This window comes from Streptomyces sp. NPDC001068, assembly GCF_042897315.1.
In the GTDB taxonomy this organism is placed as follows: domain Bacteria; phylum Actinomycetota; class Actinomycetes; order Streptomycetales; family Streptomycetaceae; genus Streptomyces.
The window spans coordinates 383,901-481,925 of the sequence record NZ_JBIAYD010000008.1 but is presented as its reverse complement, the minus strand read 5'-3'; the positions used below and the strand labels follow the sequence as shown (position 1 = coordinate 481,925).

At 71.6% G+C, this 98,025-nt stretch carries 78 protein-coding genes, 10 tRNA genes, 1 other RNA gene, 1 pseudogene and 1 riboswitch (1 of these 91 cut by a window edge); of the genes and pseudogenes, 44 read left to right on the top strand and 46 right to left on the bottom strand.

What is annotated here, in order from left to right; all coding sequences use genetic code 11:
* Positions 1 to 486: 486 nt before the first annotated feature.
* The gene (locus ACFY3I_RS24730; protein ID WP_390862705.1) at positions 487 to 1,035 is read right to left on the bottom strand and encodes a MarR family winged helix-turn-helix transcriptional regulator; all 549 of its coding nucleotides are present in this window, start codon (positions 1,033 to 1,035) and stop codon (positions 487 to 489) included.
* 152 nt (positions 1,036 to 1,187) lie between these two features.
* Between ACFY3I_RS24730 and ACFY3I_RS24725 the strand changes: the two genes are divergently transcribed.
* The gene (locus ACFY3I_RS24725) at positions 1,188 to 2,447 is read left to right on the top strand and encodes an MFS transporter (RefSeq protein ID WP_390862724.1); all 1,260 of its coding nucleotides are present in this window, start codon (positions 1,188 to 1,190) and stop codon (positions 2,445 to 2,447) included.
* Between the two features lie 45 nt (positions 2,448 to 2,492).
* Here ACFY3I_RS24725 and ACFY3I_RS24720 read toward each other — a convergent pair.
* Positions 2,493 to 4,140: pseudogene (locus tag ACFY3I_RS24720) on the bottom strand (SpoIIE family protein phosphatase).
* 181 nt (positions 4,141 to 4,321) lie between these two features.
* Entirely contained in the window at positions 4,322 to 5,698 is a 1,377-nt protein-coding gene (locus ACFY3I_RS24715; protein ID WP_390862703.1) for an NAD(P)/FAD-dependent oxidoreductase, read from the bottom strand.
* Positions 5,699 to 6,095: 397 nt separating this feature from the next.
* Here ACFY3I_RS24715 and ACFY3I_RS24710 point away from each other — a divergent pair, with 397 nt between their 5' ends.
* Both ACFY3I_RS24710 and ACFY3I_RS24705 read left to right on the top strand, forming a co-directional pair.
* Positions 6,096 to 6,863 carry a TetR/AcrR family transcriptional regulator gene (locus ACFY3I_RS24710; protein WP_390862701.1) on the top strand — a complete coding sequence of 256 codons (768 nt, stop codon included), beginning with the start codon at positions 6,096 to 6,098 and terminating at the stop codon, positions 6,861 to 6,863.
* Positions 6,864 to 7,130: 267 nt separating this feature from the next.
* Positions 7,131 to 9,008, top strand: coding sequence for a sigma-70 family RNA polymerase sigma factor (locus ACFY3I_RS24705; RefSeq protein WP_390862699.1), 1,878 nt, complete (start codon positions 7,131 to 7,133; stop codon positions 9,006 to 9,008).
* Here the strand turns inward: ACFY3I_RS24705 and ACFY3I_RS24700 are convergent.
* A complete protein-coding gene (locus ACFY3I_RS24700) occupies positions 8,995 to 12,270 on the bottom strand; it encodes a BTAD domain-containing putative transcriptional regulator (RefSeq protein WP_390862697.1) in 3,276 nt (1,091 codons plus the stop codon). The genes ACFY3I_RS24705 and ACFY3I_RS24700 overlap by 14 nt on opposite strands.
* Positions 12,271 to 12,325: 55 nt before the next feature.
* Positions 12,326 to 14,404 (bottom strand): asparagine synthase-related protein, encoded by a 2,079-nt coding sequence (locus ACFY3I_RS24695; protein ID WP_365285474.1) that lies wholly within the window; start codon positions 14,402 to 14,404, stop codon positions 12,326 to 12,328.
* 738 nt (positions 14,405 to 15,142) lie between these two features.
* On the opposite strand from ACFY3I_RS24695, the gene ACFY3I_RS24690 reads away from it, so the two are divergent.
* The 4 genes from ACFY3I_RS24690 to ACFY3I_RS24675 all read left to right on the top strand — a co-directional run bounded on the left by ACFY3I_RS24690 (position 15,143) and on the right by ACFY3I_RS24675 (position 20,266).
* Positions 15,143 to 16,567, top strand: a complete 1,425-nt coding sequence (locus ACFY3I_RS24690) for an MFS transporter (RefSeq protein WP_365285476.1) — start codon at positions 15,143 to 15,145, stop codon at positions 16,565 to 16,567.
* A 189-nt stretch (positions 16,568 to 16,756) separates the two neighbouring features.
* Complete coding sequence (gene lhgO / locus ACFY3I_RS24685) at positions 16,757 to 17,968, top strand: L-2-hydroxyglutarate oxidase (RefSeq protein WP_390862694.1); 1,212 nt, start codon at positions 16,757 to 16,759, stop codon at positions 17,966 to 17,968.
* A gap of 77 nt (positions 17,969 to 18,045) precedes the next feature.
* On the top strand, positions 18,046 to 18,927 hold the full coding sequence (trmB, locus tag ACFY3I_RS24680; RefSeq protein WP_365285480.1) for a tRNA (guanosine(46)-N7)-methyltransferase TrmB: 882 nt from the start codon (positions 18,046 to 18,048) through the stop codon (positions 18,925 to 18,927).
* 10 nt (positions 18,928 to 18,937) lie between these two features.
* Entirely contained in the window at positions 18,938 to 20,266 is a 1,329-nt protein-coding gene (locus ACFY3I_RS24675; protein ID WP_390862692.1) for a PrsW family intramembrane metalloprotease, read from the top strand.
* Between the two features lie 85 nt (positions 20,267 to 20,351).
* Here ACFY3I_RS24675 and ACFY3I_RS24670 read toward each other — a convergent pair whose 3' ends face one another.
* From ACFY3I_RS24670 to ACFY3I_RS24650, 5 genes are all read right to left on the bottom strand, one after another.
* Positions 20,352 to 21,335 (bottom strand): aldo/keto reductase, encoded by a 984-nt coding sequence (locus tag ACFY3I_RS24670; protein WP_390862690.1) that lies wholly within the window; start codon positions 21,333 to 21,335, stop codon positions 20,352 to 20,354.
* 241 nt (positions 21,336 to 21,576) lie between these two features.
* The gene (locus ACFY3I_RS24665) at positions 21,577 to 22,611 is read right to left on the bottom strand and encodes a M23 family metallopeptidase (protein WP_390862688.1); all 1,035 of its coding nucleotides are present in this window, start codon (positions 22,609 to 22,611) and stop codon (positions 21,577 to 21,579) included.
* A 7-nt stretch (positions 22,612 to 22,618) separates the two neighbouring features.
* Positions 22,619 to 22,779: riboswitch (cyclic di-AMP (ydaO/yuaA leader) on the bottom strand.
* 268 nt (positions 22,780 to 23,047) lie between these two features.
* Positions 23,048 to 24,142, bottom strand: a complete 1,095-nt coding sequence (locus ACFY3I_RS24660; protein ID WP_390862686.1) for a PP2C family protein-serine/threonine phosphatase — start codon at positions 24,140 to 24,142, stop codon at positions 23,048 to 23,050.
* Between the two features lie 194 nt (positions 24,143 to 24,336).
* Positions 24,337 to 24,410 (bottom strand) — tRNA-Met (locus ACFY3I_RS24655).
* Between the two features lie 57 nt (positions 24,411 to 24,467).
* On the bottom strand, positions 24,468 to 25,598 hold the full coding sequence (locus ACFY3I_RS24650; RefSeq protein ID WP_390862684.1) for a dihydrofolate reductase family protein: 1,131 nt from the start codon (positions 25,596 to 25,598) through the stop codon (positions 24,468 to 24,470).
* A gap of 69 nt (positions 25,599 to 25,667) precedes the next feature.
* On the opposite strand from ACFY3I_RS24650, the gene ACFY3I_RS24645 reads away from it, so the two are divergent.
* Together ACFY3I_RS24645 and ribA are read left to right on the top strand one after the other, a co-directional pair.
* Positions 25,668 to 26,195 (top strand): MarR family transcriptional regulator, encoded by a 528-nt coding sequence (locus ACFY3I_RS24645; RefSeq protein WP_365285492.1) that lies wholly within the window; start codon positions 25,668 to 25,670, stop codon positions 26,193 to 26,195.
* Positions 26,196 to 26,323: 128 nt separating this feature from the next.
* The gene (ribA, locus tag ACFY3I_RS24640; RefSeq protein WP_390862682.1) at positions 26,324 to 26,965 is read left to right on the top strand and encodes a GTP cyclohydrolase II; all 642 of its coding nucleotides are present in this window, start codon (positions 26,324 to 26,326) and stop codon (positions 26,963 to 26,965) included.
* 60 nt (positions 26,966 to 27,025) lie between these two features.
* On the opposite strand, the gene ACFY3I_RS24635 is transcribed toward ribA, so the two are convergent.
* From ACFY3I_RS24635 to ACFY3I_RS24625, 3 genes are all read right to left on the bottom strand, one after another.
* Positions 27,026 to 27,580: a DoxX family protein gene (locus ACFY3I_RS24635; RefSeq protein ID WP_390862680.1), complete on the bottom strand. Its 555-nt coding sequence runs from the start codon at positions 27,578 to 27,580 to the stop codon at positions 27,026 to 27,028.
* A gap of 177 nt (positions 27,581 to 27,757) precedes the next feature.
* The gene (locus tag ACFY3I_RS24630) at positions 27,758 to 28,486 is read right to left on the bottom strand and encodes an SDR family oxidoreductase (RefSeq protein WP_390862678.1); all 729 of its coding nucleotides are present in this window, start codon (positions 28,484 to 28,486) and stop codon (positions 27,758 to 27,760) included.
* Between the two features lie 68 nt (positions 28,487 to 28,554).
* Positions 28,555 to 29,223, bottom strand: coding sequence for a nitroreductase (locus ACFY3I_RS24625; RefSeq protein ID WP_390862676.1), 669 nt, complete (start codon positions 29,221 to 29,223; stop codon positions 28,555 to 28,557).
* 141 nt (positions 29,224 to 29,364) lie between these two features.
* Between ACFY3I_RS24625 and ACFY3I_RS24620 the strand changes: the two genes are divergently transcribed.
* Positions 29,365 to 30,015, top strand: a complete 651-nt coding sequence (locus ACFY3I_RS24620) for an FMN-dependent NADH-azoreductase (protein WP_390862674.1) — start codon at positions 29,365 to 29,367, stop codon at positions 30,013 to 30,015.
* Between the two features lie 27 nt (positions 30,016 to 30,042).
* Here ACFY3I_RS24620 and ACFY3I_RS24615 read toward each other — a convergent pair whose 3' ends face one another.
* Positions 30,043 to 30,528: a MarR family winged helix-turn-helix transcriptional regulator gene (locus tag ACFY3I_RS24615; RefSeq protein ID WP_390862672.1), complete on the bottom strand. Its 486-nt coding sequence runs from the start codon at positions 30,526 to 30,528 to the stop codon at positions 30,043 to 30,045.
* Positions 30,529 to 30,936: 408 nt separating this feature from the next.
* Complete coding sequence (locus ACFY3I_RS24610; protein ID WP_390862670.1) at positions 30,937 to 31,476, bottom strand: SMI1/KNR4 family protein; 540 nt, start codon at positions 31,474 to 31,476, stop codon at positions 30,937 to 30,939.
* 441 nt (positions 31,477 to 31,917) lie between these two features.
* Between ACFY3I_RS24610 and ACFY3I_RS24605 the strand changes: the two genes are divergently transcribed.
* Positions 31,918 to 32,163 carry a hypothetical protein gene (locus ACFY3I_RS24605; protein WP_390862668.1) on the top strand — a complete coding sequence of 82 codons (246 nt, stop codon included), beginning with the start codon at positions 31,918 to 31,920 and terminating at the stop codon, positions 32,161 to 32,163.
* Positions 32,164 to 32,856: 693 nt separating this feature from the next.
* On the opposite strand, the gene ACFY3I_RS24600 is transcribed toward ACFY3I_RS24605, so the two are convergent.
* The 6 genes from ACFY3I_RS24600 to ACFY3I_RS24575 all read right to left on the bottom strand — a co-directional run bounded on the left by ACFY3I_RS24600 (position 32,857) and on the right by ACFY3I_RS24575 (position 41,368).
* Positions 32,857 to 32,929, bottom strand: a tRNA-Lys gene (locus tag ACFY3I_RS24600).
* 98 nt (positions 32,930 to 33,027) lie between these two features.
* The gene (locus ACFY3I_RS24595) at positions 33,028 to 34,542 is read right to left on the bottom strand and encodes an amino acid permease (protein WP_390862666.1); all 1,515 of its coding nucleotides are present in this window, start codon (positions 34,540 to 34,542) and stop codon (positions 33,028 to 33,030) included.
* Positions 34,543 to 34,623: 81 nt separating this feature from the next.
* On the bottom strand, positions 34,624 to 37,686 hold the full coding sequence (locus tag ACFY3I_RS24590; protein WP_390862665.1) for an FG-GAP repeat domain-containing protein: 3,063 nt from the start codon (positions 37,684 to 37,686) through the stop codon (positions 34,624 to 34,626).
* Positions 37,687 to 37,907: 221 nt separating this feature from the next.
* Complete coding sequence (locus ACFY3I_RS24585; RefSeq protein WP_390862663.1) at positions 37,908 to 40,097, bottom strand: DEAD/DEAH box helicase; 2,190 nt, start codon at positions 40,095 to 40,097, stop codon at positions 37,908 to 37,910.
* 313 nt (positions 40,098 to 40,410) lie between these two features.
* Complete coding sequence (locus ACFY3I_RS24580; RefSeq protein WP_390862662.1) at positions 40,411 to 40,935, bottom strand: hypothetical protein; 525 nt, start codon at positions 40,933 to 40,935, stop codon at positions 40,411 to 40,413.
* Between the two features lie 79 nt (positions 40,936 to 41,014).
* The gene (locus ACFY3I_RS24575; protein WP_365285514.1) at positions 41,015 to 41,368 is read right to left on the bottom strand and encodes a metallopeptidase family protein; all 354 of its coding nucleotides are present in this window, start codon (positions 41,366 to 41,368) and stop codon (positions 41,015 to 41,017) included.
* Between the two features lie 303 nt (positions 41,369 to 41,671).
* On the opposite strand from ACFY3I_RS24575, the gene ACFY3I_RS24570 reads away from it, so the two are divergent.
* The 4 genes from ACFY3I_RS24570 to ACFY3I_RS24555 all read left to right on the top strand — a co-directional run bounded on the left by ACFY3I_RS24570 (position 41,672) and on the right by ACFY3I_RS24555 (position 43,603).
* Positions 41,672 to 43,240 carry a metallophosphoesterase gene (locus tag ACFY3I_RS24570; RefSeq protein ID WP_390862660.1) on the top strand — a complete coding sequence of 523 codons (1,569 nt, stop codon included), beginning with the start codon at positions 41,672 to 41,674 and terminating at the stop codon, positions 43,238 to 43,240.
* An 80-nt stretch (positions 43,241 to 43,320) separates the two neighbouring features.
* Positions 43,321 to 43,393 (top strand) — tRNA-Glu (locus ACFY3I_RS24565).
* Between the two features lie 37 nt (positions 43,394 to 43,430).
* Positions 43,431 to 43,505 (top strand) — tRNA-Asp (locus ACFY3I_RS24560).
* A 24-nt stretch (positions 43,506 to 43,529) separates the two neighbouring features.
* Positions 43,530 to 43,603, top strand: a tRNA-Phe gene (locus tag ACFY3I_RS24555).
* A 52-nt stretch (positions 43,604 to 43,655) separates the two neighbouring features.
* Here ACFY3I_RS24555 and ACFY3I_RS24550 read toward each other — a convergent pair.
* Positions 43,656 to 44,138 carry a PH domain-containing protein gene (locus ACFY3I_RS24550; RefSeq protein WP_390862658.1) on the bottom strand — a complete coding sequence of 161 codons (483 nt, stop codon included), beginning with the start codon at positions 44,136 to 44,138 and terminating at the stop codon, positions 43,656 to 43,658.
* A 233-nt stretch (positions 44,139 to 44,371) separates the two neighbouring features.
* Between ACFY3I_RS24550 and ACFY3I_RS24545 the strand changes: the two genes are divergently transcribed.
* From ACFY3I_RS24545 to ACFY3I_RS24525, 5 genes are all read left to right on the top strand, one after another.
* The gene (locus ACFY3I_RS24545) at positions 44,372 to 47,254 is read left to right on the top strand and encodes a PKD domain-containing protein (RefSeq protein ID WP_390862656.1); all 2,883 of its coding nucleotides are present in this window, start codon (positions 44,372 to 44,374) and stop codon (positions 47,252 to 47,254) included.
* Between the two features lie 73 nt (positions 47,255 to 47,327).
* Entirely contained in the window at positions 47,328 to 47,738 is a 411-nt protein-coding gene (locus tag ACFY3I_RS24540) for a hypothetical protein (RefSeq protein WP_390862654.1), read from the top strand.
* Between the two features lie 287 nt (positions 47,739 to 48,025).
* Positions 48,026 to 51,970: an ATP-dependent RNA helicase HrpA gene (gene hrpA, locus ACFY3I_RS24535; RefSeq protein WP_390862652.1), complete on the top strand. Its 3,945-nt coding sequence runs from the start codon at positions 48,026 to 48,028 to the stop codon at positions 51,968 to 51,970.
* Positions 51,971 to 52,063: 93 nt separating this feature from the next.
* Positions 52,064 to 52,138, top strand: a tRNA-Asp gene (locus ACFY3I_RS24530).
* A gap of 155 nt (positions 52,139 to 52,293) precedes the next feature.
* Positions 52,294 to 52,485, top strand: coding sequence for a DUF6274 family protein (locus tag ACFY3I_RS24525; RefSeq protein WP_390862650.1), 192 nt, complete (start codon positions 52,294 to 52,296; stop codon positions 52,483 to 52,485).
* A gap of 512 nt (positions 52,486 to 52,997) precedes the next feature.
* On the opposite strand, the gene bldC is transcribed toward ACFY3I_RS24525, so the two are convergent.
* Entirely contained in the window at positions 52,998 to 53,204 is a 207-nt protein-coding gene (bldC, locus tag ACFY3I_RS24520) for a developmental transcriptional regulator BldC (protein WP_003949541.1), read from the bottom strand.
* A gap of 607 nt (positions 53,205 to 53,811) precedes the next feature.
* On the bottom strand, positions 53,812 to 54,654 hold the full coding sequence (locus ACFY3I_RS24515) for a hypothetical protein (protein ID WP_365285526.1): 843 nt from the start codon (positions 54,652 to 54,654) through the stop codon (positions 53,812 to 53,814).
* Between the two features lie 235 nt (positions 54,655 to 54,889).
* Here ACFY3I_RS24515 and ACFY3I_RS24510 point away from each other — a divergent pair, with 235 nt between their 5' ends.
* Both ACFY3I_RS24510 and ACFY3I_RS24505 read left to right on the top strand, forming a co-directional pair.
* Positions 54,890 to 55,981: a Leu/Phe/Val dehydrogenase gene (locus ACFY3I_RS24510; protein ID WP_390862648.1), complete on the top strand. Its 1,092-nt coding sequence runs from the start codon at positions 54,890 to 54,892 to the stop codon at positions 55,979 to 55,981.
* Positions 55,982 to 56,281: 300 nt separating this feature from the next.
* The gene (locus tag ACFY3I_RS24505) at positions 56,282 to 56,542 is read left to right on the top strand and encodes a DUF3073 domain-containing protein (protein ID WP_365285530.1); all 261 of its coding nucleotides are present in this window, start codon (positions 56,282 to 56,284) and stop codon (positions 56,540 to 56,542) included.
* 107 nt (positions 56,543 to 56,649) lie between these two features.
* Here ACFY3I_RS24505 and purM read toward each other — a convergent pair whose 3' ends face one another.
* From purM to ACFY3I_RS24480, 5 genes are all read right to left on the bottom strand, one after another.
* A complete protein-coding gene (gene purM / locus ACFY3I_RS24500; RefSeq protein WP_390862646.1) occupies positions 56,650 to 57,720 on the bottom strand; it encodes a phosphoribosylformylglycinamidine cyclo-ligase in 1,071 nt (356 codons plus the stop codon).
* Between the two features lie 32 nt (positions 57,721 to 57,752).
* Positions 57,753 to 59,282, bottom strand: coding sequence for an amidophosphoribosyltransferase (gene purF / locus ACFY3I_RS24495; RefSeq protein WP_365285534.1), 1,530 nt, complete (start codon positions 59,280 to 59,282; stop codon positions 57,753 to 57,755).
* A 221-nt stretch (positions 59,283 to 59,503) separates the two neighbouring features.
* A complete protein-coding gene (locus tag ACFY3I_RS24490) occupies positions 59,504 to 59,926 on the bottom strand; it encodes an META domain-containing protein (protein WP_390862644.1) in 423 nt (140 codons plus the stop codon).
* 57 nt (positions 59,927 to 59,983) lie between these two features.
* Complete coding sequence (locus tag ACFY3I_RS24485; protein WP_390862642.1) at positions 59,984 to 60,781, bottom strand: sterol carrier family protein; 798 nt, start codon at positions 60,779 to 60,781, stop codon at positions 59,984 to 59,986.
* Between the two features lie 40 nt (positions 60,782 to 60,821).
* A complete protein-coding gene (locus tag ACFY3I_RS24480; protein ID WP_390862641.1) occupies positions 60,822 to 61,334 on the bottom strand; it encodes a GNAT family N-acetyltransferase in 513 nt (170 codons plus the stop codon).
* A gap of 158 nt (positions 61,335 to 61,492) precedes the next feature.
* Here ACFY3I_RS24480 and ACFY3I_RS24475 point away from each other — a divergent pair, with 158 nt between their 5' ends.
* On the top strand, positions 61,493 to 62,077 hold the full coding sequence (locus ACFY3I_RS24475) for a Uma2 family endonuclease (protein ID WP_390862639.1): 585 nt from the start codon (positions 61,493 to 61,495) through the stop codon (positions 62,075 to 62,077).
* A 62-nt stretch (positions 62,078 to 62,139) separates the two neighbouring features.
* Here ACFY3I_RS24475 and purL read toward each other — a convergent pair whose 3' ends face one another.
* Genes purL through purS form a run of 3 tightly spaced genes read right to left on the bottom strand, consistent with a single transcriptional unit; the run spans position 62,140 to position 65,335 of the window.
* Positions 62,140 to 64,398: a phosphoribosylformylglycinamidine synthase subunit PurL gene (gene purL / locus ACFY3I_RS24470; protein WP_390862637.1), complete on the bottom strand. Its 2,259-nt coding sequence runs from the start codon at positions 64,396 to 64,398 to the stop codon at positions 62,140 to 62,142.
* Entirely contained in the window at positions 64,395 to 65,075 is a 681-nt protein-coding gene (gene purQ, locus ACFY3I_RS24465; protein ID WP_365285544.1) for a phosphoribosylformylglycinamidine synthase subunit PurQ, read from the bottom strand. Before purQ ends, purL begins: the two co-directional genes overlap by 4 nt.
* Entirely contained in the window at positions 65,072 to 65,335 is a 264-nt protein-coding gene (purS, locus tag ACFY3I_RS24460; RefSeq protein ID WP_093501106.1) for a phosphoribosylformylglycinamidine synthase subunit PurS, read from the bottom strand. The genes purQ and purS overlap by 4 nt, the downstream gene beginning before the upstream one ends.
* A gap of 359 nt (positions 65,336 to 65,694) precedes the next feature.
* On the opposite strand from purS, the gene ACFY3I_RS24455 reads away from it, so the two are divergent.
* From ACFY3I_RS24455 to ACFY3I_RS24420, 8 genes are all read left to right on the top strand, one after another.
* Positions 65,695 to 66,012 (top strand): Lsr2 family protein, encoded by a 318-nt coding sequence (locus ACFY3I_RS24455; RefSeq protein ID WP_365285546.1) that lies wholly within the window; start codon positions 65,695 to 65,697, stop codon positions 66,010 to 66,012.
* A gap of 137 nt (positions 66,013 to 66,149) precedes the next feature.
* Positions 66,150 to 66,221: transfer RNA gene (locus tag ACFY3I_RS24450), tRNA-Gly, on the top strand.
* An 81-nt stretch (positions 66,222 to 66,302) separates the two neighbouring features.
* A tRNA-Gly gene (locus tag ACFY3I_RS24445) sits at positions 66,303 to 66,378 on the top strand.
* Between the two features lie 140 nt (positions 66,379 to 66,518).
* Complete coding sequence (locus ACFY3I_RS24440; RefSeq protein WP_390862635.1) at positions 66,519 to 67,469, top strand: ABC transporter ATP-binding protein; 951 nt, start codon at positions 66,519 to 66,521, stop codon at positions 67,467 to 67,469.
* A complete protein-coding gene (locus tag ACFY3I_RS24435; RefSeq protein WP_390862633.1) occupies positions 67,466 to 68,284 on the top strand; it encodes an ABC transporter permease in 819 nt (272 codons plus the stop codon). The genes ACFY3I_RS24440 and ACFY3I_RS24435 overlap by 4 nt, the downstream gene beginning before the upstream one ends.
* A gap of 26 nt (positions 68,285 to 68,310) precedes the next feature.
* On the top strand, positions 68,311 to 69,564 hold the full coding sequence (locus ACFY3I_RS24430) for a sensor histidine kinase (protein ID WP_390862631.1): 1,254 nt from the start codon (positions 68,311 to 68,313) through the stop codon (positions 69,562 to 69,564).
* Entirely contained in the window at positions 69,561 to 70,175 is a 615-nt protein-coding gene (locus tag ACFY3I_RS24425) for a response regulator transcription factor (RefSeq protein ID WP_365285554.1), read from the top strand. The genes ACFY3I_RS24430 and ACFY3I_RS24425 overlap by 4 nt, the downstream gene beginning before the upstream one ends.
* Before the next feature lie 22 nt (positions 70,176 to 70,197).
* Positions 70,198 to 70,273, top strand: a tRNA-Gly gene (locus tag ACFY3I_RS24420).
* Positions 70,274 to 70,342: 69 nt separating this feature from the next.
* On the opposite strand, the gene ACFY3I_RS24415 is transcribed toward ACFY3I_RS24420, so the two are convergent.
* The 6 genes from ACFY3I_RS24415 to ffs all read right to left on the bottom strand — a co-directional run bounded on the left by ACFY3I_RS24415 (position 70,343) and on the right by ffs (position 79,144).
* On the bottom strand, positions 70,343 to 71,242 hold the full coding sequence (locus ACFY3I_RS24415) for a phosphoribosylaminoimidazolesuccinocarboxamide synthase (protein WP_390862629.1): 900 nt from the start codon (positions 71,240 to 71,242) through the stop codon (positions 70,343 to 70,345).
* Positions 71,243 to 71,312: 70 nt separating this feature from the next.
* Positions 71,313 to 72,806 carry a N,N-dimethylformamidase beta subunit family domain-containing protein gene (locus ACFY3I_RS24410; RefSeq protein WP_390862627.1) on the bottom strand — a complete coding sequence of 498 codons (1,494 nt, stop codon included), beginning with the start codon at positions 72,804 to 72,806 and terminating at the stop codon, positions 71,313 to 71,315.
* 406 nt (positions 72,807 to 73,212) lie between these two features.
* The gene (locus ACFY3I_RS24405) at positions 73,213 to 75,054 is read right to left on the bottom strand and encodes a hypothetical protein (protein WP_390862625.1); all 1,842 of its coding nucleotides are present in this window, start codon (positions 75,052 to 75,054) and stop codon (positions 73,213 to 73,215) included.
* Positions 75,055 to 75,328: 274 nt separating this feature from the next.
* A complete protein-coding gene (purD, locus tag ACFY3I_RS24400; protein WP_390862623.1) occupies positions 75,329 to 76,582 on the bottom strand; it encodes a phosphoribosylamine--glycine ligase in 1,254 nt (417 codons plus the stop codon).
* A 141-nt stretch (positions 76,583 to 76,723) separates the two neighbouring features.
* Complete coding sequence (locus ACFY3I_RS24395) at positions 76,724 to 79,000, bottom strand: DNA polymerase III subunit gamma and tau (protein ID WP_390862621.1); 2,277 nt, start codon at positions 78,998 to 79,000, stop codon at positions 76,724 to 76,726.
* Between the two features lie 45 nt (positions 79,001 to 79,045).
* Positions 79,046 to 79,144, bottom strand: an RNA gene (ffs, locus tag ACFY3I_RS24390) — signal recognition particle sRNA small type.
* Positions 79,145 to 79,216: 72 nt separating this feature from the next.
* Between ffs and ACFY3I_RS24385 the strand changes: the two genes are divergently transcribed.
* Positions 79,217 to 79,301, top strand: a tRNA-Ser gene (locus ACFY3I_RS24385).
* Between the two features lie 648 nt (positions 79,302 to 79,949).
* Here ACFY3I_RS24385 and ACFY3I_RS24380 read toward each other — a convergent pair.
* Positions 79,950 to 80,669, bottom strand: coding sequence for a hypothetical protein (locus tag ACFY3I_RS24380; RefSeq protein ID WP_390862619.1), 720 nt, complete (start codon positions 80,667 to 80,669; stop codon positions 79,950 to 79,952).
* A 235-nt stretch (positions 80,670 to 80,904) separates the two neighbouring features.
* Between ACFY3I_RS24380 and ACFY3I_RS24375 the strand changes: the two genes are divergently transcribed.
* From ACFY3I_RS24375 to ACFY3I_RS24355, 5 genes are all read left to right on the top strand, one after another.
* Positions 80,905 to 81,183 carry a CopG family transcriptional regulator gene (locus ACFY3I_RS24375; RefSeq protein ID WP_039634366.1) on the top strand — a complete coding sequence of 93 codons (279 nt, stop codon included), beginning with the start codon at positions 80,905 to 80,907 and terminating at the stop codon, positions 81,181 to 81,183.
* Positions 81,180 to 81,605 (top strand): PIN domain-containing protein, encoded by a 426-nt coding sequence (locus tag ACFY3I_RS24370; RefSeq protein ID WP_390862617.1) that lies wholly within the window; start codon positions 81,180 to 81,182, stop codon positions 81,603 to 81,605. The genes ACFY3I_RS24375 and ACFY3I_RS24370 overlap by 4 nt, the downstream gene beginning before the upstream one ends.
* 437 nt (positions 81,606 to 82,042) lie before the next feature.
* Positions 82,043 to 84,472 carry a helicase-associated domain-containing protein gene (locus ACFY3I_RS24365; protein WP_390862615.1) on the top strand — a complete coding sequence of 810 codons (2,430 nt, stop codon included), beginning with the start codon at positions 82,043 to 82,045 and terminating at the stop codon, positions 84,470 to 84,472.
* Between the two features lie 93 nt (positions 84,473 to 84,565).
* Positions 84,566 to 84,781 (top strand): type II toxin-antitoxin system VapB family antitoxin, encoded by a 216-nt coding sequence (locus tag ACFY3I_RS24360; protein WP_314416256.1) that lies wholly within the window; start codon positions 84,566 to 84,568, stop codon positions 84,779 to 84,781.
* Positions 84,778 to 85,200 carry a PIN domain nuclease gene (locus ACFY3I_RS24355; protein ID WP_053752750.1) on the top strand — a complete coding sequence of 141 codons (423 nt, stop codon included), beginning with the start codon at positions 84,778 to 84,780 and terminating at the stop codon, positions 85,198 to 85,200. Before ACFY3I_RS24360 ends, ACFY3I_RS24355 begins: the two co-directional genes overlap by 4 nt.
* Before the next feature lie 477 nt (positions 85,201 to 85,677).
* Here the strand turns inward: ACFY3I_RS24355 and ACFY3I_RS24350 are convergent, their stop codons facing one another.
* On the bottom strand, positions 85,678 to 86,061 hold the full coding sequence (locus ACFY3I_RS24350) for a hypothetical protein (protein ID WP_390862614.1): 384 nt from the start codon (positions 86,059 to 86,061) through the stop codon (positions 85,678 to 85,680).
* Between ACFY3I_RS24350 and ACFY3I_RS24345 the strand changes: the two genes are divergently transcribed.
* Positions 86,054 to 86,446: a hypothetical protein gene (locus tag ACFY3I_RS24345; RefSeq protein WP_390862613.1), complete on the top strand. Its 393-nt coding sequence runs from the start codon at positions 86,054 to 86,056 to the stop codon at positions 86,444 to 86,446. The two genes, ACFY3I_RS24350 and ACFY3I_RS24345, sit on opposite strands and share 8 nt — an antisense overlap.
* Before the next feature lie 63 nt (positions 86,447 to 86,509).
* The gene (locus ACFY3I_RS24340; RefSeq protein WP_390862611.1) at positions 86,510 to 87,931 is read left to right on the top strand and encodes an ATP-binding protein; all 1,422 of its coding nucleotides are present in this window, start codon (positions 86,510 to 86,512) and stop codon (positions 87,929 to 87,931) included.
* Positions 87,932 to 88,004: 73 nt separating this feature from the next.
* Here the strand turns inward: ACFY3I_RS24340 and ACFY3I_RS24335 are convergent, their stop codons facing one another.
* Complete coding sequence (locus ACFY3I_RS24335) at positions 88,005 to 88,316, bottom strand: hypothetical protein (RefSeq protein ID WP_390862610.1); 312 nt, start codon at positions 88,314 to 88,316, stop codon at positions 88,005 to 88,007.
* Positions 88,317 to 88,379: 63 nt separating this feature from the next.
* Between ACFY3I_RS24335 and ACFY3I_RS24330 the strand changes: the two genes are divergently transcribed.
* The 5 genes from ACFY3I_RS24330 (at position 88,380) to ACFY3I_RS24310 (ending at position 93,160) form a co-directional block, all read left to right on the top strand.
* Complete coding sequence (locus ACFY3I_RS24330) at positions 88,380 to 89,183, top strand: hypothetical protein (RefSeq protein WP_390862608.1); 804 nt, start codon at positions 88,380 to 88,382, stop codon at positions 89,181 to 89,183.
* Between the two features lie 730 nt (positions 89,184 to 89,913).
* On the top strand, positions 89,914 to 90,300 hold the full coding sequence (locus tag ACFY3I_RS24325) for a hypothetical protein (RefSeq protein WP_390862606.1): 387 nt from the start codon (positions 89,914 to 89,916) through the stop codon (positions 90,298 to 90,300).
* 58 nt (positions 90,301 to 90,358) lie between these two features.
* The gene (locus ACFY3I_RS24320) at positions 90,359 to 90,754 is read left to right on the top strand and encodes a hypothetical protein (protein ID WP_390862605.1); all 396 of its coding nucleotides are present in this window, start codon (positions 90,359 to 90,361) and stop codon (positions 90,752 to 90,754) included.
* Positions 90,755 to 91,139: 385 nt separating this feature from the next.
* Complete coding sequence (locus tag ACFY3I_RS24315) at positions 91,140 to 92,297, top strand: cell wall-binding repeat-containing protein (RefSeq protein WP_390862603.1); 1,158 nt, start codon at positions 91,140 to 91,142, stop codon at positions 92,295 to 92,297.
* 65 nt (positions 92,298 to 92,362) lie between these two features.
* Positions 92,363 to 93,160 (top strand): cell wall-binding repeat-containing protein, encoded by a 798-nt coding sequence (locus ACFY3I_RS24310; RefSeq protein ID WP_390862601.1) that lies wholly within the window; start codon positions 92,363 to 92,365, stop codon positions 93,158 to 93,160.
* Here the strand turns inward: ACFY3I_RS24310 and ACFY3I_RS24305 are convergent.
* From ACFY3I_RS24305 to ACFY3I_RS24285, 5 genes are all read right to left on the bottom strand, one after another.
* Entirely contained in the window at positions 93,138 to 93,560 is a 423-nt protein-coding gene (locus ACFY3I_RS24305; RefSeq protein WP_390862599.1) for a hypothetical protein, read from the bottom strand. The two genes, ACFY3I_RS24310 and ACFY3I_RS24305, sit on opposite strands and share 23 nt — an antisense overlap.
* Before the next feature lie 23 nt (positions 93,561 to 93,583).
* Entirely contained in the window at positions 93,584 to 93,859 is a 276-nt protein-coding gene (locus ACFY3I_RS24300; RefSeq protein ID WP_365285576.1) for a hypothetical protein, read from the bottom strand.
* Entirely contained in the window at positions 93,856 to 94,089 is a 234-nt protein-coding gene (locus tag ACFY3I_RS24295; protein ID WP_390862597.1) for a hypothetical protein, read from the bottom strand. The genes ACFY3I_RS24300 and ACFY3I_RS24295 overlap by 4 nt, the downstream gene beginning before the upstream one ends.
* A 73-nt stretch (positions 94,090 to 94,162) precedes the next feature.
* Positions 94,163 to 96,973, bottom strand: coding sequence for an ATP-binding protein (locus ACFY3I_RS24290; protein WP_390862595.1), 2,811 nt, complete (start codon positions 96,971 to 96,973; stop codon positions 94,163 to 94,165).
* A 131-nt stretch (positions 96,974 to 97,104) separates the two neighbouring features.
* On the bottom strand, positions 97,105 to 98,025 hold the final stretch of the coding sequence (locus tag ACFY3I_RS24285; RefSeq protein WP_390862593.1) for an ATP-binding protein. Its footprint extends 1,809 nt past the window's final position; 921 of the gene's 2,730 nt are visible here — the last part of the coding sequence; its start codon lies off the right edge, out of view; its stop codon occupies positions 97,105 to 97,107.

Here is a 98,025-nt window from a genome sequence, read left to right as displayed (position 1 = left end):
CTTCCTTTGTACTCACCCTCTCGGGCTTTCCTCCGGGCTTCCCTTCGTTCTTGCGTTTCCGACTCTATCAGATCTTTCCGATCCGATTTCCTCGGTGCTTTCCAGGTTTCCGCTCTCGCGTTTCCCTTTCCGGCGGTTCCGACTCTATCAGATCCTTTCGGCGTCTGATTCCCAGTCAGCGGGTGTTGTCTTCCCGGCTGTTGGGCCGTTCCGACGTCTCAAACCTTAGCGGATCCGCCTCCCGTTGCCCAATCGGGCCTTAGTGGCTCGACCGGACAGCACGGAGACCCGAAATCGAATTGAATTCGGGCGCGCCGAAATCAACCCGGTCGGGAGATCGTACTGATGGTTTGTGTGCCGCTCATGCGGCGGAGGTGCTGCCGGAGAACCGTTACGGCTCCGTGGCAACCCGAAGAACTTTACGGATCAGCCAGGGGGGTGTCAAGTACCCCCTGTCAAGATTTTTTCCCGGCCTCGTGACCTGCGTCAGTCCAGGTCGGTGAGGCGGCCGCCGGCGTCGGGCTGGGCGTGCTCCACGCGACGCAGCAGCCTGGTGAGGACCTCGCCGAGCACGCCACGCTCCGCCGACGTGAGGTCCTGGAGGAGCTCCTCCTCGAAGACCGAGGCGAGGCGCATCGCCTCCAGCCACTTCTCGCGGCCCTCGGTGGTCAGCTCGACGATGACCCGGACGCGGTTGGACTCGTCCCGCTCCCGGGTGACCAGCCCCTCGGCGACCATCCGGTCGATCCGGTGCGTCATCGCGGCCGGGGTGAGGCCGAGCCGCTTGGCCAGTTCGCTCGGGCCCAGGCGGTAGGGGGCGCCGGACAGGACGAGGGCCTTGAGGACCTCCCATTCGGCGTTGCTGATGCCCAGGCCCGCGGTCTGGCGGCCGTAGGCGACGTTCATCCGGCGGTTGAGCCGGGACAGCGCCGAGACGACCTTCTCGACCTGGGGGTCCAGGTCCTGGAACTCGCGCTGATAGGCGGCGATCTGTTCGTCGAGAGTCGGCTCGCCGGCGCCGGTGGTGTCGGCCATGCCCGCAGTATCGCACGAACGACCTTGGCGTTGAAGTCCTTCGTCATGTAGTCTTTAGCTTCGAACTTTAGCTTCTAAGTCTTCAGACTTCAGTAGTCCGCTGACTTGACGACCTGAGAGAGGTGAACGTGACCAGGGCGATGGGCGCAGCGATGCGCCGGATCCACGTGGGCAACGCACTCAGCGCGTTCGGGCTCGGCTTCACCGTCCCCTACCTGTACGTCTATGTGGCGCAGGTGCGGGGACTGGGGGCCATGACGGCGGGTTTCGTGCTCGCCGTCTTCGCCGTGGCCGCGCTGATCGTGCTGCCGTTCGCCGGCCGGGCGATCGTGCGGCGCGGCCCCCTGCCGGTCCTGCTCACCGCTCTGGTCACGGCCGCGATAGGTGCGCTGAGCCTTGGGCTGGCCGGCCACGCGGGGACCGTGCTGGCCGCGGCCGCACTGCTCGGGGCCGGGCAGGCCGTCATGCAGCCGGCACTGGCGACGATGATCGTGGACTGCTCGACGTCGGAGACCCGGTCGCGGGCGTTCGCGATGCAGTTCTTCCTGCAGAACCTGGGGCTGGGCGTCGGTGGTCTCATCGGCGGCCATCTGGTCGACACCACCCGGGTCTCCTCGTTCACGCTCCTGTTCGCGATCGAGGCGGCGATGTTCCTGCTGCTGGCCGCGGTGATGTCGACGGTGCGGATTCCGCACGCGCCGCGGATCGCGGGTGCTCCGGCGCCGTCGGCGCGGGGCGCCTGGAAGCAGCTGCTCGGGAACCGGGCGATGGTGCAGCTGAGTGTGCTGGGCTTCGTGCTGTTCTTCGCCTGCTACGGACAGTTCGAGTCCGGGCTGAGCGCGTACGGCGTCGAGGCGGCCGGGATATCGACGTCCGCGCTGGGGACGGCGCTGGCCGCCAACACTCTGATGATCGTCGTCGCCCAGTTCGCCGTGCTCAGGTTCGTGGAGCGTCGACGGCGGTCCCGGGTGATCGCGGTGGTCGGTCTGATCTGGGCGGTCGCCTGGGTCACGGCGGGGTACGCGGGACTCGGACACGGCAGCCGGGAGATGGCGACGGCCGCGTTCGTGTCGACCTACGCGCTGTTCGGGCTGGGCGAGGCGATGCTGTCACCCACGGTCGCCCCGCTGGTGGCCGACCTGGCACCGACGGGCCTGGCCGGTCAGTACAACTCGGCGTTCGCCCTGGTGAAGCAGCTCGCGCTGGCGGTCGGCCCGGCGGTGGGCGGCCCGCTGGCGGCTTCGCTGCCCGCGCCGTACATCGTGACGTTCCTGCTGTTCTCGCTGGGGATCAGCGTGCTGGCGGTACGGCTCGGGCGGCGGCTGACCCCCGCGCAGGACCGGCCGTGGCTCGCCTCGAAGAGCGTGGTCGTGGCGAGGGGCGGCACCGCCGCGGAGTCCGTCTCCGCGTAGGGGCGCGACCGGCTCCCGCTCGTCCGCGGCCGGAGCCCGGCCCTCTCACCCCTTCGGCAGCAGGAACTCGCACCAGACGGCCTTCCCGCCCCCGGGCGTTCTCCTCGACCCCCATCCCGAGGCGATCGTCGCCACGATCGCGATGCCGCGCCCCGACTCGTCCCCCGGTTCCGCGCGGCGCCGGCGCGGCAGGTGGTCGTCGCCGTCCGTCACCTCGATGATCAGGCGGCGGTCGGTGCGACGGAGTCGCAGCCGCATGGGCGGGGTGCCGTGCTGGAGCGAGTTGGCGACCAGCTCGCTCGTGGCGAGGACGCCCAGGTCGTGGAGTTCGACCGGGAAACGCCAGCTGGTCAGGACGCCGGAGGCGAACGCCCGCGCGCGCGGCGCCGCCTCGACACCGCCGAGGAGTTCCAGCGCCGCGTTTCGGAACAGCTCGCCGTCGTGGCCGGTGCGCGCCGGATGCTGGAGGACCAGGACGGCGACGTCGTCGTCGTGGTCGGCCGTGACTCCGGCGGAGCGGACCAGGCGGTCGCAGACGACCTGCGGGGTGCCGGTCGCTCCGGCCAGCGCGCGTTCGAGTGCCGCGATGCCCTCGTCCAGGTCCTCGTTCCGGCGTTCCACCAGGCCGTCCGTGTAGAGGACGGCCGTGGAGCCGGGGCCGAGCGGCACCGAGCCCGAGGAGTGGATCCAGCCGCCGGTGCCGAGCGGCGGGCCGGTCGGCTCGTCGGTGCGCAGCACGTTGCCGGTCTCGTCGCGGACCAGGATCGGCAGGTGGCCGGCCGAGGCGTAGACCAGTCGCCCCTCGTTCGGGTCGTGGACGGCGTAGACGCAGGTGGCGATCTGGTTGGGGTCGATCTCGGTGGCGAGTCCGTCGAGGAGCTGGAGTACCTCGTGCGGTGGCAGGTCCAGGCGGGCGTAGGCGCGGACCGCGGTACGGAGCTGGCCCATGACGGCCGCCGCCCGCACGCCCCGGCCCATCACGTCGCCGATGACGAGGGCGGTACGGCCGCCGCCGAGGGTGATGACGTCGTACCAGTCGCCGCCGACCGCGGCCTCGGTGCCGCCGGGCTGGTAGGTCGCGGCGATGCGGAGGTCGTCCGGCTGTTCGAGTTCCTGCGGGAGCAGGCTGCGCTGGAGGGTCACGGCCGTCTCGCGCTGGCGTCGCTCGCTGGCGCGCAGCCGCTCGGCCGCCTCCGCGTGGTCGGTGACGTCGGTGGCGAAGAGGAGGACGCCGCCGTCGTGGTCGGCGTTCTCGGCGACGGGTGTGCAGGTGAACGTGTAGGTGCGGCCGTCGAGTGCCTTGCGCGACTTCAGGGTGCGGGGTCTGCCGCTGCGCAGGACCTGGTCGAGGAGGGGGAGGAGGCCGAGTTCGGCGAGCTCGGGCAGGGCGTCGCGGGCGGGGGCGCCGGGGGGGGCGTACGCCGAAGGCCGTCGTGTAGGCGTCGTTGACGTACGCGATGTGGTGGTCGGGGCCGTGCACCAGGGCGACCAGGGCCGGGACGCGGTCCAGGACGTCGCGGGCGGGCAGTTCGTCGACGGCGGGCACACAGGGCGGGTCGTCGGCCAGTTGTTCGACGCGGGCGGCGGGCACGGAGCCGTCCCCTCGTCGGTCCGGGGAGACCGTGTGTTCGGTCCGCGCTGCGGCGCGGCGCTGCGTTCCGGGGAGCCGGGCGCTCCAGCGCGTGAAGTTCACGAATCCTTGCCTCGTGTCGTCGTCTCCGGCCTGCTACGGGAGCGGCCGGGGGCCGGGGGATGTCCCCCGGTGCAGTTCTGGGAAAGAGCCTTGTGCTCGGTCGGGGGGCAGTCTGGCAGGGTGGCCGTCGGCGGCGACATCCGTCAGACGCCGGGGCGGGCCGTGGAGTTCCTGAGTTCCGTCAGGACGACCCGTTCGAGTCGTCGGAGGGACTGTGAGGAGGCTTTCCACCGGCCGCGAGTTCGAACTCCGCTCGGGGATGTTCGAGTGAGCCGAGCGAGACGATCTCCCGTTTGAAGAGTCCGGCGAGGATCCATTCGGCGAGCACCCGGGCCTTGCGGTTGAAGGTGGGCACCCTGCTCAGGTGGTAGACACGGTGCATGAACCAGGCAGGGTAGCCCTTCAGCTTGCGCCCGTAGACCTGGGCGACTCCTTTGTGCAGCCCCAGAGAGGCGACGGAGCCCACGTAGGCGTGGGCGTAGGTGTCCAGGGGTTCGCCGCGCAACGCGTGGACGACGTTGTCACCGAGGATCTTGGCCTGGCGCACCGCGTGCTGGGCGTTGGGGGCGGTCTCGGTACCCGGTTCGGCGGCGGTGACGTCGGGGACGGCGGCGGCGTCGCCGGCGGCCCACGCGTGGTCGACGCCGTCGATCGTCAGCTCGGCGGTGCATTTCAGCCGCCCGCGCGGGGTGAGCGGCAGGTCGGTGGCGGCGAGCACGGGGTGCGGTTTGACACCGGCCGTCCAGACGAGCGTGCGGGTCGGGAAGCGCTGGCCGTCGCTGAGGACGGCGACGCGGTCGGCGACGGATTCCAGGCGGGTCTCCAGCAGCACCTGGATGTTGCGGCGGCGCAGTTCGGTGACGGTGTAGCGGCCCAGTTCGTGGCCGACCTCGGGGAGGATCCGGTCGGTGGCCTCGACGAGGATCCACTTCATGTCCTCGGGCTGGACGTTGTGGTAGTACCGCGTGGCGTAGCGGGCCATGTCCTCCAGTTCGCCGAGAGCCTCCACGCCCGCGTAGCCGCCGCCGACGAAGACGAAGGTGAGGGCCGCGTCGCGGATCGCGGGGTCGCGGGTGGAGGAGGCGATGTCCATCTGCTCGATGACGTGGTTGCGCAGCCCGATGGCCTCCTCGACGGTCTTGAAGCCGATGCCGTGTTCGGCGAGACCGGGGACGGGCAGCGTGCGCGCGATCGAGCCGGGCGCGAGGACCAGTTCGTCGTACTCGAGGAAAGTGGCGCCTTTTCGCTCCTCGGCGGTGGCGAGGGTGGTGACCTCGGCGGTGCGCGCGGCGTGGTCGACGGACGTCACCTCGCCGATGACGACATGGCACCGGTCCAGAACGCGTCGCAGGGGTACGACGACATGACGAGGGGAAATCGAACCCGCGGCCGCCTCGGGCAGGAACGGCTGGTACGTCATGTAGGGATCGGGGGTGACGACGGTGATGTCGACCTCGTCCCGCCTGAGCTCCGCCTTCAGCCTCCGCTGGAGCCGCAGGGCCGTGTACATCCCGACGTAGCCGCCGCCGACAACGAGAATGCGCGCACGTTCCTTCACCGTCCCATGACGCACCCGTGACTCTTGTTTGTCCACAGCCCCGGCAACTTGTGTGACCGGCGGGCCGCCGCGGGGCGCATCCGGCGCACGGTCAGGAGCGGACGAAAGGGGCCAGGTCAGTGGGGGCGGGCGAGGGGGCGCGAAGCCAGCGAATCGGGATCTATGCGACCCGTACTCCGATCGGGGGGCGCTCCGTGCGGAACGTCCCCCTTCTGAATTGACAGCCTCTCAACTATGTTCGTGTGTCGACGGGGTGTAGGGGATGTGGCCGAACGGTCCGCGACAGGCGGGTCCGCCCGGCCGACGGCCGGTGGACCGGCGACAGTTCCACTCGCTCCGGCTTTCACAGTGCGGGGAGCGTCTCCGGGGGGAGACGTCATTAACCGGGGGAACACAGATGCATATTCAGGACACTCATTGGGCATCGGCTTCCGCGCTCGCGACGGGCGGCGGAACGGTGAGCGCGGCGGCGGGCAGCGGACGCGGCGACGGGCCGCGCACGACGCCGCTGCGGGTGGACGCACAGCGCAATCTGGAGCACGTGCTGCGTGCGGCACGCGAGGTCTTCGGCGAACTGGGTTACGGCGCGCCGATGGAGGACGTGGCGCGGCGGGCCCGGGTGGGGGTCGGCACCGTGTACCGGCGCTTCCCCAGCAAGGACGTGCTGGTCCGGCGGATAGCCGAGGAGGAGACCTCCCGGCTGACCGATCAGGCGCGGGCCGCGCTCGGCCAGGAGGACGAACCGTGGTCGGCGCTGTCCCGCTTCCTGCGCACGTCGGTGGCGTCGGGGGCGGGGCGGCTGCTGCCGCCGCAGGTGCTGCGTGTCGGGGTGCCGGAGGAGGTCGGCGGCTCCGTGGCCGGCGTCGAGGAGGCCCGGGTGCCGCACCAGCGGACCCAGTCCGGCGCGGGCGAGCTGCGGCTGGTGTCCGAGGAGCCGGAGCTGCCGGCCGACGACGACGCGGGCGCGGGCGCGCTGCTCGAGGTCGTCGGACGACTGGTGGAACGGGCGCGTGCGGCAGGCGAGTTGAGGCCGGACGTGTCGGTGTCCGACGTGCTGCTGGTGATCGCCACGGCGGCTCCCTCGCTGCCCGACCCGGCACAGCAGGCGGCTGCCTCGTCACGGCTGCTGGACATCCTGCTGGAGGGACTGCGGTCCCGGCCCTGACGCTGCTGGTGCCGGTGCCTGTACCGGTGCCGGTGCCGGTGCCGGTGCCGGTCGACGGCCGGTCGGCGCGGAGCCCGCACCCCCTCGCGGGGGGACGGGCTCCTGTCCCTCGCGCTTCCCCTCACGGGTGAAGATCGGTGCACCGAGCTGACCCGTGCGCTCGGACGAGTGGTAGGTCCGTCACTCCGGGGGCTGGACAAAAGCCGATGTGGCACTCTGACCCGGTGATTCGGTCGGGTTGGGCTGGGGCGTCGGGGGCGTGCCGCGATGAGCGTTGACGGGTGGGACGAGTCCGCCGGTGAGGAACTGACCTCGCAGCAGGTGCCCAGCCAGGGCGGGCGGGCCGGTGTACCGCCCGCCGAGGAACCGCCGGAGGGGAACGTTCCGGCACAGCGGAGCGGCAGCCTCCTCCCGCCGCCGCGTGAACGGCCCCCAGCCGACAGCCAGTTGATCGAGCGGATGCGGGGCGGCGACGACTCCGCGTACGAGGAGCTGTACCGGCGGCACGCGGACGCGGTACGGCGCTATGCGCGCACCTGCTGCCGGGACGGACACACCGCGGACGACCTCACCGCCGAGGTGTTCGCGCGGATGCTGCAGGCGGTGCGCGGCGGGTCCGGTCCCGAGTACGCCGTGCGCGCCTATCTGCTCACCTCCGTCCGGCGGGTCGCCGCGCAGTGGACCAAGTCGGCCCGGCGCGAGCAACTGGTCGACGACTTCGCCCTGTTCGCCGCGCAGTCCGCGCGGAACCCGGAGGCCGCCGGCGACGACACCCTCGACCTCGGCGCCGACGTGCGCGCGATGCACGAGGCCGAGCAGTCGATGGCGATGCAGGCCTTCCGTTCGCTGCCCGAGCGCTGGCAGGCCGTGCTGTGGCACACCGAGGTCGAGGACGAGTCGCCGAGCGAGGTGGCCCCGCTCTTCGGGCTGGACGCCAACGGCACCCGCGTCCTGGCCAGCCGCGCCCGCGAGGGACTCAGGCAGGCCTACCTCCAGGCCCATGTGAGCGCCTCCCTCGTCGACGACGAGGAGTGCGCCCGCTACGCCGACCAGCTCGGCGGCTACGCCCGCCGCAAGCTGCGCATCCGCGCGGAACGGGGGCTGCGCAAGCACCTGGAGGAATGCGCCAGGTGCCGGCTGGCAGCCGCGCAGATCGAGGAGGTCGCCGCCGGGATCCCGGCCGTCGTGCCGGTCGCGGTCATCGGCTGGTTCGGTGCCGCCGGATACGCCAAGGCGCTCGGGATCATCGCCGGCGGCGCCGGAGCGGGGGCCGCGGGCGCGGCCGCCGCGGCGGGCGGTTCGTCCGGCGGTGCGGGCGGTGGCGGGGGTGCCGCGGCCTCGGAGGGGCTGGGGGCGTCGGTGAAGGCCGGTATCGCGGCAGGGGTGGTCGCCGTGGCCGCCGCCGCGCTGGCCCTCGCCCTGGTGAACGACGGCCATCCGGCCAAGGAGGCCGCCCGTCCGGCCCCGTCCGCGCCGGCGGTGGAGCCGGGGGCACCGACCCCCGCCCCCACCCCGCCGAAGCGGCCGCCGCACCCCGAGCCGGTCGTCCTCGCCCCCGAGCCGACCCCGCGGCCCACCCCGAGCCCGACCCCGAGCCCGAAGCCGTCCCCCACACCGAGCCCCGCGCCGAAGCCGACCCCCGCTCCCGTGCCCAGGCCCGCCCCCACCCCGACGCCGACACCCACCCCGGTGCCCGTTCCGCCGCCCGCCCCGGTCGTCTACCGGTGGAGCGAGCTGCGCTTCGACGTCACCGGCGACGGCACCCGGCCCGAGATGCGGCTCGGCGAGAGCAGCTGGGTGTGGCAGCGGTACGGGGAATCGGTGGCCGGCGAACGGTACGCGAACGGCGTCACCGTGCACGGCTGGTCCTCCGTCACCATCGACCTCAACCGCGAGTGCACCGCCTACGACGCGATGGCCGGCGTCGACGACATGACGCTCGGCCTCGGCAAGGTCGTCTTCTCCGTCTACGCCGACGGGCAGCGGCTGTGGCGGTCCGGGACGGTCGAGGGCGGCCAGGCGGCCGTACCCGTGCACGTGGACCTCACCGGACAACGGACCGTGCGTCTGGTCGTCGAACCGGGGACCGGTCTGGACTCGGTGGCACTCGCCGACTGGGCCGATTCGAGGTTCAGCTGCAACTAGCGGGGCCCGTGGGCGTCCCGCCCAGTTCGCGCAGCACGTCCTCCTCGGTGAGTGACGCGCCCCGGGTGCGCTCGGCGGCGTAGCGCTCGGCGGTCAGCGCCGCCCGGGCCGCGGCGTCGATCCGCTCGGCGCGGCCGCGCTCCGGCTCGGCACGGGCGCCGCCGGCCCGCCAGTGGTCGGTTGCGGCGAACAGCCGTACCGCGCCGGCCAGATCGCCGAGCCGGGCCAGCAGGTCGGCGCCGACGTCCGCCAGCGCCGCCGTGATCACCTCGGCGCACCGGGCCGCCATCGCCTCGCGCAGCCCGTCGGCCACGATCGGCAGTCCCCGTCGCGGGCCCTGCTCCTGGGCCACGATCAGGGCCTCGACGGCCCGGAACCCCGCCATGAACTGGGGCGGCGGGGTACCGCCCAGCGTCGCCGCGCGGGCGGCCTCCCAGAACTCCCGCGCCCCGGCGACGTCCCCCTCGTCCTGGGCCATGTGCGCCCGCAGCAGTGCCACGAACGCCTGCGACTCCGCCACCGCGTACCGTTCGGAGGCCTCGCTCGCCCGGTCCAGGGTGGCCCGTGCGGTCTCCCGGTCGCCGGACCGGTAGGCGATCTCGGCGAGCCGGGCGATCAGGAACGGCGTCTCGGCGTGCGCGCCGACCTCGCCGGCCAGCCGCAGCGCCTCCTCGTACTCGCCCTCCGCCTCCCGGTACAGGCCGCGCGCCATGGCCGCCTCGCCGGCCGCGCTGCACACCTGCGCCCACATCCAGCGGTCCCCGACCCGCCTGCTGAGGATGCGCAGCTCCGCCAGGTCCTCGTCGACGCCCCGTAGATTGCCGGGCGAGTCGACCAGGACGTGGGCGCGGTACATCAGGGTGACGCCGACCTCCCAGTCGCCGCCGTACACACGGCAGTTGGCGACGACCGCGGCCATGTCGGGGCCGACGTCAGCCGAGTTGCCGAGGAACCAGGCGGTGAGCGGCCAGATGAGGCCCGGCAGCCGGGCGGACCGGGGACCGCCCTTCTCGAAGGCGGCCCGGACCAGCGCGATGTACTTCGGGGCCCGCTCGTCCGCCACCAGGCCGCCGGCCGAGGGGGACTCCGACGCGAGCAGCAGGTCGAACAGCCGCAGGTCCATGCGCAGTTCGTACAGCGGGTGCCCGGCCTCGGCGTCCGGAGCGGCCAGCAGGACGCCCACCGGGTCCGCCGCGTCGGCCGCCGCGCCCAGTTCCTCCGGGCCCGCGCCGTCCGGCAGGGCGTCCCTGGCGATGCCCAGACGCAGCACCGCGCCCATCCAGGCGACGGCCTCCAGGCGGTAGTTCCGCAGCCACCAGAACCAGCTGACGGCGAGGACGATCCGGCCCGCGAGTTCCTCCTCGCCCGTGCGTACCGCGCGGGTGAGCGCGGCACGGATGTTGTCGAGGTCGGTCTCCAGGCGGCCGATCCACGGGATCTGGTCCGCGGACCGCAGCTTCGGCGCCGCCTCCTCCACCAGCGTCCGCACCCACGTGCCGTGCCGGCGTTCGGCCGCCGCGCGCAGCCCCGGGACCTCGGCGGCCCGCTCGACGGCGTACTCGTGGATGGTCTCCAGCATGCGGTAGCGCATACCGCCGGCGCCGTCCGGTGCGGCGACGACCAGGGACTTGTCGACGAGGGCACCGACGAGGTCGGCGACGGGACCGCTGCACACGGACTCCGCGGCCGCCAGGTCCCAGCCGCCGGCGAAGACGGACACCTCGCGCAGGACCGTCCGCTCCCGCTCGTCCAGCAGGTCCCAGGACCAGTCGACGACCGCGCGCAGGGTCTGCTGGCGGGGCAGGACCGTGCGGCTGCCGGAGGTGAGCAGGCGGAATCGGTCGTCCAGCCGGTCCGCGATCTGCCGGGGCGTGAGCAGCCGCAGCCGGGCCGCCGCGAGTTCGATGGCCAGCGGCAGGCCGTCCAGACGGCGGCAGATCTCGTCGACGGCGGTCCGGTCGTCCGGCGCGCCGCCCGGGTCGGGGCGGACGGTGGCGGCGCGTTCCTCGAAGAGCCGGTGCGCCTGCTCGGGGGCGAGGGGCTCGACCGGGCGCACCGACTCGCCGGGGACGCCGAGGGGTTCACGGCTGGTGGCGAGGATGGTGAGCCCCGGGCAGTGGGTGAGCAGGGTCTCCGCGAGGGTGGCCGCCGCCTCGACGACGTGTTCGCAGTTGTCGAGGATCAGGAGTTGGCTGCGTCGCGCGCAGTACTCGACGAGCAGGGCCGTGGGGTCGGCCTGCGGGGCCGCCAGTTCGTTGGTCAGGAGCACGGTCTCGCGCAGGCCGAGCGCGCTGACCACCGCGCCGGGCACCGCCTGCGGCCGGTCGAGCGGGGCGAGCTCGACGAGCCATGCCTGCGGGAGCCCGGCGGCGGCCTCCTCGGCGAGACGGGTCTTCCCGGAGCCGCCCGGTCCGGTGAGGGTGACGAGGCGGGCCCTGCGCAATTCGGAACGAACCGCGTCGAGTTCGGGTTCCCGGCCCACGAAGGAGGTCAGCCGTGGACGCAGGTTGCCGGTGCGGGGCCCCGGTGCGGCCGGCGGGGCCGGGTCCCGGCTCAGCAACGACGCGTGCAGGGCCCGGAGTTCCGGACCGGGGTCGGTACCGAGGCCTTCGGCGAGGGCGCGGCGGGCGGCCTCGTACCCGGCGAGCGCGTCCGCCGGGCGGCCGGTGTCCCGCAGGGCGCGGATGAGCAGGGCGTGCAGCGTCTCGTCGTACGGGTGCGCCGCGGTCAGCGCGGTGAGTTCCGGTACGACGTCGGAGGCGCGGCCGAGGCGGAGGGCGGCGGCGGCGCGGCCGCGGATGGCCTCCAGCCGGAGCGCCTCGGGGCGGGCGGCGGCCGTCGCCCGGTCGGGGAGGTCGGCGAGGGCGGGGCCGCGCCACAGCGCGAGCGCCTCGGTGAGCAGGCGGTGCGCGGCGGCCGGTTCGGGGGCGGCGGTGCCTTCGCGTACCAGGCGTTCGAAGACGTGCAGGTCGACGTCGTCCTCGGCGGCGTCCAGCCGGTAGCCGCCGGGCGTGGAGGCGATGCTGCCCCGGCCGAGGACGCGGCGGACCCTGCCGACCAGGGCCTGGAGGGCGGCCGGGGCGTCCAGCGGCGGGTCGTCGTCGGCCGCCCAGATCTCGTGGATGAGGGTCTCGGGGGTGAGGGTGCGGCCGGGGCGGAGGGCGAGGACGGTGAGCAGCGCGCGCAGGCGTGGGCCGCCGACGGGTATGGGCGCGCCCTGGTCGTCGACTGCCTGGGTCACACCGAGGATTCGGTACCGCACCGGGTCATTGTCGCCGGGCCGGCCGGATCGGGCACGGGGGTTTCGCCCCGGCGGGTCACGCTCCCGACGCCAGCGCGCCCCGCATCGGCCGGATCCCCGCGGGGACGGCACGCGCGCGTGCCGGTGTTCCCGTCCAGCACGTGCCCCGGCGGGACAGCAGGCGGCGGAGCCACAGCTCCAGGGAGACCAGGTCGGCCAGCCCGTCCAGCGGGAGGGGTTCGCCCGCCGCCGCCCCGCGGAGCGCCTTGCGGACCACCCGGGCCTCCACCAGGCCGGCCTGCGCCAGCAGCGGTGTGGCGAAGAGGTCGATCAGGTCGTCGGCCGCCACCCGCAGGCCGGTGCGGGTGGCGGCCGCGGAGGAGGCGTGGGAGGTGGCGCCCCAGCCCGGCGGGAGGTCGGCGACGCCGGCGCCCGCCAGGACCGTACGGAGGATGCTGGCGCGGGCGCCGGGCTGCACGCGCAGCGCCTCGGGGAGTTCCCGGCAGGCGCGGACCACCTGGTTGTCCAGGAAGGGTGCGTGCAGGCGCTGGGAGCGGATCTCCGCGGCCTGTTCCAGGACGCGGATGTCGGCCGCGTGCCGGGCCAGCACCGCACGCGCGCGGTAGTCGCCGGGGCGCTGTCCGGGTCCGACGCCGGAGCGGTTCGCCGCCCCCTGGAGCAGAACCGATACTTCAGCCAGTGCCTCACCCGTCAGCCAGCGCGCCGCCGGCCCGGGTCTCGCCCAGCTGAGCGCCGCGAGGGACGCGCCCACCGCACCCGCGGGCTCGTCGAAGCGGCGCCGCAGCAGGCGCTCGGCGAGGGACTCGACGCCCGCGCGGTAGGGGGTCCGGGCCAGCCGCCGCGCCGCGCTGTACACGCGCGCGGAGACCATCACCGAACCGTCCGCCTTGGCGAGCGCGGCGACCGGGCGCACCAGGTGCCGTCGCTTGCGGTCCATGAGCAGGTCGGCGAGGCGGGCGGGGTGCGCGTCCAGCACCTGACGGGCGCCGTAGCCGGTGAAGTGGTCGGCGCTGCCGGCGGCGAGCCGGGCGCGGTGCCGGGCGGCGTGGACGAGGGAGGGGCCCGGTTCGTCGGTCAGCGGGCCCTCCAGGTCGGCGTACGGGAGCATGTCCTCACCGCCGGTCACCACCACGTGGTGCAGGCGCGGGTTGGCCGCCAGGGTTCCCGCGCGTTCCAGTTCCGCCTCCCGGCCGCCGACGGCGAGGTCGTTGAAGGTGACCGCCAGGAGTCGCTCGCCGGCGCCCGTGCCGTGGCCGAGGACCGTGCCGGGCATGCCGGGCAGCCCGGCGGCCAGCAGGGCCAGGGTGCCGGAGGCGGGGCCGCCGGACAGGTCGGCGCCGATGCCCGGCACCGGCATCCCGCGCGCCGCGCGCCGTTCGGCGGGGCCCATGCCGGGCACCGGGCCCGGGTCGATGTCCGGGACGTGCCGTGGGGCCGACAGCCGCGCGCGTACCGCTTCTACGAGCGCGTCCCGTACGGCGTCCACCGCACGGTCGGGGTCGGCGGCGGGGGCGGCGACCGCCAGCGAGGCGACCTGCTCGTACCCGGCCACCTCGCGCGCCCCGGTGCGCAGGATCAGCGCATGCCCGGGCGGGATGCGCCGGACGCCCTCGTACGGGGTGGAGTCGTGCACCGCCGCCGGGACGTCCGGGGCGGCCAGGAGCGCGGCGAGGTGACCGTAGTCGAGGTTGGCCTCGATCAGGTCGGCGAGCGGCAGCGCGGCCGTGGCGTAGGCCGTTCCGCCTGCCCAGGGGGTGTGGAAGACCGGGCGGGCGCCCGCGAGGTCGCCGCAGACGGTGATCCGGCGGCCGACCTGGACGACGGCGGTGTAACTGCCGGACCAGGCGGTCAGATGCCGGAGTGCGCCCCCGCGCGCCGTGAAGAGGCCGAGGCGCAGTTCCTCGTCGGTGGCGCCGCAGGTGCCGAGGACGGCGATGCGGTTCTGGGCGTCGGCCCTGATGACGCGCACCTCGTCGGGGCGCCAGTCGCCGACCGCCCAGAGCGGGTCGGGGTCGCCCCACAGCAGCTGGGAGCCGACGGGGTGGACGGTCTCGCCGTCGTAGCCCGTGGCGCCGGCGGAGCCGGGCGTGGCGGCACCGGAGGCGGTGCTGCTCCATCCCACCAACCACCGCATCGACGCCTCCACAGGCTGTGGACAACCATGCACGGTACGAACCGGATCCCCATGCTGCCATGAAGGACGCGCTCCGGAGTGGCGGTGGGGCCGCCTTTGATCCTCGGAAGATTTCCCGGAGTTGTCGCAGGACCGGCCTGAGCCCGTGTGAGGGGGAAGACTGCCGGAAGAGGCGAACCACCGCACGGGGCAAGGCGACCACGACGCGAATGCGCCCCCTGTACGCTCCCCCAGAACGCCCTTCGCGCCCTCAATTGCCGTGGTGGGAGCGTTGATCGCCCGCAAGAGGAGGGGGCGACTTTCGGCCAATTCGGCGAGGTTCGCGCGGCGGTGCGCACGCTCCGTACATGCTTTGCGCACCGCACGCGCGCGTGCACCGACACGCACAGTCCGGGAGGCGGGCATCGCCTCCCGGACCGGTCCGCCACCCGCGGGGATTGAGGTGGCGGTGTCCCCCAGCCCACTGGATCCAGTACAGCGGGCCGACCCACGCACCAACCATGGAACCGCTCCCCCCGTGGCCGGAGAAGAGCGCACGTACGGGCGCACGGCCACACGGCGGGGGCACGACGCGACACGGCGTGCACGGTGCGTAAATGGGCCGCACTCGCGTACGGACCACAATCCCGCCATCCGGAAGAATGCCCCTTAACGCTTGGGATGCGGCGAACTACGCTGGGTTTACGAATGCCGCGTGGTTATGCCAGCGCGGCAGCCGTCTGTGTCGAGGGGTGGCGCATGTCCAGGGAGCAACGCGGGCCGAACGAAAAACTCGGCACCGTTCTCGCCCTCGCGGGAATCAGCAACGCAGGACTCGCGCGACGCGTCAACGATCTTGGCGCCCAACGCGGGTTGACTCTTCGCTACGACAAGACGTCGGTGGCGCGCTGGGTGTCGAAGGGCATGGTGCCGCAGGGCGCCGCGCCGCATCTCATCGCGGCCGCGATCGGCCAGAAGCTCGGCCGCCCGGTGCCGCTCCACGAGATCGGCCTGGCGGACGCGGATCCCGCGCCCGAGGTGGGCCTCGCCTTCCCCAGGGACGTGGGCCAGGCGGTGCGTTCGGCCACCGAGCTGTACCGGCTCGACCTCGCCGGCCGCCGGGCCGGCTCCGGGGGCATCTGGCAGTCGCTGGCGGGTTCGTTCGCCGTGAGCGCCTACGCGACCCCCGCGTCCCGCTGGCTGATAACCCCCGCCGACAGTTCGGTCGCGCGCGAGGCGAACGCCGCCGAGGCCTCCGGCGCACCGCTCAAAGTCGGCCACAGCGACGTGCAGAAGCTGCGGGAGGCCGCCGAGGACGCCCGGCGCTGGGACTCCAAGTACGGCGGTGGCGACTGGCGTTCGTCGATGGTGCCGGAGTGCCTGCGAGTGGAGGCGGCACCGCTGCTGCTCGGCGCGTACTCCGACGACGTAGGACGGGCGCTGTTCGGGGCGAGCGCCGAACTGACCCGGCTCGCCGGGTGGATGGCCTTCGACACGGGACAGCAGGAGGCCGCGCAGCGGTACTACATCCAGGCCCTGCGGCTCGCCCGCGCGGCGGCCGACGTACCGCTCGGCGGGTATGTCCTGGCATCGATGTCCTTGCAGGCGACCTACCGCGGGTTCGGCGACGAGGGCGTCGACCTCGCGCAGGCGGCCGTCGAACGCAACCGCGGCCTGGCCACCGCCCGGACCATGAGCTTCTTCCGGCTGGTCGAGGCACGGGCACACGCGCGTGCCGGTGACGCACAGGCTGCGGGGGCCGCGCTGAAGGCCGCCGAAGGGTGGCTGGAGCGGGCCCGGGAGGGGGACAACGACCCCACCTGGCTCGGCTTCTACGGGTACGACCGGTTCGCCGCCGACGCCGCCGAGTGCTACCGGGACCTGAAGGCGCCGCGGCAGGTGCGGCGGTTCACGGAACAGGCGTTGTCCAAGCCGACCGAGGAGTTCGTGCGGTCGCACGGGCTGCGGCTGGTCGTCTCGGCCGTGGCCGAACTGGAGTCCGGAAACCTCGACGCGGCGTGCGAGCAGGGGGTGCGGGCGGTGGAGGTGGCCGGGCGGATCTCGTCGGCCCGGACGACCGAGTACGTGAAGGACCTGCTGCACAGGCTGGAGCCGTACGGGGACGAGCCGAGGGTGGTGGAGCTGCGCGAGCGGGCCAGGCCGCTGCTCATGGCACCGGCGTGAGGGGCGCCTGGCCGTCCGCCGGGTTCCGCCCGGCCGGCGGGCGCGGGGGGACCGTGGTCGCTCGTGCGGTTCCTCCCCCGGCCTCCGGCCGGGGGTACCTCCGGCGCGGCTTTCGGGGCGCTCTCCTCGGGCACGTTTCAAAGTGATGTCAGTGGCGCAGTGCACTATCGAGCGTGGGAGGTGGTGCGGATGTCCGCCGGGGTTGCCTATGACTGTGACGTGCTCGTCGTCGGGGGTGGGATCGTCGGGCTGTCCACGGCGTACGCGATCAGCCGGGCCGCGCCCGGCACCCGGGTCACCGTGCTGGAGAAGGAGGCCGGGGCGGCACGCCATCAGACCGGCCGCAACAGCGGGGTCATCCACAGCGGGATCTACTACCGGCCCGGTTCGCTGAAGGCGCGGTACGCCGTCAAGGGCGCCGCCGAGATGGTCAAGTTCTGCGCGGAGTACGGCATCGCGCACGCCGTCACCGGCAAGCTGATCGTCGCCACCGACCGGGCCGAGCTGCCCCGGCTGCACGCGCTCGTGCAGCGCGGCCGGGAGAACGGCATACCGGTACGGGAGCTGGGGACCTCGCAGATCGCGGAGTACGAGCCCGAGGTCCGGGGGCTGGCGGCCATACACGTCGGGACGACCGGGGTGTGCGACTTCGTGGGGGTCGCCCGGCAGTTCGGCGAGGCCTCCGGGGCGGAGATCCGGTACGGGGCCCGCGTCGAGCGCATCGACCGGCGGCCGGATCGGGGTGTGGCCGTGCTCACCGCGCGCGGAGACGTCGTGCGAGGGCGCGTGCTGGTGAACTGCGCCGGGCTCTACTGCGACGAGATCGCCCGGCTGGCCGGGGACGACCCGGAGATGCGGATCGTGCCGTTCCGCGGGGAGTACTACGAGCTGGCCCGGCGGGAGCTGGTGCGCGGGCTGGTCTACCCGGTGCCGGATCCGGCGTTCCCGTTCCTCGGGGTGCATCTGACCCGTGGCTTCGACGGAGGCGTGCACATCGGACCCAACGCGGTGCCGGCGCTCGCCCGGGAGGGGTACGGCTGGGGCGTCGTACGGCCCCGGGAGGTCGCCGGGACGCTGGCCTGGCCGGGGTCGTGGGTGCTGGCCCGGCGGCACTGGCGGTACGGGGGCGGGGAACTGCTGCGGTCGGTCTCGAAGCGGGCGTTCACGGCGGCCGTACGGCGGCTGCTGCCGGCCGTGACGGAGGCGGACCTGGTACCGACGGCGGCCGGCGTGCGGGCGCAGGCGGTGCTGCGGGACGGCTCACTGGTGGACGACTTCCTGATCAAGGAGGGCGCGCGGACGGTCCACGTGCTGAACGCGCCCTCGCCCGCGGCGACGGCCTCGCTGCCGATCGGGCGGGAGGTGGCACGCCGGGCCCTGGACATGCTGGGCGCGGTGTGACACCGGGCGGGACGTCCGGGGTGACCGGGCGGTACCCGGCCGGCCCGTCCCGCACTGGCCGTAAAATCGGCTGCACTGTGTCTGACTCGCTCAATGCCCCAGAGACCCCCAGTCCCGCCGGGACCGTCCCCGGCGCGGACTCCCCGCACGTCACCGGTGTGTCCGTCCGGCACGACCGGGCCAAGGGGGAGCCGCGGTTCCCGGACGGGCCCAGCGCCGATCCGGCCGGGTCCCACTTCGAGCGCCGGATCCGCAGTTTCCAGCCACGGCGCAGCCGCGTCACCGCCGGACAGGCCGACGCCCTCCAGCGGCTGTGGCCCGTCTGGGGGCTGGACATCGACGGGCAGCGCGTCCTCGATCTCGGCGAGCTGTTCGGCAACGGCCGTCCCGTCGTCCTGGAGATCGGGTTCGGGATGGGGGAGGCGACCGCGCAGATGGCCGCCGACGACCCGGACACCAACATCCTCGCCGTCGACGTGCACACGCCGGGGCAGGGCAACCTGCTCAACCTCGCCCACCAGAACGGCCTCTCCCACATCCGGGTCGGCAACGGCGACGCGATCATCCTGCTGCGGGAGATGCTCACCCCCGACTCGCTGGACGGGCTGCGGGTGTACTTCCCGGACCCGTGGCCCAAGAAGCGGCACCACAAGCGGCGGCTGATCCAGCCCGAGTTCCTCGACCTCGCCGCGACCCGGCTCAGGCCGGGGGCGATCGTGCACTGTGCGACGGACTGGGTGCCGTACGCCGAACAGATGCTCGACGTGCTCGACGCGCACCCGGCGTTCGAGAACACCCAGGCCGGGGGCGGTTTCGCGGCGCGTCCCGGCTACCGGCCGCTGACCCGGTTCGAGGGGCAGGGGCTGGACAAGGGCCATGTCGTGAACGATCTGCTCTTCCGCCGCGTACAGCATCCGGTGCAGCAGGGCGATCAGCACCGACCGGAGTCATCTCGTTAGGGTCGATGCCGTGGCCACCTCCCCGCCGCCGTACCCGCCGTATCCGTCGTACCCCCCGGACCCCGCCGGCCGCGGTCTGCGGCATCCCCGCTGTTGGCAGAGGCGCTGGGTGCGGTACTGGGCGCTCGGCACCCTGCTCGCCCTCTCCGGCCTCATCATCCTCGCGCTGGTGCGGGAGCAGACCGGCACGGAGGGCTTCCTGGTCGGGCTCGGGCTCGCGGTGCTGCCCGTGCCGCTGCTGATAGGCGCGTTCCGCTGGCTCGACCGGGTCCAGCCCGGGCCCTGGCGGAACCTGCTGTTCGCGTTCGCCTGGGGGGCGTGCGCGGCCGCGCTGATAGCGATCGTCGCCAACAGCTTCGCGACGCGCTGGATAGCGACGGCGGATCCGAGCAGTGCGGACACGCTCGGGGCGACGGTGATAGCGCCGATCGTCGAGGAGTCCGCCAAGGGTGCGGCGGTGCTGCTGGTCTTCCTGTTCCGCAGACGCGACTTCACCGGGATCGTGGACGGGGTGGTGATAGCGGGCGTCACCGCCACCGGGTTCGCGTTCACCGAGAACATCCTCTACCTCGGTACGGCGTTCGGGGCCGACCGGCTGAGCGGCGGCACCGGCATCGCCTCCGTCACCGCCGCGACGTTCTTCGTCCGCATCGTCATGTCCCCCTTCGCGCACCCCCTGTTCACCGTCCTCACCGGGATCGGCTTCGGCATCGCGGCGTTCTCCGGGGAGCGGGGGCGGGTGTGGCGGGTGGTGGTGCCGGTCGCCGGGCTGCTGCTCGCGATGGGCATGCACGCGTTCTGGAACGGCTCGTCGACGTTCGGGCAGTACGGGTTCTTCGCCGTGTACGGCATGTTCATGGTGCCGGCGTTCGGGCTGCTGACCTGGCTGGCGGTCTGGACGCGGCAGCGGGAGCTGCGGGCCGTGCGCGAGGAGCTGCCCGCCTACGTGTTCGCGGGGTGGCTGGGGACGGTGGAGCCCTTCGTCCTGGGGTCGATGCGGGCCCGGCAGATCGCCCGGGAGTACGCCGCCTACCACTTCGGCAAGCCGGCGGGGCGGGCGGTCGCCGAGTACGAGGGGTACGCGACGACGCTCGCCCTGCTGCGGCGCGCGGGCCGCCGGGGCCGGGCGGGCGCCGGCTTCGTGGGGCGGGAGCGGGAGCTGCTGACGGAGCTGTGGAACCGGCGCGAGCTGGTCCGCCCCGCCCTGGACTACGCGGCCCGCACGGCCGCCCCGCGCGGCCGCCGGGGACCCGCCGGCTTCGCCCCGCCTCTCTACGGCCCGCCCGGCTGGTACGAGGCACCGATGCCGTATCCGGCCTACAACCCGTACCGGAGCTAGTGCTGCGACCGGAAAGGTTCACCGGCTCGCGACGCCCATCACGGCACCAGCCACCGCCACCCTGCCCGGTGCCGGCCACGGCGGGTCAGGCGGAAGCCGCCGTGAGGCGGGTCAGTTCCTGGTCGGTCAGTTCCAGCTCCGCCACCCCCAGCAGGGCCGGGAGCTGTTCCACCGTGCGGGCCGAGGCGATCGGGGCCGTGACCGTGGGCTGGGCCGCGAGCCAGGCCAGGGCGACCGTGGCGATCGGGGCGGAGTGGGCGTCGGCGATCTCGTCCAGGGCGGCCAGGACCTGCCGGCCCCGCTCGCTCTCCAGGTACTGGGCGGCACGGCCCGAGCGGGCGCTGTCGACGGTCGCGCCGGGCCGGTACTTGCCGGTGAGGAAGCCCGCGGCCAGCGCGAAGTAGGGGACCGCCGCGAGACCGGTGCGGGAGGCCAGCTCCTGGAGGGGACCCTCGTAGGTGTCGCGGGAGACGAGGTTGTAGTGGGGCTGGAGGGCGACGTACCGGGCGAGGCCCTCGCGGTCGGAGAGGTCCAGCGACTCCTGGAGCCGCTCGGCGGTGATGTTGGAGGCGGCGATGTGCCGGACCTTGCCCGCGCGCACCAGTTCGTCCAGGGCACCGACGATCTCCTCGACCGGGATCTCGGGCTTGTCGAAGTGGGTGTAGTAGAGGTCGATGTAGTCGGTCCCCAGGCGCCGCAGTGAGGCGTCCGCGGCGGCCTTGATGTTGGCGCCCGACAGACCCGGGTAGTCGGGGTGCTGGCTGACCTTCGTCGCGATGACGACGTCCGAGCGGTTGCCGCGCGCCTTGACCCACTTGCCGATGACGGTCTCGGACTCGCCGCCCTGGTGGCCCTCGATCCAGGCCGAGTAAGAGTCGGCGGTGTCCACGAAGTTGCCGCCCGCTGCCGTGTACGCGTCGAGGACGGCGAAGGACGTGGCCTCGTCGGCGGTCCAGCCGAAGACGTTGCCGCCCAGGCAGAGCGGGAATACCTCCAGGTCGGAGGCACCGAGCTTGCGCAGAGGGCGGGAAGCGGAGGGGGAGGCGGAGGAGTCCGGAGTAGAGGTCATGCCTCAGTTCAACATCGTCGGCCGGGGGTCCGATGCCGCCACAACGCGAAGTTCTCGTAAAAGCGGAAGGCGTCGCTGCGGAAGGCGTTCTCGTAAAAGCGGAAGGCGTCGCGACGGAAGGCGTTCTCGCAAATGCGGAAGGCGTCGCCCGGTCCCGGACACCGTCCCCCGGACGCACCGGACCGGCAGCCCTGACGTCGGGGGGTCGTCGTCAGGGCCGCCGGGGATCAGTGGGGGTCCGTCAGGGGTTCAGGCCCTTGCCGCGCAGCCAGGTCATCGGGTCGATGCCGGTGGCCTGGCCGCCGGGGTGGACCTCCAGGTGGAGGTGCGGGCCGGTGACGTTGCCGGTGGCGCCGACCCGCCCGATGACGTCACCGGTGGCGACCTTCTGGCCGACCTTGACGCCGATCGAGGACTGGTGGCAGAACCACAGCTCGGTGCCGTCGTCGAGGGTGAGGATCGTGCGGTAGCCGTACGAGCCGGCCCAGCCGGCCTCCGTGACGGTGCCGCTGTGCACGGCCTTGATCAGGGTCCCGGTGGGGGCGGCGAAGTCGAGGCCGGTGTGGTAGCCGGAGGCCCACATGGAGCCGGCCTGGCCGAAGGTGCCGGTGATCGTGTAGGAGACGACCGGCAGCGTGTACTGCTTGGCCAGCGCGGCGAGCCGCTTCTGCTCGGCCTGCGCCTTCTCGGCGGCCTGCGCCTTCTCCTTGGCGTCGGCGGCCTGGGTCGCCGCGGCCTTCTCCGCCTTCGCCTCCGCGTCGGAGACCGCCTTGTCGGCGGCGGCGACGGCCTTGGCGGTGGCCTTCACGTCGATCTGGGTCTGCTGCTGCTCGGCCTGGGCGATGATCCGGCTGCGCAGCGCCTCACCGGCGTCGGAGGAGGAGTCGGCGTCGGTGGCGGTCGCCGTGGTGACGCTGCTGAGCGCGGTGGGGGCCGCCTGGTGGCCGCCGTCGTCGCCGAGCAGGGAGTCGACGGAGGACGGCAGGTCGGGCAGCGAGATGGAGACCGGCGGCTTGCCGGTGTTGGCGCTGGCCATGCCGCCCGCGCCGACGGCGGCGATGACGCCGACGCCGAGAACCGTGGAGCTCCGCGCGAGGCCTCCGCCGCGCTGCTTGGCGACGCGGTGCCGGCCGCGTACCGGGGCGAGGGACTCCTCGGTGGGGTTCCACTCCTCCCAGGGGCCCTCGTCGGTGCGCTGTCCACCGAGGCCGTAGGCCTCGGGCTGACGCTGGCTGGGCACGAACGGGGCTGTCGGAGCAGGCCGGTTGGACGCCACGCGGGCGCACTCCTTTCCTTCCGCTGCCTACCGGGTTAGCTGACGGGTTCGGAGCAGGAAGGTCTCCTACGCGCGTATACCGACCGATTTCTACCCGGTGGTATTAGTGCGATTCACCCCAAGGTGGTGGTTCCCCGGTTCCCTTGCGGGATTCGGCGCGTGCGCGCGGAGCCGTCGCGGGTGACGGCTGTGACGACCGCGCTGCGTTATCGAACGTTAATAGACCCGGCTATCAGATTCCAAGCCGTTCTCCTTGATCATTACGCTTTCAAGGCGTGGACTTACCTGCTACGAACGGTCAAAAACGGTCGAGTTGACCATGTGTTCTGTACAGCTCAGGAGTCACAGCAGTTTTGATGGTGACTCAGACGTTATGCGGACGGCTTCCGTCCGCGCACCGTGGGTGACCATCCGCAGTACGGCCCCGTGATCGCGTTCAGGGCCGCCGCACCGCGAGCAGCGCCATGTCGTCCGTCATGCCGCCCCCGGTGTGCCGGCGCACCTCGGCGGCGATCCGGGCCAGCAGCGGACCGGGGGCGGTGAGGGCCCGCCCGGTCAGCCGTCGCTCGGGGTCGTAGAACACGCCGCGCGCGTCCCGCGCCTCGGAGAGGCCGTCGGTGTGCAGCAGCAGCGTGGCCCCGCTCGGGAACGGGTGCTCGGCGGCCCGGTCCGGCCCGTCCCCCAACTCGCCCATCCCCAGCGGCAGCGCGGCCTCCGGCACTCGCACCGGGAAGACCACGCCGTCACCGTGCAGCAGCAGGGGCGGCGGATGTCCCCGGTTGACGATCCGGACCGTGCCGTCCCCGTGCGGGAGTTCGGCGAGCACGGCGGTGGTGAACCCCTCGTACGCGTCGACTCCGCCACGCCGGACGCACTCGCGGGTCATCGCCCGCTCCAGCCGCCCCGCCACCCCCTCCAGGGTGACCTCCTGCTCGGCGGCCTCCCGGAACGCGCCGATGACCACCGCCACCGCGGCGACCGCGCCCATGCCCTTGCCGCGCACGTCGCCGACGACCAGCCGCACGCCGAAGGGGGTGTCCTGGACCGCGTACAGGTCGCCGCCGATGAAGGTGCCCTCCTGGGCCGCCTCGTAGCGCGCGGCGATCTCGAAGCCGCCGATCCGCTCGGCGGGCTCGGGCAGCACCGCCCGCTGCGCCGCCTCGGCGACCTCGCGGGCGGAGGCGAGCCGCCGGTCGCCGAGGCGGACGATCCGGTTGATGCCGGCCGCGAGGGCTGCGACCGTGGCCACGGTCACCATCTCGGTGACGGCGTCCGCGTCCGGCCCGAACCCGAACCGGGCGTGCACGGCGTAGGTGGCGAGGAAGGACGCGATTCCGGTCAGGACGGTGGTGCGCAGGGACGCGAGGGGCGCGGCGATCAGCGGAGCCGCCGTGAAGAAGGGGACGGCCGTGTACCCGACCGGGGTGAGCCTGTCGTAGCAGACGCCGGAGACGATCAGCAGGGCGGGCAGGAACCGGGCCAGGGTGCGAGCGGTCGCGGACCTGCCCTCCTGCGCCTGTCCATGGTCCACCGAACGACTCCCCACATGTCCCGGGTGTCCGAAGCGTGTCCGTCCAGATTTGCGGCTGCGAGCGGGCGGGGGCGAATGCTGTGGGCCGGGCGGATGAGCACGGACGGGTGTGATGACGGACACGTACCGGGCACGCGCCGCCGTACGACTCAGGGCCGGAATCCTGATTCTCGGATTCCGGCCCTGGTCTTCAGTAGCGGGGACAGGATTTGAACCTGCGACCTCTGGGTTATGAGCCCAGCGAGCTACCGAGCTGCTCCACCCCGCGTCGGTGAAACCAGCATACGCCATCGCAAGCACCGAAGTCACACGGGTTGGGCCGGGGTCAGCCCAGCAGGTGATCGTTCGGGGCCTTCGCCAGCTCCTCGTACGCGTCCAGCACCAGCACCGCCACCCCGGCCTCGCGCAGCGCCCCCGTCCCGTCGGCCGCCTCGACGAAGGTGTCCGGCTCGCGCCACGCCGTCACCACCCGCCGCACCCCGGACCGCAGGATCAGCTCGGCGCAGGGGTGCGGCCGGGAGGCGCGGCGGGTGCAGGGTTCGAGGCTGGTGTAGACGGTGGCCGTGGCCAGCCGGGGGTCGTCCGGAGAGATCTTGGCCAGGGCCGCCTCCTCGGCGTGCGCGACGGGGTCGCCGGCCTCCCTGGAGTGGCCGCGGGCCAGTTCCGTGCCGTCGGCCGCGACCACCACCGCGCCGACGCTGAACGCGGTCCTGGAGGGCGGGCAGTCGGCCGCCAGCTCGCAGGCGAGCCGCAGCCAGTGCCGGTCCGCGGCGGACACCGACCCGCCCGCGCCGGGGGCGGTGGGCTCGTACCGCATCAGGACGACGTCCTCGATACGGCGGCTCTCCACGAGCCGCAGCCGCCCCTCCTGGTACCCGCCGGGGCCGAACAGGCGCGGCGCCTTCGGGTCGCCGACGAAGAGGGGGGCCAGGACCAGCTGGAGCTCGTCGGCCAGACCCTGCTGCAGGAGCTGGGTGTGGACGGTGCCGCCGCCCTCGACCATCAGGCGGCCGACCGACCGCGCCTCGTGCAGGTCCCGCAGCAGCGCGGGCCAGTCGAGCTCCGCGCCGAGGGGGACGACGTCGGCGGCGACACCGAGACCGCTGATCCGTGCCGCACCCTCGTCCGTGGTGTACACGACCTTCTCGCCGCCCGTGTGCCAGAACCGCGCGTCCGGGTCGAGGTCGCCGGTCGCGGTGACCGTGACCTTGAGGGGGTACTCGGGCCTGCCGGCGGCGGTCCGGGCCGCGCGCCGCCCGGGGTCGTTGACCAGCAGCCGCGGATTGTCCGCGCGGATGGTGCCGGCGCCGATCAGGATCGCGTCGACCGAGGCCCGCACCTCGTCGACCCGGTCGAAGTCGGCCGGGGACGACAGCAGCAGGCGGTCGGGGCCGGTGTCGTCGAGGTAGCCGTCCAGGGAGACGGCGGCGGACAGCAGGACGTAGGGGTACGGCATCGGACGTACTCACTCCCGGGGGCGGCGGGCATGCTTGGTTAAACTTTGAAACAAACCTACACTGGCGGCATGACGACTCGCTGGCTGACGCCGAAGGAGCAGAGCGCCTGGCGCGCCTACATCTCGGCGACGAACCTCCTGGACGACGCGCTCGACCGGCAGCTCCAGCAGGACGCCGGCATGCCGCATCTCTACTACGGCATCCTCGTCAGTCTCTCCGAGGCACCGGAGCGCAGGCTGCGCATGACCGACCTCGCCGAGAAGTCGAAGATCACCCGGAGCCGGCTGACGTACGCGGTGACCCGCCTGGAGAAGGACGGGCTGATCCGGCGTGAGGACTGCCAGTGGGACAGGCGGAGCAGCTTCGCCGCCCTGACCGACGAGGGCATGGCGGTGCTGGAGCGCGCCGCGCCGGGACACGTGGAGACGGTACGGGCGGCGGTGTTCGACCACCTCTCCCCGGAGCAGGTGGACCAGCTGGCGGAGATCAGCTCGGTGATCGCGCGGGCGCTGGAGGGCAACGCCTCGACTCCGCGGCCGACCTCCGACGAGGTTCCCTGGCGGCGGCGGTCGTCGCCCTGTTCGGGTCCCTCGTAGGGCTCACGGTTATTCCCACGGAACCCTGTTGATTCAAATTTAAAACATGGATAGGGTTCCGATCGTGGATCTGCTTCAAATCTGAAACAGAGGCCGCCGCCGTCCTGCACCCGGACACAGGAGACCCGATGCCCGACTTCCCCGCCGCCACCCAGCGCGCCCGCGTCCGGGTACCGCTGCGCTTCACCGACGGCTACACCGTCGACGCCGAACTCGTCACCTTCCACGGCCTCACCGACGGCCAGGAACACGTCGCCGTCGTGCTCGGCGACCCCGCCCCCGGCACGCCCCCGCTGGTCCGGCTGCACTCCGAGTGCCTGACCGGCGACGTCTTCGGCTCCGCCCGCTGCGACTGCGGCCCCCAGCTGCGCGAGGCGGTCGAGCGCATCGCGCAGCGCGGCGGCGTCCTGCTCTACCTGCGCCAGGAAGGACGGGGCATCGGCCTGTACAACAAGCTCGACGCCTATGCCCTCCAGGACCAGGGCCTCGACACGTACGAGGCGAACGCCGCGCTCGGCCTGCCCGAGGACGGCCGCGACTACACCGCCGCCGCCCAGATGCTGGCCGCGCTCGGCGTCACCGAGCTCGACCTGCTCTCCAACAACCCGGACAAGGCGGAGCAGTTGCGCGGCCTCGGGGTCACGGTCCGCGACCGCGTGCCGACCGGTGTCTTCCGTACCGCGCACAACGTCCGCTACCTGCGCGCGAAGGTCCTGCACACCCAGCACACGCTCCCGCTCGGCGAACTCACCGACCTCAACGCGGGCTGAGGTACGGGCCGGCGGCCGCCGGACACCGCGCCTCGCGGGGGTCGTGGGGGACTCAGAGACTCAGAGACTCAGGGCGATCGCGGCGCCGACGCCGCCGAGGCCGAGCGCGACGGCGGCTTCGGGCCAGCCGCCGGCGCCCCAGCGGAAGAACCGGTCGACCGCCAGCCGGCCCGGGCCGGTCGCGGCGACGCCGATGGCGACCACGGCGATGGCGACGTTGTACTCCACCCCGCCGCTCGTGTCCCACAGCCCATGGGCACCGGTGACGGTCACCATGGCGTTGATCATCACCCCGACCACGGCGGCGGCCGCGAGCGGTGTCAACAGCCCGACGGCCAGGCCGAGGCCGCCCACGAGTTCGGACAGCCCGCCGATCGCGGCGAAGACCTTCCCCGGGCGGTAGCCGAGTTCGGCGAAACCCTTCCCGGTGGCGGTCAGACCGGTCCCGCCGAAGAACCCGAAGAGCTTCTGGCAGCCGTGCCCGGCCAGGAACACCCCGAAGGTCAGCCTGATGAGCAGCAGCCCCCAGTCGCCGGCGGTCACCCGCCGCTCACCGGTCCGCTGCGCAGGCCGCGGCGCGAGGGCCGCAGACCAGTCCGTGATGCGCCTGACCATGTGAGCACTCCGGTACGGACGGACGGCGAGGCGGCTCCCCCACCCGGGCCGGCGGTGCGTCGACGCACCGCATCAGCCGCCCCTACCGATGCTTCCGCAACAGCGCCCCGCGCGCACGCCGGGAGACCGCCGGGCCGGGTCGCGGACCCCGACGGTCTTCACCCGGCGTCCGACGGGTCAGGCGAGCCAGTCGGTGTAGCGGGTCGGCGCGAGCCGCGCGTCCTTGTCGGTGAGGGCGTCCCCCTTGACCAGGGCGAACATGCCCGCGGTGGGATCGGTGACGACGGTGCGGTGATCGCCCTTGTGGGTCAGGGTGATCCGGCCCAGCTCGTCCAGGGTGAAGATGTCGGGGCCGGCGATGTCGAGGATGCCGTTGATCGGGGCGCCCACGGCCACGTCCGCCACGCCCGAGGCCACGTCCGCGGCGGCGATGGGCTGGATGGGCGTGGCCGGCAGCCGCACGGTGTCCGCGTCGGAGGTCCAGGACATGATGCCGTCCACGAACTCCATGAACTGCGTCGCCCGGACGATCGAGTAGGGAACGGGCCCGGTCGCCAGGATGTGCTCCTGAAGCGTCTTGGCCCGGTAGTAGTCCATCTCCGGCACCTGGTCCACCCCGACGATCGAGAGAACGACGAAGTGGCCGACGCCGGCCCGGTCCGCCGCGGCCACGAGGTTGTCCATCGAGGTCTGGAAGAAGGCGGGGGAGGCCTCGTCGAAGGTCGGGGAGTTCGTCAGGTTGACGACGACGTCGGCCCCGGCCAGCGCCTCGTCCAGGCCCTGGCCGCTGAGGACGTCCACGCCGGTGGACTTGGAGTGGGGTACCGCCTCGTGCCCGGCCGCGGTCAGGTTCCTGACGACCTGCGATCCGATCAGTCCGGTGCCGCCGATGACTGCGATCTTCATGGCATGCCTTTCACGGGGGTTGTATCTAGAAATATGACATCGAAACGGTCACCAGGTCGCGGCGAGCGTCAGCGGCCGCCGACGAACGTGACCGTCTCGCGGAGCGGGGCCCGGCCGGTACGCGGGTAGTGCGCCGAGACGTCCTCGTACCCGATCGACATGCCGCAGAAGAGGACGAGTCCGTCCGGCGGTGACAGGACCTCCGCGACGGTCCGGTGGAACTTCGCCCAGGCCATCTGCGGGCAGCTGTGCAGCCCCTCGGAGCGCAGCAGCAGCATGACGGTCTGCAGGTACATGCCGGCGTCGGACCACTGGGGGCGGCCGAGGTCGCGGTCGATGTAGCAGAACAGGGCGGCGGGCGCGCCGAAGCACTGCCAGTTGGCGGAGGCGGCCCGCTGGCGGGCCTCCAGGTCCTCGCGCGGGATGCCGAGGGCGCCGTAGCGCTGCTCGCCGAAGGCGGACCTGCGCTCACGGTAGGGGGACTTCAGCGCGGGCGGGTACTGCTCGTACTCCGGCTCGTCCCAGGGGTCACCCGCGGAAAGGCGCTGATCGGCGCGCTTCTTGATCTCGGCGAGCGGTGCGCCGGTCACCACGTAGGTCCGCCACGGCTGGATGTTCGACCCGGAGGGCGCCCAGGCCGCCGCGGCCAGCACCCGCTCCAGCGTCTCCTCAGGCACAGGCCGCTCTGTGAACCCGCGTACCGCCCGTCGGGTCGTGACCGCCTCGTACACGTCCATGGTCGCCGTCTCCGTCCACCTGTCGTGCCCCCCTTCGGTGTCGCACCCCCATCGACTTCACTCACGACGGTAGCACTCGATACAGTATTGAGTGAAACTAACTCGGCCAGACCGAGTGCCCCCACACCCCGGAGCGATCCCATGACCACACTGCTGCACATCGACTCCTCCGTCTTCCCCGGCGAGACGTCCTCCTCCCGGGCCGTGACGGCCGCCTTCCGCAGGACGTGGGAGGAGCAGCACCCGGAGGGCACGGTGATCTACCGCGACCTCGCCGCCGACCCCGTCCCGCACATCACCGCCGTCGCCTGGTCCGCCGGGTACGCGGCCCCCGACCGGCACACCGCCGAGCAGTCCGCCGCGTTCGCCGAGCGGCTGCGGCTCATCGAGGAACTGGAGCGGGCCGACGCCGTGCTGATCGGCGCCCCCATGTACAACTTCTCGATCCCCTCGACCCTGAAGACCTGGCTGGACAGCGTGCTCCTGCTCGGCCGCACCGCCGGCGAGACCCCCTCGGCGCAGGGCACCCCCACGGTCGTGGTCGCCAGCCGCGGCGGCTCCTACGCACCGGGCACCCCGCGCGAGGGCTACGAGTTCGTACGGAACTACCTGGAGGCCGTACTCGGCAGCACCCTCGGCCTGGACCTCGACTTCATCGTCCCCGAACTCACCATGGCCACCCGCAACCCGGCCATGGCCGACCTGATCCCCCGCTACCACGAGTCCCGTGAGCGCGCCTTCGAGGACGCGACCGCCAAGGCCCTGGAGCTCACCAAGCGCCTGGCCGCGTAGCCCTCCGGGCCACGGGTACGGCAGCGGTCACACGTCGTCGTGCGCGGGATGGGCGAGCCGGGTCAGCAGATCCCTCAACTGCTCGGTCTCGCCCGGCCCGAGGTCCATGGCGAGCCGGTCGGCCAGCGGCTCCGCCGCCGCGTGGGCGGCGTCGAAGAGTTCCAGCCCCTGCGGCGTGATCTCCACCGCCCGCACCCGCCGGTCCCCCGGAACTGCCTTGCGTACGGCCAGACCCTTCCGTTCCAGGTCGTCCACGACCCGCATGATCCCGGCCTTGTCCGTCCCGGTGGCCGCCGCCAGGTCCCGCTGCACCGTGGGCCCGCGGTTGACGAGCACGATCAGCACCGCGAAGTGCCGCAGTTCCACACCGAGCGGCCGCAGCGCCTCGCCCATCACCGCGGCGGCATGCCAGTGCGCCCGGCGCAGCAGCAGCCCCAGCGCGAAGGGCGAGGCGTCCCCGGGACGGTCCGTCGCCCGCGCGGCACTGTTTCGGTCAGGGAGGTCGGCGGCCACGGAGTCAGACTACTTCAGCCGAAACGGTATCGACCGAAACCGACCAGAACCGCGCGCACGACGGCCAGTTGACCCCACGGACACGAAGCGGCGCCCGCGGGGTGTCTTCCCCGCCCACCACCGGTAGGCCGTGTGGGACTCGAACCCACAACCAATGGATTAAAAGTCCTGGCTGGATCCTGCCGGATGGTTCCGGACGCTGCCTCGGTGTCCGAAGCAAGGACGTCAGAGCCAGGACGGAACGGTCGCCGGCCTGTCCCATGCCGACACGTGCCGTCCCGTCCGCTCACGCATCGCTCACGCACCGCAGGCCGGTGACCAGTCGCTTCTCCGCCCCTATGCCCGACGTCGCCACTGCCGCCTCCGCGGCCGCCTGGACTGTTAAGCCGGTGGGTGGCTCATGCCCGGCTAGTCAAGAATCTCGTCGTTGGCATCAAAGCCGTGGCTGTCCGTCGGCAGGTCGGCGAAATACTCGGTCTCGGCCTCGCCGGTCAGGACAGCGAGCACGAAGGAGGCGCACTGGGTGGCGTGGTGTTCCCATTCCGGGCCCCGGCCTTCATTGAGGATGACCGTCCACTCGTCCGGCTTCTGCTCCGGCTGCCTCAGCCAGTACAGGTACATACCGCTTCCCTCGACGTAGGCCCATGGCAGCACCTGGGCGTCGGGGTCCTGGAGTTCCGCCGGTCGGGCCTCGGTCTGCCAGAGGTCCGCGAGGATCTCCGCGCGCTCCGTGGCCTGGTCGACGAGGTTGTAGTTCGCGTCGGGGCATTCCGGGTCCAGGAGCCAGATGGTCTCGTCGAATACGCCACCGCCGTAGGTCTCGACCAACTCCTTGTAGTCGTCCGGCAAAGGCGTGCCCAGTCGCCGCTCGACGGCCGCCCAGTCGCGTGAGCGGTGCGGAGCAGCCGGGGGGATGAGCTCGAAGAGGCGTTCCACGGCGGGATGCATGGCGGTCGGCTTCCTTACTGCGCGCGTGCTACCTGGGTTTGGGTACGTTCAGGACAGTGACGGCGTTCGTCGCGCTGCGGCCTTCGCACGGGGTGAAGGTGATCATCGCACCGGCCGTTCCCGGGCTTGCAGGATCTTGACGAGAACCTGGCTGGTATGCCACCAAGCCTCACGGATAACGTTGGTTCGCTGGTACTACGAGCTGACCCAGCGCGACGGAATCACCGTCCCGGGACCGGAACTCAAGACTGACAGCCGCCGCTTCCGCGTCGGGCAGACCATCACCGTGGTCGAAGACCCCAACGGGAAACTGGCCCCGCAGACACCCGGCCAACCAGTTCGACGGGCGATCTACTCGGTGCGGGCGGTGCCGTCGCCGTATGCCTGGCTGCCGTGGGATGGACCGCCCTACGTGGGCGCAGAGGCGAGAAGGAAGGCGAAGTGCCGTTCTGGAAGAAGAAGCCGACCGAGGCGCACTCCGCTGACCAGGAACAGCGGCTCCGTGAGGTACTGCGGGCCCGGGAGTTCGACCGCCGCGGGTACATCAAGGTTTCTCCCGGCGGTTACCCCGGCATGACGTACCAACGCGCGGCCCAGATCGCCCGAGAGGAGGGCCTGCACGCGGAGGCCTTCGGTAACCGGGGGTCCTGGCGCTTTGGGGAGAAGGTCGTGGAGGAAGTGGAGTAGCGGGCGGGGAGCGGAGGTCGTACGTTCCAGGGTCCTGGTCGAGCGTCGGTTTCTCCCCGCCGAGCGGACCGCCGGCATCCCTCCGCGGAACGCCTCCTTCGCCGGGGCGGGACCACGGTCGTGGCCCTACCCTCGGGCCGGGCCGAACCTCTCCGTCCGCTACCGCTCCCTGGTCGCCGGGCGGGCGCAGGCGCCGGGACTCGGCCACGCGCGGGGCTCGGTGAGGCACGCGGCGAGGCGGATGCCGGTGTAACGGACCTCGGCATACGGCGGCATCGGGTCGTCCAGTACCTGACGGGCGCCGGCCAGCAGGTCACCGGCCGTGGCGAGTTGGGCGGCCCCCAGGTCGTCGGCGAGGCGGAAGCCGACGCCGGGTTGCTCGTGGGTCCCATCAGGCAGCCACCTCCTGAGCGCCGATGAGATGCGCGCCGATCACGTGCTGGTCGAGCCCGACAGCGCATCGACATCGTGCACGTCAGGCTCAAGCACCGCCCCCCCCAGCGATCCGGGCACGAACAAGCAGCCCGCCCAGCCCACGGACCTTGGCCGAACAGATGGAAACACCCCTTGCCCGCACATCCGCTCACGCAGCGCGCACGCACAGCCCCCGAAACGAAGCAGCGCCCGACCCGACCGAAGTCGGATCAGGCGCCGCACAGCAGGTCAGGGGCCATATCCCCCGCCCACCACCCGTAGGCCGTGTGGGACTCGAACCCACAACCAATGGATTAAAAGTCCACTGCTCTGCCAATTGAGCTAACGGCCCAGGCGATGTTGCCTCCCCGAGCATAGCCGGACGGAGCCGTGTCGCCGATCGGGTATCGGGGTCGCGGCCGCGTCGCGTGGCAGAAGTGGTGCCGAGGGTCAGAGATCGACCAGTTTGGCGGTGTCCTCGTGGCGCGCGGTGTCCGGCCGGAGGAACCAGTGCCGGGCCGAGACCTGCCACCAGACCGCGGCGAAGCCGAGGACCGCCAGGACGGCCACCGGGGCGTAGTTGAAGGACTTCCAGGTGACCGGGGAGACCTGCGGGAGCATGAACAGGACGGTGATGACGCAGACCCAGACCACCGAGACCACGCCGATCACCCCGGACCAGCGGCCCAGGTGCCACGGCCCGCGTTCGAACGCGGCACCCTTTCTGACCCGCAGCAGGGTCGGGATCACGTAGGCCACGTACAGGCCGATCACCGCGATCGACGTCACCGCGGCGTAGGCCGTGTAGTTGATCAGGTACGGGAGGCCCAGCGCGAGCGCGGACAGGGCCGCCAGCCAGACCGCCGCGACCGGGGTGCGGGTACGCGGGCTGACGGTGTGCCAGACGCGGGAGAAGGGGAGCGCGCCGTCGCGGGAGAAGGCGTAGATCATGCGGCTGTTGGCGGTCACCGACGCCATTCCGCAGAAGAGCTGGGCGCCGATCACGACGAGGAGCAGCAGCTTGCCCGTGGTCGCGCCGAGCGCGTCCAGCAGGATCTGGGCCGGCGGCACACCCGTCGTGGACCCCAGTTCCTTGTCGTACGACTGGATGGCGAAGGTGAAGCCGAGGAGCAGGACGAAGCCGGCGATCCACGACGTCCAGATCGAGCGGACGATCCCCTTGGGGCCCGCCGTCGCCGCGTCGTGGGTCTCCTCGGTCATGTGCGCGGAGGCGTCGTACCCGGTGAAGGTGTACTGGGCCATCAGCAGGCCGAGCAGGACGACGTAGGGGCCGCTGCTCCAGCCCGTCTCGTTGACGAACTTCGTGAAGACGAAGGACGCCGACTGGTGGTGGTCGGGGACGAAGGTGAGCGCGCCGACGACGACCGCGACTCCCACGACGTGCCACCACACGCTCACGCTGTTGAGCAGCGCGACGATGCGGACGCCGAAGGTGTTGAGGAGGCCGTGCAGCAGGAGGATCGCCGCGAAGAGGAGGATCGTGCGGCCGGGGGTGACGGTGAAGTCGAACTGCAGGTTCAGGTAGGCGCCCAGGAAGGACGCGGCGCCGAAGTCGATGCCCGCGGTCACGGCGACCTGGCCGAGCACGTTGAACCAGCCCGTGAACCAGGCCCAGGCGGCCGCGCTGCGCGGCGGCGCCAGGCGGTGGGCCCAGAAGTAGAGGCCCGCCGAGGTGGGATAGGCGGAGCAGATCTCGGCCATGGACAGGCCGACGAAGAGGGTCATCAGGCCCACGGCCACCCAGCCCCAGGTGATCACGGCGGGTCCGCCGGTGATCATGCCGAAGAGGTACAGGGTGAGACAGCCGGAGAGGACCGAGATGATGGTGAAGGAGACCGCGTAGTTCGAGAAGGCCGACATACGGCGGGCCAGGACCTGGGTGTAGCCGAGCTGGGCGAGCCGCTCCTCGTCGGAGGTCGCTTTGCCTATCGCGTCATCTGTCATGCCCCCAGCGATTCCCTCGCCGGGGGCGTGACATGCGTCACAGCTTGGCCGAAAACGCTCTGGAACCCGCCGGAAACAGACCTAGAAGAGGCCCTTGTAGTACTGCCAGCCCGTCGCGATCTTCACCCGGGCGGCGAAAGTGCCCTTGCCGGTCCCGGTCTGCCGGTACAGGTTGCCCGCGGTGTCCCGCATGACGAGGTCGCTCTTCCCGTCCCCGGTGATGTCACCGACGCCCACGACCGCGTTGTACGACGATCCCCACCCGGTGGCGATCCGCACCCGGCTGCCGAAGCCGCCCTTGCCGGTGCCGTAGTACCGGTAGAGGTTGTTCGCCTTGTCCTGCGCGACCAGGTCCCCGATCCCGTCACCGTTCAGGTCACCGGCGCCGACGACCTTCTTGTACGTCTTCCAGTTGTCGTACAGCTTGACGCGGGCGGCGAACTTGCCGGTGCTGGTGCCCTTGTGGACGTACACCGCACCGGTCTTGGCGTTGCGGGTGATCAGGTCCGGACGGCCGTCCCTGGTCAGGTCGCCGGGGGCGGTCAGGACGTCGTACTGGTCCCAGCCGGTGCCCAGCGTCGTGTACCGCGTCGTCGGCGCCAGCGGGTCGCTGCAGCCGGGCTTGTACAGTCGCAGCGTGCCGTTGCTCAGCCGGATCAGCACGTCGTTGCAGTTGTCGCCGTTCAGATCGCCGACCGGCACCGGCCGGATCGCCGTGGACCAGCCGCCGGCGACCGTCAAGGGCGCGAGCTTCCCGCCGTCGCCCCGATGGAATCTCAGCTCACCGGAGCCGCTGAGGGTGAGCAGGTCGCCCATGCCGTCGCTGGGGCCCGCGTAGTCACGGTGCACCACGCGGCCGTTCAGCAGCCGGACCGACCCCTGGAACGAGAGCGGGGCGCCCGCCCCGTCCGCGGGAGCGACCGACAGCGTCCAGTCGTACGGGCCGCTCGGGAGGAGCTTGGTACCGGCCACGCCGTCCCAGCCGACGTTCAGCAGGCCCCGCGCGGGGCCGCCGGTCACGGTGTCGACGACCTTGCCGGTCGCCTTGTCCCGGACCGTCAGGGTCCAGCCCGCGGCGGGCTTCGACAGCGGCACCCGCGTCACCGGGTACACGACCGGATCGGTGTGCCGGGCCTCCAGGGTCGTCGCGCGGACCACCGGGCCCAGCGTGCGCAGCGGCTGCTGGGTCACCCCGGACGGCACCAGGTGCACCTGTTCCCCGGCGTCCACGTAGGCCACGTCGGCGCCGGACTCGTCGACCGTCCAGCGCACGTCCCGCTGCGAGACCCCGGTGTCGGGCAGCTCGCCGATCACCCGGCTGACGGGGGTCCCCTGGTCGACGGCCGTCAGCACCAGCTTCCCGGCCGCCTTGTCATGCGTGACGACATATCCGTCGCCGAGTTTGGCCTCGTCGGCCGGGACGGACACCGACTTCTTCGCCGTACGGTCGTACACGCCGGCCCGGTCGCCGCAGTTCCAGTACACCCAGCGGCCCAGTGCCTGGAGTTCGCCCGGTGCGCAGCCCGCGTCCGTGGTGACGGTCTCGACGGTCCTGCCCTGCGTCAGGTCGTACGCGCCGAGGGTGCCGGGCGTCGCGCCCGCGGTCCACAGCAGGTCGCCCGAGAGCGCGGCGGGGCCGGATGCGATGGTGCGGACCGGGGTGCCGCCGGCCATCCGGTAGACGGACTGCCGGCCGGACACGGTGTGGATCAGATAGGTGCCGGAGGCGTCGGTGATCCGCCCGCCGGCCGGAACCTCGGCCTCCCAGTGCTGACCTGACTCGGCGACCGTGATCCGGTCGGATCCGCCCGTGCCGCGCCGGAGCCACGCGACCCGCCCGCCAGGCAGGCCGAACACCTGCGAGCAGCCGAGGTCCGTCTCCGGGCAGGTGCCGAGCTGGGTGGAGATCCCGTCGAGGGACGTGCGCTCCCCGAAGGTCGGCGTCCCGGTCGCGGCGACGGTCCGCACGTACGCGTCACGGACACCGGAGACACTCGCGTCGCCGACGACCAGCGTGCCCTGGTCCAGGGACAGGCCCTGGATCCGGTACACCGGTTTGGGCAGCGCCTTGATCTGGGTGACCGTCGGCGAGCCGTCCGGGCCCGGCTGGATGCGCTGCACGCCCCAGTCGTCCGCGGGGCCGCCGGTACGGCCGACCGCCAGGGCTCCGCCGTCGGACGCGGCGGAGACGCCGTAGTTCGCGGTGGGCAGCAGGGTCCTGGCGGGGCCGCCGGCGAGCGGTCTGGCGAGCACCGCCTTGCCGGGCTGGGTCACCAGCCAGTCCCCGACGACCGCGAGGCCCGCCGCGGGGAGCGTGCCGCCGCCGTCCAGTGCGACCGCGGCCGGCGCGCCGGACAGGTCGGTGCGGGAGTACACCTGCACCGTGGGCTCGTTGGTGTTGAAGAGGACGACGTGGTCCGAGGTGACCTGCGCGTTGAGGTAGACCTTGGCGGTGGGCGGCGTCCAGCCCTGCACCTGGCCCGTGTGCCGGTCGACCATGACCGAGGTGTAGGAGCCGCCTCCCGTCCGTCCGGCCAGGAAGAGCAGCCCGTTCGCGTCGCCGCCCTTGGCCATCCCGAGGACGTATCCCTCGGGCACCCCGGTCACCGGCACGTCGCGGGTGCTGCCGTCGTCCTGCGGGAGCAGCAGATGCATCTCGCGGGTCGCCGAACCGTTTCCGTCCGGCACCTGCCGGAAGGCGACCGCCAGGTCGGCGTAGGTGGTGAGGAGCGAGAGCCCCTCGGGCGTACGGATCGTCCGGGTGGTGCCGTCGGCCGCGTTCCACAGGTCGATCCGGCCGTCGGCGAACCGGTACGCGAGGACGTCACCGCCGGCGGTCGAGTAGCTGGTGTAGCCGGCCGGGTGGACCACCGGTACCGAGACGCCGGTGGAGTAGCGCGTCCAGACCAGCCCCGCGCCCTCCAGGCTGTGGAAGACGCCCTGTCGACCGGCGCCGTCGTGGCCGCTGTACGTCGAGTTCCCGTACAGCGCCCCGGATGTGTAGGTGCTGCGCAGGGCCGGCGGTACGACCGTCTCCTGCGCGGTGTCGGCGCTCGCCGACGGGACCGGCAGCAGCGGGCTCAGGGCGGCCGTCAGTACGGCGGTCGCGGCGACGAGGCGCAGGCGGGCAGAGGCATGACGCACCACGAAGGAGTCCCTCCCCAGGAACGGAGACGGGTGCGGCGCCGTTCGCTCCGGCGCTCTCGGCCCCCCGGCCTGTTCACCCGTCACACAAGTGTGCTGATCTTACAGCCAGTTCACAGATCCGCGCTCGACCGTTCCGGGCGGGGACATACGGAGCGGGGACATACGGAAGGGCCCGTACGACAGGTCGTCGTACGGGCCCTTCCTCGGCTCATCGGATGTCAGCCGTTGCGCTTCCAGCGCGGCTTGTCGTCGCGGCGGCCGAAGGAGCCGGTGCCGGAGCCGGAGCCGCGGTGGTCGTCACGGCGGCCGTAGGGGCGGTCGTGGCCGCCGCTGCGGAAGCCCGGACGGTCGTCGCGGTGGTCCCGGTTGAAGGGACGGTCGCTGCCCCGGTGGCCGGACGGACGGTCGTCGCGGCGGAAGCCGCCACGGTCGCCGCCGTCACGACGGTCGTCCCGGCGGAAACCGCCCGAGGGACGCTCGTCACGACGCTCGAAGGAACGGCCGCCACGGTCACCGTCACGACGGTCGTCACGGCGGTCGTCACGGCGGAAACCGCCCGAGGGACGCTCGTCACGACGGTCGAAGGAACGGGCACCGCGGTCGTCACGGCGGAAGCCGCCCGAGGGACGGTCGTCGCGGCGGAAGCCGCCACGGTCGCCGCCGTCACGACGGTCGTCCCGGCGGAAACCGCCCGAGGGACGCTCGTCACGACGCTCGAAGGAACGGCCGCCACGGTCACCGTCACGACGGTCGTCACGGCGGTCGTCACGGCGGAAACCACCGGAGGGACGCTCGTCACGACGGTCACGGCGCTCGTAGTTGCCGCGCTCGTCACGCTGCTGGCGCGGGCGCTCGTAGGAGGAGGACTCCTGACGGACCGGCGCCTCGGCGACCGGCTGCTCCGCCACCTCGGCGGCCGCCTCGGCCACAGCGGCGGCCTCGGCCACGGCCGTCTCCGGGTCCTCACCACGCTCACGGGCAGCCCGGACGACCAGCCGGTCGGCCTCCTCGCGCAGCTCCGCGGCCCGGCGCTGCGCCCGCTCCAGCTCCTTGGTGAGCTGGGTGACCTCGCGCTCGGCCTGCTGCGCCGCGTTGCCCGCGGACTCGGCCTGGACCTCGGTCATCGAGCGGGCGCCGGTGATCTCGGCGACCTCGGGCTCGAAGGCCGTACCGGAGTTGATGATGTGACGGCCGGCGTCGACGCCCGCGTCCTCCATCAGCCGGAAGATCTGCCGGCGCTGGTGCGGCAGGGAGAGCGAGACGACGGTTCCGGTGCGACCGGCACGGGCCGTACGGCCGGCGCGGTGCAGGTAGTCCTTGTGGTCGCCGGCCGGGTCCACGTTCAGGACCAGGTCGATGCCGTCGACGTGGATACCGCGGGCGGCGACGTCGGTGGCGACGAGCGCGTTGACGTACCCGTCCTTGAAGTCGGCCAGCGTCCGGGTACGGGCGCCCTGGGTCATGCCGCCGTGCAGCGCGTCGGCCTTCACACCGGCGTCGCGCAGCTGCTCGGCGATCCGGTCCGCGCCCAGCTGGGTGCGGACGAAGATGATCGTGCGGCCCTTGCGGGAGGCGATCGCGGCGGTGACCGGCGCCTTGTCCTTGGGCTTCACGATGAGGATGTGGTGGGACATCGTCGTGACGTTGCCCTGCGCGCTGTCGACCTCGTGGGTGACCGGGTCGCTCAGGTAGCGCTTGACCAGCGTGGAGATCTCGTTCTCCATCGTGGCGGAGAACAGCATGCGCTGGCCGCCGGCCGGGACCTGGTCGAGCAGCTCGGTGACCTCGGGCAGGAAGCCCAGGTCGGACATCTGGTCGGCCTCGTCGAGGACGGCGATCTGCACGTCCTCCAGGGAGCAGGCGCCGCGGTTGATGATGTCGCGGAGACGGCCCGGGGTGGCGACGAGGATGTCGACGCCGCGCTCCAGGGCGTAGATCTGGTTGCCCATGGACGTACCGCCGCAGACGACCTTCATCTTCAGGCCGAGGACGTCGCCGTACGGCTGGAGGGCGTCCGCGACCTGCATGGCCAGTTCACGGGTCGGGGTGAGGATGACGGCGCGGGGCCGCTTCTTCTCGGTACGGCCGCCGGCCAGCGTGGCCAGGGTGGGCAGACCGAAGGAGAGGGTCTTGCCGGAGCCGGTACGGCCACGGCCGAGGATGTCCTTGCCGACCAGGGCGTCCGGGATGGTCGCGGCCTGGATGGGGAAGGGGGTGGTCACACCGTTCTGCGCGAGCTTGCGCACGACGCCCTCGGGGAGACCGAGGTCGGCGAAGGTGATCTCAGGGGTGGTGTCAGTGGTGTCGGTGGTGGTGTCAGCGGTCTCCTCGGAGACCTGGGTCACCAGCTCGTTGTCGTCCTCGTTGTTCTCGGACACGACGAACTGATCAGTACTGGACACGGACATGCGAATGCGAAACCTTCCGGAGTCTCTTCGGCACGCGCCCGTCAACTCCGTGATTCGCTCACGACCGCCTCAATGCGGTCCGCCACGGCAAGGGAGAGTACGCGCCACACGGCGCGCTCTGCGGTGGCGCCGGGCAAATGGGATCAAACGATCTACCACCATACGCACCCAACACCCCTCAAGGCAAACCCACCATCGAACACGCAGGTCACACGGCTTCTCCGGGGCCCGAACCACCGGGTGAGGCGCCGAGCCGCTACGCCGAACGGAGGCACGGCGAGGTCCCGGCCCGGGCCCCGGTTCACCCGGACGGTCAAGCCGGGGCGCCGGCCCGCGGGGCGGGCTCCCGCTGGAGCAGCTGGGGTCCCGTGTCCTCGTGCGCCGACGAGGACGGCTCGGCGGACGGCGGGTCCGTGACCGGGGGCGGCGGGGTCGGCGAGTCCGGCGGCGGCGTGGGGGAGGCGGGCGGCGGCGTCGGCGACGCCGCTGCCCCGGTCGACCCGCCCGTCGCCCCCGGCGGCACGCTCTGCCCCGGCTTCACCGGAACCGTCGGCCCCCCGCTCGCGCCCTTCGACGGCATCGCGGACGCCGACCCGGACTCACCCGGCTTCGGCTTCCCCCCGTGCCCGCGCTTCCCGTCCGGCGCATCACCGCCGTACCCCGCGCCGCCCCCGCCGGACACCCACGAGTCCGCGCCGCCCCCGCTGCCGTCCCGGTGCCCGGCGGAGTGCGAGGGCCTGGCCTTCCCCGCGTCGTCCCCGACGTTCACACAGCCCGCGGCGGCCGCGACGGCCATCACGGAGACGGCCAGACGGACGGGTACGTACAAGGGGCGCACGGCGGCCACCTCCGGGGGCGAAGACAGGAGTCGCCGTGCCCAACTCCCGCCGCCCGCAAGAGGACACGCAACCGAGGTGTCACCCGTACCCCAGTGCGTGCAGCCGCGCGTCGTCGATCCCGAAGTGGTGGGCGACCTCGTGCACCACGGTCACCTCGGTCTCCGCGACCACCTCCTCGCGCGTCGCGCACATCCGCAGCGTCGGCCCGCGGTAGACGGTGATCCGGTCCGGCAGCACGCCCGCGTACCACTCGCCGCGGTCGGTCAGCGGGGTCCCCTCGTAGAGCCCGAGCAGCTCGGGGTCGGACGGGTCGTCGGGCTCGTCCTCGACGAAAACCGCCACGTTGTCCATCAGCCGGGTCAGCTCCGGCGGGATCCGGTCGAGCGCCTCGCCGACCAGTTCCTCGAACTCCTCGCGCGTCATCTCCAGCACAGGCCCATTGTCCGGCACGGAACGCCCGTACGAGAGGTGCGGACGCCCCGGCATCCGAACCACCGGCCCCGGGCATCCGGGCTCCGAGGCCACGGGGCCACGGGGCCGCGGGGCCGCGGGGCCGCGGGGCCACGGGGCCACGAGGCCGCGAGGCCGCGGGGGCTGGGTCACGTGCCCACGGGGTGCGGACCACGAGCCACGGGCATCCCGACCGCCGGCCACGGCACCCGTACCCGCACCGGCACCGGCACCGGCACCGACCCCCCTCGCATACGCGCCCGCAATCCTGGGCATACGGCACCAATGGCCCGCGTCCGAGCCCGAGACCGCACCCGTCTGCCCGACCTGGAACTCGACCCCGACGCCCACGCACCGCCCGTCTGGATCCGCGCCCTCGGTCTGGTCACCGTCGTCCTGGCCGGCGCCTGGCTCGGTCTGCTGGTGGTCGGGAACGTCCGGGCCCAGGTCGGGCCGATGGACACGACGATGACCCTGCGCCCGTCCCTGCACGGCGGCACGAAGATCAACGTCTCCCCGCTGGGCGCCCTCTCCCTGGACACCCACAGCGGCCCCGTCCGCCTGGACGTCAACGTCGACCAGCTCGACCCGGTCCGCTCGCAGGCGCTCGTCGATCACCCCGAACGCCTCTCCGGCCTTCAGGAGGAGGTGGCCCAGGACGTCGAGCACGGCACCCTCGACGTGGCCGAACGCTCCTGCGTGGCCGTCGTCTGCGGCGCCACCACCCTCGGTCTCGCCGTCTACCGCCGCCCGCGCCGCGCCCTGGCCGCCGGCGGCCTCGCCCTCGCCCTGCTCGCCGGCTCCGGGGTGACCGCGTACGCCACCTGGAACCCCGAGTCGGTCCTGGAGCCGAGGTTCTCCGGCCTGCTCTCCTCGGCCCCCGCCCTGGTCGGCAACGCGCGCAGCATCGTCACCGAGTTCGACGTCTACCAGAAGGAGTTGGCGCGGCTGGTGACCAATGTGACCAAGCTGTACGACGCCACCTCCACGCTCCCCGCCTACACCCCGGACCCCACCACCCTGCGCGTCCTGCACGTCTCCGACATCCACCTCAACCCGGCGAGCTGGAAGATCATCGCCTCGCTGGTCGAGCAGTACAAGGTGAACGTGATCGTGGACTCCGGCGACACCATGGACCACGGCACGGCGGCGGAGAACGGCTTCCTGGACCCGATCGCCGACCTGGGCGTGCCGTACGTCTGGGTCCGGGGCAACCACGACTCCGCCCTCACCCAGCGCTATCTGTCCCGCGTGAAGAACGTGCACGTCCTCGACGACGGCCGTGCCGAGACGATCGCCGGGATGCGCTTCGCCGGTATCGGCGATCCCCAGTTCACGCCGGACCGCTCGTCGGCCCCCGGCGGGGACGCGGCCGAGGAACAGGCCGGGGACCGCCTCGCGACCGCGCTGCGGGAGCAGCGGGCGGCCGACACCCCGGTGGACGTGGCCGTCGCCCATGAGCCGACGGCCGCGCGGATGACGGACGGCGAGGTGCCGCTGGTCCTGGCCGGCCATCTCCACCACGAACAGAACGAGGCCCTGCCGCACGGCACCCGCCTGCGGGTGGAGGGCTCCACAGGAGGCAGCGGGCTGCGCGCGGTCGAGGGCAAGTACCCCGACCCCATCGAGGCCTCGGTCCTCTACTTCGACCGCGACACCCACCGGCTCCAGGCATGGGACGAGATCAGACTGGGCGGTCTGGGCCAGACGACGGCCGAGGTCAGCCGTCACCTCCCGGAGGACGCGCTCGACCGGGGGCGCCGGCAGGGGCGGCCGGACACCACGCCCTCCGCCTCGACGAGCCCGTCGTCCTCGAGGAGCACCCCGCGGACCCCGACGCCGGATGGGCCGTAAACCGTTTTGGCGATACTCCCCGCCATCCCATATGCTTCTCACGTCCCCGACGCGCTGAGAAGCGCCCAGGCGGGCCGATAGCCCTCATCGTCTAGCGGCCTAGGACGCCGCCCTTTCAAGGCGGTAGCACGGGTTCGAATCCCGTTGGGGGCACGCAAGATCGTGTGCGACACTGTTGCACACAAAGCTTGGTCCTGTGGAGCAGTTTGGAGTGCTCGCCACCCTGTCAAGGTGGAGGCCGCGGGTTCAAATCCCGTCAGGACCGCTGGGGTTTCACGTGAAACCTCGTGGCTGGGTAGCTCAGTTGGTACGAGCGATCGCCTGAAAAGCGATAGGTCGCCGGTTCGACCCCGGCCCCAGCCACAACAGACAGCCCCTCCGGGTATCCGGAGGGGCTGTTCTCGTTCTTCGCTTCTCATTCCCCGCCCGGGTCCCTGCGCTTCTTCCACTCCCGGCGCATCAGCTCCAGCTTTTCGTCGAGGTCGGGGTCCTCCAGCATGACCGCCGACGAATAGGGAATGGGCAGCAGAAAAACCGACCCGTCGGTGCGGGTCACCCCTATCTGGGTGATCGTTCCGTAGCGACCGCGGCCCCCGAGCGCACGGATGTTCTCGACATCCCGCCAGGCCACGCGCCGGCGGCCGGTCATCCCGCGGGTGCGCAAGCCCTCCGCGTCGAACCGCGTGACGCCCGTCGTCATCCCCACCAGCACCACGCACACCACCGCCGGTGCCAGCCCGAACGACAGCCACAGACCGACCGCAGCGCCGGTCTGATGATCGGCCAGGAGCTCCCACGACCTCACGGCCGCCCAGCCGGCCCACGCCCCGACGAGCACCGCGAACGCCCACATCACCAAGCGCTGCCTGGCCCTGTACCGGAACACCGTCTCGCTCATCGGTGCAGTGTGACATCGGGCGGCCAGAGGACTCCCGCCGCCTGTCAGCCGGTTCCGATTTGGGCAAGAGCAGGGTGGAGCATTGCGTTCCCTTGAAATGGGGCTGCGATCATGACAGCAGCATGCCAACGCTGAGCTGAACCGCCCCCTGCGCCAACCGGCCGCACTTCCAGGGCAGTTCCCCCCCATCCGGCGTTCTCGTGACCGCACCGCGAACGCTCCCGGGAGACCCCGTGCCCAGACCTCGTCCCACCATCGGACTGCTGTCCCTCGCCGTGATCGTCGTGGCGGGGGTGATGAGCGGCCTGGGCGACGGCCCCGCGATGGCGGAGCCGGCGGCCGGCGGGACGCTGTACGTGGACCACGACATCGCGTGCAGCGACGCCGGGACGGGGACGCAGAGCCTGCCCTTCTGCACCGTGCAGGCCGCCGCGGACGTGGTCGAGCCGGGGGACACGGTCCGGATCCTGGGGAACTCCCTCTCCCCGTACTCGGAACCGGTGACCGTCACCCGGTCGGGGACGAGCGACGAGCCGATCACCTTCAGCGGGGCTCTCCTTCCGCAGAGCCGTTCGGCGGCGGTGCTCGCCGCACCCGCCTCCGGACCGGCGTTGACGCTGAAGGGCGTGCACGACGTACGTGTCGAATCGCTGACCTTCAGCGACGCGCGCCACGGGGACGTGGTGGCGGTGACCGGATCCGGCCATGTGACCCTCGACCGGCTGACGGTGTCCAACTCCGCCCCGACCGTCCCCGTCACCGGGACGGCGGTCGGCGTGGACGGCACCTCCTCGGACGTGACCGTGTCCCGGAGCGCGATCTACGCCGGCACCGCGTACGGCGTACGGGTCGAGCCGGGAGCCGCCCGGGTCACCGTGACGACCGACGTGATCCTCACACAGCAGCACGGCGGCATCGCGGTGTCGGGGGCGACCGACGCGCACGTGACCGGCAACACCGTCTTCGCGCCCTGCGCCACCGCGATCTCGCTGGACGGCGGGAGCTCCGGGGTGCTGGAGAACAACGTGGCCGCCGTCGTCGGCGACGGGTCGGCGCAGACCAGCGCCTGCCAGACGCCGACCGCCCCGCTCTTCGCGGTGTCGGCCGACTCCGCGAGCCGGGTCACCGCCGACTACAACGCGGTGACGCACCAGCAGACCTCCTCCGCCCCCGCCCGTACCGAGTACTCGTGGGCCGGCACCTCCTACACCTCCAGCGGGGCGTTCCGGGACGGGACCGGTCAGGGGGCGCACGACATCGACGGGATCACCGCGACCCCGACGACGCCGTCCGAACACTCCCCGCTGATCGACTCGGCCGACGCCACCGCGCCCGGCGAACTCGGCACCGACCAGGAAGGTCACGCCCGGGTCGACGACCTGCTGGTCGCCGACACCGGCAACGGCACGGGCCACCCCGACCGGGGCGCCCTGGAGCGGCAGGACACCCTCACCGTCTCCGCCGCCGACGATCCGACGCCCCCGAAGGGGCTCGCGCCGCTCGGCATCTCCATGAAGACCGACGCCACCAGCGCCTGGGGGGCGGCCCTCGCCTACTCGGTCGACTTCGGCGACGGCAGCGGCCCGGCCACGGGCACCCCCGGCACCCCGGTCGCCCACACCTACACCACCCCGGGGCCGTACACCACGCGGATCACCGTCACCGAACCCGACGGGACGAGCGCCGAGAAGTCCTACGCCGGAGTGGCGGCCGGCACGGCCACCCCGCCCGCCACCGCCGTGTCCGCCGCTCCGGAGACCTCGGGCGGACAGGTCGTCGCCGGGCTCGCGCGGTTCACGGTGCCGGCCCCGGCCGACCCGTGGGAGATCGCGTACCGCACCCTGGACTACGGCGACGGCACCAGGGACAACCTGGCCGGCGACGCCCAGGTGCCGACCCAGTCCACGCACCGGTACGCGGCCCCCGGCACCTACACCGCCACCCTGACCCAGACCGACCTGTTCGGCCGGGCCACCACCGCGAAGACGACCTTCCACGCCGCCGACGCCTTCATCGCGGTGACCCCGCAGTACGACACCGCCAGGACGATCGCCGCGCACGGGGTCCTGAAGCTCCCGGCGGCCACGCTGCGGGCCGACTCGAACGGCACCGACGCGGTGCAGCTCCAGCTCGTCACCAGCGGCGCCAAGGCGAGCGGCGCGCTCACCCTCTACACCCACGGCACCACCCGTCCCGGGACCTCGGCCATCGCCTTCGAGCCGGGCCGTACGGCCACCGCCGAGACGACGGTGAAGGTCACCCCGACCGGTTCGGTCGACGTCTACAACGGCAGCTCCGGCGCGGTCACGGTCGAGGTCGCGACGGTGGGCCTCCAGTCGCACGGCCAGTACGCCGACACCTACCACCCGGCCACGCCGGTCCGCCTGCTCGACACCCGCACCGGCACCGGCGGCGCGAAGAGCCCGGTCGCCGGCGGTCACTCGGCCACCCTGTCCGCCGGCGGGACCCACGGCGTCCCGGCGAGCGCGGACGCGGTGGTCCTCAATGTCACGGCCACCACCACCAAGGCGTCCGGCAGCCTCACGGTCGCCACGCACGGCACCACGGACCCCGGCGTGACCGGCCCCTTCTGGACCACCGGCCAGACCGCCACCGCCCAGGTCGTGATCCCCCTGCGCGACGGCAAGGTCGTCCTGCACAACCAGAGCAAGGCGTCGGCGAACCTGGTCGCGGACCTCGTCGGCTGGTACGGCACCACCGCGGGCGGCTCGGAGTTCCTGCCCGTCACCCCGGCCCGCATCCTCAACACCCGGACCGGAACCGGCACCGGCAAGGTCGCCAGGATCGCCGCCCACGGCACCCTCAAGCTGAAGGTCACCGGCGCCCACGGCGTCCCGGCGACCGGAGTGACCGCCGTCGACCTGAACCTCACGGTGCCCTCGCCCGCCGGCAGCGGCTACCTCGTCGCGTATCCCGACGGCACCGCGCGCCCCGGCGTCTACTCGCTGAACTTCGCCAAGGCGCACACCGCGGCCGACCGCGCGCTGGTCAAGGTCGGTTCCGGCGGCGTGATCGACCTCTACAACGCGGGCACCGTCCCGGTGGACGTCTGTGCGGATCTCCTGGGCGACTACGACGTCTTCCCGACGGGCTGAGCCGATCTCCTTGGCGACGGGGTCGGCGCGACGCTAGGTTCTGGCGCGTCGACACGTCGTCAGGGTGGGGAAGATGAGCCGGGACCTGGAAGCAGAGCTGGAGAAGGACCGCGCGAGATACGGCCTGCTGGCCGTCGTCATCAGCAATCTCGCCATCGCCGGGGTCGCGGTCTTCGGTGTGTGGCGGCTGAGCGGTGACACGTCGGTGATCATCGGCGTGCTCAGCGCGGCCTTCACGGCGGTGAGCAGCATGACCACGGCCTACCTGGGCATCAAGGCCGTCTCCAACACCGCGAAGTCCATGGCGGCCGCGGCGGCCCCCGCCGCGGCACCGGTTCAACCCGCCCCCGCCGCCGCAGCGCCCGCTGCCGCCCCCGGCACGCAGCCGACCCTGACGGAGCCCACGGCCCCGCAGGCCGGGAGCGAGCCCACCGTCACGCCCCCGCCCCCGGCCGGCACCACTCCCGCCCAACGCACCCGGTAACCGCCGCGCCCAGTCCGGTTCGGTCCCGACCCCAGTCCGGTTCGGTCCCGACCCCGGTCCCGACCCCAGTCCGGTTCGGTCCCGACCCCGGTCCGGTCCCGCCGGGACTCCCCGTCGCTCCGGCCGAACCGGCGGTCTCGGCCTGCCCGGCGCCAGTCGCAGGGGACCCGGTGGACCCGGTCGACCCGGTCGGCCTCGCAGCCGGAGTCGGCATGTCACCCCGGCCGAACCGCCGGAGGCAAAAGCGTTCGCCATGAATTTCCCCGAGGTGAGATCCTGGACCGCGTATGTCTACGCATCCCGCCCCCGCCCTCGGCGCCCTCGCCCCCCGCCTGACCGAGCTTTCGCTGCGCGACGCGCACCGGCTCGGGCGCAGGCTGGAAGGCGCGCGCAAGATCCGTAAGCCCGAGGCCCGGTCCGCCGTCCTCGCGGAGATCGAGGCCGAGGTGGCCAGCGCCGAGGAACGGATGGCCGGCCGCCGTGCCCTGGTGCCCGCCGTCTCGTACCCCGAGCAGCTGCCCGTCAGCCAGAAGAAGGACGAGATCGCGGAGGCGATACGCGACCACCAGGTCGTGATCGTCGCCGGTGAGACCGGGTCCGGGAAGACCACGCAGATCCCGAAGATCTGTCTGGAACTCGGCCGCGGCGTCCGGGGCATGATCGGACACACCCAGCCCCGCCGGATCGCGGCCCGTACCGTCGCCGAGCGGGTCGCCGAGGAGCTGCGCACGCCGCTGGGCGAGGCCGTCGGCTGGAAGGTCCGCTTCACCGACCAGGTGAACCCGGACGCCACCTTCGTCAAGCTGATGACGGACGGCATCCTGCTCGCCGAGATCCAGACCGACCGCGAGCTGCGCGCCTACGACACGATCATCATCGACGAGGCCCACGAGCGGTCCCTCAACATCGACTTCCTGCTCGGCTACCTGGCCCAGCTGCTGCCCAAGCGGCCGGACCTGAAGGTGGTCATCACCTCCGCGACCATCGACCCCGAGCGGTTCTCCCGGCACTTCGGCGACGCCCCGATCGTCGAGGTCAGCGGCCGGACGTATCCGGTGGAGGTGCGCTACCGGCCGCTCCTGGAGGAGGACTCCGAGGACGCCGACCGCGACCAGATCACCGCCATCTGCGACGCCGTCGAGGAGCTCCAGGCCGAGGGCAAGGGCGACATCCTCGTCTTCCTGTCGGGCGAGCGCGAGATCCGGGACACCGCGGACGCGCTGGAGAAGAAGAACTACCGGTTCACCGAGGTGCTGCCGCTGTACGCCCGGCTCTCGCACGCCGAGCAGCACCGCGTCTTCCAGCAGCACACCGGCCGCAGGATCGTGCTGGCCACCAACGTCGCCGAGACCTCGCTGACCGTGCCCGGCATCAAGTACGTCATCGACCCCGGCTTCGCCCGCATCAGCCGCTACAGCCACCGCACCAAGGTGCAGCGGCTGCCCATCGAGCCGATCAGCCAAGCCAGCGCCAACCAGCGCAAGGGCCGCTGCGGCCGGACCAGCGACGGTGTCTGCATCCGGCTGTACGACGAGGACGACTTCCTCGCCCGCCCGGAGTTCACCGACGCCGAGATCCTGCGCACCAACCTCGCCTCGGTCATCCTGCAGATGACCGCGGCCGGCCTCGGTGACATCGAGAAGTTCCCCTTCATCGACCCGCCGGACCACCGCAACATCCGCGACGGCGTGCAGCTGCTCCAGGAGCTGGGCGCGATCGACCCGGACGAGAAGGACCCGCGCAGACGGCTCACCGACAGCGGCCGCAAGCTCGCCCAGCTGCCCGTGGACCCGCGGCTCGCCCGCATGGTCCTGGAGGCCGACAGGAACGGCTGTGTCCGCGAGGTCATGGTCATCGCCGCCGCGCTCTCCATCCAGGACCCGCGGGAGCGTCCGGCCGACAAGCAGACCCAGGCCGACCAGCAGCACGCCCGCTTCCGCGACGAGACCAGCGACTTCCTCGCCTTCCTCAACCTGTGGCGGTACGTCAGGGAGCAGCAGAAGGAGCGCGGCTCCAGCTCCTTCCGGCGGATGTGCAAGCAGGAGTACCTGAACTTCCTGCGCATCCGCGAGTGGCAGGACATCTACACGCAGCTGCGCACGGTCGCCAAGCAGATGGGCATCCACCTCAACGAGGAGGACGCCCCCGGCGACCGCGTGCACGTCTCCCTGCTCGCGGGTCTGCTGTCGCACATCGGCATGAAGGACGTGAAGGACGGCGCGAAGAACGAGTACCTGGGTGCGCGGAACGCCAAGTTCGCGATCTTCCCGGGTTCGGCGCTGTTCAAGAAGACGCCCCGGTTCGTGATGTCCGCCGAGCTGGTCGAGACGTCCCGGCTCTGGGCCCGGGTCAACGCGAAGATCGAGCCGGAGTGGGTGGAACCCCTCGCCGGGCACCTCCTGAAGCGCACGTACAGCGAGCCGCACTGGGAGAAGGACCAGGCGGCCGTGATGGCGTCGGAGAAGGTCACGCTGTACGGCGTGCCGATCGTCGCCGACCGGAAGGTCAACTACGGCCGGATCGACCCCGAGGTCAGCCGCGAGCTTTTCATTCGCAACGCGCTGGTCGAGGGCGACTGGCGGACCCACCACAAGTTCTTCGCCGACAACCGCAGACTCCTCAGCGAGGTCGAGGAGCTGGAGCACCGGGCCCGGCGCCGGGACATCGTGGTCGACGACGACACGCTCTTCGACTTCTACGACCAGCGGGTGCCCGAGCACGTCGTCTCCGGCGCCCATTTCGACTCCTGGTGGAAACGGAAGCGGCAGGAGCAGCCGGAGTTCCTCGACTTCGAGCGCGCGATGCTCATCCGGGAGTCGGCGGAGGCGGTCACCAAGGCCGACTATCCGGACTCCTGGCGGCAGGGGCAGCTCAAGTTCCGGGTGACGTACCAGTTCGAGCCGGGCGCGGACGCCGACGGCGTGACCGTGCACATCCCGCTCCAGGTCCTCAACCAGGTCAGGGACGAGGGCTTCGACTGGCAGATCCCGGGCCTGCGCGAGGAGGTCGTCACCGAGCTGATCCGGTCGCTGCCCAAGCCGATCCGCCGCAACTACGTGCCGGCGCCGAACTTCGCCAAGCGCTTCCTCGACTCGGCGGTCCCGCTGCAGGAGCCCCTGATCACGACCATGGCGCGCGAGCTGAAGCGGATGGTCGGCGTGCCCTTCGAGGCCGAGGACTTCGACCGGGCGAAGATCCCGGACCATCTGAAGATCACCTTCCGGATCGTCGACGAACGGCGCCGGAAGCTGGCCGAGGACAAGGACCTGGAGGCGCTGAAGCTCCGGCTGCGGCCGAAGGCCCGCCAGGCCATCTCGCAGGCGGCCGCGGCCACCGCGGAGCGCGAGGGCGGCGAGTCGCTGGAGCGCACGGGCCTCACGGACTGGACGATCGGGTCGCTCACCCGCGTCTTCGAGACCCGCCGGGCCGGCCAGCCGGTGAAGGCGTACCCGGCGCTCGTCGACGACGGCGACACGGTCTCGGTCCGGCTCTTCGACACCGAGGAGGAGCAGGCCGAGGCGATGTGGAAGGGGACGCGCAGGCTGATCCTCCGCAACATCCCGGTGAACCCGGCGAAGTTCGCGTCCGAGAAGCTGACGAACGCCCAGAAGCTGGCGCTGTCCGCCAATCCGCACGGCACCATCCAGGCCCTGTTCGACGACTGCGCGATGGCCGCCGCGGACAAGCTGATCGGCGACTTCGGGGGCCCGGTGTGGGACGAGGAGTCGTACCGGAAGCTGTACGACAAGGTGCGCGCGGAGATCGTCGACACGACGCTCCGCACGGTCGGGCAGGTACAGCAGGTGCTGGCCGCCTGGCAGGCCTGTGAGCGCCGTCTGAAGGGCGCCCGGAGCCCCGCGCTCCTCGCGAACCTGACGGACGTCCGCAAGCAGCTGGACGCCCTCGTGAAGCCGGGGTTCGTGACGTGGGCCGGCATCCGCCGCCTGCCCGACCTCATGCGCTACCTGGTGGCCGCCGACCGGCGCCTCCAGCAGATGCCGGCCAACGTCCAGCGGGACACCACCCGGATGGAGAAGGTCCACGAGATGCGGGACGAGTACGCCTGGCTCCTGGAGCAGCTCCCCAAGGGACGTCCGGTGCCGCAGCAGGTGCTGGACATCCGCTGGATGCTGGAGGAGCTGCGGGTCAGCTACTTCGCGCACGCGCTGGGCACGGCGTACCCGATCTCCGACAAGCGGATCGTGAAAGCGATCGACTCCGCACTGCCGTAACCGACCGGGCACGCTGGGTGAGTTCGACCAGGACCCTCACCCTCCTGTACAGTCCTTCTCGCAGCACAGCGAAGACAAAGTGCCGCAAAACCTGGTCCTGTGGAGCAGTTTGGAGTGCTCGCCACCCTGTCAAGGTGGAGGCCGCGGGTTCAAATCCCGTCAGGACCGCACAGTGTGGAGGCCCGCATCCCTCGAGGGATGCGGGCCTCTTCGTCGTTCCCGGACCCCGGCCGGGGCCGAGGGCGCGCTCTTGACGCCGTCACATTCGGTCGGTACCCAGAAGACAGGGCTCGCTCCCCCTCGGCCCCCTCTGGAGGTGGCGTATGGCGGCTTCGGTGCGGCACGAGACGCGAGCCCTGTTGCGGGCCCATCTGGCGGCCGCCTCGTCGTACCGGCACCTGACCCGCCACTGTCCGGTCTGCCATCGGCTGCTGCGCCTGGCCATGGACTCCGCCCCGCACACCGCGGAGGCCCCGGCGGAGGCCACGGAGGACGAGGATCCGGTCGGCGCGTGAGCGGTGCCGCCCCAACAGCCGCTCCCCTGTGGGACGGTGGAGCCCGCGACTCTATTAGCGCACCCGGGGCAGTACAAACAAGCCGTGCGGTATGTGACGGGAGTCACCGCATAAGTTCCTGAACCGGCGGTACTTACCCCCCGCCTACAACAAGTCAATTTAATATGTGCAATTGCACTACCCAGGGCCGCCTCCGGCGGTACATCCGCCGGCTCCCCCGTCCCCCTCTCGGGGCGCGTTCACAGGAGATCCGACAGGCCTCCCCAGACTCCGACAAGGCTGCTCACAGGGGCACCGGTCATGATCGAACAGACCTCACGAGCGCACAAAAAAGATCGCGCTGGACCCGGCGGAGTCCAGCGCGATCTACGACGCACCCTGTGTCGCTGCCTGTGAAGTTCTGTCGGCCTGGGCGTGGGTCCCGTTGGGGCAGGACCCGCGTCGCTCGGAGCTAGGGTTCGGGGCGTCCCGGCCAGTTGGGGGACCGGTCGGTTTGCCCGCTATTCAGTTGGTCAGGCCTCGCTGCGCTGCTGCGGAATACCCGCGAGCAGTGCGCGGACCTCAGCCTCGCGGTAGCGTCGATGTCCGCCCAGCGTGCGGATCGACGTGAGCTTGCCGGCCTTCGCCCACCGCGTGACCGTCTTGGGGTCGACACGGAACATGGTGGCGACCTCAGCCGGGGTCAGCAGCGGCTCGGCATCAGGGGTGCGAGCGGTCATGAGCGGCCTCCTCGGGAGAACCGAACCTTCTCGGTTCTTTCCTCTAAATTCTGCACCTTGACCCGCGTTGCCCGAAATGGCGGACGCGAGTCGAGTCGGTTATAGGACGAACGGCTTGTCCTCGGCACTACAACTACACCATCCGTCCAGCCGCGTCGGCCAAACCGATGGAATTGCCCTCCCAGGTAGTCATCAGCCGCGGAAGCCGATGGACCATGCCATAGCGGACAGTCACGCCACTGTGACGATCAGTCACATGGCGATCAGGAGGCACCAGACCCCCCAAAGCGAGTGCAATGCTGAGATTCCACCCACAGTGCACCACAAGCGGACGGAAGGAGCCCTCCCCGGACTCCTTGTCCTATTTTGGCACGAGGAGTGGCAAGAGGCGCAAGAGCCGTGTAAGTGCGGTCCGTCACCCTTGACGCAAAAGCCCGGATCGGGACCTACGCCCCGTGCGTTCACTGAAGTGCCGTCAACGTACGTTGTTTCATGGCATCTGGGCCGTGACCTACATCACTCGGCACTCATACGTCACCTAGGTGTCATCTGACTGTCACACCATCAGGTGATCCGACACTGAGTACGGAGCGGCGGGCTTCGCCGCTCAGTTCGCCGACCGCCGGCCCCGCACGGCCCGCCAACGCTCCACCAGCCGCCCGTACGCCTCCCCGGCCGCGGCCCCGTCGCCCTGCCGAAGCGCCTCGATGCCGGCCGCCACGTCGGCCGCCGAGTGGTCGCCCTCCAGGTCGCCGGCGGGCAGGGCGTGCACCAGGCCGCCGTAGTCCAGTTCCACCAGCGAACGCGGATGGAACTCCTCCAGCCAGCGGCCGACGTCCACCAGACCGTCGATCAGCGGCCCTTCGTCGATGGTGTCCTTGAGCGTGCGCAGCGCCCGGGCCACCCGGCGCCGGGCCTGCACCATGGGCGTGCGGTAGCGCAGCATCGGCGGGATCTCGCCGGTGCCCTTCTCGTACCGGCGCTCCTCGTCGGAGACCAGCACGAACCAGTTCAGCGGCACCTGCCAGGTCGCCGTGCGGATCCAGGGCCGGGAGTCGGGATTGCGGGCCAGCCAGCGCTCGTAGTCCATCGCGGCCTGCCGGCGCACGACCGGCGGCAGCATCGCGTCCAGGACCAGGTCCGGCAGCTCCTCGGGCGGCTCCTGGAGGGCCTGCCAGCCCCGCAGCCGCGTCCGCCACGGGCACACGCACACCACGCCGTCGACCTCCAGCACGAAGGCCTCGGCGCTCTCCTGGACCGGCACCGGGATCGGCGGGGTCGGCAGCAAGTCGGCCAGCGCGCGCCGGAGTTCGTCCTGGTACGAGGGCCTGGTGGCACGGCGGGCGTATCGCGCCCAGTGGCCGCGCTCGGACTCCGGGAAGGCGGCCAGCGGCTCGTACACACGCAGGTACGTCGCGTAGGGGACGATCACCGATGACACCTTGGGCACGCCTGCTCCCTCCCCATCGGACCGGGCTCGAAACCAGCGGGACCCACTACGGAGCAGCCGCGAAACCACAGCAAATCGTCCCACGCTCATCCGTGCGCACGCGGCACGGGAGAGTGATCCTGAACACGGCGCGGATGGTGGGCGGGCAATAGCTCTACGCTCATGCCACGGCCCCCGCCACCCGTACGGAGGCCCCCGTCTCCACCCGCCGCGAACACAACCGGGAGTCACCACAGTGACCGACGTTTCCACCGGCGTCCTGCACACCCTGTTCCACTCGGACCAGGGCGGTCACGAGCAGGTCGTGCTCTGCCAGGACCGCAAGAGCGGCCTCAGGGCCGTCATCGCCATCCACTCCACCGCGCTGGGCCCCGCCCTCGGCGGCACCCGCTTCTACCCGTACGCCAACGAGGAAGAGGCCGTCGCCGACGCCCTCAACCTCGCGCGCGGGATGTCGTACAAGAACGCCATGGCCGGACTCGACCACGGCGGCGGCAAGGCCGTGATCATCGGGGACCCCGAGCGCGACAAGACCGAGGAACTGCTGCTCGCCTACGGGCGCTGCGTGGCCTCGCTCGCCGGCCGCTACGTCACCGCCTGCGACGTCGGCACCTACGTCGCCGACATGGACGTCGTGGCGCGCGAGTGCCGGTGGACCACCGGCCGCTCCCCGGAGAACGGGGGCGCGGGCGACTCCTCCGTGCTCACCGCCTACGGCGTCTACCAGGGCATGCGGGCCAGCGCGCAGCACCTGTGGGGCGACCCCTCGCTGCGCGGCCGCACCGTCGGCATCGCGGGCGTCGGGAAGGTCGGCCACCACCTGGTGGAGCACCTGCTGGAGGAGGGCGCCCGGGTGGTGATCACCGACGTGCGCCGGGACGCCGTCGGCCGGATCTCCGACCGGCACGCGCAGGTGCAGGTCGCCGCCGACACCGAGTCCCTGATCCGGGTGGAGGGCCTCGACATCTACGCGCCCTGCGCGCTCGGCGGCGCGCTCGACGACGTGACGGTGCCGGCGCTGACCGCCAAGGTGGTGTGCGGCGCGGCCAACAACCAGCTCGCCCACCCCGGTGTCGAGAAGGACCTCGCCGACCGCGGCATCCTCTACGCGCCGGACTACGTGGTGAACGCCGGCGGTGTCATCCAGGTCGCCGACGAGCTGCACGGGTTCGACTTCGACCGGTGCAAGGCCAAGGCCGCGAAGATCTTCGACACCACGCTGGCCATATTCGCTCGTGCGAAGAACGACGGGATTCCGCCCGCCGCGGCGGCCGACCGGATCGCCGAACAGCGGATGCACGAAGCGGCAACAGCGGGTGGCCGCTGACCGAACACCGGATTTCCGCACGGAATTCCGGTACCCGCCGGCGGGCACTTGGAGAGAACTCTCACGTTCGTCGGCGGGTCGCCCGCCAGGAAGTGGTTAAAATCGTCGTTGACCAGCGGGGACGGGGCACCTCGCGGGTCGTGCAGCCAGGCGCGTGGTGCGGGCGACGTACCGTATGGGCGCGGGCTCAGGTACCGTGGAAGCCCTACGGACCGGTCTCTCCGAGGAGAGTCCGTTCCGGATCATGAACGCGTGTCAGACTCTGGGGCCGTCGAGCCCCGTCACCGAGGGGGTCGAGCCATGGGGCGCGGCCGGGCCAAGGCCAAGCAGACGAAGGTCGCCCGCCAGCTGAAGTACAACAGCGGTGGGACTGACCTGTCACGTCTGGCCAGCGAACTGGGCGCATCGACTTCGGACCAGCCGCCGAATGGCGAGCCGTTCGAGGACGACGACGAGGATGACGACCCGTACGCCCAGTACGCGGATCTCTACAACGACGATGAGGACGAGGACGAGGACGACCAGTCCGGTCCCCAGTCCCAACATCGTCGCGGTGCGTGATGCCTGCGGCTGCTTAGCCGCGTACACACCCGGTCCGGGGCTTCCAATGCCGGACCGGGTTTTGTGCTGGCCTCGCGGCCGACGCGACTGAGTTCCCGGGCCGGGTCCTACGCGTAGTCGCCGACCAGTTCCGCACCCGTGGTGTGCTCGCCGCGCTCGGTGATCTCGCCGGCCACCCACGCGTCGACCCCGCGGTCCGCGAGGGCGGTGAGCGCCACCTCCACCGACTCCTGCGGCACCATCGCGATCATGCCGACACCCATGTTGAGCGTCTTCTCCAGTTCGAGCCGCTCGACGTTGCCGGTCCGGCCGACCAGGTCGAAGACCGCGCCGGGCGTCCAGGTCGTCCGGTCCACGCGCGCGTGCAGGTGGTCCGGGATCACCCGGGCCAGGTTCGCCGCGAGCCCGCCGCCGGTCACATGGCTGAACGCGTGCACCTCGGCGGTGCGGATCAGCGCCAGGCAGTCCAGCGAGTAGATCTTGGTGGGCTCCAGCAGCTCCTCGCCGAGGGTGCGGCCGAACTCCTCGACGTGGGCGTCCAGGGCGAGCCCGGCCTGGTTCAGCAGCACGTGCCGGACCAGGGAGTACCCGTTGGAGTGAAGCCCGGAGGACGCCATGGCGATCACCGCGTCACCCGTACGGATACGATCCGCGCCGAGCAGCCGGTCGGCCTCCACCACGCCGGTACCGGCGCCCGCCACGTCGAAGTCGTCCGCGCCGAGCAGGCCCGGGTGCTCGGCCGTCTCGCCGCCCACCAGGGCGCAGCCGGCCAGCACACAGCCCTCGGCGATGCCCTTGACGATCGCGGCGACCCGCTCGGGGTGCACCTTGCCGACGCAGATGTAGTCGGTCATGAAGAGCGGCTCGGCACCGCACACCACGATGTCGTCCATGACCATGGCGACCAGGTCGTGGCCGATGGTGTCGTACACGCCCAGCTGCCGGGCGATGTCGACCTTGGTGCCCACACCGTCCGTGGCGGAGGCGAGCAGCGGGCGCTCGTAGTGCTTGAGGGCGGAGGCGTCGAAGAGGCCGGCGAAGCCGCCGAGGCCGCCGAGGACCTCCGGACGCCGGGTCTTCTTCACCCACTCCTTCATCAACTCGACGGCGCGGTCGCCCGCTTCGATGTCGACGCCGGCAGCCGCGTAGGAGGCACCGGTGGAACGGCTCTCAGACATTGCCTGGGATCTTTCGGGTTGATGACGGGGCGTTACGGGCGACGGATCGCGTCGGCCGCGGCCGTGGCTGCCGGACCGGCGGCCAGTTCGGTCTCCAGGAGCTGCTTGCCCAGCAGCTCGGGGTCCGGGAGCTCCATCGGGTACTCGCCGTCGAAGCAGGCACGGCACAGGTTCGGCTTGGCGATGGTGGTCGCCTCGATCATGCCGTCGATGGAGATGTAGGCCAGGGAGTCGGCGCCGAGCGAGGTGCCGATCTCGTCGATGCTCATGCCGTTGGCGATGAGCTCGGCGCGGGTGGCGAAGTCGATGCCGAAGAAGCAGGGCCACTTCACGGGCGGCGAGGAGATCCGGATGTGGATCTCGGCCGCGCCCGCCTCGCGCAGCATGCGCACCAGGGCCCGCTGGGTGTTGCCGCGCACGATCGAGTCGTCGACGACGACCAGCCGCTTGCCCTTGATGACTTCCTTCAGCGGGTTCAGCTTCAGGCGGATGCCGAGCTGCCGGATGGTCTGCGAGGGCTGGATGAAGGTCCGGCCGACGTAGGCGTTCTTGACCAGACCGTTGCCGAAGGGGATGCCCGAGGCCTCCGCGTAGCCGATGGCGGCCGGGGTGCCGGATTCCGGGGTCGCTATCACCAGGTCGGCCTCGACCGGGGCCTCCGCGGCGAGCTTGCGGCCCATCTCCACCCGGGACAGGTACACGTTCCGGCCGGCGATGTCGGTGTCGGGGCGGGCCAGGTACACGTATTCGAAGACACAGCCCTTGGGCTTCGCATCCGCGAATCGAGAGGTGCGCAGGCCGTTCTCGTCGACCGCGACGAACTCGCCCGGCTCGATCTCGCGCACGAAGCTGGCGCCGCAGATGTCGAGGGCGGCGGACTCGGAGGCGATGACCCAGCCGCGCTCCAGGCGGCCGAGGACCAGCGGGCGGATGCCCTGCGGGTCACGGGCGGCGTAGAGGGTGTGCTCGTCCATGAAGACCAGCGAGAAGGCGCCCCGGACCTTCGGCAGGACCGCGTGCGCGGCCTCCTCGATGGTCAGCGGCTTGCCGTCGGCGTCGACCTGGGCCGCGAGGAGCGCGGTGAGCAGGTCGGTGTCGTTGGTGGCGGCGACCCGGGTGGACCGGCCGTGGGTGTCCTTGGGGAGGTCGGCGACCATCTCGGCGAGCTGCGCCGTGTTGACCAGGTTGCCGTTGTGACCGAGCGCGATCGAGCCGTGCGCGGTGGCCCGGAACGTCGGCTGGGCGTTCTCCCAGACGGAGGCACCGGTGGTCGAGTAGCGGGCGTGTCCGACCGCGATGTGTCCCTGGAGCGATCCGAGGGAGGTCTCGTCGAAGACCTGGGAGACCAGCCCCATGTCCTTGAAGACGAGGATCTGGGAGCCGTTGCTGACCGCGATACCCGCGGATTCCTGGCCCCGATGCTGAAGGGCGTAGAGCCCGAAGTACGTGAGCTTGGCGACCTCTTCACCCGGAGCCCAGACACCGAAGACGCCGCAAGCGTCCTGGGGGCCCTTCTCACCGGGGAGCAGATCGTGATTGAGGAGACCGTCACCACGTGGCACGGCACCGAGTGTAGGCGAGATCGACCACTGGTCCGAATTGGGGATACCCGGCCGTAATGGATCTACGAATCGGGTCACCCTGGCGGCTTTCCACATTTCCGCTGGTCAACGCGGCGGGAGGATCGTCCGGCCGGTGCGCGTTCGGTCGGACCTGTGCCCGCGCAACCCCCTCAGACCGTATCTCTGAGTGAGGAGTCGCACATCATTCGGGACACCCGAGGTCACTTCCGGGACAGCTCGACCCGGTCGCCGCCTGCCGCGGTGAGGGTCAGCCTCCCGCCGTCCACATGGATGGTGAGCGCTGCCTCGGTGAGGGTGCGGGCGAGGGCGCGCTCGAAGGTCATGCGGGCGTCGTCGCAGGCCATCCGGGTGGTGCGGACGTTGCCGAGGCGGAGCCGGTCGTCCGTGAGGCGCGCCGTGGCACTGAACTGGTTGCACCCGAGGCCACCGGCCGCCCGGCCGTCGTCGATCCTCACGTGGGCATGCGCCGGGGCGGGCCGGGTGGTGCCCTCCGCCGTCACGCTCCCGACGGTCCAGTCGACCCCGGTCACCGACGGCCGTGGACTCACCGAGCCGCTGCCCGCACCCGCCCGCTCGCCACCACAGGCCACCGCGAGCAGGGCGGCGGCAGCCGTGAGAACCATGCTCTGCCTGTACCCGTACATGCCGGTTCGACGGATCGGACGGGACGATCGGTTCCCTCAGCCCATGAGCGGCAGGTAGGCGCTGATGTCCGCCCGCTCCCCGCTCGCGCTGACCTCGGCGGCCGCCAGCGCCGCCGGCCACCCCACCCGCCCGGTGGCCAGCCGGATCCAGGTCAGCGGATCGGTCTCGACCACGTTCGGCGGGGTGCCCCGGGTGTGCCGGGGGCCCTCCACGCACTGCACCACGGCGTACGGCGGCACCCGGACCTCGGTGGAGCCGCCGGGCGCCTTGACCGCGAGCGTGTCGGCGAGCAGCCGGGTGCAGGCGGCGAGCGCCTGCCGGTCGAACGGCACCTCCGGCCCCGCGAGGGCGGCGTTGAGGTCGTCGGTGTGGACCACCAGCTCGACGGCCCGGGTGACCAGGTAGTCGTCCAGGGACATCGCGCCGGCGCTGGTGGCGAGCAGCCGGGTGCCCGGGTGGGCCGCGAGGAGGGCGCGCAGGCCGTCGTCGGCTTCGGTGAGGTAGGCGTCGAGGTCGGGGTGGCCGTCGGCGAGGCGCCGGGTGAAGTCGGAGATCGCCGAGGAGTTGGCGGCGGTCCGGAAGGGCCAGTCGAGGAGGACCGCGTCCGCCTTGGCCGGCTCCGGCTCGTCCAGGGCCCGCCGGACGGCGGTGACGGCCATGCCGACGTGGGCGACGAGGTCCCGCACGGTCCACCCGCCGAGCCGGGTGGGGAGCGCGAGCTGCTCCGGGGTGAGCGTGCGGACGGCGTCCCGCACGTGGGCGAACTGGGCGAGGACCGCGGTACGGGTCCGGGCCGGGTCGTACGTCCTGGTGCGTTTCCTGGCGGGCGGCATGGCGGTGAGCGTATGCCCTCGGTCCGACAGTGCCCCGCGGTCAGGGGGCGAGGTCGCGGGCCGGGTCGATCACCCAGTGGTTGCTGCGGATGACCCGGTCGGCGAAGTCGACGTCCCGCTCGCCGAGGAGGCGGAAGCCGAGGGAGCGGCAGATGCCGTTCGAGGGGCCGTTGGCCGTCGCAGGGAAGGCGTGGACGGCGCCCCAACGGCCCTCGTCCCTGGCCTGTTCGAGGATCGTGCGGGCGGCGAGCCTGCCGAGCCCGCGGCCCTGGAACTCGGGCAGCACCATCCACCCGATCTCCGAGACCGGCTCCCCGTCCTCGTCGTGCGCCCAGATGCACACATTGCCCGCGACGGTCTCGGGGGCGCCGGGATCAGGAAGGATCATCTTGATCCACCCGACGCCGGCGGCCGCGGTCTCGGCGTCCCGGCGCACCTTGTCCCGCATCCCCTCCTCGGGCAGCGGCCCGCCGAGATCCCGCATCATCACGGGGTCACAGCGCATCCGGACATAGGCGTCCACGTCGTCCTCGGTGACATCTCGCAAGCGCATGCCAGCAGGATGGGCCGTCCGCTCCCCGGTCCGAAAGGGTCCGGACGTCATTCGCGGCGGTCGGAGGCGATCACTCGCGAGTGTGCTGAGCAAGGAATCCCGCCCCACGCCGCCCCGGTGTCCGACGACACTGGCCTTCGCCTGGAAGGGGGTGCAGCATGACGGTTATGGCCGAGCGCACGTCTCAGATGTCGGTGGAGGAGTTCGAAACGATCGCCTCTACTGCTCCCGAGACCGTCACGTTGGAGTTCATCGACGGACGGATCGGGGTCAAAAAGGTGACGGACGGGGACCACGACACCATCGTGTCCTGGCTGGCCCGGCGCTGTATGCAGACCAGGCCAGACCTGGACCTGTATTACGGCCGAGGGCTCCGGGTGGAGGCCCATCGAGAAGGCAGGGCGAGACCGGACGCAGTCCTCGCGCCGGAGGCCCACTTCGCGGGATACGGCGAGTGGGCCGACCCGGACGGCGCGCTCATGGTCGTCGAGATCACCTCGTACGACTCGGACACCGACCGGCGGGACCGGCACGAGAAGCCGACCGTGTACGGACAGGCCGGTATCCCGCTGTATCTCCTGATCGACCGGGACTCCTGCACGGTCACGGTGCACAGCGGCCCGGACCGGCAGATCGGTGGCTACCGCGCCGTCCACACCGCGAAGTTCGGCGAGACGGTGGTGCTCCCGGATCCGATGGGCATCGAGCTCGACACGGAGACCCTCAAGAACTACGTCCGATGAGGCTGCGAGGGCCCCGCCCGGACTCATGTGTCCGGGCGGGGCCCTCGGCGTCGTAGCACCGGCTACGCGAGCAGGGCCTCGATCGTGCCCTCGTGGGCCTCGCGGAGTTCCTCCAGGGTGAGGGCGAACTCGCCCTGGATCTCGACCGTGTCGCCGTCCACGACACCGATGCGCGCCACCGGCAGGCCGCGGGCGCCGCACATGTCGTTGAAGCGGACCTCCTCGGAGCGCGGCACGGCCACGACCGCGCGGCCCGCCGACTCGGAGAGCAGGAACGTGAACGCGTCGAGCCCGTCCGGTACGACCAGCCGCGCGCCCTTGCCGCCGAGCAGCGCCGACTCCACGACCGCCTGGATCAGACCGCCGTCGGACAGGTCGTGCGCGGAGTCGATCATGCCGTCGCGGGAGGCGGAGATCAGGATCTCGGCCAGCAGGCGCTCGCGCTCCAGGTCGACCTTCGGGGGCAGGCCGCCGAGGTGGTCGTGGACCACCTGCGACCAGGCCGAGCCGCCGAACTCCTCGCGGGTGTCGCCGAGGAGGTAGAGCAGCTGGCCCTCCTCCTGGAAGGCGACCGGCGTGCGCCGGGCGACGTCGTCGATGACGCCGAGGACGGCGACGACCGGGGTCGGGTGGATGGCCGCCTCGCCGGTCTGGTTGTAGAGCGAGACGTTGCCGCCGGTCACCGGGGTGCCCAGCACCTGGCAGGCGTCGGCCAGGCCGCGGACCGCCTCGGCGAACTGCCACATCACCGCCGGGTCCTCGGGCGAGCCGAAGTTCAGGCAGTCGGAGACGGCGAGCGGCTTGGCGCCGGTCGTCGCCACGTTCCGGTAGGCCTCGGACAGGGCGAGCTGCGCGCCCGTGTACGGGTCCAGCTTGGCGTAGCGGCCGTTGCCGTCGGTCGCGATGGCGACGCCCAGGCCGCTCTCCTCGTCCACGCGGATCATGCCGGAGTCCTCCGGCTGGGCGAGGACGGTGTTGCCCTGCACGAAGTGGTCGTACTGCGAGGTGATCCACTTCTTGGAGGCCTGGTTCGGGGAGCCGACCAGCTTCAGGACCTGGTCCTTCAGCTCCTCGGCGGTCGCCGGGCGGGGCAGCTTGTTCGCGTCGTCCGCCTGGAGGGCGTCCTGCCAGGACGGGCGGGCGTAGGGGCGCTCGTAGACCGGGCCGTCGTGCGCGACCGTGCGCGGGTCGACGTCGACGATCTTCTCGCCGTGCCAGAAGATCTCCAGGCGGTCGCCGTCGGTCACCTCGCCGATGACGGTGGCGATGACGTCCCACTTCTCGCAGATCTCCAGGAAGCGGGCGACCTTGGCCGGCTCGACCACCGCGCACATGCGCTCCTGCGACTCGCTCATGAGGATCTCCTCGGGCGAGAGCGTGGAGTCGCGCAGCGGTACGTCGTCGAGGGTGACGGTCATGCCGCCGGAGCCGTTCGAGGCCAGCTCGGAGGTGGCGCAGGACAGACCGGCCGCGCCGAGGTCCTGGATGCCGACGACCAGCTTCTCGGCGAAGGCCTCCAGGGTGCACTCGATGAGGAGCTTCTCCTGGAACGGGTCGCCGACCTGCACCGCGGGGCGCTTCGACGGCTTGGCGTCGTCGAAGGTCTCGCTCGCGAGGATGGAGGCGCCGCCGATGCCGTCGCCGCCGGTCCTGGCGCCGTACAGGATGACCTGGTTGCCCGCGCCGGAGGCCTTGGCGAGGTGGATGTCCTCGTGCCGCATCACGCCGATGGCACCGGCGTTGACCAGCGGGTTGCCCTGGTAGCAGGCGTCGAAGACGACCTCGCCGCCGATGTTGGGCAGGCCCAGGCAGTTGCCGTAGCCGCCGATGCCGGCGACGACTCCGGGCAGCACGCGCTTGGTGTCGGGGTGGTCGGCGGCGCCGAAGCGCAGCGGGTCGACCACGGCGACCGGGCGGGCGCCCATCGCGATGATGTCGCGGACGATGCCGCCGACACCGGTCGCGGCGCCCTGGTAGGGCTCGACGTACGACGGGTGGTTGTGCGACTCGACCTTGAAGGTCACCGCGTAGCCCTGGCCGACGTCGACGACGCCGGCGTTCTCGCCGATGCCGACGAGCAGCGCGTCGCTCTGCGGGGCCTTCTCGCCGAACTGGCGGAGGTGGACCTTGCTGCTCTTGTACGAGCAGTGCTCGGACCACATGACCGAGTACATGGCGAGTTCGGCGCCGGTCGGGCGGCGGCCGAGGATCTCCACGACCCGCTCGTACTCGTCCTTCTTCAGGCCGAGTTCGGCCCAGGGCAGCTCGACGTCGGGGGTCGCGGCCGCGTGTCCGACCGTGTCCAGAGGCGTCCGGCTCATGCGCCCACCAGCTTCTTGAGGATCGAGGTGAAGAAGGGCAGACCGTCGGTGCGGCCGCTGCCGATGAGCGGCTCGACGGCGTGCTCCGGGTGCGGCATCAGCCCCACGACGTTGCCGGCCTCGTTGGTGATGCCGGCGATGTCGCGGAGCGAGCCGTTCGGGTTCAGGTCCAGGTAGCGGAAGACGACCCGGCCCTCGGCCTCCAGCTTGTCCAGCGTGTACTCGTCGGCGACGTACCGGCCGTCCATGTTCTTCAGCGGGATGTGGATCTCCTGGCCCTCGCGGTAGTCGCCGGTCCAGGAGGTCCCCGCGTTCTCCACCCGCAGCTTCTGGTCGCGGCAGATGAAGTGGAGGTGGTTGTTGCCGAGCATCGCGCCCGGGAGCAGATGGGCCTCGGTGAGGACCTGGAAGCCGTTGCAGATACCGAGGACCGGGAGGCCGGCCTTCGCCTGCTCGATGACGCTCTCCATCACCGGCGAGAAACGGGAGATGGCACCGGCCCGCAGATAGTCGCCGTACGAGAAACCACCGGGAAGGACCACCGCGTCGACCTGGTGGAGGTCCTTGTCCTTGTGCCAGAGGGCCACCGGTTCGGCGCCCGCGAGCCGGATCGCGCGCTGGGTGTCCCGGTCGTCCAGACTTCCCGGGAAAGTGACGACGCCAATACGAGCGGTCACTTGGCCGCCTCCGCGACTTCGTCGACCCGAACGGTGAAGTCCTCGATCACGGTGTTGGCGAGGAAGGATTCCGCAAGATCGTGGATGCGGGCGAGCGCGGCCTCGTCGACCGGCCCGTCAACTTCCAGTTCGAATCGCTTTCCCTGACGTACATCGGAGATGCCTTCGAAACCCAGGCGCGGCAGCGCACGCTGGACCGCCTGGCCCTGGGGGTCGAGGATCTCCGGCTTGAGCATGACGTCGACTACGACGCGTGCCACTGGCACTCCCGGTGTTGTGGTGCTGGCTGCTGAGCAGTTACCCGCCGAGGCTCCGACAGGCGTCTTCAGACTACCCGCACAAAATTTCTACGCGGGTAGAGTTGTAGGAAACTACGTGAGCCGCATCACGATCGGGTGACAGCGGGGGATCCGCACGAAAAGTTCTGGGAAAGTTCCCCGGGTTCGCCCACGACATCTATTGCGCCGGAGACACGCGGACGGATTTAGTCGGGCTTCACTTTGTATTGCCAGGCACTGTACAAATGAATTGGCAATAGCCGATACTCGGCACGTCATCTCCGCCATCGCGTCATCGCCGGTGAGCTGTATAGACGTGCCACACGAAGGGACCGATATTCGTGGCGCAGAAGGTCGTGGTCACTCTCTTTGACGACATCGACGGCTCGGAAGCGGCGGAAACGATCGCCTTCGGACTCGACGGCAAGTCGTACGAGATCGATCTGAATCAAGCCAACGCCAAGGAACTGCGTGAGGCCCTCGAGCCCTACGTGACGGCCGGCCGCAAGCGGTCGAAGTCGGGCAAGGCGTACAAGCAGACGGAGGTCGCCCCCGACCCGGCGGCCGTCCGCGCCTGGGCGCAGGCGAACAAGATGGACGTCCCGGCGCGCGGCCGTATCCCGAAGAAGGTCTACGAGGCGTTCAGCGCCGCGCAGTGAGACGCCGTCCAGGCCTGTCCTCAGGGACCGTCACCGGCCCCCGAGGACAGCCGACTTGCGCTACCCCCCTGCTGATCAGCTAATGTCTGGAGCACGCCGAGGGGCGAGGCCGAAAGGCCGAATCCCACGGAGTACACGCGGGTGTAGTTCAGTAGCAGAACATCCCCCTTCCAGGGGGAAGGCGCAGTGTGCAATTCCTGTCACCCGCTCTGCACCGCCGGTCCTGATCATGCTTGTGGATCAGGTAGGCTGGTGCTCGCACCGATCGGTGGGAGCCGGTCGGGGGCAGTGCGGACGTAGCTCAGTTGGTAGAGCGCAACCTTGCCAAGGTTGAGGTCGCGAGTTCGAGCCTCGTCGTCCGCTCCAGCTCATAGAAGAAACCCCAGTCCGACGACTGGGGTTTTTTCGTGCGCCCGTACTCCTTCCTCACGCGCTCTGACATTTGTCATGGCGAGTGGTGACACCGCGCACTGCTGCCGGGCCGCTGCGCCGGGGACGCTCGTCCCATGGAAGCCATCGAGGACGACGAGCACGTGACAGGCGAACACGTGATTGAGGTCACGGACCTGCGGCGGGCCTACGGGGGCGGGTTCGAAGCGGTCCGAGGCATCACCTTCTCCGTGAACCGTGGGGAGATCTTCGCGCTCCTCGGCACCAACGGCGCCGGCAAGACCTCCACCGTCGAACTGCTGGAGGGCCTCGCGCCCCCGACCGGGGGCCTGGTACGGGTACTGGGCCACGATCCGCTCCGGGAACGGGCCGCCGTACGGCCACGCACCGGGGTGATGCTCCAGGAGGGCGGCTTCCCGTCCGAGCTGACCGTCAGCGAGACCACCCGCATGTGGGCCGGCTGCACGACCGGCGCCCGGCCGCCCGCCGAGGCGCTCGGCCTGGTCGGCCTCGCCGGCAAGGCGGACGTCCGGGTCAAGCAGCTCTCCGGCGGCGAGCGGCGCCGCCTCGATCTGGCACTCGCCCTGCTCGGCCGGCCCGAGGTGCTGTTCCTGGACGAACCGACGACCGGTCTGGACGCCGAAGGGCGCACCGCCACCTGGGAGTTGGTGCGATCCCTGCGGGACACCGGAACGACCGTCCTGCTCACCACGCACTACCTGGAAGAGGCCGAGGACCTCGCCGACCGGCTCGCCATCCTGCACGAGGGGCGCATCGCGGCCGCCGGAACGCCCGCCCAGGTGACCGCGGGCCGGCCCGCGCGGATCTCCTTCGAGCTGCCGCCCGGCTACTTCGTCGGCGACCTGCCGCCGCTGGCCGCCCTCGGCGTGTGCGGACACGAGACCGACGGCCGCGCCGTACGGCTGCGGACCCGCGAGGTGCAGCGGACCGCCACCGGGGTGCTCACCTGGGCCCAGCGGACCGGAATCGAACTGGACCGGCTGGAAGTGCGGTCGGCCTCGCTGGAGGAGGCGTTCCTGGGGATCGCGAGGGAGGCGGTCGTATGAGCACGGTGGACGTCCGAGAACGCCCGGACGCGTCCCGGCGCCGGGTGGCGCGCGCCGCCTCCCGGCGCCGGCTGAGTGCGCTCGGCCGCGCCGAACTGCTGCTCCTCGGCCGCAACCGCGGCGCGGTGCTCACCGCCCTGCTGGTGCCGCTCGCCCTGCCGTTCAGCGTGCGGCCCGTGATCGACCAGCCCGGCCTCAAGGCCCAGGACCTGAACGTCGGCACGCTGATGCTGACCGCCGCGACCGGCTTCTCCTTCCTCTTCGCCGTGTACACGTCCCTGGTGAGCGCCTACGTGGCCCGCCGCGAGGAACTCGTCCTGAAACGGCTGCGCAGCGGGGAAGCGGCCGACGCGGAGATCCTGGCCGGCACCGCCCTGCCCGCCCTCTGCCTCGGCCTGGCGCAGGCGCTGGTGCTGAGCGTCGGCTGCGCGGTGCTGCTGGACGCCGGGGCACCCGAGGCGCCGTATCTCACCCTGCTCGGGCTGCTGCTCGGCCTGCTGCTCAGTGCCGCGCTCGCCGCGCTCACCTCGGCCGTCACCCGGACCACCGAGAGCGCCCAGGTCACCGCCCTGCCGCTGGTCTTCGTCTCGATGCTGGGCTCGGGCATCGCCGTACCCGTGGACATCCTGCCGGAGCGGGTCGCCCGGGTCTGTGAGTTCCTGCCGCTCTCCCCGGCCGTCCGGCTGGTCCGGGCGGGCTGGACCGGGGAGCTCGGCGCGGGCCAGGCGACCGGCACGGTCCTCACCGCGCTGGCCTGGACCCTGGTCGCGGTGTTTGCTGTACGGCGGTGGTTCCGCTGGGAACCCCGGCGCTGAGCGGAGACGGGACGGGACACCACGGGATGAGCGGGGCAGGGGGCTGGTGGCGGGCGAAGACCACGCCCGCCAAGGTCGAGACGTACACACGCTGGTCGTTCCACTTCTTCGCGGTGATCGAGGTCACCGCGATCGGACTCCCGGTGCTCGGCGAGGCCGGCGGAGCGTTCTCCGGCTGGATGACCGCGATGGTCGTCGTCCACGCGGTGCTCTGCGCGCTGACCGCCTCCCGGGCGCTGGACTGGACGCGCGGCCGCCGGGAGCAGCCGGTGCGGCTGCTGTGGCTGCTCGGCGCCGCCACGTACGCCTTCGCCGTCACCGCTCTGGTACTGCGCCGGCACGGCGCGCCGGGCGACGCCGTGCACAGCGCGGCGGCCACCGTCTTCGTGGGGATCCTGGCCTTCGGGGCGGGCACCACGGCGCTCGGCGTCCGCGACCGGCGCCGGGCGGTGGCGCTGATCGCGGGCTTCGCGTGCGGGGCGGGCGCGGTCTCCGTCCCGCCGGCCGTGCCCGGGGTCGCCGCGCTGGTCACGGCGGCCGTGGTGTTCCTGGCCGCCGGGTTCCTCGCCGCCACCTCGGCCTTCTCCATCTGGCTGCTGAACGCCGTCTACGAGCTCGACGAGGCGAGGGAGACCCGTGCCCGGCTCGCCGTCGCCGAGGAACGGCTGCGGTTCGGCCGCGACCTGCACGACGTGCTCGGCCGCAACCTCGCCGTCATCGCCCTCAAGAGCGAACTGGCCGTGCGGCTGGCCCGCCGCGAACGGCCCGAGGCCGTGGAGCAGATGATCGAGGTGCAGCGGATCGCCCAGGAGTCGCAGCGCGAGGTGCGGGCCGTCGTACGGGGCTACCGGGACGCCGACCTGGCGTCCGAACTCGCCGGTGCGCAGGGCGTGCTGGCGGCGGCCGGCATCGCGTGCACGGTGACCGGGGACACCGCCGGCCTGCCCGCCGAGGTGCAGTCGGCGCTGGGCTGGGTGGTCCGGGAGACGACCACCAACGTTCTCCGACACGGGGACGCGGGGCAGTGCACGGTGAGTCTGCGGGTGACGGAGGGACGTGTGGTGCTGACGGTGGAGAACGACGGAGTCGCCCCCCGGGCCGACGGCGGCGGGAGTGGCCAGGGCGGCGGGTCCGGGATCGCCGGGCTGCGGGAGCGGCTCGCCGCGGTGGCCGGGACCCTGGAGGCGGGGCCGGTGGGGACGGACGGGTTCCGGGTGGTCGCCTCGGTGCCGCTGACCGGCCGCACCGCCGACGTGAACCTGAGCGGAGTCACCTCATGACCGCTGCGGTACGGCTGTTGCTCGCCGACGACGAGCATCTGATCCGGGGCGCGCTCGCCGCACTGCTCGGCCTCGAGGACGATCTCGTCGTGGTCGCCGAGGCCGCCACCGGCCCGGAGGCACTCGCCATGGCGCGGGCCCACCGGCCCGACGTGGCGGTACTGGACCTGCAGATGCCCGGGGCCGACGGTGTGAGGGTCGCCACATCCCTGCGGGCCGAACTGCCCGGCTGCCAGGTACTGATCGTGACCGGTCACGGCCGCCCCGGGCACCTGAAGAGGGCCCTGGCCGCCGGTGTGCGCGGGTTCGTCCCGAAGACGGTCAGTGCGCAGCGCCTCGCGGAGATCATCCGCACCGTGCACGCGGGAAACCGCTACGTCGACCCGGAGTTGGCCGCCGACGCGATCTCCGCCGGGGACTCGCCGCTGACCGCCCGGGAGGCCGAGGTACTGGAACTGGCGGCCGACGGGGCGCCGGTCGCGGAGATCGCCGAGCGGGCCGCGCTGTCGCCGGGAACCGTCCGGAACTACCTCTCCTCGGCCGTCACCAAGCTCGGTGCCGAAAACCGTCATACGGCAGTGCGTCTCGCACGGGAGCGAGGTTGGGTATAGTTGCTCACGCGCCACGGCGCATGCGGACGTAGCTCAGTTGGTAGAGCGCAACCTTGCCAAGGTTGAGGTCGCGAGTTCGAGCCTCGTCGTCCGCTCCATGAGGAAGGCCCCCGGTTTCCACCGGGGGCCTTCGGCGTTCCCGGGCCGGGGCCCGGGGGTTGCCTCCGTCACGACCAGGTGTTGCCCGTCAGCCGCTCGTACGCCTCGATGTACTTCGCGCGGGTCGCGTCGACCACGCGCTGCGGCAGCGGCGGCGGGGGCTGCTCGCTCCTGCGATCCCAGCCGGACTCGGCCGAGGTCAGCCAGTCGCGCACGAACTGCTTGTCGAACGACGGCTGGGCGCGGCCCGGCTCCCACTCGTCGGCCGGCCAGAAGCGGGAGGAGTCCGGGGTGAGCACCTCGTCGGCGAGGACGAGGGTGTCACCGTCGAAGCCGAACTCGAACTTGGTGTCGGCCAGGACGATGCCCCGGTCGCGGGCGATGTCCCGGGCCCGCCCGTACACCGCGAGGGTGGCCTGCCGCAGCTGCGCGGCGGTCTCGGCGCCGACCTGCCGGGCGACCTCCTCGTACGACACGTTCTCGTCGTGCTCGCCGACCTCGGCCTTGGTGGCCGGGGTGAAGATCGGGGCGGGCAGCTCGGAGCCGTCGACCAGGCCCTCGGGAAGGGCGAGCCCGCAGACCGTACGGGTCTCCTGGTACTCGGCCAGACCCGAACCGGTGAGATAGCCGCGGGCCACGCACTCGACCGGCAGCATCTTCAGCGACTCGCAGACCAGGGTGCGGCCCGCCCAGTCGGCGGGGGCGCCCTCGGGCAGCTCGGTGCCGATGACGTGGTTGGGGGCGAGGTCGGCGAGCTTGTCGAACCACCACAGGGAGAGCTGGGTGAGCACCCGGCCCTTGTCGGGGATCTCGGTGGGCAGCACCCAGTCGTAGGCGGAGATGCGGTCGCTGGCGACCATCACGAGATCCCCGGCCGCGTTCTGGTACAGGTCGCGCACCTTGCCGGTGTGCAGATGCACCAGGCCCGGCACCTCGACGGGCTCGGGCTTTTCGACGAATCCGGACACGGTTCCTCCCCGTGGTTCTGTACAGGTGCCCCCGATTCTCCCGTATGCCGGGTTGCCCCCGGACACGGGGTCAGTCGCGTTTGCAGATGCGGTCCAGGAGGTTGGCCGTGGCGCGCTGGACGCGGGGGTCGATGTGACCGGGGCGGTCGAGCGCCGGGGACCAGGCGAAGGTGCCGGCGGCGAAGACCAGGGCGCCGGAGGGGGCCCGGTACAGGGAGGTCTCCTGGTGGCGCAGGGCGCCGTCGCCGTCGGTGTACGGGGAGTGCGCCAGCAGGATGCGCTCCTCGTGCTCGGGCAGCGCGGTGCGCGGGAAGTAGCGGTCGGCCTCCCCGGCCACCAGACCCGGCAGTTCGTCGCCCTCCTGCGCGCCGGAGGCCTCCCAGAGCCAGTGGCCGGCGTTGCGGACGATGAGCGGGTGCGGCTCGGGCACCCGTCCCGCGTACTGGATGCCGATGGTCTGCTGCTCGGCCCGGTCGATCTCGCGCCACAGCACGGGCCTGCCCGGGCCCTTGCGCTTCCGGCAGGTGAGCAGCCGGTCCGCGACCCCGGACGGGGACGGCCCCAACTCCACCTGCCAGTACATGGTGTTGGCGGAGAGGAAGACCAGCGAGGTGCCGCTGTCCCGGGCCAGTTCGACCGTGCGGCGCATCCGGGGCGACCAGTACTCGTCGTGGCCGGGGAAGACCAGGCCCCGGTAGCGGGCCGGGTCGACGCGGCCGGCGTGCAGGTCGCGGGCGTCGGCGTAGGCCAGGTCGTAGCCGTAGCGCTCGGCCCAGCGGATGAAGTCGTAGGCGTGGCCGACGTGCAGGGGCAGGCCCGCGCCCGCGTACGGCCGGTCGAAGGAGACGGTGGTGGCCGCGTCGGCCTCGCCGAGCAGCCGGCCCCGTTCGTCCCAGGCGTGGTAGAGGCTGGCGCCGGTCCGGCCGTCCTCGGGGTAGAGGTTGTAGGCCTGCCAGGTGATGTCCGGCAGCAGCAGGAGCAGGTCGGCGGGGTGGTTGTCGCGGATCGTGAAGGGCACGTGGGAGCGGTAGCCGTCGGCCGTGGTCAGGACGGCGACGTACGCGCCGATGCTCCAGTACGAGGGGACCTGCAGGCGCCAGGACAGCCACCAGTGGTGGCAGGAGACCGTGCGGTCGGCGGCCAGCGGCGGGGGCTGCACGATGCCGGACAGCCGTGGGCTGGTGGTGATCTTCGAGGCGCCGTCGCCGCCGTAGTGACCGATGCGGTAGACGTCGACGCTGAATTCCTGCGGCGGGTCGACGGTGATGTGGAAGTCGACGGCCTCACCGGGGGAGACCGCGCCGGTCGAGGTGAAACCTTTGATCTGCCGGTGCACGTCGTCCGCCGAGCGCGGGCCGACGGCACGGCGGGGTGCCGGGATCCGCGGGTTCTGGCCGGTCGGCTGCGGCAGGCTCGGGTCGACGTACCAGGGGACGACGTGACCGGTGTCGTCGAAATAGGTCTCGCTGCCGCGCAGCCAGGGGACGGGACCCAGGCCGAAAGGGTCCGTGACGGCGTGCGCGAGTGCTCCCGACTCCCAGCGCCGGATCTGCTCCGATGCCATGGTGGCTCCCCTCCCTCGTGCCCCCGTGAGGTGTGCTGATACGAGTCGTCGTGCGTGTGTCGCGGTGCGGAACTGCTCTGCGGTGCTGACGTGCACGGTCGCCGTGTGCGGCCGCTGTGCGGTGGTACGGGGTCTCGTGGCCGATTTTGAGCTGTTCTGATCCTTTTCAGGGTGTTCCGGCTCGCGTCCGCCCGTGTCGGTCCGCGGTGGTCCGGTCGGGTCCGGTCCCGTTCCGGCCGTGGTGTCGCGCGTGCGGTGACTGTGGCGTCTGTCTTATGTCGGATGCGCTTGCCATTTCGCCGAACAGACCCCAGCACATCACATAACGCACGCTTCTGGTCACGGTTCGTCGCGAATTTGCCTGAAGTGGAACGGTTCACTCCGCTGAAGCATCGAAACTCCGAGGTCAGACCAGCCGTACGGGCTTCTCGGGACGTATCCCGGACTCGGCCAACCAGGCCCGGAGCGGGGCCGGGTCTCCCTCCTCGATGAGACTGAGGACTCTGGGCGTCAGGTCGGCGGCCCGCTCGCCGTCGACCAGCAGGGACGGGCCGTCTAGCCAGTCCAGGCCGGGGGTGGCCCCGGCGGTGTCCACGGCCGCGCAGCACACCATCGCCGTGACGTGGTCGGCGAGCAGCTCGCGGGCGGTGCGCGGCGGCTGGAGGGGGAAGAGGGGCAGCGCGCAGTCGTCCCACAGGGCGCTGTCGGGCCCCTGTCCGGTGGGCGCGTCGGGGCCCGCGGTGACGGCGGCGGCCTCCTCACGGGCGAGGGCCGCGGTGAGGCCGGCGGCCAGGGTGGCGCTGCACTCGGTACCGGCGGCCTCGTCGGCGTCCACCAGGCCCTCGACGTCCCTGACGTCCACCGCGTCGGACGCCTCGCCGACGCCCTCGGCGCTCTCGATGCCCTCGGCACCTTCGACGTCCCCGGCACGGGTCGGTGGCTCCTCGGGTCCGCACCGGCCGGCCGGCTCCGTCAGGTGGTCCAGGACCCGGGCCAGAGTGGGGCCGCCGGGATCGGGGGCGGCGGGGTCGAGGGTGGCACGGACGCCGAGGGAGTCCAGGACCCGGTGCAGCCGGGCCGCCTCGGTGCGCCAGGTGCGGTCGACCACCTCGTCCGGGTACTCCTGCCAGGCCACCGGCGACCAGTCCGGCCCCGGCTCGGCGGGGCCGCCGTGGAAGAGGCGGGCGGCGAGCAGCGAGGCGGCCTCGTCGACCAGGCCCGGCTCCTCCAGCAGGTCGCAGGCGGGCCGCTCGCCGAGCCGGGAGGCGAAGCCCTCCGCCAGCCGGTCACGCCGGGAGAGCTCGGTGAGCGCCGAGACCACGCCCGCGTCCAGCCGGGACGGCCAGCGGCCCATCCGCCAGGCCGGCAGCGCCACCCGGGTCAGAAGGCGGTCCCAGCCGGCGTAGGCGAGCCCGACCTGCTCCTGGGCGACGATCCGCAGTCCGTAGTCCACGGCCTGGGCACGCTCGGCGGCCGCGGCGGCCACCCCGCGTTCCATCAGTGCCGCATGCTCCCGGCAGCCCCGCAGCAGCATCCTGGCCACCCAGCCGAGGCCCGCGCACACCAGGCGGCCCGCCGGACCCCGGCCCGCCGTCGAGGAGACGGCGACCGTGGCGTCGAGCCCGCGCACGAAGCGGCGGGCGGCGGCTATGTCCGGCTGCGCGGAGGGTCCCGTACCGGCGACGACCGGCGCGAGGACCGCGCGCAGCTCGCCGACGCGCATCCACCACAGGAAGGGGGACCCGATGACGAGCACGGGGGCCGCCGGGACCCGGCGGTGCGGGCCCGGGCTGCCGAGCTCGTCGCCGCTCCTGGGCGCGGGCGGGCCGTGTGCCGGATGGGTACGGTCCTCCAGCCAGCTGTCGCAGTCCGGGGTGAGCGCTATGGCGGAGGGGACGGGGACGTCGAGGCGGTCGGCGAGATCACGCACCATCCGGTACAGGTCCGGGGCGGACTCCTCCGGGATCGGGACCGTCGGGCTCACGGCCGGCCGCACCCGGGCCACGACCAGCGCCACGCCCGCGGCGGCGAGCAGCACGACGACCGCGAACACGCCGACGGTCCAGCGGGCCGTGTCCCAGCCCCGGCCCACGAAGTGGCCGGTGGAACCGCCGGTCAGCAGGATCACCGTGGCCGCCGCGGGCAGCAGCGCCACGGCCAGCGCCCGGCCGCGGACACGGAGCACGGCAAGGGCCCGGGTACGCGCTGCCTGCGCTCCCGCCTCCACACCGATACCGGTACTGGTCACGTCCGGACCTCACCCCCTCCCTGCTGTCCTCGGCCTGTCCTGGCTGTTGCTCACTCCCCCACTGTGGCACCCGCCACCGACATCGCAATGCCGGTGGGCCAAGTGCCGGAACGCTTGCGCCGCACCCTAGTTGGGGCCTCGGCCCCCGTCAGCCGGTTGGGGCATCGGTCACTCGATGGAATGGCTTTGGTCAGAGGTGATCGACAGACAGCAACGATCAGGCCCCGGATTTCGGGTCCGGGGCCTGATCAGGAACGTTCGACGGCGTACGGGCTCAGGACTCGGCCGCCGCCTTCGCCGCGATGTCCGTACGGTGCTGGGAGCCGTCCAGCCCGATCCGCGCCACGGCCGCGTACGCCCGCTCACGGGCCTGGGTCAGATCCTGGCCGGTCGCGGTCACCGAGAGGACCCGGCCACCGGCGCTGACGACCGCCTCACCGTCCCGCTTCGTCCCCGCGTGCAGGACGTAGGCGTGCGGGGCGTCCTCGGCGGCCACCGCGTCGAGGCCGGTGACGGCGTCGCCGGTGCGCGGGGTGCCGGGGTAGTTGTGCGAGGCGACGACCACGGTGACCGCTGCCTCGTAGCGCCAGCGCAGCGGCGGGAGGTCGTCCAGGGTGCCGTTCGCCGCGGCGAGGAGGACACCGGCCAGCGGGGTCTTCAGACGGGCGAGGACCACCTGGGTCTCGGGGTCGCCGAAACGGGCGTTGAACTCGATGACCCGGACACCGCGCGAGGTGATCGCGAGGCCGGCGTAGAGGAGACCGGAGAACGGGGTGCCGCGGCGCCGCATCTCGTCGACGGTCGGCTGCAGGACGGTCTCCATGACCTCGTCGACCAGCTTCGGGTCCGCCCAGGGCAGCGGGGAGTAGGCCCCCATGCCGCCGGTGTTCGGCCCCCGGTCGCCGTCCAGGGCGCGCTTGAAGTCCTGGGCGGGCTGGAGCGGGAGGACCGTCACACCGTCGGTGATCGCGAAGAGGGAGACCTCCGGGCCGTCCAGGAACTCCTCGATGACCACGCGGTCGCATTCGGCGGCGTGCGCGGTGGCGGTGGCCAGGTCGTCGGTGACGACGACGCCCTTGCCGGCCGCGAGCCCGTCGTCCTTCACGACGTACGGCGCCCCGAAGGCGTCGAGGGCCTCGGCGACCTCCTCGGCGTTCGTGCAGACATACGAACGGGCGGTGGGCACCTGGGCGGCCGCCATCACGGCCTTCGCGAACGCCTTGGACCCCTCGATCCGCGCGGCCTCCCCGGAGGGGCCGAAGACCGGGATCCCCGCCTCGCGCACGGCGTCGGCGACCCCGGCGACGAGCGGAGCCTCCGGCCCCACGACGACGAGATCGGCGCCGGTCTCCCGGGCCAGCGCGGTGACGGCGGCGCCGTCCAGGGCGTCGACCCGGTGCAGTTCGGCGACCTCGCCGATACCGGCGTTGCCGGGGGCGCAGTGCAGCGCGGTGACGTCGGAATCGAGGGACAGGGAGCGGCACAGGGCGTGTTCGCGGGCACCGCTGCCGATGACGAGGACCTTCACGGGGGCCAGCGTAGCCGGGTACGCCGACTGGAGGTTCCTACAAGGGGGCGGTGGGCGGACGGGGGTGGCGGGTGGAGGACCTGGAGGCGCCCTCCGGCCGTGGCCGCCCGGTACCGGCCCCGCACCGGCTCGGTACGCCCGTCACTCGTTCTGGAACTCGTCCACCACGGTCGCCCCCAGCTCCCGCACGATCAGCTCGTGACCGGAGAGGGCCGACTCGTCGAGGTCGGGGTCGTCCTCCTCGGGGATGTCGTCCTCGGGGGAGACCGGGGGTGGTTCGGGGGCCGCGGGCGGCGGTGCCGCGGGAGCGACCGTCCGCGCCGGGCCCTGGGCCGGGGCCGCGGGCGCGGGCTGAGGTGCCGCCGAGCGGGCCGGGGCGGGGCTGCCGTAGCCCGATGCCGCGGGCGCGCCGTAGCCGCCGGGCTGGCCGCCGCCGTACCCGGTGGCTGCCGGGGCCGGGCTGCCACCACCGCCGCCGCCGCTCGTGAGGTCGGCGGCCGCCTCGATCTTCCACTGCACGTTGAACTGCTCGGCCAGGACCGCCTTGAGTACGTCTTCGCTGCCGCTGGCGACGAAGCGGTCCAAGGCGCCCGCATTGACGAATCCGAGCCGGAGGGTGGTGCCGTCGAAGCCCGTGACCTGGGCGTTCGGAGCGTTCAGCAGGGCCCAGGTGAAGCGCCGCTTGTCCTTCACCGCCTCCAGGATGTTCGGCCAGAGCGTGCGGGGGTCGAGGCCACCGACGGGGGCGGCGTCCCTGCTGGGAGCGGGAGCCGCGTGGGCCGTCGGAGCCGCCGGGCCCGCCGGGGCCGTCCGGGTCGGTGGCGGAGCCGGCTGGCCTGCCGGGGCGCCCGCGCCCGCGGCCGTGGGCCAGCCGCCGGGACGGCGGGCGCCGCCGCCCGCCGAGGCAGCGGTCGGCCAGGCGCCGGGGGCGGCAGCGGGCGGGGCGGCCGACGGTGTAGGCGGGGGCGACGTGGGCGACGTGGGCGACGTGGGCGACGGCTGAGGGGCCGGTGTCTGGGGGATCGCGGCGGGTGCCTGCGGGGCCGGTGCGGGGGCCTGCGCGACGGGCGCCGGAGCGGCTCCGCCGCCTCGTACCGCCGCCCGGGCCGCCGCCTGCCCGCCCCCCTGCGGAACCGGAGCCGGGGCCTGGTTCTGGGCTTGGGGCTGGGCTTGGGCTTGGGGTTGGGCTCGGGCTTGCGGGTGCGCCTCGAGCCCGGGAACGTACCCCATCGCGGGCGCACCGCCCCCGCCCGAGAAGTTCACGCCCCGCTCCAGGCGGTCCAGGCGGGCCATCAGGGACCGCTCGTCGCCGTAGGCGGCAGGCAGCAGCACGCGCGCGCAGATCAGCTCCAGCTGGAGGCGCGGGGATGTGGCGCCGCGCATCTCGGTGAGGCCCTCGTTGACGAGGTCGGCCGCGCGGCTGAGTTCGGCGGCGCCGAACGTGCCGGCCTGGGCCTGCATCCGCTCCAGAACGTCGGCGGGGGCGTCGAACAGTCCCTTCTCGGCGGCGTCCGGGACGGCGGCGAGGATCACCAGGTCCCGCAGCCGCTCCAGCAGGTCGGCGACGAAGCGGCGCGGGTCGTTGCCGCCCTCGATGATGCGGTCGACGACCTCGAAGGCGGCGGCGCCGTCCCCGGTCGCGAAGGCCTCGACGACGGAGTCGAGCAGCGAGCCGTCGGTGTAGCCGAGCAGGGAGGTGGCCATGGCGTAGGTCACACCCTCCGCCCCGGCGCCGGCGAGCAGCTGGTCCATCACGGACATGGAGTCACGCACGGACCCGGCACCGGCCCGCACCACGAGCGGGAGCACGCCCTCCTCGACGGGGATGTCCTCCTTGCCGCACACCTCGCCGAGGTAGTCCCGCAGCGTGCCCGGCGGCACCAGCCGGAAGGGGTAGTGATGGGTCCGCGACCGGATGGTCCCGATGACCTTCTCGGGCTCGGTGGTGGCGAAGATGAACTTCAGATGCTCCGGGGGCTCCTCGACGACCTTGAGCAGCGCGTTGAAACCGGCCGACGTGACCATGTGGGCCTCGTCGATGATGTAGATCTTGTAGCGGCTGCCCGCGGGCCCGAAGAACGCCTTCTCGCGCAGCTCACGGGCGTCGTCCACACCACCGTGAGAAGCCGCGTCGATCTCGATGACGTCGATGGAGCCCGGCCCGTTGCGCGCGAGGTCCTGGCAGGACTGGCACACGCCGCAGGGCGTCGGCGTCGGACCCTGCTCGCAGTTCAGGCAGCGGGCCAGGATCCGTGCGCTGGTGGTCTTCCCGCACCCACGCGGCCCGCTGAACAGGTACGCGTGATTGACCCGGTTGTTCCGCAGCGCCTGCTGCAGCGGGTCGGTGACATGCTCCTGCCCGATGACCTCGGCGAACGACTCCGGGCGATAGCGGCGGTACAGCGCGAGAGACGACACGCTTACGAGGTTATAGGCGCCCACTGACAAGCGGCCCCGCCGGGAAACGCGAGCGCCCCCCACGCACCCGCCAGAGCCAACCTACCCTTGCTGCCTTCCGGCCCTGGGGGAGTTCAGTCAGATAGCGCCGCGTGAGGGGCTCCGCACAGAGTACCCGACGTCAGCGGGTAGGAACGAGTTCGCGAGCACTCCTCTCGGTCATGTAATGTTCCGACCGGAGGATTCGCCTAGAGGCCTAGGGCGCACGCTTGGAAAGCGTGTTGGGGGCAACCCCTCACGAGTTCGAATCTCGTATCCTCCGCAGCCGCCTGAACAGGCGAAACGAGAACCCCGGACCGCTTTGGCGGCCGGGGTTCTCGACGTGCCTTGGTCTCAGTCGCGGTCTCATTTATTTCCGACATATACGGCATTCCGCACGGCATGGCGACGTGCCTCCGGCGACGACGGTGGGGCGCCGTCCAAGCGTTCGTTCGCCGACTTGCACGCTGAAGGCCGACGGCCAAGATCAGCCTCAGGTGACGCTTGCCCCACATCGCAGGACGTGCCCCCAGAAGCAACCCGCAGCCAGGCAGTGCACTGACCATCCACGTCTGCCCTACCAGCGCCTTCCATGTCACACGCCGCCCCAGAGGGTCGAGCTGTTTGCGCGGCCGGGCCCTCTGAGCTTGCGCTCAGCCTCCGGCGACCGCCCATTAGTCCCATCGCCTCGCAAACTCGGCACCGGCCAGCAGGTCGCCCGTCCGCACGATCGGATCATCGATCCCCAGGGCCACCATCACATCGGCGGGAAGAGCCACGTATTTTCCCTTCAACTTCGTGACACGGCATGGAAAGCGGTTCGCCCTCACCAGCCCGGATGCCTTCGATGGGTCGACCCCAAGGAGATCTGCCACCTTGCGCAGGGGCATTGGCTCGGCCAGCCACTGCGACAGTCGCCTTGCGCTTGGGCTCACTCGGCTTCCTTCTGCGGTCCGTCGAGTTCGTCGGACTCGCCCTCGGGCACCTGCTCCGAACCCAAGGCGAGGAACTCGCCCAAGAGCCCGAGGCGGTGCAAGGTAGCGCCCATGCGTTCGCCACTGATGCGCCCCCACAACAAAGGGTCCATCTCGTCGACCACCTGGATGTCCGACTCGTTGCGGATGGGCGAGTAGCCGTCATCACATCGGCTCGCGCGGTCGACAAGGCCGTGCGGATCCGTCGTGCGCTCGGCCGGATCAGCCCGTTCCACCGCCCAGCCGGCCGCGTTGGCGGACCGGACACCCTCGCCACGGACATCGTCGCCTTCGGTGGCCAGCGCCAGACCGTACAACGCGCCGAACACCATGGCCGACCTCACCTCGGCGACGTCGACGCAGAGCCTCCTCGACACTCTCCCGGCCGACTTCCGGAGGTAGGGGGTAACGAAACACAGAGCGAGCAACTGGCTACGCTGAGCCAAGTTCGGCAGGTCACTACGGGCATCGCGGCCTACGCATCGCCACAGCGCGTCCCGAAGAGCAACGTCGGTGGCATCTCGCGCCGCCGCATCCTTCGCCTCCGAGAGCGTGAGGTGTTCACCCACCGAACAGCTCTCCCCCGGCGCATGTGGACACACCAACTGCCCACCGAGCAACTGCGAAACCTTTAGCTCGATCGATCTAAAGACGTCTGCCGAAGGCAGCAGGGACACGGCCCCTCCTCTTGTGGTTCCGCCAACGGCAGGAGGCTCACCACGTCGAAGGGCGACTATCCGCACCAGCCGATGCATGCGCTGGCGGGAGTCAACGACATGGGGTGTCCGAGTGAAACGGTGTGTCCCAGCGATCAGCATCGGGGAAGACTCCGGGATCGTCCATCCGCATCCTGGGCCTGGCTGGTTCAGCGACCCTAGTAAGGGCGCATACACCAGGAGTATGGTCTCTAGTATGGCGACTAAAAAAGTCACGGTGACGATCCCCGAAGATCTCCTCGACGAGATCCGCGCCGACGCGGCTGAGCGGGGACTTTCGGCGTATGTAGCCGAAGCACTGCGATTCAAACGCGATCGGGACCGGCTGCTGGAGCTGGTCGACTGGCTGCAGGAGGAACACGGGCCGGTCACCGAAGACGAGCGCGCGGCAGCCCTCGCGGAACTGGACGATCTCGACGCCGAGCACGAGCGCCGTCGCACCGCCGGAGGACACGATGCCGGAGAGGCCGCGTGAAGAAGCGCGCCGGTGAGCACAGGCAGCGGCCACTGCGCGTCTTCGTCCTCGACTGCGAAGCCCTGTCCCTGGCCGTGCGCGGCGACCGCAGGATGATCGCCTGGCTCGACCTCGCGGCCGGAGGTGAGGCCGAAGTGGTGACGTCTCCCATGACGCTGGTCGAGGCGTACGACGGCAGGACCACCGAGCAGCGCTGGGACTGGGTGCTCTCCCGGCTCAAGGTCGCCGATATCGGAAAGGACGAGGCCCGCCAGGCCCGGCGCCTCCTGGCCGACGCCAAGCTGCATGGCCACAAGTACGCGATCGATGCCGTGCTCGCTGTCATCGCACGTCAGCAGAAAGGGCAGGTCACAGTTTTCACCTCGGACGTGGACGACCTGGAGAAGCTCCTCCCGGACACCATCGTCGTCAAGAAGGTATGACCCGGCGCCCTGGTCTCAGTTCCGGTCTCACTCATCCCCGTCCAGCCCCGTCCGCCGCCCTCCCGATGCCCCTCTCCGCCGCAGGTCAGAACGCCCCCGAGTGCGCCTGGACCCCCAGACGAACATTTGGAAAGCGTGTTGGGGGCAACCCCTCACGAGTTCGAATCTCGTATCCTCCGCAGCCGCCTGAACAGGCGAAACGAAGAGCCGAGCCGCAATCGCGACTCGGCTCTTCGTCGTGCGCTGGTTGCAGTTTTGGTTGCATTTACATACGCCCATCAAGGACATTTCGGTGATCGGGCAGCCGGATCTTCTCCTGCCGTGGGCTCTGTCTTCGTACGGCATCCGCGGATCATGGAACTGCGCCATCCTTAGCCTTGGCGCCGAAGCGGCTTCGGCCCGCCTGTGACGTTTCCTGTCAGTCGAGGTGCACCCTCATGAAGTCCCGATCTACGCTTGCGACCTGGCTGAGCGAACTCGACCGTTCCCGCCTGGCACGCGTACTCACCCTGCGGAAGGACGCGGCTTCCTCTCCGGAACCACGCTCGGTGGGGGAACTGGCGGACCGTCTCCAACGTCCGGGGTCCGTGGTACTCGTCCTGCCGCGACTCACGCTGCCGTGCTTGCAGGCCGCCGAGGCGCTGGCAGCCCTGGGGGCGCGGGCGACCCGGGAGAGCCTCGCGGCGTTGCTCGGCTCGACATCTCCTGCGGCGGTGCACACGCTGGACGCGACCCTGGAGGCACTGTCGGACCGGGCGCTCGTGTGGCGCGACGGCAACAAGGCACTCCGCATGTCTACGCCCTTGCGGCAGGCGTGGAGCACGCCCCTGGGACTTGACGCCCCGCTGGAGGAGCTGCTGGCCGGCACCACCTCGGAGGAACTGCGCGGCATGCTGGCGGTCCTGGGTGTCAAGCCGCCCGGCACCAAGCAGCAGCGGCTCGCGGCTCTGGTGGAGCATCACAGTGACGCGGAACGGGTCGCCGCGTTGGTGGCGGAGGCACCGGCGGCCACACGGAAGTTGCTTGAGCAGAGCGCCAGGTCCACGCCACGTCAGTCACCGTTCGTCGTGTTCGGGGCTTCTGGTCGCGACCTCCGGCCGGGCGCCCGTTGGGCACTCGACCGCGGGCTTCTGTTCCAGGACCGTCACCGGTACGGGCCCGTCCGGATTCCGGTCGAGGTGGCCCTGGCTCTGCGGGGGCCCGATTGGCACGCTCCGTTCGAACCTCTGCCGCCCGTCCCACAGTTGGTGCCCATCACCTCGGCGGAGGTGGAGCGGGAAGCCGCGGTGGCCGCCACCGCGTTCGCGGCCCAGGCAGCCTCCGTCCTTTCGGCGTGCGCGACCGCTCCACCGGCCCGGCTGAAGTCGGGCGGGATCGGCGCGCGTGAACTGGCCCGGCTCGGCAAAGTCGCCCACGCGGAGGACGCCGTCGTACGCATCGCCCTGGAGGCCGCGTACGCCGCCGGACTGCTGGCCCGCGACGGCGATCGCGTACCTCCCACCGAGGCGTACGACACCTGGGCCGAGCAGGAGCCCGCAGAGCAACTCGCCGTACTGCTCCGAGCATGGCGGGACCTGCCGCTCACCCCCACCCGGGCGCGCGACGAGGACAACAAGGCGCTTCCCGCGCTCGCCGGTGCGCCTGCCTGCGGCGGCTGTCTGCAAGCCCGCCACGGGCTGCTCACCGCGGCGGCGGGGCTCCCGGCAGGACAGGGTGTGAAGGTCGCTGCGGAGCTGGGGCCGCTCGTGGCCTGGCACCGTCCGCTCGCCGACGACGCCTCGCCCGAGGGCACGGCACTGTTCAGCACCGTGATCCGCGAAGGCGAACTGCTGGGCGTGCTGGCACGGGGTGCGCTGTCCCCGCTAGGTGCCCACCTGGCGGCCCACGCCGACGAAGAGCTCGACATCACGGCCCGGCGGCTGCTGCCCCCCGCGACCACGACGGCCCGGATCGGCGCCGACCTCACCGCCGTCGTCACCGGCACCCCGTCCGCGTCACTCGCAGCGCTGCTGGATTCGACGGCCGACCGGGAGACCAGTGGCACGGCGTCGGTATGGCGCTTCAGTGCCGGCAGTATCCGCCGGGTCCTGGACGCCGGCCGCACCCCGGACGACATCACAGCCGACCTGGCCGCCTGCTCCGCCACAGCCCTGCCACAGCCGCTGACCTACCTCATCGCCGACACCGCGCGAGGTCATGGACGGGTGCGCATCGCCCCCGCGGCCTGTGTCATCCACGGCGACGAACCTGCGCTCCTGGCCGAACTCGCCGCCCACCGCACACTGTCCAAGCTCGCCCTGCGGCCGCTCGCCCCGACGGTCCTGGTCAGCGGCAGCCCACCCGCGACGACTCTCGCCGCGCTCCGCGCTGCGGGTTACGCCCCGGTCGCCGAGACCGCCGGGGGAACGGTACGCATCGAAAAGCGCCTGCCGCAGAGGGCCGCCGCTGCCGTCCCGCCCCCGCGAAGGAACGCCAGGCGGCGCGGCCCCCGGACCACCGCAGCCCACGCCGCGGACATGCCCGCCGACGCCGGGATGAGCGTCCTGGCGGACCGGCTGCTCAAGGCCCCGCCAACCGCACCAGAACCCGACCCGTTCGGCAGCGGGGTGCCTTTCGCGACGGACACCGAGGAGATCGTCGCCGGATACGCGAAGCACCTGTCGTACAGCGACGTCCGCCAGGTCGCCCATGCCATCGACACCGGTGCGGCCATCACGGTCGAGTACATCGCCACCTCGGGCAACCGGACCGTACGCACTCTCAGTGACCTGGAGCTCGACCCGCCCTACCTCGACGCCTGGTGCCACTTGCGCGAGGCGGAACGCGTCTTCACTCTCTCCCGCATCCATGGCGTGATGCCCGCATAGGACTCGACGGCCAAGGCCGGGTGCCCGGGTGCACACCTTGCGGGCACCTTGCGAGATATACTTAGCCCCACATTTGATATCAGGGAGGCGCTCATGAGTAGGACGGTTATCGACCTGGACGACGACCTGGTCGCGGACGTGGCCAAAGCCCTCGGGACGAGCACCAAGAAGGAGACAGTCAACACCGCTCTTCGCGAGGTGCTGGAGAGTCGACGTCGCGCCCTGGCTCTCGCCCGACTGCGGACCGCGGCCGGGGACGGCGCATTCGATCTGGAGCTGTTCGAGAACAAGGGGAACTACCGCCGGTGAACGCGGCCCAGTTCCTGATCGACACCAGCGCACTCGCTCGGTTCATGCGCGAGGACGCGGAGCAGTACGGCTGGGACCAGGCGGCAGCCGCCGGGCTCATCGCCACCTGCCCGATCACCGAGCTTGAGTTCTTCTACAGCGCCCGGTCGGCCGCCGACAGGGCGCGCGGCATCGAGGACATGCGCCTGATCTTCGGTTGGGTTCCCGTCGACGACCGCGCCTACGACCGCGCCTGGCAGGTCCAGGAAGCACTCACCAAACAGGGAAAGCATCGCAGTGCGGGCGCCGTGGATCTCGTCGTCGCCGCGACGGCCGAGCTGCAAGGGCTCACCCTCCTACACCGCGACCACGACTTCGCCTGCATCGCGGCAGTGACCGGCCAGGCTCTCCAGTGGTACGGCCCGGAGAGCGGCAAATAGGCCGGCGATGGTTGCAGTTCTGGTTGCATTCACCTCCGTTCAGCACCGTCCGAAACCTCCAGCGCCACCCGCTCCGCCGCAGGTCAGGACGCTCCCGAGCGTCCCCGAACCCTCGGACGAACATTTGGAAAGCGTGTTGGGGGCAACCCCTCACGAGTTCGAATCTCGTATCCTCCGCCAGTGCCTCACCGGGCACGTTGTCGAAGGGCCCCACCGTTCGCGGTGGGGCCCTTCGACGTTGTCCGTCTCGGTTCCCGTCTCAGTTGGCTTTCGGAAGCTCCCACAGCGCATCGCCGACTTGCAGCGCGACCTTGCGGAGCATGGTCCCCGTCACGTGCATGGAGTCGATCTCGACCTCCGGGACGCCGAGGATCAGGAGGAAGGTCTCGGCGGTGTGGCGAGCGTCATGGAGACGACCGTTCCGTACGCCCGCGTCCCGCAGGAGTCGCTTCCAGACGTGGAAGTCGGTGTGGGGACTCAGCGGTCCGTCGACGGGCGAGGCGAAGACGTACCCCTTGCCCTCCCAGTCGGCACCGGCCTCGCTCCGCTCGCGCTCCTGGGCTTCCTCGTGCTGGCGGAGTCGACGTCTTCCCAGTGCAGCCCGAGCGCCTCCCCTTGGCGAAGGCCGAGCGCCAGGGCGACGACCCAGCGCGCGCTGTTGCGCAGCTTGGCCGCCTCGTCGAGGAGACTCTGCACTTCTTCGATCGTGTACGGCTCGATGTCCTCTTCTTCGAGCCGCGCGGCCTTGGCGATCTCGGCCGCATCGGTGACGCCGTGCCCACGTCGGACCGCTTCACCAAGGTCAGCGCGACGAGGAACCAGCACCACCCGGCCGCCACCAACAGCAGGACGCGTGCGCATCGCCCCTGCCGCCTGCGTCCTCCACGGCGACGAGCCCGCGCTCCTGGCGGAACTCGCCGCCCACCGCAAGCTCGCCGAGCTCGGGCTACGGCAGCCGGCGCCGACCGTGCTGGTCAGCCGCAGCCCGCTCGACAAGACTCTCGTCGCACTCCGGGCCGAGGGATATGCTCCCGTCGCCGAGACTGCCGAAGGCACGGTACGGATCGAGAAGACCCGGCCTCGGCGGTCTGCCGCTCGTGCACCGGTTCCGCGCCGCAGCGGCCGCGTCGCTGCCACGGACGCGGCGAAGGCGACCGCAGCCGACCCGAACATCCTGGCGGCCCAGCTGCTGAACGCCGAGCGCGTCTTCACCCTCTCCCGCATCCGCAGCGTCATGCCCGAATGACGAGGACAATGGTATCGGCAGAGATAGTATCTGCGTCGATACTATCCCTGGCGGGAGGCTGACGTGCATCGTTTCATCGGGCGGGACCACGAGCTGAACGTGCTCGGAAACGCCTTGCAGGCGGTTCACGATGCCGTCGGATCGGCAAGACCGGGGCAGTGCATTCTCATCCGGGGAAGGCGGCGGGTCGGCAAGTCCAGCCTCGTCGAGGAGTTCCTTCGCCGCACCGAAGTGCCTTACCTCTTCTTCACGGCGGCGGGCGGCACGGCGGAGGACGAACTGACGGAGCTGCTCGACACCGTCGCCAGATCCACTCTGCCGAGGCGGGAACTGTTCTCGGAGGAGACCCCGGCGCAGTGGAACGCCGCCTTCAGGCTCCTCGCGGAGATCCTGCCCGACGACAGCCCGAGCGTGGTCGTCATTGACGAGGTCCCGTATCTCATGGACCGAATCGACGCGTTCGAGGGCATGCTCCAGCGGGCATGGGACCGCCTGCTCAGCCGCAAACCGGTACTGCTCCTCCTGGTCGGATCCGACCTCTCGATGATGGAGGCGCTGAACAGCTACGACCGTCCCTTCCATCAACGGGGCCGGGAAATGGTCGTGGGTCCGCTGAACCCGGCCGACATCGGCGAGATGCTCGGGCTTGAGCCGGCGGCCGCCTTCGATGCGGCTCTGGTCACGGGCGGTCTTCCGCTCATCTGTGCGGAGTGGCGGCCAGGAGCCGATGTCTGGGAGTTCCTCCGCGACTCGCTGGACAACCCGATCTCTGCGCTGCTGGTCTCCGCCGAACGCTCACTGGCCGCGGAGTTTCCACCGCAGGCGATGAGCAGGGAGGTCCTGCGGGCCATCGGGAGCGGGGAGCGGACCTTCACCAACATCGCGCGCGCCGCGGGCGGCATCGCCCACACCACTCTCACCCGGGCCACCGACGTCCTGACCGAAAAACGAGTCGTGGCCGCCGAGCTGCCGCTCTCGTTGAGACCGTCGAAGGAACGCCGCTACCGGGTGGCAGATCCCTACCTGCGCTTCTGGCTCGCATTTCTGGATCCGCACATGGCGGAGATCGAGCGGATGCGGGGAGATCTCACGCTGGGCCGGATCAGGGAACGGTGGACGAGTTGGCGGGGCCGCGCGGTCGAACCCCTCGTCCGGGAATCCCTGGCCCGCCTCCTGCCGGACGGGCTCCTGCCAGCAGCCCCGGCGATCGGCGGGTACTGGACCCGCAGCAACGACGTCGAAATCGACTTGGTGGGCGCCGACCGGCAGCCGGTGGCCAAGCAGCTGCTCTTCCTCGGTTCGGTCAAGTGGCTGGAGAACTCCGCGTTCGACAGTCACGATCTGGCCGCACTGCACAAGCACCGGGCCGCGATCACCGACGAGCCCGTACCGCTCGTCGCGGTCTCCCGAAGCGGGGTCGGTTGTTCCGGTCTTCAGGCGGTGTACGGCCCCGGGGAACTGCTCAGCGCCTGGCGCCGGGCGTGAGCGACAACTGCACGTTGTCGAAGGGCCCCCGGAAACAGGGGGCCCTTCGGCGTTGTCCGTCCCGGTTTCCGTCTCAGTCGGCCTCTGCGGAGCACCAACCAGGAGCGCTCTCCCTGGTGACGACCGGTTCCGCCCAGGCCGCGACCGCGAGGACGTCCCGCTTCACCATGTGCCCGTCGACAACCTCGTACAGCAGCCGCCGCACTCTCGGGCCCAGCAGGATCACGTACCGAACACCCTCGACGTCCACCGCACCGATCTCGCCCCGCCCGCTGTCGGCGGTGAACCCTTCGGCCTCGACCACCTGCCAGCCGGCCTTCGAGGCGAGATACACCCAGGTACCGAACGCCCGCTCACGATCCGAGTAGGGCGTCACGCCACCCACGCGCGCGATGATCTCGGCATAGGTTGCCCACAAGCTTGCGATTGATCCGAGGAGGCCCTGCCTGTGACGCAGAGCGTTGCCGGTCCGCCGTACGACCTGGATGACCTGATACCCGAGCTCGCGGTCCTCGGCCGACGGACGACGCTGCTGTTGCCGAAGAGCGGATCTCCCGAAGTCCGGGAGAGCTCCATGGGCGGCCCCATGCTCTGGCCCACCGATGAACCCTGGCCCTCCTGCGGGCAATCAGGTCACTGGGCTTGGCCCAACGACAAGAACCCGGCCGGGACGGTTCCCATGGTCCCGGTGATCCAGCTCTTCGCACGTGACGTACCCGAGCTGTCGTTCCCCGAAGGCAAGGACGTGCTCCAGCTGATCTGGTGCCCCTTGATCCATCCCCACGACCGGGCGTGCGCCGCCCTGCCGAGGCTGTACTGGCGCAACGAGGCGGACGTGCTCGCCACCGGGATACTCGAAGCGATACCCGCCCCCAAGGAGGGCGAGTACGAGGAAGAGTTCATGCCCAATCCGTGCACGGTGTCCCCCACCCCGGTGGTGGAGTACCCGAACTGGGACCTGCCACAGGAACTTCGGCAGATCCTGCAGCCCCGCATCGAGGAGCTGGAAGAGCGCTTCGGCATGGAATACACCCTGCTGGCGTGTGCGCCGCAGAACAAGGTCGCCGGGTACCCGGCCTGGAACCAGCCACCCGACTGGCCGTCCTGCGAGCGCGGCCACCGCATGGAACACCTGCTCAGCGTCACCCCGGAGGAAGACCTGGACATGGTCATGGGAGACCTCGGCGGGATCTACGTATTCCTCTGTCGCCAGTGCCCCGAGCTGCCCTACACCCACCGCTACGACTGCTAAAGCACGACCGGCAGGCGTACCAAATCCGTGTCGGATCACGCGGGGGACGAAGCGCCGGAACAGCCCCTGAACACCGTCAGCTTCCCAAGCTCAAGTTGAGTCCGCAGGTGAGCGCGTCAGGAGGGCGCCGGTTTCTGCCGTGTGTTCTGCATCGAGCCTCGGCAGCAGTGGATGCGTCCCCGACAAGGGCTAGCGAGTGGTCAAGCCTGCCGACCAGGTGCAGCGGAGCCGCGCGGAGCGCACGGGCTGGCTGCCGCTCGTCACTCCCCACGGTCGGTGCCCCGGAGCCGGACGAGCCGGGCGGACAGGGCGGCCGTCGGGTGGCGATCGGATCGAACTCATTGAGCGGGTGTCGCAGGTTCGAATCCTGCCGGGGTATCGGGGAAACCGCACCGGACCGATCATGGTTCGTCATGGTTCGGGTCTCTTTGCCGGCATCAATTGACGGCGCTCGCCTGTCAGGCATTCGGCCGACGGCACTTGAGCAGCCGGTACCTGTGGCCGATGGCCTCTCGCTGGGTGTCGTGCACATGTGTACACGTCCGTCGCGATGCTGATCTGGCCGACCGCGGCCCGCGGTGGCACGCGGGAGGCCCCAGGAGAGTGGTGAGTTGAGGAGAGGACAGAGTGCGGCATGGGGAGAGGTGCCGCGCCGGATCACGTACCTACGATGGGCAGCATGCGATGGGGGACGCAGCCGCGTTGGGCGCGGTGGGTGGCGGCGATATACGTGACCGGGTTCGTGGAAGGAACCGGGTCGCACGCCTACGACGTGATCACGGGTGGACTGCACGCATACCGATATTGGCCCTTGCCGAGTCAACTGCTCTTCCATGCCCTGCTTGTGCTCGACCTGCTCGTCGCCGTGTGGGTCGTCCTGGCGCATCCGGCCGGACCGCCCCTTGGCGCCGCCGTCATGGCGGCCGACCTGGCTGCAAACTGGTGGTCGAACCGGGATGGCATCCTGAGCGACCCACACGATTACGTGAAGCTGTCCGGGTTGACCCCGATCACGCTCTTCGGAATCTTCGTCCTCGCGACGGCGCTCCCACTACGCAGGAGCTTCCAGCAGGGGATGGCGCGTCAACGCCCGTCTTCGAACGCGCCTTCCCACTAGCAGCAATGGCCGTCACGTCATCCCGCTTACATCGGCAACATCAGCCCCAAGGGGAACCGTGGAAACCCGCATAGTCACCTGCACCGTGCTGCTCGCCCTCGCGATGACTCTCACCGCTTGCGGCGGCTCCAGTGCTTCGAAGCCCGACGCTGCCGCCTGCAAGGACGCCTATACCGAGCAGATGCGAAAGGAACGCGCCGCAGGCCGCACCTCTCCCGGTAAGCCGCCGGCCGAGTGCGACGGCTTCGACCACAGGACCATGCTGAGCTTCACCAGGGAGATTCTGGACAAGAGGCTCCCCGTGCCCCGCACTCCCGAGATCACTCCCGAGTGCGAGGCCTGGATCAAGAGCGAGATGCTCAGTCACCCGCACCGCGTGCCCGAGGCATCCGGCACCGGTCCCTGCGGCTACATGTCCCAGGATGAACTCGGTCTGGCCATCCTCAGGACATGACCAGCCGGGACGCCACCTCCGGTGCCGCACGGGCAGGGTGGTGGGGTCGGCGTGGCGATCGGGTCCCTCGGGAACCGACCCGCCTTGGCCATGAACACGGATCGGACTGAGTCCATGGCCAAGGGCGCGCGTCGAGCGCCTTTCAGGGCCGATCACGGGCTCTCCGGATCGAGGGAGCACATGAGTCCGACGAGTCCCGTCGAAGCGGTGCGGCGCTCCCGGAAGGGTGTTCCTAGAGGCGCGGGGCGGTTTCGGTCCACCTGCCTGCGCAGATGCCGTGGTCCGGCGTTAAGGTTTCGCCGCTGCCGTACGGACGACGACACGATGCCGTCCGTTCGCCTCGGGGGAGGGGCGACGCAGCCGTCCATTCACCTGTGGGGGCACATTGAACATCCCTGCGCGTCGCGGATTCGCGGCGCTCACAAGCGTCGCCGCGCTCGCGGCCGGCCTCGTCGCCGGGCTGCCGGGCCAGGCGAGCGCCGACACCGCCGGCTGGCCGGCCACGGACGGCACGCTGCTCTACGACGAACTCGGCTCGCTGCGGTACATCAACCCCGACGGGACCAGGAGCGAGCAGTTCTACGAGACCGCGAACCAGGCCGCCTGGTCCGCCGACGGCAGCCAGATCGCCTACGTGGGCTCCAGCGACAACCGTCTCCGCACGAAGACGTACGCCCAGGAGTCGATATCGGGCGCGGACGTCGTCATGCCGGCGGGCAGTGGCTGGCATCCGGTCGATCCGACGTTCTGGTACGGCGGAGGCGACATCGTCTTCACCGCCGGCGGCAGACTGCGGGTGGCCGTCGCCGACAGTGGCCGCGCTCCTCAGGCCCTGTTCGGCACCGATGTCGACGGCTGTGACTCCGACGCCAGCGGCGCCGTCAACGGCATGCTGGCCTTCGTACGCACCGGGACGAGCTGCTCCACCACCGGCACTCCGGCCGTCTGGGTCTACAACGGCCCCACCAGGAAGTTCACCAAGGTGGCCGCCGACGCGGACGAGCCGAGCATGTCCCCGGACGGGCAGTCGCTGGCCTTCACCCAGACCGTCGCCGGGCACAAGCAGCTCTTCACGGTCAAGGTCGACGGCACCGGGCTGACCCAGGTCACCACGGACCCCGCCGACCACAACCGTCCCGCCTGGTCTCCCAAGGGCGACCGGATCGCGTACGACACCTACGTCACCGGCAGCCCGGACACCGGCCCCAGCGGTTCGCAGGTATGGATCCACGACCTCGGCACGGACACGGAGACGCGTGTGCCCTCGGCCGACGGGACCGACGTGGCCTGGCAGCCGCTCCGGAAGAACGCGATCTCCCGGGTCTACGGCTCCGACGCCTACGACACCGACATCGCGTCGTCCAAGTGGACGTGGAACACCGTCGGCAAGCAGGTGCCGGGCCTGATGACCGCGAGCTCGGCCGTCCTGATCAGCAGGTCGGACTCCGCGTACGCCACCACCGCGACCTCGCTGGCCGGCAAGAAGCACGGGCCGGTGCTGATGACCTCCCGCACGGGCCTGGACTCGTCCAGGCCGAGCTGAAGCGCACGCTGCCCAAGGGCAGGACCGTCTACCTGGTCGGCGGCACCGGCATCCTCAGCAGCTCGGTGGCGTCCAAGGTGACCTCGCTCGGGTACGTCGCCAAGCGGCTGTCCGGCGTCTCGCGCTACTCCACCTCGGTGGCCGTGGCCAAGACGATCACCAGCGCCCCGAAGTACGTGTTCCTGGCGACCGGCACGGACTACCACAACGCCCTCGCGGCCAGTTCCGCCGCCGGCGCCATGGGCACGTCGGGCACCGCGGTCGTGCTGCTGACCCAGGGTTCGACCATGACCGCGTCCGTCTACGGCTACCTCGACAAGTACCGCCCGAGCACGACGAAGATCATCACGGTGGGGGTCGACGCCGAGTCGGCGCTGGCCAAGGCGTACAAGGCCGGCAAGCTGCCCCACTGGCCCGGGAAGTACAGCTACTACCGCTTCGGCGGCAGTCCCGCACCGGTCGCCGCGAGGCTCGCCGAGTTCTGGTGGTCGTCGCCGTCGGACGCCGCGGTGGCCTCGGTGAACAGCTGGACCGGCGGCGTCTCCGCGTCGTCCGCGATGACCACGTTCGGCCCGCTGCTGTGGACCGACGTCACCTCGCTGACGTACGACACCAAGTGGTACATGATGCGCACGTCGGCGAGCCTGAACCACGTGGCCGTGTTCGGCGGCGGCAGCTCCGTCGACGCCAGGGTGGTCCCGTTGATCGGCCGGGCCATCGGCGTGAACGGCGCCTACACGTACACCCCGTACTACAAGGGAGGCGTCCCGCAGAGCGCCGCCTCCCCGGCGTCGTCCGCGAGCTCCGGCGGGCCCGCTCCGAGCCCGGATCTGACCCCGCTCAAGGTGACGGTCTCGAAGTGACCCCCGTCCCGGGCCGCCTCCGGAGGGTGGCCCGGGAACGTCGTCCCAACTCAGAAGCAAGCAGTGGCAGTTCCACCACGCGCCGCGCCGCCCGACGGGCGTGCTCACGGTCGCGGCGCGGCAGGCCGGGGAAGACCAGGCCATCCGCGGACAGGTGGGTCATGGCCGTCACCGCCCCTTCCCCGTCGACGGGCGTCAGGGCGTCGGCGACGCCGGCGGGGCCGGCCGGCCCTTCGGAACCCTCGACCGCGCAGCGCGCCCACGCCTTCTCGGCGTCGAGGACCAGGCCGTACACGTGGTCCTCGACGGGGCCCGCGTCCTCGCTCCCGACCAGGCCGAAGACGCCGTCCTCCGCGGCCAGCGACCCGGGCAGCGCTCGCAGGCGCGTTGCGGTCTCCATGCCCGAATCCTCCCCTGTGGTGCTCAGCCGGCCGGTTCCGGTCCCCAGCGCTCGGGACCCACTCCGCGCCAGTCGATCCACGGCGCCTCCGCCACCTCCGCGGGGTCGATCTCCAGCCCGGCCCGGCGGAGGAACTCCGCGACGTCGACCGCGTGGTGGGCCAGCCCGAGGGGCTCACCGTCCACGTGCACCCGCCTGCCGCCGGCCGGTGACGGCGGGTGGACGGTCACGCGGACCGGGCCGCACCTGCCCAGGGGGCCGCCGTCCGGGACGTGGTCCTCCGGGTTGCAGCGCGTCATGACCGCCCCCGTTCACTCACGCGTCCCTCTGGGCTTCCCGGATGACGCAGTTCCCACCAGGCCGCGGGGCGCGGGCGCCGGTGCCGCCAGTAGGGATGGAAGTACAGCTGGGTCGACAGCCGGTACAGCCGGCGGCGCAGCTCGGTACGGCCGGGCCGTTCGGCGAGCTGCCGGTAGGTGGCACTCCACTCCCGCTGCGCCCGGGTGAGGTCGTCGGGGAACGATCGCATGGCCGAATTCAATCAGGTGTTCGATTTCTGCGTCCACCGGAGACGAGCGGGGAAGTCCTGCGGCCACCCGCGGTCAGCGGAAGGCCGCCGGCGGGTCCGGTTCGCCGATCGCCCGGGGGATCTGCCTCCGGGAGGTGATGCCGAGCTTGCGGAACACCTTGTTCATGTGGAACTCGACCGTCGAGGTGGTGACGAACAGACGCGTCGCGATCTCCGTGTTGGTGAGCCCCGCGGCGGCCATGGAGGCCACCTGCCGTTCCCGGGGCGTGAGACGGAACCTGGTCTCCTCGGTGCGCTTGCGGGCCGTCTCGCCGGTGGCCAGCAGCTCCCTCCGGGCCCGCTCGGCGTACGGCACCGCGCCGAAGGCGTCGAACCCCTCGTACGCGGCGCGCAGTTGCGTCCTGGCGTCGGAACGCCGCTTGCAGCGGCGCAGCCACTCGCCGAACAGCAGCCGGACCCGGGCCCGCTCCAGCGCCAGCGGAACCTGCCCCAGCAGCTCGACCGACTCCTCGTAGAACTTCCCGGCGTCGTCGCCGTCGGCCGTCAGCGCCCGGCCGAGCGCGAGCGTGCCCAGCGCCCAGGGCGTACCGGCGAGCGGTGCCCGCTCCTCCAGCCGGGCCAGGGCCGCCGCGGCGACGGCCCGGTCACCGGTACGCACGCCGGCCTCTACGACCAGCGGCAGGACGAGGTTGCCGCAGGCCGGAGGGTCGTCCTCGAAGACCGCCCGCGCGTGCCGCAGCGCCTGCTCGTAGCGGCCCTGCCCCAGCTCGGACAGCGTCAGCGCGTGCTGCGCGAGCAGCTGCAGCACGCCGTGCCCCATGCCCTTCATCGCGGCGACCTGTGCCACCGCCGCCCGCAGCTCCGCTTCCCGGCCGGTCAGCGCGAACAGCAGGAGCCGGTTGATGTCCCCGCCGCCCTGGAAGCCGGTGTCGGCCGCGATGTCGTCGAACTCGGCGTAGCGCACCTCCGCCGCCGTGAACCGTCCGTCCCAGAGGTCGCAGCTCGCGGCGACCAGCAGCGTCATGCTCAGCGCGTACAGCGCGCCGGTGCCGCGGTCCGCCGCCGCCAGCCGGTCGGTGAGTTCGCGCTCGGCCCGGATGTCCCACAGGTCGTCGCAGGCCATGGAGACCATCACCGCGAACGGACTGTTCGCCGCCCCGCTGCCGCCCCCGTCCCCGCCCCGCTCCCCGTCCCGCAGCAGGTCGAGGGCGGCCCGCAGCACCGGCGCGCCGTGTTCGTACCCCTCGGCCACCCTTCGGGCCAGCCCCTCCATCAGCAGGTCGTGGCCGTACGCGGAGGTTTCCGGGTCGTGGCGGACGGCGACGACGGCCGCCGCGACCTCTGCCGACGTCGTGCCCTGCGTGGAGTCGTGCGCGACCAGCGCCGCGTGCAGCGCCTCCCGGAGCAGCTCCCGGGTCAGCCGTGGATCGCGCGGACCGAGCCTGGCGACGGCGTCCATCAGCATCGCGGGGACGTCCGCGACCGAGATCCGGAACATCTGCGCGGTCGCCCGCATCCGCAGCTCACGGGCCCGCATCACCGGACCGCGGATGCCTGCCCCGGCCAGGTCCAGCGCGGTCTCCGCCGCCGTCGCGTCACCCGCAGTCAGGTGGGCCCGGGCGGTGTCGAGCAGCCGCTCGACCCGTTTGTCCCGGTCGCCGGTGAAGTCGACGGCGCGGGACAGGAACAGGGCCTGCTGGGAGTGGCCGCCGCGGGCGCGGGCCCGTTCGGAGGCGGCCTCCAGGTCGTCGGCGACCCGGTCGTCCACGCCCTCGGTGGCCTCGGCCCGGTGCCAGGCACGGCGGTCGGCGTCCCGCACCGCGTCACAGACGGCGGCCAGTGCAGCGTGCACCCGGCGGCGCGCACCGGGTTCGGCCCCGGCGTACACCGTCGAACGGATCAGCGGATGCCGGAAGGCCATCGGGCCGCCCCGGCCGAGGATGCCGGCGGCGACCGCCGGCTCCATGGCACGGGTCGACAGGCCGAGTCTTCCGGCGGCGCGCCACATCAGCCCCGTGTCGTCCGAGGGGGCCGCCGCGAGCAGCAGCAACAGGGTCGCGGTCGCCTGCGGCAGGGCCCGGACCAGGCGCTGGAAATGGTCCTCAAGGAGCCGGCCCACCGGCAGCGGGTCGGGCAGCGGGGCGACACCGGACAGCTGCTCGGCGGTCAGGGTGTCGGCCAGTTCCAGCAGGGCGAGCGGATTGCCGCCGGTGCCGGCGACGACCGCGTCGGCCACCGCCGGGTCCACCCGCCGCGGGCCGGAGGTGAGCAGGGCCCTGGCCTCCCGCTCGGGCAGACCGGTCACGGGGTGCGCGGGCAGCGCGTCGAACAGGCCCGGGCGTCCGGCCCCCTCGCGGACGGCGATGATCAGACCGAGGGCGTCGGCGTGCAGCCGGCGCCCGGCGAAGGCGAGCGCCTCGGCCGACTCCCGGTCCAGCCACTGCCCGTCGTCCACCAGGAACAGCAGCGGCTGTTCGGCGGCGGCGTCGGAGAGCAGGGTCAGCGTCGCCAGCCCGACCAGGTAGCGGTCGGCGGGCAGTCCGGACGCCAGGCCGAGGGCGGCGTCCAGCGCCGCCCGCTGCGGCTCGGGCAGCCGGGCCGTCCGGTCCAGGAACGGCCGCAGCAGCCGGTGCAGCGCGCCGTACCCGAGGCCGGTCTCCTGCTCGACGGCGGTCAGCCGGACCACGCGCAGCTCCGTGGCCCGGGTCGCCGCGTACTCAAGCAGCCGGGTCTTGCCGATTCCCGGCTCGCCGGTCAGCACCAGGGCGCCGCTCAGGCCGTCGCGCACGGCGTCGAGCAGCCGGCCGACGGCCTCCCGCTCGGCGTGCCGGCCGACCATGGCCAGGGGCCGCCCGGACGCCTGCCGGCCGCCGTTCCACACCATGGGACCGCTCCCCCACTCGTCGACACCCCGGTACGAACCCCCGCACGGGGTACCCGCGCCCCCGGTCCCGGGCCCCGTACGGAGCACGCTAGGGGGCCGCGCGGTCCGCGGCGAGCGTCATGTGACGGTCGTCAGCGCAGTGCGCTGACCACCGAGCGCAGCTCGGCGCGCGAGACCACGCCCAGCTTGGGGAAGATCCGGTGCAGATGGGAGCTGACGGTGCGGTGCGACAGGTAGAGCCGCTGGCCTATCTCACGGTTGGTCAGCCCTTCGGCGGCGAGCCGGACGATCTGCAGTTCGTGCGCGGTCAGCCGGTCACGGGCGTCCGGGGCCCGGCGGCGGCTGGTCTCGCCCGCGGCGCGCAGTTCCCGGCGGGCCTGCTCCCCCCAGGGGATCGCGCCGAGCGCGTCGAACATGTCACGGGCCGCCCGGAGATGGTCCCGGGACTCGACGCTGCGCCGCCGGCGCCGGAGCCATTCGCCGTAGACCAGGTGGGTACGGGCCCTGATGAGCGGCCAGGCGCTGAGGTCGGCGGCCAACGCGGCCGCGAAGAGCGGTTCGGCGGCCGCGTCGTCGACGGCCAGCAGGGCCCGGACCAGACGCAGGTCCGCGTGGAGCACGGGCGCGGGGGTCACCTCGGCGACCGCCTCCAGCTCCGCCACCAGCGGGAGTACGGCCGCCACCCGCCCGCAGCGCGTCGCCGCCTCGACGAGGTCCGCCACCGTGGTCAGGCGCAGGGCGACCTGGAAGGCGGGATCCGCCGGATCGTGCAGCCTGCGGAAGTGGCCGAAGGCCTCATCGAACCGCCCCGCGCCCAACGCGGCGAGACCGCGTGCCGCCGACGCGGTGGCCAGCACGGGACGCGCGCCGACCGGGAGTCCGATGCCCTCCGCCTCCTCGGCCAGGGCGAGGGCGGCGTCCACCTCACCGCGCAACGCGGCCAGCTTGGCCGCGGTGGCGGTCATCAGCGCGTACATCATGGTCTGGCTGGTCTCGCGCGCCAGCCTCCGTGACTCCTCGGTCGCGGCGATCGCGGCACCGAGGTCGCCGGT

Excerpts from the sequence above, each read along its gene's own strand:
- ACFY3I_RS24710 (WP_390862701.1), top strand. The coding sequence starts at position 6,096 with ATGCATATTCAGGACACTCATTGGGCATCGGCTTCCGCGCTCGCGACG.
- ACFY3I_RS24595 (WP_390862666.1), bottom strand. The coding sequence starts at position 34,542 with ATGACAGATGACGCGATAGGCAAAGCGACCTCCGACGAGGAGCGGCTC.
- ACFY3I_RS24730 (WP_390862705.1), bottom strand. The coding sequence starts at position 1,035 with ATGGCCGACACCACCGGCGCCGGCGAGCCGACTCTCGACGAACAGATC.
- ACFY3I_RS24620 (WP_390862674.1), top strand. The coding sequence starts at position 29,365 with ATGACCACACTGCTGCACATCGACTCCTCCGTCTTCCCCGGCGAGACG.
- ACFY3I_RS24480 (WP_390862641.1), bottom strand. The coding sequence starts at position 61,334 with ATGCGCTTGCGAGATGTCACCGAGGACGACGTGGACGCCTATGTCCGG.
- ACFY3I_RS24570 (WP_390862660.1), top strand. The coding sequence starts at position 41,672 with ATGGCCCGCGTCCGAGCCCGAGACCGCACCCGTCTGCCCGACCTGGAA.
- ACFY3I_RS24625 (WP_390862676.1), bottom strand. The coding sequence starts at position 29,223 with ATGGACGTGTACGAGGCGGTCACGACCCGACGGGCGGTACGCGGGTTC.
- ACFY3I_RS24540 (WP_390862654.1), top strand. The coding sequence starts at position 47,328 with ATGAGCCGGGACCTGGAAGCAGAGCTGGAGAAGGACCGCGCGAGATAC.
- ACFY3I_RS24365 (WP_390862615.1), top strand. The coding sequence starts at position 82,043 with ATGAAGTCCCGATCTACGCTTGCGACCTGGCTGAGCGAACTCGACCGT.
- ACFY3I_RS24440 (WP_390862635.1), top strand. The coding sequence starts at position 66,519 with ATGGAAGCCATCGAGGACGACGAGCACGTGACAGGCGAACACGTGATT.
- ACFY3I_RS24290 (WP_390862595.1), bottom strand. The coding sequence starts at position 96,973 with ATGGTGTGGAACGGCGGCCGGCAGGCGTCCGGGCGGCCCCTGGCCATG.
- ACFY3I_RS24430 (WP_390862631.1), top strand. The coding sequence starts at position 68,311 with ATGAGCGGGGCAGGGGGCTGGTGGCGGGCGAAGACCACGCCCGCCAAG.
- purL (WP_390862637.1), bottom strand. The coding sequence starts at position 64,398 with ATGAGCCGGACGCCTCTGGACACGGTCGGACACGCGGCCGCGACCCCC.
- ACFY3I_RS24475 (WP_390862639.1), top strand. The coding sequence starts at position 61,493 with ATGACGGTTATGGCCGAGCGCACGTCTCAGATGTCGGTGGAGGAGTTC.
- ACFY3I_RS24610 (WP_390862670.1), bottom strand. The coding sequence starts at position 31,476 with ATGCATCCCGCCGTGGAACGCCTCTTCGAGCTCATCCCCCCGGCTGCT.
- ACFY3I_RS24360 (WP_314416256.1), top strand. The coding sequence starts at position 84,566 with ATGAGTAGGACGGTTATCGACCTGGACGACGACCTGGTCGCGGACGTG.
- ACFY3I_RS24705 (WP_390862699.1), top strand. The coding sequence starts at position 7,131 with ATGAGCGTTGACGGGTGGGACGAGTCCGCCGGTGAGGAACTGACCTCG.
- ACFY3I_RS24525 (WP_390862650.1), top strand. The coding sequence starts at position 52,294 with ATGGCGGCTTCGGTGCGGCACGAGACGCGAGCCCTGTTGCGGGCCCAT.
- ACFY3I_RS24635 (WP_390862680.1), bottom strand. The coding sequence starts at position 27,580 with ATGGTCAGGCGCATCACGGACTGGTCTGCGGCCCTCGCGCCGCGGCCT.
- ACFY3I_RS24650 (WP_390862684.1), bottom strand. The coding sequence starts at position 25,598 with ATGCCGTACCCCTACGTCCTGCTGTCCGCCGCCGTCTCCCTGGACGGC.
- ACFY3I_RS24690 (WP_365285476.1), top strand. The coding sequence starts at position 15,143 with ATGTCCAGGGAGCAACGCGGGCCGAACGAAAAACTCGGCACCGTTCTC.
- ACFY3I_RS24375 (WP_039634366.1), top strand. The coding sequence starts at position 80,905 with ATGGCGACTAAAAAAGTCACGGTGACGATCCCCGAAGATCTCCTCGAC.
- ACFY3I_RS24435 (WP_390862633.1), top strand. The coding sequence starts at position 67,466 with ATGAGCACGGTGGACGTCCGAGAACGCCCGGACGCGTCCCGGCGCCGG.
- bldC (WP_003949541.1), bottom strand. The coding sequence starts at position 53,204 with ATGACCGCTCGCACCCCTGATGCCGAGCCGCTGCTGACCCCGGCTGAG.
- ACFY3I_RS24630 (WP_390862678.1), bottom strand. The coding sequence starts at position 28,486 with ATGAAGATCGCAGTCATCGGCGGCACCGGACTGATCGGATCGCAGGTC.
- ACFY3I_RS24490 (WP_390862644.1), bottom strand. The coding sequence starts at position 59,926 with ATGGTTCTCACGGCTGCCGCCGCCCTGCTCGCGGTGGCCTGTGGTGGC.
- ACFY3I_RS24585 (WP_390862663.1), bottom strand. The coding sequence starts at position 40,097 with ATGTCCGTGTCCAGTACTGATCAGTTCGTCGTGTCCGAGAACAACGAG.
- ACFY3I_RS24305 (WP_390862599.1), bottom strand. The coding sequence starts at position 93,560 with ATGGAGACCGCAACGCGCCTGCGAGCGCTGCCCGGGTCGCTGGCCGCG.
- ACFY3I_RS24725 (WP_390862724.1), top strand. The coding sequence starts at position 1,188 with ATGCGCCGGATCCACGTGGGCAACGCACTCAGCGCGTTCGGGCTCGGC.
- ACFY3I_RS24350 (WP_390862614.1), bottom strand. The coding sequence starts at position 86,061 with ATGCGCACGCGTCCTGCTGTTGGTGGCGGCCGGGTGGTGCTGGTTCCT.
- hrpA (WP_390862652.1), top strand. The coding sequence starts at position 48,026 with ATGTCTACGCATCCCGCCCCCGCCCTCGGCGCCCTCGCCCCCCGCCTG.
- ACFY3I_RS24425 (WP_365285554.1), top strand. The coding sequence starts at position 69,561 with ATGACCGCTGCGGTACGGCTGTTGCTCGCCGACGACGAGCATCTGATC.
- ACFY3I_RS24295 (WP_390862597.1), bottom strand. The coding sequence starts at position 94,089 with ATGCGATCGTTCCCCGACGACCTCACCCGGGCGCAGCGGGAGTGGAGT.
- ACFY3I_RS24410 (WP_390862627.1), bottom strand. The coding sequence starts at position 72,806 with ATGGCATCGGAGCAGATCCGGCGCTGGGAGTCGGGAGCACTCGCGCAC.
- ribA (WP_390862682.1), top strand. The coding sequence starts at position 26,324 with ATGCCCGACTTCCCCGCCGCCACCCAGCGCGCCCGCGTCCGGGTACCG.
- lhgO (WP_390862694.1), top strand. The coding sequence starts at position 16,757 with ATGTCCGCCGGGGTTGCCTATGACTGTGACGTGCTCGTCGTCGGGGGT.
- ACFY3I_RS24485 (WP_390862642.1), bottom strand. The coding sequence starts at position 60,781 with ATGCCGCCCGCCAGGAAACGCACCAGGACGTACGACCCGGCCCGGACC.
- ACFY3I_RS24300 (WP_365285576.1), bottom strand. The coding sequence starts at position 93,859 with ATGACGCGCTGCAACCCGGAGGACCACGTCCCGGACGGCGGCCCCCTG.
- ACFY3I_RS24695 (WP_365285474.1), bottom strand. The coding sequence starts at position 14,404 with ATGCGGTGGTTGGTGGGATGGAGCAGCACCGCCTCCGGTGCCGCCACG.
- ACFY3I_RS24645 (WP_365285492.1), top strand. The coding sequence starts at position 25,668 with ATGACGACTCGCTGGCTGACGCCGAAGGAGCAGAGCGCCTGGCGCGCC.
- ACFY3I_RS24670 (WP_390862690.1), bottom strand. The coding sequence starts at position 21,335 with ATGACCTCTACTCCGGACTCCTCCGCCTCCCCCTCCGCTTCCCGCCCT.
- ACFY3I_RS24505 (WP_365285530.1), top strand. The coding sequence starts at position 56,282 with ATGGGGCGCGGCCGGGCCAAGGCCAAGCAGACGAAGGTCGCCCGCCAG.
- ACFY3I_RS24550 (WP_390862658.1), bottom strand. The coding sequence starts at position 44,138 with ATGAGCGAGACGGTGTTCCGGTACAGGGCCAGGCAGCGCTTGGTGATG.
- purM (WP_390862646.1), bottom strand. The coding sequence starts at position 57,720 with ATGTCTGAGAGCCGTTCCACCGGTGCCTCCTACGCGGCTGCCGGCGTC.